General features: G+C 36.4%; 105 protein-coding genes, 4 pseudogenes, 2 riboswitches and 1 other annotated feature (2 of these 112 cut by a window edge). Of the genes and pseudogenes, 62 read left to right on the plus strand and 47 right to left on the minus strand.

Features of this window, described 5'->3' with window-relative positions; translation table 11 throughout:
- Window positions 1-46 carry the start of a 3-methyl-2-oxobutanoate hydroxymethyltransferase gene (gene panB / locus BJK46_RS00325; protein ID WP_015728554.1) on the minus strand. It extends 767 nt beyond the left edge of the window, so only the first 46 of its 813 coding nucleotides appear in the window; the start codon lies at window positions 44-46; its stop codon lies off the left edge, out of view.
- A gap of 251 nt (window positions 47-297) precedes the next feature.
- Here panB and BJK46_RS00330 point away from each other — a divergent pair, with 251 nt between their 5' ends.
- On the plus strand, window positions 298-1,158 hold the full coding sequence (locus tag BJK46_RS00330; RefSeq protein ID WP_103263425.1) for an oxidoreductase: 861 nt from the start codon (window positions 298-300) through the stop codon (window positions 1,156-1,158).
- A 90-nt stretch (window positions 1,159-1,248) separates the two neighbouring features.
- Here BJK46_RS00330 and BJK46_RS00335 read toward each other — a convergent pair whose 3' ends face one another.
- On the minus strand, window positions 1,249-2,574 hold the full coding sequence (locus BJK46_RS00335) for a 6-phospho-alpha-glucosidase (RefSeq protein WP_014614864.1): 1,326 nt from the start codon (window positions 2,572-2,574) through the stop codon (window positions 1,249-1,251).
- On the minus strand, window positions 2,575-4,161 hold the full coding sequence (locus BJK46_RS00340) for an alpha-glucoside-specific PTS transporter subunit IIBC (protein WP_041613302.1): 1,587 nt from the start codon (window positions 4,159-4,161) through the stop codon (window positions 2,575-2,577).
- A gap of 268 nt (window positions 4,162-4,429) precedes the next feature.
- Between BJK46_RS00340 and BJK46_RS00345 the strand changes: the two genes are divergently transcribed.
- The gene (locus tag BJK46_RS00345) at window positions 4,430-5,185 is read left to right on the plus strand and encodes a MurR/RpiR family transcriptional regulator (protein WP_014614866.1); all 756 of its coding nucleotides are present in this window, start codon (window positions 4,430-4,432) and stop codon (window positions 5,183-5,185) included.
- Window positions 5,186-5,310: 125 nt separating this feature from the next.
- Here the strand turns inward: BJK46_RS00345 and BJK46_RS00350 are convergent, their stop codons facing one another.
- The 3 genes from BJK46_RS00350 to BJK46_RS00360 all read right to left on the minus strand — a co-directional run bounded on the left by BJK46_RS00350 (window position 5,311) and on the right by BJK46_RS00360 (window position 8,450).
- Window positions 5,311-5,871 (minus strand): hypothetical protein, encoded by a 561-nt coding sequence (locus BJK46_RS00350; RefSeq protein WP_014614867.1) that lies wholly within the window; start codon window positions 5,869-5,871, stop codon window positions 5,311-5,313.
- A gap of 131 nt (window positions 5,872-6,002) precedes the next feature.
- Complete coding sequence (gene cstB, locus BJK46_RS00355; RefSeq protein WP_014614868.1) at window positions 6,003-7,352, minus strand: persulfide dioxygenase-sulfurtransferase CstB; 1,350 nt, start codon at window positions 7,350-7,352, stop codon at window positions 6,003-6,005.
- Between the two features lie 18 nt (window positions 7,353-7,370).
- Window positions 7,371-8,450, minus strand: coding sequence for a DsrE/DsrF/DrsH-like family protein (locus tag BJK46_RS00360; protein WP_370863438.1), 1,080 nt, complete (start codon window positions 8,448-8,450; stop codon window positions 7,371-7,373).
- Window positions 8,451-8,586: 136 nt separating this feature from the next.
- Here BJK46_RS00360 and cstR point away from each other — a divergent pair, with 136 nt between their 5' ends.
- From cstR to BJK46_RS00380, 4 genes are all read left to right on the plus strand, one after another.
- The gene (gene cstR, locus BJK46_RS00365) at window positions 8,587-8,847 is read left to right on the plus strand and encodes a persulfide-sensing transcriptional repressor CstR (RefSeq protein ID WP_014614870.1); all 261 of its coding nucleotides are present in this window, start codon (window positions 8,587-8,589) and stop codon (window positions 8,845-8,847) included.
- Window positions 8,847-9,596, plus strand: coding sequence for a sulfite exporter TauE/SafE family protein (locus BJK46_RS00370; RefSeq protein ID WP_014614871.1), 750 nt, complete (start codon window positions 8,847-8,849; stop codon window positions 9,594-9,596). The genes cstR and BJK46_RS00370 overlap by 1 nt, the downstream gene beginning before the upstream one ends.
- A 192-nt stretch (window positions 9,597-9,788) precedes the next feature.
- Complete coding sequence (locus tag BJK46_RS00375; RefSeq protein ID WP_014614872.1) at window positions 9,789-10,961, plus strand: MFS transporter; 1,173 nt, start codon at window positions 9,789-9,791, stop codon at window positions 10,959-10,961.
- 243 nt (window positions 10,962-11,204) lie between these two features.
- Window positions 11,205-11,633 carry an antibiotic biosynthesis monooxygenase family protein gene (locus BJK46_RS00380; protein WP_014614873.1) on the plus strand — a complete coding sequence of 143 codons (429 nt, stop codon included), beginning with the start codon at window positions 11,205-11,207 and terminating at the stop codon, window positions 11,631-11,633.
- Window positions 11,634-11,967: 334 nt separating this feature from the next.
- Here the strand turns inward: BJK46_RS00380 and BJK46_RS00390 are convergent, their stop codons facing one another.
- Complete coding sequence (locus BJK46_RS00390; RefSeq protein WP_000733283.1) at window positions 11,968-12,813, minus strand: BlaZ family penicillin-hydrolyzing class A beta-lactamase PC1; 846 nt, start codon at window positions 12,811-12,813, stop codon at window positions 11,968-11,970.
- A gap of 106 nt (window positions 12,814-12,919) precedes the next feature.
- Here BJK46_RS00390 and blaR1 point away from each other — a divergent pair, with 106 nt between their 5' ends.
- The 5 genes from blaR1 to BJK46_RS00415 all read left to right on the plus strand — a co-directional run bounded on the left by blaR1 (window position 12,920) and on the right by BJK46_RS00415 (window position 18,126).
- Window positions 12,920-14,677 (plus strand): beta-lactam sensor/signal transducer BlaR1, encoded by a 1,758-nt coding sequence (gene blaR1, locus BJK46_RS00395; RefSeq protein ID WP_112424768.1) that lies wholly within the window; start codon window positions 12,920-12,922, stop codon window positions 14,675-14,677.
- Entirely contained in the window at window positions 14,667-15,047 is a 381-nt protein-coding gene (gene blaI, locus BJK46_RS00400) for a penicillinase repressor BlaI (RefSeq protein ID WP_001284656.1), read from the plus strand. The genes blaR1 and blaI overlap by 11 nt, the downstream gene beginning before the upstream one ends.
- 263 nt (window positions 15,048-15,310) lie before the next feature.
- Window positions 15,311-15,904, plus strand: a complete 594-nt coding sequence (locus BJK46_RS00405) for a recombinase family protein (protein ID WP_000690628.1) — start codon at window positions 15,311-15,313, stop codon at window positions 15,902-15,904.
- Window positions 15,876-17,318 carry a Mu transposase C-terminal domain-containing protein gene (locus BJK46_RS00410; protein WP_000790705.1) on the plus strand — a complete coding sequence of 481 codons (1,443 nt, stop codon included), beginning with the start codon at window positions 15,876-15,878 and terminating at the stop codon, window positions 17,316-17,318. The genes BJK46_RS00405 and BJK46_RS00410 overlap by 29 nt, the downstream gene beginning before the upstream one ends.
- Entirely contained in the window at window positions 17,311-18,126 is an 816-nt protein-coding gene (locus BJK46_RS00415) for an AAA family ATPase (RefSeq protein ID WP_000164963.1), read from the plus strand. The genes BJK46_RS00410 and BJK46_RS00415 overlap by 8 nt, the downstream gene beginning before the upstream one ends.
- A gap of 251 nt (window positions 18,127-18,377) precedes the next feature.
- Here BJK46_RS00415 and cntE read toward each other — a convergent pair whose 3' ends face one another.
- The 10 genes from cntE to BJK46_RS00465 all read right to left on the minus strand — a co-directional run bounded on the left by cntE (window position 18,378) and on the right by BJK46_RS00465 (window position 28,801).
- Window positions 18,378-19,568 (minus strand): staphylopine family metallophore export MFS transporter CntE, encoded by a 1,191-nt coding sequence (cntE, locus tag BJK46_RS00420; protein WP_014614875.1) that lies wholly within the window; start codon window positions 19,566-19,568, stop codon window positions 18,378-18,380.
- A gap of 11 nt (window positions 19,569-19,579) precedes the next feature.
- Window positions 19,580-20,320 carry an ABC transporter ATP-binding protein gene (locus BJK46_RS00425; RefSeq protein ID WP_014614876.1) on the minus strand — a complete coding sequence of 247 codons (741 nt, stop codon included), beginning with the start codon at window positions 20,318-20,320 and terminating at the stop codon, window positions 19,580-19,582.
- Window positions 20,314-21,132 (minus strand): staphylopine uptake ABC transporter ATP-binding protein CntD, encoded by an 819-nt coding sequence (gene cntD / locus BJK46_RS00430; protein WP_014614877.1) that lies wholly within the window; start codon window positions 21,130-21,132, stop codon window positions 20,314-20,316. The genes BJK46_RS00425 and cntD overlap by 7 nt, the downstream gene beginning before the upstream one ends.
- Window positions 21,132-21,995 carry a staphylopine uptake ABC transporter permease subunit CntC gene (gene cntC, locus BJK46_RS00435; RefSeq protein WP_014614878.1) on the minus strand — a complete coding sequence of 288 codons (864 nt, stop codon included), beginning with the start codon at window positions 21,993-21,995 and terminating at the stop codon, window positions 21,132-21,134. The genes cntD and cntC overlap by 1 nt, the downstream gene beginning before the upstream one ends.
- Window position 21,996: 1 nt before the next feature.
- The gene (gene opp1B / locus BJK46_RS00440; RefSeq protein WP_014614879.1) at window positions 21,997-22,929 is read right to left on the minus strand and encodes a nickel/cobalt ABC transporter permease; all 933 of its coding nucleotides are present in this window, start codon (window positions 22,927-22,929) and stop codon (window positions 21,997-21,999) included.
- A gap of 12 nt (window positions 22,930-22,941) precedes the next feature.
- On the minus strand, window positions 22,942-24,540 hold the full coding sequence (cntA, locus tag BJK46_RS00445) for a staphylopine-dependent metal ABC transporter substrate-binding lipoprotein (protein ID WP_037544074.1): 1,599 nt from the start codon (window positions 24,538-24,540) through the stop codon (window positions 22,942-22,944).
- Between the two features lie 237 nt (window positions 24,541-24,777).
- Window positions 24,778-26,073, minus strand: a complete 1,296-nt coding sequence (gene cntM, locus BJK46_RS00450) for a staphylopine biosynthesis dehydrogenase (protein ID WP_014614881.1) — start codon at window positions 26,071-26,073, stop codon at window positions 24,778-24,780.
- Between the two features lie 2 nt (window positions 26,074-26,075).
- Window positions 26,076-26,885: a staphylopine biosynthesis enzyme CntL gene (cntL, locus tag BJK46_RS00455; RefSeq protein WP_370498403.1), complete on the minus strand. Its 810-nt coding sequence runs from the start codon at window positions 26,883-26,885 to the stop codon at window positions 26,076-26,078.
- Window positions 26,886-26,903: 18 nt separating this feature from the next.
- A complete protein-coding gene (cntK, locus tag BJK46_RS00460; RefSeq protein WP_228064227.1) occupies window positions 26,904-27,746 on the minus strand; it encodes a histidine racemase CntK in 843 nt (280 codons plus the stop codon).
- Window positions 27,747-28,078: 332 nt separating this feature from the next.
- Complete coding sequence (locus BJK46_RS00465; protein ID WP_014614884.1) at window positions 28,079-28,801, minus strand: hypothetical protein; 723 nt, start codon at window positions 28,799-28,801, stop codon at window positions 28,079-28,081.
- Window positions 28,802-29,144: 343 nt separating this feature from the next.
- Here BJK46_RS00465 and BJK46_RS00470 point away from each other — a divergent pair, with 343 nt between their 5' ends.
- Entirely contained in the window at window positions 29,145-29,882 is a 738-nt protein-coding gene (locus tag BJK46_RS00470; RefSeq protein WP_226957601.1) for a gamma-glutamyl-gamma-aminobutyrate hydrolase family protein, read from the plus strand.
- Between the two features lie 5 nt (window positions 29,883-29,887).
- Window positions 29,888-31,273, plus strand: a complete 1,386-nt coding sequence (locus tag BJK46_RS00475; protein WP_014614886.1) for an APC family permease — start codon at window positions 29,888-29,890, stop codon at window positions 31,271-31,273.
- Between the two features lie 243 nt (window positions 31,274-31,516).
- On the opposite strand, the gene lip is transcribed toward BJK46_RS00475, so the two are convergent.
- A complete protein-coding gene (lip, locus tag BJK46_RS00480; protein ID WP_063279060.1) occupies window positions 31,517-33,571 on the minus strand; it encodes a YSIRK-targeted triacylglycerol lipase in 2,055 nt (684 codons plus the stop codon).
- Between the two features lie 659 nt (window positions 33,572-34,230).
- On the minus strand, window positions 34,231-36,183 hold the full coding sequence (gene spsN / locus BJK46_RS00485; protein ID WP_063279061.1) for an LPXTG-anchored surface protein SpsN: 1,953 nt from the start codon (window positions 36,181-36,183) through the stop codon (window positions 34,231-34,233).
- A gap of 843 nt (window positions 36,184-37,026) precedes the next feature.
- Here spsN and BJK46_RS00490 point away from each other — a divergent pair.
- Together BJK46_RS00490 and BJK46_RS00495 are read left to right on the plus strand one after the other, a co-directional pair.
- Window positions 37,027-38,028, plus strand: coding sequence for a thermonuclease family protein (locus BJK46_RS00490; protein ID WP_233506563.1), 1,002 nt, complete (start codon window positions 37,027-37,029; stop codon window positions 38,026-38,028).
- Between the two features lie 409 nt (window positions 38,029-38,437).
- On the plus strand, window positions 38,438-39,352 hold the full coding sequence (locus BJK46_RS00495; protein WP_014614890.1) for a TDT family transporter: 915 nt from the start codon (window positions 38,438-38,440) through the stop codon (window positions 39,350-39,352).
- A gap of 407 nt (window positions 39,353-39,759) precedes the next feature.
- Here the strand turns inward: BJK46_RS00495 and BJK46_RS00500 are convergent, their stop codons facing one another.
- Window positions 39,760-40,659, minus strand: coding sequence for an Abi family protein (locus tag BJK46_RS00500; protein WP_157929435.1), 900 nt, complete (start codon window positions 40,657-40,659; stop codon window positions 39,760-39,762).
- Between the two features lie 522 nt (window positions 40,660-41,181).
- Between BJK46_RS00500 and BJK46_RS00505 the strand changes: the two are divergent.
- Window positions 41,182-41,325: pseudogene (locus BJK46_RS00505) on the plus strand (site-specific integrase); the annotation flags it as partial.
- A 593-nt stretch (window positions 41,326-41,918) separates the two neighbouring features.
- Here the strand turns inward: BJK46_RS00505 and BJK46_RS00510 are convergent.
- The 3 genes and pseudogenes from BJK46_RS00510 to BJK46_RS12600 form a co-directional block, all read right to left on the minus strand.
- Window positions 41,919-42,464 carry a hypothetical protein gene (locus tag BJK46_RS00510; protein WP_063279064.1) on the minus strand — a complete coding sequence of 182 codons (546 nt, stop codon included), beginning with the start codon at window positions 42,462-42,464 and terminating at the stop codon, window positions 41,919-41,921.
- A gap of 229 nt (window positions 42,465-42,693) precedes the next feature.
- A complete protein-coding gene (locus BJK46_RS00515) occupies window positions 42,694-42,891 on the minus strand; it encodes a hypothetical protein (protein ID WP_063279069.1) in 198 nt (65 codons plus the stop codon).
- 239 nt (window positions 42,892-43,130) lie between these two features.
- A pseudogene (locus BJK46_RS12600) lies at window positions 43,131-43,372 on the minus strand (terminase small subunit); the annotation flags it as partial.
- A gap of 135 nt (window positions 43,373-43,507) precedes the next feature.
- On the opposite strand from BJK46_RS12600, the gene BJK46_RS12335 reads away from it, so the two are divergent.
- The 22 genes and pseudogenes from BJK46_RS12335 (at window position 43,508) to BJK46_RS00645 (ending at window position 67,725) form a co-directional block, all read left to right on the plus strand.
- Window positions 43,508-43,750 (plus strand): hypothetical protein, encoded by a 243-nt coding sequence (locus tag BJK46_RS12335; protein WP_233535993.1) that lies wholly within the window; start codon window positions 43,508-43,510, stop codon window positions 43,748-43,750.
- A gap of 528 nt (window positions 43,751-44,278) precedes the next feature.
- Window positions 44,279-45,416, plus strand: a pseudogene (locus tag BJK46_RS00530) (site-specific integrase).
- A 463-nt stretch (window positions 45,417-45,879) separates the two neighbouring features.
- Complete coding sequence (locus BJK46_RS00540) at window positions 45,880-47,070, plus strand: IS256-like element ISLgar5 family transposase (RefSeq protein ID WP_000997694.1); 1,191 nt, start codon at window positions 45,880-45,882, stop codon at window positions 47,068-47,070.
- Between the two features lie 133 nt (window positions 47,071-47,203).
- Entirely contained in the window at window positions 47,204-49,393 is a 2,190-nt protein-coding gene (locus BJK46_RS00545) for an ATP-dependent nuclease (RefSeq protein ID WP_103263648.1), read from the plus strand.
- Window positions 49,390-51,183 (plus strand): ATP-dependent helicase, encoded by a 1,794-nt coding sequence (locus BJK46_RS00550; RefSeq protein ID WP_000181735.1) that lies wholly within the window; start codon window positions 49,390-49,392, stop codon window positions 51,181-51,183. The genes BJK46_RS00545 and BJK46_RS00550 overlap by 4 nt, the downstream gene beginning before the upstream one ends.
- A gap of 199 nt (window positions 51,184-51,382) precedes the next feature.
- Window positions 51,383-51,697, plus strand: a complete 315-nt coding sequence (locus BJK46_RS00555) for a YdcP family protein (protein WP_000421279.1) — start codon at window positions 51,383-51,385, stop codon at window positions 51,695-51,697.
- 20 nt (window positions 51,698-51,717) lie between these two features.
- Window positions 51,718-52,095, plus strand: a complete 378-nt coding sequence (locus BJK46_RS00560; RefSeq protein ID WP_001234191.1) for a YdcP family protein — start codon at window positions 51,718-51,720, stop codon at window positions 52,093-52,095.
- A 9-nt stretch (window positions 52,096-52,104) separates the two neighbouring features.
- Entirely contained in the window at window positions 52,105-52,878 is a 774-nt protein-coding gene (locus tag BJK46_RS00565) for a Mom family adenine methylcarbamoylation protein (RefSeq protein WP_000185761.1), read from the plus strand.
- 21 nt (window positions 52,879-52,899) lie between these two features.
- Complete coding sequence (locus tag BJK46_RS00570) at window positions 52,900-54,303, plus strand: FtsK/SpoIIIE domain-containing protein (RefSeq protein WP_001130244.1); 1,404 nt, start codon at window positions 52,900-52,902, stop codon at window positions 54,301-54,303.
- A 181-nt stretch (window positions 54,304-54,484) separates the two neighbouring features.
- A complete protein-coding gene (gene mobT, locus BJK46_RS00575; RefSeq protein ID WP_000426689.1) occupies window positions 54,485-55,669 on the plus strand; it encodes a MobT family relaxase in 1,185 nt (394 codons plus the stop codon).
- A 283-nt stretch (window positions 55,670-55,952) separates the two neighbouring features.
- Window positions 55,953-56,174: a hypothetical protein gene (locus tag BJK46_RS00585; protein WP_001009054.1), complete on the plus strand. Its 222-nt coding sequence runs from the start codon at window positions 55,953-55,955 to the stop codon at window positions 56,172-56,174.
- 59 nt (window positions 56,175-56,233) lie between these two features.
- The gene (locus BJK46_RS00590; RefSeq protein ID WP_001565981.1) at window positions 56,234-56,995 is read left to right on the plus strand and encodes an abortive infection family protein; all 762 of its coding nucleotides are present in this window, start codon (window positions 56,234-56,236) and stop codon (window positions 56,993-56,995) included.
- 60 nt (window positions 56,996-57,055) lie between these two features.
- Entirely contained in the window at window positions 57,056-57,556 is a 501-nt protein-coding gene (locus tag BJK46_RS00595) for an antirestriction protein ArdA (protein ID WP_000425404.1), read from the plus strand.
- A 55-nt stretch (window positions 57,557-57,611) separates the two neighbouring features.
- Entirely contained in the window at window positions 57,612-58,250 is a 639-nt protein-coding gene (locus BJK46_RS00600; RefSeq protein WP_000248477.1) for a DUF6037 family protein, read from the plus strand.
- Window positions 58,251-58,321: 71 nt separating this feature from the next.
- The gene (locus tag BJK46_RS00605) at window positions 58,322-58,717 is read left to right on the plus strand and encodes a conjugal transfer protein (RefSeq protein WP_000723887.1); all 396 of its coding nucleotides are present in this window, start codon (window positions 58,322-58,324) and stop codon (window positions 58,715-58,717) included.
- Entirely contained in the window at window positions 58,701-61,154 is a 2,454-nt protein-coding gene (gene tcpF / locus BJK46_RS00610) for a conjugal transfer ATPase TcpF (protein ID WP_014614895.1), read from the plus strand. Before BJK46_RS00605 ends, tcpF begins: the two co-directional genes overlap by 17 nt.
- The gene (locus BJK46_RS00615) at window positions 61,151-63,178 is read left to right on the plus strand and encodes a CD3337/EF1877 family mobilome membrane protein (RefSeq protein WP_000192393.1); all 2,028 of its coding nucleotides are present in this window, start codon (window positions 61,151-61,153) and stop codon (window positions 63,176-63,178) included. Before tcpF ends, BJK46_RS00615 begins: the two co-directional genes overlap by 4 nt.
- Window positions 63,175-64,197, plus strand: a complete 1,023-nt coding sequence (locus BJK46_RS00620) for a bifunctional lytic transglycosylase/C40 family peptidase (protein ID WP_000768373.1) — start codon at window positions 63,175-63,177, stop codon at window positions 64,195-64,197. The genes BJK46_RS00615 and BJK46_RS00620 overlap by 4 nt, the downstream gene beginning before the upstream one ends.
- Window positions 64,198-64,213: 16 nt before the next feature.
- Window positions 64,214-65,143, plus strand: coding sequence for a conjugal transfer protein (locus tag BJK46_RS00625; protein ID WP_000584387.1), 930 nt, complete (start codon window positions 64,214-64,216; stop codon window positions 65,141-65,143).
- A gap of 274 nt (window positions 65,144-65,417) precedes the next feature.
- Window positions 65,418-65,504: a tetracycline resistance determinant leader peptide gene (locus tag BJK46_RS00635; protein ID WP_011058339.1), complete on the plus strand. Its 87-nt coding sequence runs from the start codon at window positions 65,418-65,420 to the stop codon at window positions 65,502-65,504.
- A gap of 15 nt (window positions 65,505-65,519) precedes the next feature.
- Window positions 65,520-67,439 carry a tetracycline resistance ribosomal protection protein Tet(M) gene (gene tet(M), locus BJK46_RS00640; RefSeq protein WP_000691737.1) on the plus strand — a complete coding sequence of 640 codons (1,920 nt, stop codon included), beginning with the start codon at window positions 65,520-65,522 and terminating at the stop codon, window positions 67,437-67,439.
- A 118-nt stretch (window positions 67,440-67,557) separates the two neighbouring features.
- Window positions 67,558-67,725 carry a cysteine-rich KTR domain-containing protein gene (locus BJK46_RS00645; RefSeq protein WP_001803271.1) on the plus strand — a complete coding sequence of 56 codons (168 nt, stop codon included), beginning with the start codon at window positions 67,558-67,560 and terminating at the stop codon, window positions 67,723-67,725.
- A gap of 57 nt (window positions 67,726-67,782) precedes the next feature.
- On the opposite strand, the gene BJK46_RS00650 is transcribed toward BJK46_RS00645, so the two are convergent.
- The gene (locus BJK46_RS00650) at window positions 67,783-68,136 is read right to left on the minus strand and encodes a helix-turn-helix domain-containing protein (RefSeq protein WP_001227350.1); all 354 of its coding nucleotides are present in this window, start codon (window positions 68,134-68,136) and stop codon (window positions 67,783-67,785) included.
- Window positions 68,137-68,666: 530 nt separating this feature from the next.
- Here BJK46_RS00650 and BJK46_RS00660 point away from each other — a divergent pair.
- The 4 genes from BJK46_RS00660 (at window position 68,667) to BJK46_RS00680 (ending at window position 71,234) form a co-directional block, all read left to right on the plus strand.
- Window positions 68,667-69,089, plus strand: a complete 423-nt coding sequence (locus BJK46_RS00660) for an RNA polymerase sigma factor (protein ID WP_000804879.1) — start codon at window positions 68,667-68,669, stop codon at window positions 69,087-69,089.
- Window positions 69,086-69,316 (plus strand): helix-turn-helix domain-containing protein, encoded by a 231-nt coding sequence (locus BJK46_RS00665; RefSeq protein WP_000845143.1) that lies wholly within the window; start codon window positions 69,086-69,088, stop codon window positions 69,314-69,316. Before BJK46_RS00660 ends, BJK46_RS00665 begins: the two co-directional genes overlap by 4 nt.
- Before the next feature lie 497 nt (window positions 69,317-69,813).
- Window positions 69,814-70,014 carry a DUF3173 family protein gene (locus BJK46_RS00675; protein WP_000633907.1) on the plus strand — a complete coding sequence of 67 codons (201 nt, stop codon included), beginning with the start codon at window positions 69,814-69,816 and terminating at the stop codon, window positions 70,012-70,014.
- Between the two features lie 26 nt (window positions 70,015-70,040).
- Entirely contained in the window at window positions 70,041-71,234 is a 1,194-nt protein-coding gene (locus tag BJK46_RS00680; protein WP_000237797.1) for a site-specific integrase, read from the plus strand.
- A gap of 67 nt (window positions 71,235-71,301) precedes the next feature.
- Here the strand turns inward: BJK46_RS00680 and guaA are convergent, their stop codons facing one another.
- The 4 genes from guaA to xpt are packed head-to-tail and all read right to left on the minus strand — an operon-like array spanning window position 71,302 to window position 76,219.
- A complete protein-coding gene (gene guaA / locus BJK46_RS00685) occupies window positions 71,302-72,843 on the minus strand; it encodes a glutamine-hydrolyzing GMP synthase (RefSeq protein ID WP_014614896.1) in 1,542 nt (513 codons plus the stop codon).
- Window positions 72,844-72,865: 22 nt separating this feature from the next.
- Window positions 72,866-74,332 (minus strand): IMP dehydrogenase, encoded by a 1,467-nt coding sequence (gene guaB / locus BJK46_RS00690; RefSeq protein ID WP_014614897.1) that lies wholly within the window; start codon window positions 74,330-74,332, stop codon window positions 72,866-72,868.
- 37 nt (window positions 74,333-74,369) lie between these two features.
- Window positions 74,370-75,638 (minus strand): xanthine permease PbuX, encoded by a 1,269-nt coding sequence (gene pbuX / locus BJK46_RS00695; protein ID WP_020220270.1) that lies wholly within the window; start codon window positions 75,636-75,638, stop codon window positions 74,370-74,372.
- Window positions 75,635-76,219 (minus strand): xanthine phosphoribosyltransferase, encoded by a 585-nt coding sequence (gene xpt / locus BJK46_RS00700; protein ID WP_014614899.1) that lies wholly within the window; start codon window positions 76,217-76,219, stop codon window positions 75,635-75,637. The genes pbuX and xpt overlap by 4 nt, the downstream gene beginning before the upstream one ends.
- A gap of 183 nt (window positions 76,220-76,402) precedes the next feature.
- Window positions 76,403-76,505, minus strand: a riboswitch (purine riboswitch).
- 174 nt (window positions 76,506-76,679) lie between these two features.
- Here xpt and BJK46_RS00705 point away from each other — a divergent pair.
- From BJK46_RS00705 to BJK46_RS00725, 5 genes are all read left to right on the plus strand, one after another.
- The gene (locus BJK46_RS00705) at window positions 76,680-77,102 is read left to right on the plus strand and encodes a general stress protein (RefSeq protein WP_014614900.1); all 423 of its coding nucleotides are present in this window, start codon (window positions 76,680-76,682) and stop codon (window positions 77,100-77,102) included.
- Window positions 77,103-77,297: 195 nt separating this feature from the next.
- Entirely contained in the window at window positions 77,298-77,972 is a 675-nt protein-coding gene (locus BJK46_RS00710) for a hypothetical protein (protein ID WP_015728533.1), read from the plus strand.
- A 113-nt stretch (window positions 77,973-78,085) separates the two neighbouring features.
- Window positions 78,086-78,685 carry a hypothetical protein gene (locus BJK46_RS00715; RefSeq protein WP_014614902.1) on the plus strand — a complete coding sequence of 200 codons (600 nt, stop codon included), beginning with the start codon at window positions 78,086-78,088 and terminating at the stop codon, window positions 78,683-78,685.
- Between the two features lie 80 nt (window positions 78,686-78,765).
- Window positions 78,766-78,868, plus strand: a riboswitch (TPP riboswitch).
- A gap of 90 nt (window positions 78,869-78,958) precedes the next feature.
- Window positions 78,959-80,065 (plus strand): glycine oxidase ThiO, encoded by a 1,107-nt coding sequence (gene thiO, locus BJK46_RS00720; protein ID WP_015728532.1) that lies wholly within the window; start codon window positions 78,959-78,961, stop codon window positions 80,063-80,065.
- A 74-nt stretch (window positions 80,066-80,139) separates the two neighbouring features.
- On the plus strand, window positions 80,140-81,531 hold the full coding sequence (locus tag BJK46_RS00725; protein WP_015728531.1) for an L-cystine transporter: 1,392 nt from the start codon (window positions 80,140-80,142) through the stop codon (window positions 81,529-81,531).
- 94 nt (window positions 81,532-81,625) lie between these two features.
- Here BJK46_RS00725 and BJK46_RS00730 read toward each other — a convergent pair whose 3' ends face one another.
- From BJK46_RS00730 to nfsA, 4 genes are all read right to left on the minus strand, one after another.
- Window positions 81,626-82,270: an ATP-binding cassette domain-containing protein gene (locus BJK46_RS00730; RefSeq protein WP_015728530.1), complete on the minus strand. Its 645-nt coding sequence runs from the start codon at window positions 82,268-82,270 to the stop codon at window positions 81,626-81,628.
- The gene (locus tag BJK46_RS00735) at window positions 82,267-82,596 is read right to left on the minus strand and encodes a YxeA family protein (RefSeq protein WP_015728529.1); all 330 of its coding nucleotides are present in this window, start codon (window positions 82,594-82,596) and stop codon (window positions 82,267-82,269) included. The genes BJK46_RS00730 and BJK46_RS00735 overlap by 4 nt, the downstream gene beginning before the upstream one ends.
- Window positions 82,597-82,599: 3 nt before the next feature.
- Entirely contained in the window at window positions 82,600-84,567 is a 1,968-nt protein-coding gene (locus BJK46_RS00740; RefSeq protein WP_015728528.1) for a DUF1430 domain-containing protein, read from the minus strand.
- 257 nt (window positions 84,568-84,824) lie between these two features.
- Window positions 84,825-85,580, minus strand: coding sequence for an oxygen-insensitive NADPH nitroreductase (gene nfsA / locus BJK46_RS00745; protein ID WP_015728527.1), 756 nt, complete (start codon window positions 85,578-85,580; stop codon window positions 84,825-84,827).
- Between the two features lie 552 nt (window positions 85,581-86,132).
- Between nfsA and ahpC the strand changes: the two genes are divergently transcribed.
- Window positions 86,133-86,702, plus strand: coding sequence for an alkyl hydroperoxide reductase subunit C (gene ahpC, locus BJK46_RS00750; RefSeq protein WP_014614909.1), 570 nt, complete (start codon window positions 86,133-86,135; stop codon window positions 86,700-86,702).
- A gap of 14 nt (window positions 86,703-86,716) precedes the next feature.
- The gene (gene ahpF / locus BJK46_RS00755) at window positions 86,717-88,240 is read left to right on the plus strand and encodes an alkyl hydroperoxide reductase subunit F (protein ID WP_015728526.1); all 1,524 of its coding nucleotides are present in this window, start codon (window positions 86,717-86,719) and stop codon (window positions 88,238-88,240) included.
- A gap of 200 nt (window positions 88,241-88,440) precedes the next feature.
- Here the strand turns inward: ahpF and BJK46_RS00760 are convergent, their stop codons facing one another.
- On the minus strand, window positions 88,441-89,382 hold the full coding sequence (locus BJK46_RS00760) for a DUF1002 domain-containing protein (RefSeq protein ID WP_015728525.1): 942 nt from the start codon (window positions 89,380-89,382) through the stop codon (window positions 88,441-88,443).
- Between the two features lie 117 nt (window positions 89,383-89,499).
- Window positions 89,500-90,489 carry a biotin synthase BioB gene (gene bioB, locus BJK46_RS00765; RefSeq protein WP_014614912.1) on the minus strand — a complete coding sequence of 330 codons (990 nt, stop codon included), beginning with the start codon at window positions 90,487-90,489 and terminating at the stop codon, window positions 89,500-89,502.
- Between the two features lie 205 nt (window positions 90,490-90,694).
- Here bioB and BJK46_RS00770 point away from each other — a divergent pair, with 205 nt between their 5' ends.
- From BJK46_RS00770 to gmpC, 4 genes are all read left to right on the plus strand, one after another.
- Window positions 90,695-91,072, plus strand: a complete 378-nt coding sequence (locus tag BJK46_RS00770; RefSeq protein WP_015728524.1) for an iron chaperone — start codon at window positions 90,695-90,697, stop codon at window positions 91,070-91,072.
- Between the two features lie 316 nt (window positions 91,073-91,388).
- Complete coding sequence (locus BJK46_RS00775; protein ID WP_065354651.1) at window positions 91,389-92,414, plus strand: methionine ABC transporter ATP-binding protein; 1,026 nt, start codon at window positions 91,389-91,391, stop codon at window positions 92,412-92,414.
- On the plus strand, window positions 92,408-93,067 hold the full coding sequence (locus BJK46_RS00780) for a methionine ABC transporter permease (RefSeq protein WP_014614915.1): 660 nt from the start codon (window positions 92,408-92,410) through the stop codon (window positions 93,065-93,067). The genes BJK46_RS00775 and BJK46_RS00780 overlap by 7 nt, the downstream gene beginning before the upstream one ends.
- Before the next feature lie 15 nt (window positions 93,068-93,082).
- Complete coding sequence (gene gmpC, locus BJK46_RS00785; protein WP_014614916.1) at window positions 93,083-93,922, plus strand: dipeptide ABC transporter glycylmethionine-binding lipoprotein; 840 nt, start codon at window positions 93,083-93,085, stop codon at window positions 93,920-93,922.
- Window positions 93,923-94,079: 157 nt separating this feature from the next.
- Here the strand turns inward: gmpC and add are convergent, their stop codons facing one another.
- On the minus strand, window positions 94,080-95,075 hold the full coding sequence (gene add / locus BJK46_RS00790) for an adenosine deaminase (protein ID WP_065354652.1): 996 nt from the start codon (window positions 95,073-95,075) through the stop codon (window positions 94,080-94,082).
- A gap of 92 nt (window positions 95,076-95,167) precedes the next feature.
- Window positions 95,168-95,299 carry a hypothetical protein gene (locus BJK46_RS12545; RefSeq protein WP_015728521.1) on the minus strand — a complete coding sequence of 44 codons (132 nt, stop codon included), beginning with the start codon at window positions 95,297-95,299 and terminating at the stop codon, window positions 95,168-95,170.
- Between the two features lie 168 nt (window positions 95,300-95,467).
- Here BJK46_RS12545 and BJK46_RS00795 point away from each other — a divergent pair, with 168 nt between their 5' ends.
- Window positions 95,468-97,459: a catalase gene (locus tag BJK46_RS00795; RefSeq protein ID WP_014614918.1), complete on the plus strand. Its 1,992-nt coding sequence runs from the start codon at window positions 95,468-95,470 to the stop codon at window positions 97,457-97,459.
- 258 nt (window positions 97,460-97,717) lie between these two features.
- On the opposite strand, the gene BJK46_RS12140 is transcribed toward BJK46_RS00795, so the two are convergent.
- Together BJK46_RS12140 and BJK46_RS00800 are read right to left on the minus strand one after the other, a co-directional pair.
- Window positions 97,718-97,891 carry a hypothetical protein gene (locus BJK46_RS12140; RefSeq protein ID WP_165487152.1) on the minus strand — a complete coding sequence of 58 codons (174 nt, stop codon included), beginning with the start codon at window positions 97,889-97,891 and terminating at the stop codon, window positions 97,718-97,720.
- A gap of 217 nt (window positions 97,892-98,108) precedes the next feature.
- Window positions 98,109-98,351 carry a DUF3923 family protein gene (locus BJK46_RS00800; RefSeq protein ID WP_096548400.1) on the minus strand — a complete coding sequence of 81 codons (243 nt, stop codon included), beginning with the start codon at window positions 98,349-98,351 and terminating at the stop codon, window positions 98,109-98,111.
- A gap of 160 nt (window positions 98,352-98,511) precedes the next feature.
- Between BJK46_RS00800 and BJK46_RS00805 the strand changes: the two are divergent.
- Window positions 98,512-99,042: pseudogene (locus BJK46_RS00805) on the plus strand (ABC transporter transmembrane domain-containing protein); the annotation flags it as partial.
- A 38-nt stretch (window positions 99,043-99,080) separates the two neighbouring features.
- Here the strand turns inward: BJK46_RS00805 and rpsR are convergent.
- From rpsR to rpsF, 3 genes are read right to left on the minus strand one after another with little or no spacing between them, the layout of a single operon-like run.
- A complete protein-coding gene (gene rpsR / locus BJK46_RS00810; protein WP_014614919.1) occupies window positions 99,081-99,323 on the minus strand; it encodes a 30S ribosomal protein S18 in 243 nt (80 codons plus the stop codon).
- A 53-nt stretch (window positions 99,324-99,376) separates the two neighbouring features.
- A complete protein-coding gene (gene ssb / locus BJK46_RS00815; protein WP_014614920.1) occupies window positions 99,377-99,883 on the minus strand; it encodes a single-stranded DNA-binding protein in 507 nt (168 codons plus the stop codon).
- A 22-nt stretch (window positions 99,884-99,905) separates the two neighbouring features.
- Complete coding sequence (gene rpsF, locus BJK46_RS00820; protein ID WP_014614921.1) at window positions 99,906-100,202, minus strand: 30S ribosomal protein S6; 297 nt, start codon at window positions 100,200-100,202, stop codon at window positions 99,906-99,908.
- Window positions 100,203-100,552: 350 nt separating this feature from the next.
- Between rpsF and sbi the strand changes: the two genes are divergently transcribed.
- Window positions 100,553-102,073, plus strand: a complete 1,521-nt coding sequence (gene sbi, locus BJK46_RS00825; protein WP_103263524.1) for an Ig-binding surface protein Sbi/SpsK — start codon at window positions 100,553-100,555, stop codon at window positions 102,071-102,073.
- Window positions 102,074-102,126: 53 nt separating this feature from the next.
- On the opposite strand, the gene BJK46_RS00830 is transcribed toward sbi, so the two are convergent.
- Together BJK46_RS00830 and BJK46_RS00835 are read right to left on the minus strand one after the other, a co-directional pair.
- Window positions 102,127-102,936, minus strand: a complete 810-nt coding sequence (locus BJK46_RS00830; protein WP_037541946.1) for an ABC transporter permease subunit — start codon at window positions 102,934-102,936, stop codon at window positions 102,127-102,129.
- A complete protein-coding gene (locus BJK46_RS00835) occupies window positions 102,929-103,864 on the minus strand; it encodes an ABC transporter ATP-binding protein (RefSeq protein WP_096548398.1) in 936 nt (311 codons plus the stop codon). The genes BJK46_RS00830 and BJK46_RS00835 overlap by 8 nt, the downstream gene beginning before the upstream one ends.
- 1,138 nt (window positions 103,865-105,002) lie before the next feature.
- Between BJK46_RS00835 and BJK46_RS00845 the strand changes: the two genes are divergently transcribed.
- Window positions 105,003-105,284 (plus strand): hypothetical protein, encoded by a 282-nt coding sequence (locus tag BJK46_RS00845; RefSeq protein ID WP_096548396.1) that lies wholly within the window; start codon window positions 105,003-105,005, stop codon window positions 105,282-105,284.
- 1 nt (window position 105,285) lies between these two features.
- Window positions 105,286-105,708: a hypothetical protein gene (locus BJK46_RS00850; RefSeq protein WP_014614928.1), complete on the plus strand. Its 423-nt coding sequence runs from the start codon at window positions 105,286-105,288 to the stop codon at window positions 105,706-105,708.
- 755 nt (window positions 105,709-106,463) lie between these two features.
- Here BJK46_RS00850 and ychF read toward each other — a convergent pair.
- The 4 genes from ychF to BJK46_RS00870 all read right to left on the minus strand — a co-directional run bounded on the left by ychF (window position 106,464) and on the right by BJK46_RS00870 (window position 109,566).
- Complete coding sequence (gene ychF / locus BJK46_RS00855; protein WP_014614930.1) at window positions 106,464-107,561, minus strand: redox-regulated ATPase YchF; 1,098 nt, start codon at window positions 107,559-107,561, stop codon at window positions 106,464-106,466.
- The gene (locus tag BJK46_RS00860) at window positions 107,552-107,773 is read right to left on the minus strand and encodes a DUF951 domain-containing protein (protein WP_014614931.1); all 222 of its coding nucleotides are present in this window, start codon (window positions 107,771-107,773) and stop codon (window positions 107,552-107,554) included. Before BJK46_RS00860 ends, ychF begins: the two co-directional genes overlap by 10 nt.
- A gap of 12 nt (window positions 107,774-107,785) precedes the next feature.
- Window positions 107,786-108,676, minus strand: a complete 891-nt coding sequence (locus BJK46_RS00865; protein ID WP_014614932.1) for a mechanosensitive ion channel family protein — start codon at window positions 108,674-108,676, stop codon at window positions 107,786-107,788.
- A 65-nt stretch (window positions 108,677-108,741) separates the two neighbouring features.
- The gene (locus BJK46_RS00870; protein ID WP_020220247.1) at window positions 108,742-109,566 is read right to left on the minus strand and encodes a ParB/RepB/Spo0J family partition protein; all 825 of its coding nucleotides are present in this window, start codon (window positions 109,564-109,566) and stop codon (window positions 108,742-108,744) included.
- Between the two features lie 185 nt (window positions 109,567-109,751).
- Window positions 109,752-110,066: a binding site (T-box leader), on the plus strand.
- A 64-nt stretch (window positions 110,067-110,130) separates the two neighbouring features.
- Between BJK46_RS00870 and BJK46_RS00875 the strand changes: the two genes are divergently transcribed.
- The 4 genes in view from BJK46_RS00875 to metE are tightly spaced (each overlapping or abutting the next) and all read left to right on the plus strand, a layout consistent with a single transcriptional unit that may run on beyond the window.
- The gene (locus BJK46_RS00875; RefSeq protein WP_065354659.1) at window positions 110,131-111,243 is read left to right on the plus strand and encodes a PLP-dependent transferase; all 1,113 of its coding nucleotides are present in this window, start codon (window positions 110,131-110,133) and stop codon (window positions 111,241-111,243) included.
- Window positions 111,230-112,405 carry a cystathionine beta-lyase MetC gene (gene metC, locus BJK46_RS00880; protein ID WP_063278715.1) on the plus strand — a complete coding sequence of 392 codons (1,176 nt, stop codon included), beginning with the start codon at window positions 111,230-111,232 and terminating at the stop codon, window positions 112,403-112,405. Before BJK46_RS00875 ends, metC begins: the two co-directional genes overlap by 14 nt.
- Window positions 112,359-114,200, plus strand: coding sequence for a bifunctional homocysteine S-methyltransferase/methylenetetrahydrofolate reductase (locus BJK46_RS00885; protein ID WP_014614936.1), 1,842 nt, complete (start codon window positions 112,359-112,361; stop codon window positions 114,198-114,200). The genes metC and BJK46_RS00885 overlap by 47 nt, the downstream gene beginning before the upstream one ends.
- Window positions 114,194-115,343: the 5' portion of a 5-methyltetrahydropteroyltriglutamate--homocysteine S-methyltransferase gene (metE, locus tag BJK46_RS00890; protein ID WP_103263525.1), read on the plus strand. Its footprint extends 1,094 nt past the window's final position; only the first 1,150 of its 2,244 coding nucleotides appear in the window; its start codon is at window positions 114,194-114,196; its stop codon lies off the right edge, out of view. Before BJK46_RS00885 ends, metE begins: the two co-directional genes overlap by 7 nt.

Below are 115,343 nucleotides of genomic sequence, written 5' to 3' on the forward strand. Positions count from 1 at the left end.
TTTCACCGTCACGCTTCATTTGCTGAATATGATTTAAAGTTTTCAATTCTTTCACCCTTTAATTTTTATTATATCAATAGTAAATCAAGTCACTTGAATTTTCCATTGATTTTTTTATTTTTGCAGAACGCTTCCTTTAATTATGAAAAGTATTTGAACATTCACTTCTATTAATCACATATACTTCTCATTTATCGTTTATCTACACTTTACAACTTTTCCAAAACATAATAAATTAAAGCATATTCATATGTGGAACAAAAATACTTAAATTAATTAGAAGAAAGGTGATCTCCAATGACTCGAATTGCTGTTATTGGTCCAGGTGCAGTAGGAACATCTATTGCAGTCGCCCTATCCGATGAATACGAAGTCACACTGGTCGGACGTCGTGCTCAAACTTTAACATTTGAAGATTATGTAGATCAGACAACTCGTACACTTTCCGTGAATGCACTCCAAGAAGCGACAGAACCGTTTGATTTAATTTTTATCGCCGTGAAAACACATCAATTGGCGAATGTGATTGCCAAACTACCCGAACTCACACACGACAAAACCACCCTTATTCTTGCACAAAATGGCTATGGTATGCTTGAACAATTGAAAGATTATCGCGCCTATCAAGCGGTTGTTTATATCAGTGGTCAGAAAAAAGACAGCCATGTGACGCACTTCAGAGACTACAAACTACATCTCCAATCTGATGCCGTCACAGAACAACTCGCACAAGCATTTTCAGCAACAAAGTTAGAACTCGTGTTGGAGCCTTATATTCAACAAGCGATTTGGTATAAATTAATTGTCAACCTTGGTATTAATACTGTCACTGCACTCGGACGCGATACTGCCCGTGTCCTTAAAGATGAACGGATGGCTGAACTTTGCCACCAATTGTTAATAGAAGGCGAACAAGTGGCACGTGCAGAAGGGATACATTTCAATACGGATTTCGTCACATCAATCATGAATATTTATGCAGGCTATCCTGATGAAATGGGGACGAGCATGTATTACGATACGATGAATCAACATCCTTTAGAAGTAGAAGCGATACAAGGTTACATTTATCGACGTGCCAAAGCCCATCAATTGGACACACCACATTTGGAGACCATTTACACCTTGCTCGCCTATCAAAATCAAAGTAGGTTATAGTGAAAAGTAAGTAGTTACAATACTTGGATTGGAAAATTTGAATAAGGAAGTCTGAGAAAATTCACGCTCCCCGGACTTCCTTCTTTATGCTTATTTCAACTCTGGCCAGTACGCTTTGTTCGCTTCAATTAAATCATCTAAAATCGCTTTTGCTACTGCTGCATTCGGTACTGTTTTTGATAAAGTTATCGCTTGCCATAGTTTTTGATATGATGCTTCTTCATATGCTTCTACAACAAGTTTTTCCACACCGACTTGTTGTTCCATTAATGCTTTTTGGAAGCGTGGAATTTCGCCAACGACTAACTTTTCTGGACCATTGCTACCTACAATACAAGGCACTTCTACCATGGCTGTTGGATCAAAGTTAATAATTGCGCCTTGGTTTTCAACGATCATCAACATACGCTCTTTCGTATTGTATGCGATTGCTTTTGCAAGGTCTACAATGTATGACGCGTGCTCATCAACCGTTAATTCCGTGTCTTTCGCTGTGCCTTTGTCGATGATATTTTGACATTGCGTAAAGATAAACTTTTCACGCCCATCCATGACTTCATTCGCACGTGTATATTCTGGATTCGAATGTTCTACTTCTTGCGTTGGGAAGAAGTAATATTTCAAATACGTATTCGGGATTGTTTGCGGATCTAACGCTTGAACGTCACGCGCTTTTTTAAGTGTATTGTTCCAGCTCTCTTGCTTTTCTAATTCAGAACTACCATCTGTCGCATAACCATGCTCACTGACATGACGAATTACTTCAGGCATTAAAGAATTACCTTTTTTATCGCGAATATCTGTCCACCATCCAAAGTGGTTTAAACCGTAATAATTCACTTCAAACTCTTTACGAGATTCAAGTCCTAAATTTTTCGCAATCAGTTCTTCAATTCCAATCGGCATATCGCAAATGTTCAATATTTTAGAATTCGGACGTAATTTACGTGTTGCCTCAGCTACAATGGCTGCAGGGTTTGAGTAATTGAGCATCCACGCATCTGGAGAATACTTTTCCATAAAGTCAACCAATTCAAGCACACCTGGAATAGAACGCATCCCGTATGCAATACCACCAGGTCCGCAAGTTTCTTGACCGACGACACCATGGCGTAATGGAATCTTTTCATCCAATTCACGCATCGCATATTTACCTACTCGAATGTGTGCCATCACAAAATCTACATTCGTAAATGCTTCTTCTGGATCCACACTGGCAATCAGTTTCATTTCTGGTGCACGCTCTTTCAAAATGATTTCACATGCGTCTGCAATCGTTTTTTGACGGGCTTCATCATTATCATAAAGTTTGATGGTATCAATTGGAAACTCGTCTAAATAATCCAATAACATCATAATAATCCCCGGTGTAAACGTACTTCCGCCACCTGCAATTGTAATATTAAACTTCTTCATTTATACTTCCTCCTCTTTTTCCAACTTTTCTTCAAAGTAATCCCTGACTTGTGGCACACTCATGCCAACAATCACTTGAATACTACGCCCACTCTTCACTAATCCATGGGCCATTTGTTCATGTGTAAAGTAGTCACTTTCTCTCACTAAATTTGGATCTTTAACAGTTAAACGTAAACGTGTTGCACAGTTCGTCACATCAACAATGTTGTCTTTGCCACCGAGACCTTCTAAATAATAAATCGCTTTTTGGTCATATTCATTTTCAACTAATGCTTTTTTGGACGCACTTTGCTTTTGTTGATAATCTTTTTTCGTAAACAACTTAGCACCTTCATCACCTTTACGTCCTGGAATTGGAATATCAAACTTTTCAATTAAATATTTGAAAGTCACAAAATAAATACCTGTGAAAATAAAGCCGATAATGAATTGTGCGATATATACACTCGCATGATTACCGAATAATGGAATCCAGTTCGTCGCAGCAATTTCAATCAAGCCACCACCCATCAGACCAACGACACCGAACGCATTCATTAATGTCACCATTGTTGCGCCTAATACTGCATGAATCGCGAATAAATATGGTGCAATGAATAAGAATGTGAACTCTAATGGCTCTGTAATGCCAGCAAATATTGCAGTTAATGAAGCTGGTACAACCAATGCGATGACTTTCTTTCTATTCGCTTTTGGTGTTGAGAACACCATTGCTAAAGCGACACCAAGCAATCCAAACATTTTGATATTTCCTTGTAATAAGAAACCATATGGATAGAGTTCTTTTAATGCTTTCGTTGAGTTAGAAAATTCATTAAGATGATGAATCCAATAAGGTCTCAAACCACCATCTACCGCAGTTGGCCCAAACTCAAATGGGGTATAAATGAAATGATGTAACCCAGTTGGTATTAAAATACGCTCTAAAAAGTGGAATAACCATACACCGATGAGCCCTGAATGTAACATCACACCTTGTAATGATTTAATCCCTACTTGGACGTATGGCCATACAAATGCTGTGACAATTGCAACTGGAATCATCAAAAAGAAACCAATCATGACAACAAATGTAAGCCCTTGGAAAATCCCTAACATCTCAGGCAACTTTTGATCATAAAAACGGTTATGTATCCAAATCGCAATCGCTGAGATCAAAATGGCACCGATAATACTTGTATCTAATGTCGGGATACCTGCAATCGTTTTAACACCCGTAACATTTTCGACCCCTTTACTTAAATCAACCCCAAACACATCCGGCCAAATCGTCAGTAATGCATTGATGAAATTATTAAATACGAGATAAATCATCAATGCTGCTAAAGTTGCACGCCCTTGTGCTTTTTTCGCTAATGAGATAGGCAAACCAATCACAAAAGCTAACTCCATGTGGGTGAAGATGGTCCAACCCCCACTCTCAACCACACTCCAAATGTTAAACCACGTTGTTCCTTTTGCTGCAATGCTCCCCATAATATTTTCGTTTTTAAATAGTGTCGCTAACCCAACAACAATACCGAAAAACGCAAATAGAATAACAGGAACAATCATCGCACTCCCAAAACGTTTGATTGCATTCATGAGCAAAAATCCCTCCATCAGATTAGAAGATTTCTGTGCGAACCGATATCGCGCTGTTATGATTAAACACGCGTGACTACTCTGAATTACTTTTAATCATTCTAATCTTTTTCATTTGATGAACTGTGTCGACAAACGATGCATTTCATCTAGCCTCAATATAATTGAAGCGCTTACATTTTGGAATGCATTTGACACTTTTTGGAAGCACATAGTACGATTGGGTTATATTTACAATTGATGAAAATATTTTCAGGAGGCGTTGAAGGTGCTATTAGATCGATTTGTAAATGCAAACTATGACCAGTTGAACGACAATGATTTACATATTATCAAAACCGTTCATGACCATATTGATGCTATGAAGAAGATGAAAATTCAAGACTTAGCTTTAGTCGCACACACTTCCATTTCGTCCATTCATCGTCTTTGCCGTAAATTAGGGTTTGATGGCTATAGCGAATTAAAAACGTATATTAAACTCAACTATCAAAAGGAAGCATTACCACAAGATACTATTGCATTACTTGAACACGATATTCAACAAACGATGAAGCATCTCAATCACATCGACTTTTCGAGCCTTAACCAACGTATTGATGAAGCGCCTTTTATTTATATTTATGGGACAGGCACAGCACAACAATCCGTCGCACAAGATGTACAACGTCAAATTCTCGCATTGCACAAAAAATCTGTCGTCTTGAAAAATGAATTAGAACTTTTACATGCGCTCGATATGATGTCGCCATGTGAATTGCTCATTATTATTTCGCTTTCCGGTGATACTACACGTTTTGAAGAAGTCATCAAATCTATTAAAGCACGAGAACTTTCCTATATTAGTGTGACGACACTTCAAGACAATTCGTTAGCGCAACATGCAACGTTTAACATCTATGTTCATAGCACACCTTTCCGTTTGTTCAATCAAGTTGACAACTCTAGTTTCGTCACTTTCCATCTCGCCTTTGATATGATTTTGAGAAAATATAGCACTTGGAAGTTAAAGCAACCACATTAATTTAAATACTGCAGTAGCTAAATCTATGCTGTCGTTTGTGATTTAACAATGTTGGTGCTGTTTGAATCCATTAAAAAACAAGGGTATGCCACCACAGTGGACGCACTACCCTTGCACATATCAAACTATGCTTTTGTGTTTTGATTTTCTGGTTGTATAAATTGTAATTCATAGACAGAGCTTTCATCGTAACGATTGAAGCTATCAATATGCCCTTGTAAGTAGAGCGTTTGTACTTTTCGACTGACGTTATGTTGATATTGAATTTTAATTTGGAGGTTCGATTCATAGCCATTATTTTCAATAGTACGATCTAATTCGTCAAATACGTCCTTGTTAATCGGTAGAAGATAACTTTCTTTGCTCGGTAAAATACTGACATACTTGCTCTGTAACACGTTTTCTTCATCCAAGTACACTTCTATCTTGATTTGTTTAGCCGCACCCGCACCAAGGTTAAATAATTTCAAATAATCCTCGCCCCATTGAGCATCTTCTGTTTGATGTGCTGATGTATTTCTTAATTTTAACTTTTCTCCATCACGCGTCATCAAAATTTGGTTAAATCCGAGTGCGGGTAAAAAACTCATTTTCATTTGGTACAACTGTATTGATACAGAGATAAAATAGAATAATGCCATAATAAACGTACCAATCGAACCTATCGCAGAAATGATATTAATCATCTCGATACACCTCTAATAAATCAATTTTATTTTAAACTTATTCCACGTTAAAGACCGTTTTAAACTGAGGATATCAACTATTACCAAGCGCGTACGGAGGGCATTATCCTACTATGTTGTAGTGATTCTATCTACTTCACCATTTTATTTTTCGTTTCATCCGAAAAAGCAATGTAGCCTTCACGAATATTGATTACATTTTGATAACCTTTTGCCTCTAGTAGACCTACAGCAATAGAACTTCTCACACCTGATTGGCAATGGACATAAATTTCATCTTCTTTATTGAAAGGTAAAGTTGCATCCTTTAGTTGACCATGTGGCACATGCACTGCTTGTGGTAAATGTCCATTATGCCACTCTTGGTCTGTTCGAACATCTAAAACGTGTTCTTCGTCTCCTATAAAATCTTTACTATGCACATGTTGTGTTACGATACTGCCTTGAGGTTGCTTATAGCCTGCTACATTATCATAGCCAATCAATTGCAATGTTTTCGTTGCACGATCAACCACTTGTTTATCACCAATTAAATCAATCGATGCATCATAATCTAGATACCATCCTATTTGATTAATAAAGTTTTGATTATACGGAATATTAATCGCACCTACCACATGACCACCATGAAATGCATGCGCACTACGTAAATCAATCATCATTCGGTCTTCACTATAAGAAGGGCTCACAAGATAAGGCTCATAGCGTGCACCTCCATATTGATTCATTTGTTTCATTTGTGCAAAATGTTTAGGGGGTTCGGGTTGATTTGTTGTTAAAGTTGTAATAAATGTATCTTCATCTGGTTGATTAAATGCCCAGTTATTTTGTTTTTCATAACCTAATGTTGTCATAGGAATTGCACCTAACGATTTACCGCATGGACTGCCTGCACCATGTCCTGGCCAGATTTGAATAAAGTCTGGCAATTTACGTACACGAGCTATAGATTGATACATTTGCTTGGCACCCACTGCTGTAGACCCTTCGATTTGTACCGCTTTTTCTAATAAATCAGGTCTACCGATGTCTCCCACAAAAATAAAGTCTCCTGTAAATAGTCCCATCGGTTGTGTTGCACCTGCACCTTCATCTGTCAATAAAAAGCTAATGCTCTCAGGGGTATGTCCAGGCGTGTGTAATACCTCGATTTTAATGTAACCCACTTGAATGACATCGCCATCTTTAACGAACTTTGCCTGTTCAGGAATATTACGGTATCCTAAAGATTCATTTCCTTCACCTGAAATAAAGATGGTCGCATTTAATTTTTCCGCTGCATCGCGTATACCAGAAGCAAAGTCAGCATGAATATGTGTTTCAGTGGCATAATCAATACGCAACCCTTCTTTTTCTGCCGTTTTAATATATTCTGACAGGTCTCTGACTGGATCGATAATCATCGCCTCTCCTGTACGTTGACATCCAATTAAATAAGAGGCTTGTGACAAATGTTCATTGTAAAATTGTTTGAAATACATATCAATCTCTCCTTAACATTATATAAATAAATTGTGGCGTGCGTTTTCAGTGTCACCAATATAAGTTCCTACACCACCAAACGTGACTTCATCTCTTAACTCCTCTTTCGTAATCCCCATCACATCCATACTCATCGTACATGCGATCAATTTAATGTCTTGTTCAATCGCTTGATTTATTAACTGTGGTAGTGTATCAATATTTTTTTGTCTCATGACATAACGCATCATAAAGTTACCTAAACCAAACATATTAAATTTAGAAATCGGCATTTTTTCTGGTTGCTTCGGTAACATCCAATCAAACATTTTGGCTATGCCTTTTTTGTTCACTTGAGTCTCTCGTTGTATAGTTTTTTTCAATGCATTTAATCCCCAAAAAGTAAAAAAGACAGAGACATCTCGTCCAGCTGCTTTTGCTCCATTAGCAATAATCATTGCCGCAATAGCTTTATCTAAATCACCGCTAAACAACACGATTGTCGTGCCATTGCCTTTTTTACTTTGCGTGTTTGCAGGTGCGTTACTTTTTTGTAATACCGCATGAACACCTTGGTTATCTTGATTTAGGCGTATTAACTGGTGCCCTGTCTGCTTCACCCAACTTTGAACATCACTGTAAAAACCAAAATCTGAAACATTAACTTCTATCTGTTCACCTTCCGACATATTCTGCATTGCTTTACTCACATTTAAAATAGGTCCTGGGCATTGTAAACCTGATAAATCTATTTTTTGACGTTCTTCTTTTAAAGGCACAGACTCATTAATAATGATATCTTCCGTACGATGAGCCTCCACCTCTTCACTGTATGCGACAAATCCCCCATCTAATGAAACAACATTATATCCTCTTTTAGCTAAAGCAGAACTCGCTTGTGCACTTCTCTTTCCACTTCTGCAATAAAGATAATACGTTTGATTTTTATCACCTTTAAATAATTCAATTTGATCCAACGGCCAAGATTTTGCCCCTCGGATGTGTCCTTCTTGATATTCTTCATCCGTACGAACATCTATCAATTGCCCTAGTTCTCCTAATCGCTCAAGTTCATCTTTCTTTAAACTTTTTATCTCAAGTTCACTAAAATTCAATATTAGACCTCCTCCAAATACCTATAGGGGTATAATAATGGATGCTGAATCTCTTGTCAAATACCTACGGGGGTATTTGACAAATTTCTTGCTTTTTTATATGATAAACCTCATATATTACTTTAGGAGGACATAAGGTATGGAATACGATAAAAAAATGATTAACCGAATTAAAAGAGTTCAAGGTCAATTAAATGGCGTCATTAAAATGATGGAAGAAGAACAGCACTGCAAGGATATTGTGACACAATTAAGTGCTTCTAAAGGTTCGTTACAACGTCTCATTAGTATTATTATTAGTGAGAATTTAGTAGAGTGTATTAAGGCAGCAGAAGAAAACGAAGAAAATAGACAACAAATCATTGACGAAGCTGTGAACTTATTGGTGAAAAGTAAATAATGCTTTATATTTTTCTCTCGCTCCTCGGTATTATTGGTGGTATTCTCTCGGGTATGGTAGGTATAGGCGGTGCGATTATTATTTATCCCGCACTACTCATTATTCCCCCTATGCTTGGCCTCCCTTCTTACAATGCTTATATCGCTTCAGGACTTACATCTGCGCAAGTATTTTTTAGTACTTTAAGCAGTTCAATACGTGCGCGTCAAACACCGGATTTTTCTCTTAAACTCATTCTTTGGATGGGAAGTAGCATGCTCATCGGTAGTGCGTTAGGAGCTACAATTGCAGAAGTATTAACAGAGAGATTCGTAAATAGCGTATATGTTGTCATTGCTATATTGGCACTCGTCTTAATAATGATTAAAATCAAACCACAAACAGAAGCAAACTTAAAATTCAGTAAAGTTGTACTGCTATTGACAGGTTTAGTCATTGGTGCAATTTCTGGTGTGATTGGGGCTGGAGGCGCCTTTATAATTATTCCAGTATTATTAGTTTTTTTCAAAATACCGATGCATACTGTCGTGGCAAATAGTGTTGTGATTGCTTTTATTTCTTCTATAGGGGCCTTTATGTTTAAACTTTTTCAAGGGTATATTCCGCTTGGTGATGCATTATTCTTAGTTGTTGGAAGTATGTTATTTGCGCCACTTGGCTTAAAAATAGGACGCCAAATGCCTGAGTACGTCCAAAAAGTGTTGGTTGCTCTCCTTATCATCGTCTCTATACTGAATTTGATTTTCTAAGCCGTCGTACTTTAATGAAATCAGCTCTTCCAACCATACAAATCAAACCTAGTTCATAAGGTAACTAAATATCAACAAAACTATACGAACAAGAGCTTACTTTGATTTTCTGGTAAAGACCCACATATTGAATTATAACTATAAGATATGTACGATAACTCTGTTAAAAAGATAAATCAGGAGGTATCCATTATGAAGAAGTATCCTATTGCAATATGGATGTTAGCGATTGGGGCATTTGCGATTGGAATGACTGAATTCGTCATCATGGGCTTACTTCCTAACGTGGCGAATGATTTAAATGTGTCTGTGAGCCAGGCAGGACAATTGATTACTGGTTACGCTTTAGGTGTCGCGATTGGAGGCCCTATCATCGTCATGCTCACTTTCCGACTTAACCGTAAAGCGTTGTTAATGTTGCTGATGGGCATTTTTATTCTCGGTAACATTCTCGGTGGTCTCAGTCCGAATTACACGACATTGATGCTCAGTCGTATCGTCACATCACTTGCACATGGCTCATTTTTCGGCATTGGCTCTATTTTAGCTGCAAGTATGGTCGCAAGCCAATATCGTGCAAGTGCAATGGCATTAATGTTTATGGGTCTCAGCCTGAGCAACATTCTCGGCGTACCATTCGGTACATTAATTGGACAAAAACTCGGTTGGCACATGACGTTTTTAATTATTGCTGTCATTGGCGTCATTGCACTCATCGGCATTATGATGTTTGTCCCGATGCCAAAAGAAATGCGTACCGCTTCTATCAAAGATGAATTACGCATTTTAAAAGAAAAAAGACTGTGGTTAACTCTCGGGATGACATTGTTCGGTTTTAGTAGTGTGTTCGCCTACTTTACTTATATTTCATCTGTACTCATCGATGTGACCCACATTCCTGAACAATTCATTTCATCTATTCTGATTGTATTCGGTGTTGGCGTGACACTCGGTAATATTGTAGGTGGCAAGCTTGCAGATTGGAATTTAAACAAAGCATTAATGAGCATTTTTATTATTTTTGTGCTTTACTTTGGACTGCTCTACTTCATTCAGTTCCACCCGATAATCATGGTGATCGGCGTCTTTCTTTTCGGTTTTATTGGCTTTAGCATGAGCCCTTCACTTCAATACAAAAGTACGCTCATTTCCCAAGAAGCGCCGACACTTTCCAGTACACTCAATCAATCCGCCTTTAATATCGGAAATGCATTAGGTGCTTTTATCGGCGGTCTTGTTGTCAGCACACTCCCCATCGCTAGTCTAAGTTTAATCGCGCCATTACTCACATTAATTGGACTCGTCTTTTTATTATGGAGTATTGCTGTCGAACAAAAAGAACAGGTCAATACACATTCGAATTAAAGTTTAATTTATAAAATGTGACATTTAAAAATTTTTTAATACTATGTTGCCCTCTCTATATGTTTCATTATGCTGCTGATTCACCGCTACATAAAGATATGTGGCGGTTTTTAATTTAATATTCGTTTTTAAATTTTACATTGAATTTAGAAAATTTAATATATAATTTGCGATAAATTTAATTTGTGCAATTAAAATGTGAAATAACGGGTATTTGTTAATAAGTATAAGGAGGTATAAAGCATGATACTCTCTCATAAAGATTTTCTTTATCAAATTGAAGAAGATGGGACAACAGTGACCATATATAAAAATAATGATACCAAAACATATACTGCTATAGAAGCGACAGGCGAGCTCACACCGCATCATTTTTGTGTCTTAAATTATATTAAAGTAGATCTGAATCAAAGTGAAACATTTGAGGAACGCTTTCTAAGTCGCACAGCAGATTTGAATGATGTACATGGCTTCATATCGCTACGTGTTTTGAGACCCTGGGACCCACAAAATCATTATGTTGTGATTTCATTATGGGATGACCGTAAAAGTTTTGAAGTGTGGCAAGCTTCTGAGCAACCATTGAATTACCATCATCAATGGAATGGCGCATTAGATGAAGAGATTGTGAATTCCGATTTGTCATATTATATTAAATTTGATGCACAATGATGTGTATAGCGATTTTTCAAAATTTTAATAACCTGTCACTTTGCTTGATATATGAGAATTATTTAACCTTATAAATGAGAAAAAAGCAACGCACTTTAAATAAGATACGTTGCTTTTTCGATTGATGAACACCTATAATTAAACTATTCATCTATTATTTATAATTTTTTGTATATACAATATTTCTAGTTTGTTAAAGAGAATTAAGAAAATAAATCTCGAAAATAATAGAGGGAAAATCAGTTTTTGATATCAAAATTATACATGTCAACGATAATACAAAATATAATACAAAATATAAGATGTTATCAGTATTTATTATGCATTTAGAATATTAAAATTCCTTCATTACACTCTTGGCGGTTTCACTTATCAACTTATCATTTGGCTTATCACTTTTATTGTCTTTATTCGTAAAAATGACTAAAACAATAGGTTCAGATTGGCCCTTAGGATAAACAAAAGCAACATCATTTCTAGAAGCATATGTTATTGCTTGACCACTTTTATCAGCAACCTTATAGTCTTTTGGAACACCGTCTTTAATTAAAGTATCTCCGCTTTTATTATTTAACATTAAATCAAGTAAGAATTTTTTGTTTTCTTTGCTTAATTTTCCATTTGCGATAAGTTTATTTAAAGTCTTACCGAAAGCAGCAGGTGTTGAAGTATCTTTTTTGCTCTTTGGTGAATAGTAATTTAATTCTATCTCATATCTAACTGGATTTGTTACTTTATCTCCTAGTTCTTTTAGACGTTGTTTAACTTTTTTGATTCCACCGATTTCTTTTATAATTTTATTGTTTGCTGTATTATCACTATATGTCATTGAAGCCTCAATAAGTGCTTTTAAAGTGATATCTTTTCCTACATATTTTTCTAAAATAGGAGAATAAGCAACTATATCATCTTTGTTAATATGTACTTTTTTATTTAACTTATTATAAGGTACTTGTTCTAACAAAATAGCACTATTTATCGCTTTTGAAGTTGAAGCATAGGCAAATCTCTTATCTGAATTAAATTTTACTTCCTTACCACTTTTAGTATCTAAAGCATAAACACCAATATGAGCATTATATTTTTTTTCTAAATCATTTAACTCTTTGGCATGTGAACTGTTTGAATTACATGCACTTAAAACTAAAGCAATTACAATTAAAAATATTAACTTTTTCAAAATAAACCCTCCGATATTACAGTTGTAATTTTTATAAATCAATAATATTACAATTGTAATATCGGTGTCAATAGTTTATTATAAATATTTGAAAGAAGGTGTTGAAATGGCTAAGTTATTAATAATGAGCATAGTAAGCTTTTGTTTTATATTTCTATTGTTATTATTTTTTAGGTACATATTAAAACGCTATTTTAATTATATGTTAAATTATAAAGTTTGGTATCTAACTCTTCTTGCAGGATTAATTCCTTTCATTCCTATTAAATTCTCTCTTTTTAAATTTAATAATGTGAATAATCAAGCGCCCACAGTTGAAAGTAAGTCACACGACTTGAACCATAACATAAATACCACCAAACCTATTCAAGAGTTCGCAACAGATATCCATAAGTTTAATTGGGATTCAATTGATAATATCTGCACAGTTATTTGGATAGTTTTAGTTATTATTTTAAATTTTAAATTTTTGAAAGCCTTATTATATCTTAAATATTTAAAGAAACAGTCACTTTATCTAAACGAAAATGAAAAAAATAAAATAGATACGATACTTTTCAACCATCAATATAAAAAAAATATTGTGATTCGAAAAGCAGAGACTATTCAATCTCCAATAACTTTTTGGTATGGGAAATATATTATTTTGATTCCTAGTTCATATTTTAAAAGTGTAATTGACAAAAGACTAAAATATATAATATTGCATGAATATGCTCATGCTAAAAATAGAGATACTTTACATTTAATTATCTTTAATATCTTCTCTATTATTATGAGTTACAATCCATTAGTACATATTGTAAAAAGAAAGATAATTCATGACAATGAAGTAGAAGCCGATAGATTTGTCCTTAATAATATTAACAAAAATGAATTTAAAACTTATGCGGAATCTATTATGGACTCCGTATTAAATGTTCCATTTTTTAATAAAAATATATTAAGCCATTCATTTAATGGTAAAAAGTCATTACTCAAAAGAAGATTAATTAATATAAAAGAAGCCAATCTGAAAAAACAGTCCAAATTAATTCTAATTTTTATTTGTATTTTTACTTTTTTGCTCATGGTAATTCAAAGCCAGTTTTTGATGGGGCAATCCATAACTGATTATAATTATAAAAAGCCCTTACACAACGATTACCAAATTTTAGATAAAAGTAAAATTTTTGGTTCAAATAGTGGATCTTTCGTCATGTACAGCATGAAGAAAGACAAATACTATATTTATAACGAAAAAGAAAGTAGAAAAAGGTATTCTCCTAATTCAACTTATAAAATTTATTTAGCTATGTTTGGACTTGACCGACATATTATAAATGATGAAAATTCACGTATGTCATGGAATCATAAGCATTACCCTTTTGATGCTTGGAATAAGGAACAAGATTTAAATACAGCAATGCAAAATTCAGTTAATTGGTACTTCGAACGTATTAGCGATCAAATACCAAAGAACTATACTGCGACTCAACTCAAGCAATTAAATTATGGTAATAAAAATTTGGGAAGTTATAAAAGCTATTGGATGGAAGATAGTTTGAAAATATCTAATCTTGAACAAGTAATAGTTTTTAAAAATATGATGGAACAAAATAACCATTTTAGTAAAAAAGCAAAGAATCAATTATCTTCTTCATTATTGATTAAGAAAAATGAAAAGTATGAACTGTATGGGAAAACAGGTACAGGTATAGTAAACGGGAAGTATAATAATGGGTGGTTTGTAGGTTACGTAATTACAAATCATGATAAGTATTATTTTGCTACACATTTATCAGATGGAAAGCCATCTGGGAAAAATGCTGAATTAATCAGTGAAAAAATATTAAAAGAAATGGGTGTTTTAAATGGCCAATAAGCAAGTTGAAATATCTATGGCTGAATGGGATGTTATGAATATAATATGGGGTAAAAAATCAGTATCAGCTAATGAAATTGTAGTTGAAATTCAAAAATATAAAGAAGTTAGCGATAAAACGATTAGAACATTAATCACAAGACTATATAAAAAAGAGATTATAAAACGATACAAATCAGAGAATATTTATTTTTACTCATCAAATATTAAAGAAGACGATATTAAAATGAAAACTGCTAAAACCTTTCTTAATAAACTGTATGGAGGGGACATGAAAAGTTTAGTGCTGAATTTTGCGAAAAATGAAGAATTAAATAACAAAGAAATTGAAGAATTGCGAGACATTTTAAATGATATTAGTAAAAAGTAATTAGAGATATGTTTCAAACATAATACATATGTAAACTATGCTTGACTCTTATTAAATTAGTTTTGTTAATAACATTTAAAATATATTATTAAAGATGAGAGTGTACAGAAAATAACCATTTTCTGTACACTCTCTTTTTATGCCGAAATAAGTGAGTAATACATATATTTTCGTGTTCAAAAACCCAACAAAAAATCTATGTTCACAAAAGACCTTGAAATTAAGTTATGGTACACTGTATATGTATATAGGAGGTTTGTATTTTGAAAATAGGTTATGCAAGAGTTTCAACTGGATTACAAAATCTGAATTTACAGGAGGACCGATTAAACGCATATGGTTGTGAAAAGATATTTAGCGACCATATTAGTGGTTCAAAAAGTAAAAGACCTGGATTAGATAAAGCAATTGAATTTGCGAGATCAGGAGATACGATTGTTGTTTGGAGACTCGACAGACTAGGACGTAATATGGAGGATTTAATCACATTAGTTAATGAGCTTAACGAACGAGGTGTAAGTTTCCATAGTTTAGAAGAAAATATAACGATGGATAAATCAAGTTCTACAGGACAATTATTATTTCATTTATTCGCAGCGTTTGCAGAATTTGAACGAAATTTAATTTTAGAACGTTCTTCAGCTGGCCGAATTGCAGCACGTGCTAGAGGACGCTATGGAGGTAGACCCGAAAAATTAAATCAAAAAGATTTAAACTTACTTAAGACACTTTATGATAATGGCACGCCAATTAAGACAATTGCAGAGCAGTGGCAAGTTTCACGTACAACGATTTATCGTTACCTCAATAAATTGGAGGAAAAGGAAGATGAAAAACAAGGAGAAGTATCTAACTAATTTTTCTGAAGCCAAACGTAAAGAAGCTACTCAAAAGTACAATATTATAAAACCTTTTATCTTGGGCAAGCAATCTTTATCAAGCATTTCTAAAAGCAAAGGTATTGCGTTAAGTACACTTTATAGGTGGAATAAATTATATAAGGAACAAGGTCTTACTGGTCTAATTCATAATACAAGAGTTGATAAAGGTGAGCATAAATTAAAACAAAACATAATAGACGAGATTAAACGCCTTGCACTCAAGAATAAAAGAAATAGTATTGCTACGATTCATAGGAAAATCGCTAATTATTGTATAGAGAATAATTTTTATAAACCAAGTTATAAACAAGTTTATAGTATTATTAAAGCAATGCCTAAGTCTGTTATTGATTTCTCTCACCAAGGTGAAAAATACTATCAAAATAAGTACGATTTAATACAAATAAGAGAATCCTCAAGACCCAATGAAATATGGCAAGCCGACCATACTTTGCTAGATATTTATATATTAGATCAAAAAGGTAATATCAATAGACCATGGCTAACCATTATTATGGATGACTATAGTCGTGCAATTGCAGGCTACTTTATAAGTTTTGATGCTCCTAATGCTCAAAACACAGCATTAACACTACACCAAGCAATATGGAATAAGAATAATACCAATTGGCCAGTATGTGGTATACCCGAAAAATTCTACACAGATCACGGGAGTGACTTTACCTCGCACCACATGGAACAAGTCGCTATTGATTTGAAAATTAACTTGATGTTTTCAAAAGTTGGTGTCCCTCGTGGTCGCGGGAAAATAGAACGGTTTTTTCAGACAGTTAACCAAACTTTCTTAGAACAACTTCCTGGATATATAAACAATAATGATACTTCTAGCGATTTAATAGATTTTCAAAATTTCGAAGAAAAATTACGATACTTTTTAATTGAAGATTATAATCAAAAAGAGCACAGTGCTATCCAGAGCACTCCTATCAATCGGTGGAACAGTAATCATTTTTTTCCTAATATGCCAAGCAGTTTAGAACAACTTGATTTATTATTATTAGAAATACCTAAATCTAGAAAAATTCATTCAGATGGTATTCATTTTCAAGGCTTTAGATACAGTAATACAAACCTAACTGCTTATGTAGGTGAGTATGTATTAATTCGTTACAATCCCAATGATATGGCTGAAATACGCGTTTTTTATAGAGATGAATTTCTTTGTACAGCAATATCCCCTGATTTAGCTGATTATTCAATTGATATAAAAGAGATACAACACGCACGTAGTCAGAGAAGAAAACACTTAAAACAAAACATTGCTAGTCCAAGCACCACTGATTTAATTAAGGAAGAAAAAAGTTATGGTTACTCACCTCAAGAAACGACCAAAAACGTCAAAAAATTAAAGAGGTATCGTAATGACTAAAAATCAGAATTTCATTGAAACGAAAGAGTATAAACGATTTGCTGAATTTTGCGATGCTTGTATCAAATATCAATATATTGGGATCTGCTATGGTCAACCTGGTGTCGGAAAAACTTTATCTTCTAGGTATTACACAAATTGGAATACTATTGAAAAGCAAGTTAATCATAGAGGGTGGGAAGATCTAGCTAGTAAAACGACTGATGATATATTATCGGTGAATAAGATATTTTATACTGCACCGGCTGAAAAACAAACAAGATTAAGTAATGATCTATATAGTATTAGTGCAAGTATTGATTTGGGTCAAAAATTACACATCGTAAATAAGTATGGTCATGATCATAGTAAACATTATAGTGATATGTTTAAATATATTGATTTAATTATAGTAGATGAGATTGATCGCCTTAAAGTGCAACATTTAGAGCAATTAAGAGCTATTTATGATGAACATAATTTAGCAATGATATTTATTGGTATGCCAGGTATAGAGAAAAAACTATCTCGTTATCCTCAACTATATTCGCGTATAGGTTTTGCACATGAATTTGATAATCTAAGTAAAGACGAGACGCATCATATATTAGAATATAAGTGGCAAGATTTAGGATTTGATCTAAAACTCGAAGATTTTACTGATTATGAGGCAATAACGACGATTATTAAAATTACAAAAGGGAATTTTAGGCTGATTCATCGTTTATTTGCACAGATAGATAGAATTATGGATATAAATGGCTTAGATAAAATCAGTACAGAAGTTGTAGAAACAGCTAGAGATAGTTTAGTCATAGGTATTCGTTAATAGAAAAAGCAATGTACTTTAATATAGGACATTGCTTTTCTCATTTACTAGGTAAAATCATTCTCATATATCAAGTAAAGTAACAATAACCACTTGTGTATATTTTCTGTTATTAAAATATATTTCGAAACTCAAGGCTTTGTCACTAATACTGTTTTATTAAGATATTTCTTTACCTTTAAAATTTATTTTTTCAATTGAAAACAGGCTAGGAAACTTTGAAATGCACCCTAGCCTGTTCATTTTCTACGTTATTTTTCTATAAACTGCGGTCTTCTCTCAATACTCATCAGTGTAATGAATGCCATTAAAATACCACAAATGAGATACATATTTGCATAGCCAACCATATCTGCTATAGGCCCCATTAATGCAGCCCCGAGTGAAACACCTAAGTCAGCTGTTGCGATAAAGAGACCGAGTAACATATTTCGTCCAACTTTCGGTAATTTAAAGCTTAAAAATGAAGTTAATGTCGGATACACCATCGCTTGCGTCAAACCAATCATAACAGCACTGATATAAAGTATCCATCCGCCGACATAAGGACCGATTGCAATGAATAACAGCGCGACAGTTAATAATCCGAGGACACCTAACATAAACCGAACGTGCCAGCGTCCATCTGAAGGAATGTATTGACGTAAAAAGAAACGTGCAAATACAACCGTAATGGCTTGTACAGCTAAAAATAAACTCGCGTGACCGACTTGATACTTATTGACATACAACACGATAAACGTTGCCACTGCACCAAATCCAATTGAGGCAACAAGCATAATCGTCCCAGCTTTTAATAAAAACGGATTTTTAAATAACTGCAAGAACACTGTCATCGCACCATATGGCATCTTTTCTTGTTGCGCAGGAGTCGTGTCTGCATCATCATGTCCATGAAGCGTCGCACTGAAACCGACCACACCTGTCGTAATCGCGATAATGATCATCGTCAATGCGAAATAACTCAAGTTATCCAATTGCCAAATCCCCACTGCAATCATTGGTCCGATAATGCCTGGTATGTAAGAAAAGAGTGAGTATAAGGAAATACCTTGTGAACGATCCTCTTCAGGTAACGCATCGATAATCCCGATTTGTAATGACATAGAGAAAAAGGCTGTACATACACCTTGCATCACACGTGCAATAAAGTAACCTTCTAAACCTGTAAATCCATATAAGATCAGTGCAAAACCATTAATAATTAATATCCATCTTAATATTTTAATGGGACCGACTTTGGCGATAACTTGCCCTGCCCATGGACGAAAAAGCATGGCAGTCAACATGTATGCCCCCATGACAATACCAATGGTCGCATTGGTTGCACCTAAATCATGTCCGCGTAACGGGATCATGACATTTAAAATAGCATTCGCACTAAAGAAAAATAGCGCGAGAATATACAATCTCAAAAAAGGCCAAGCGAGTGCACCTTTCATATCAAAGCCTCCTAATTCATAAATTGTTTTTCAAAAAGTTCACGCGTATAATCATTTTGAAGCGTTTTCAACTGGTGTCTATTGAGTCGCTCTTGAATTTGACCGTCATTAAAAATGATCAAATCTTCACATAAATAGACCGCCGCTTGAATATCATGTGTAATGAAAATCAAACTGAGCTGATATTTATCTCTCAGTGTCGTTAATAAATCTAGAATTTGCGACTGAATCGACATGTCGAGCGCACTAATCGCTTCATCTAACACAATGTAGTCTGGATTCGTAATGACCGCTCTTGCAATAGCGACACGTTGCGCTTCTCCTCCTGACATCATCTGAGGATATTTATTTAAAAAGGCTGCACTTAACCCGACACGTTCGAGCAAAGCAGTCATATGCGCTTCTTTATCGTCAACCGGTGTATCGCATTGACTAAGTGCCTCGTTTAAAATTTGACGAACATTGAAATAGGGATGCAGTGAAGACTTGTAATCTTGAAACACGACGCTCATTTTCCCAAGACGGGTATGACGTTGACAGACCGGTTGTCCATCCAACATCACAGTTCCTGTATCTGGCTTTTCAATACCTAATATCATACGCGCCAATGTGGATTTACCACTACCACTTTCTCCAATAATCGCTATACTTTGTCCTTTACTGCATTGAAAACTGACTTGTTTCACGATTTGTCGTTTTTGCCTCTTCACACCACTACGATAAGATTTCGTGACGTTTTGAACTTCTAACATGACGCATCACCTCGCAATGATTTGTAATAACGTGTCACACGATCTCGTGCTGCAATCAAAAATTGAGTGTACGCATGTTGCGGTGCTGTGAATAATTGATGTGCTGGTCCTGCTTCAACGACATCACCATTACGCATCACAATAACCTGATCTGCAATCGACTTTACAACTGCTAAGTCATGAGAGACAAAAATCATGGCACAACCGATTTTTTCTTTGACCTCACGTAATTCTTCAATGACTTCATACTGTGTAATGGCATCGAGTGCTGTAGTCGGCTCATCCGCAATAATGATGTCCGGTTGGAGTGCGAGTGCTAATATAATCATTAACCGTTGCAACATGCCTCCTGACAATTGATGCGGATATGATTTTAAAATACGCTCAAAATCTCGTAAACCAAGCATGTCGAAGTAATGTTGTAACGTCGCCTTCTGTTGTTGTGTCGACATAGGACGGTGCTGTTTCAACATCATCGTCAACTGTGCACCAACTGTAAAAGAAGGGTTAAACGCTGTCGCACCTTGTTGCATAATCATTGCAATACGTCGGCCTCTGATTTTTCGAAAGTCCGCTTCAGACGCATTATGAAGCGCCTCTTCTTGGAACCAAATTTCACCGCTCATTCGAATATTACGGTCGTTCAATCCCAGTAATGCTTTACACGTCATCGATTTACCACTGCCACTTTCACCGATAATCGCAATGACCTCACCACGATGTAACGTCAAATTAAAGTGGTGGACGAGGACATGGTTCGTATGACCATCAATGAGTGTTAAATCTTCTACACGCATCAATTGTTCTACCATTATATCCACCCTTTCTTAATGCGTTGCTTCATTTGTTGTTGTGACAATTTTGGATCAATCGCAATTTGGAGCGCATCGGATAAAAAGTTCACCGCTAACACAATGACGATAATCGCAATACCTGGCGCAAACATCAACTCAGGGTGACTGAACATCACTTTACGTGCTTCATTCATCATCATCCCCCATTCTGCTGTCGGTGCTTTAACGCCGAGTCCTAAAAATGAAAATCCTGAAATTTGTAAGATCATCGACACCATCGAACTCGTTGAAATGATCGCAATATCTGCTAAAGTTCGCGGCAAAATGTGTGTCATAATAATCCGAGCGTGTGACAGACCAATCGTACGTGCAAATTTCACATCATCTGAATTGCGATATTGCATCACACTTGTGCGGATAATTCGGCAAAACCATGCCCAGCGCGTAATGATCAGTGCAACGATAATACTTTTTAACCCAATGCCGAGTACACCGATCAAAGCGAGCGTCATAACATATGTAGGAAACGATAACATCACATCGCAAATACGCATCACGAGTGCATCCACCCAGCGCCCAAAGTAGCCTGAGATGAAGCCGAGTAGCGTCCCTATCAACACCGAACACGCTAACGCAAACAAGATAAGCAAAAAGCTCGGACGTATCGCAAAAATCAAGCGTGTTAAAATATCTCGACCTAAATGGTCCGTACCAAGCCAATGTGCAAATGACATGCCGGCAAATTTGTCATCGATATTCACTGTATTGGGGTCATAAGGCGTTACAATCGGCGCGAATACCCCGAGTAAAATATAAACAGCAATGATTGCCAACGCCCATTTTGCGCCATTATCATTTAATAATCTTTGGAAAACAATCATCTTAATGCTCCTCCCTTAATTTCGGGTTCAGCCACATATTAATGACGTCTGCCAATGTATTAAATAAGATAAATAGTACCGAAACGATAAGAACATATGCTTGAATCATTGGAAAATCTTGTTCCAACACGGCTTTGACACTCAGTTGACCCATACCCGGCCACGCAAATACATTTTCGATGACGACAGAACCGCCTAAAATAATAGGAATCGACATACAAAAAATAGAAACGACGACTTGCATTGCATTACGTGCCACATAAACGAGCAGTTGCGACATCGGCACACCCATCGCTCGCATATAGAGCACATAATCTTGATCAAGTTGCTGAATGACCGCACTTCTGACATTTCTAAAATAAATGCCGGTATAACCAAGCGTGATCACCGCAACAGGTAAAATATAGCTTTCAGGACCTGTTAATCCCGACGTCGGTAATGCATTCAATTTAACTGATAGAAAAATAATCAATATCGCCGCTAGCCAATAAGATGGAATCGCGGTTAATACGAAAGCTGTCGTCCGTGTCATACGATCAAACCATGTCCCACGCAACAATGCTGTCAAAATACCAAACAACAGCGACAACACAATAATCGCCACACTTGAAATCAATGTTAACTTCAATGTATTAAAAAATGCAGGCCATAGTCTCAAACCGACATCTTCGCCAGTTACGAAACTATGTCCAAATTGTAGCTGTACCGCGGATTGCAGCCATTCCCAGTATTGTACGAGGAACGGCGCATCTAAATAGTACTTGGCACGTGTTTGTTCAATTAAACTTTGCGTAATATCTGGTACTTCTTGTGCATGTAGAATGACGACGGCTGGATCTTCACTAGATAAATGCGTTAATGCAAAAGTCAAAAAGCTAATGACAATCAACAACGGTATCATCAGTAACAAACGTTTCATCGCACTATATGCCATTGATGGACCACCTTATTTGTAATCCATTTGTTCAAATGGCAATTCGTATTGTGATTGTTTAAATGAAATATGTTCTAAATCTTTCGGAGCGACAACTGTCATACCTCCGTGAGAAATCGGAATAAAGATTGCTTCATCATGTACTGTTGTTAAAATGTCTTTATACTTTTGGTCTTGCTCTTTTGCATCTTGTGTTTTTAAAGCTGTATCAATGTCATCAAACAGTTGGTCTTTTTCTTTGATACCTGAAACGGCTGCTTTATAACCTGTATCTGCTTTAAAGCCAGAAATCGTGCTTTGTGGATCATACTGAAGACCCCATGTTTGGTTAAACAGTAAGTCATAATCACCTGATGTACGGCGCTCTGCCACTTTATCAGATGTTTCTCCTACAATTTTCAATGCCATACCAATTTCTTTCGCTTTCGCTTGAATAAATTCAGCTTCTTGTTTTTGCGAGCTTGAATGGTTGTCGTAATATAACGTCATCTCAAGCTTTTGACCGTCTTTTTCACGCACTTCACCTTTGTCATTTTGCTTCCATCCCGCTTCGTCTAATAGCGCCGCTGCTTTTTTCAAATCAAAATCACGTTTTGGTAAATCAATGTTCGCATGCGGCACGTTTTTCGAGAATAATTGTGACGCAGGCTTTTCAGTACCCTCTAAAATTTTGTCCGCAATACGCTTTTGATCGACGCTATACCACAATGCTTCACGCACCGCTTTATCTTGTGCAGGGCTGTCTTTTTTACCAGAGTTTGCAACAATCATTTTCGTATTCATCGGTTGACTGCGCTTCAATTGGAAATCGCCATTGTCTGTTAATTTTTTCATTGCTTCATTGTCGATGTTATCTGTACCACGGTCATCCGTAAACGCAAAGTTCACTTCACCTTTTTGTAACGCTAAAAATGATGTTTCACCTGCTGGTAATACTTTAGCGACTATCGTTTTCAAATGTGGTTTGCCACCCCAATAATCTTCATTACGTTCAAATGTCGCTTGCTCATCTTTATCATGTGACTTTAATTGATATGGACCTGTACCAACATAAGATTTCAAACCATCTTTTGTACCCTCTGCTTTAAATGATTTTGGTGAGACAAAAACGTAAGGTCGTGTCATGGCTAGTTCTTCCAACGTTGCGTTGTATGGCTCCTTCAAAGTCATCACAAAGGTATGATCATCTTTTGCTTCTGTACGGTCGATTAATGTTGATAATTTAATCCAAGAATGTAATTTTTGATTTGCTTGAATAGCATCAAAGTTCTTTTTCACGGCGTCTGCATTAAACGGTGTCCCATCTTGGAATTTTACACCTTTTCTTAAGTGAAATGTGTAGGTTTTTCCATCTTCCGATACGTCCCAAGATTCAGCTAATAACGGTTCAATCCCTTTTTGTGTATGATCAACTAATGATTCATAGACCATACCTTGTGCTGACATTGACCCACCGTATACATGCGGGTTCATATCCCCAATATCTTTCGATGTGGCATATGTAAGATTTTTATCTTCTTTTTTCTGCTCTAATGCTTTAGAGTTACCACAGGCTGCAAGTACAAGTAACATTACTATACTTACGGCAATCCACTTTAAATTTTTCATCATCATTCATATCCTCTCTTTATCTCATTTCTTTCAGTAGTGCTAGCATTTTTAGTACACATTGTTAAATTTGCTTGATTTTCTTTAGCGTATAAATATCAGTGTCAATGGGTACTCATGATGACCCACCTTGAACACTTTTATCAATCCAGTCACTTCATAGTTGAATTTTGTTTCACAGTCATTTTACTGGTTCTCAAAATGGAGTTTCATCCAATCAATGAACTTAACACATTCCCTTTATCCTTCAGAGTTCAATAATTTAGCGATACTGTTGATATCTTCCTCGAACGACTGTATTTGAAATTGCGTGGATACACGATCATTAGGATGTGCTTTTTGAAATGCCGTCAGTTGTGCTTCATAGCGTTGAATCAATGTATCCATCATTGGCGTGGAGATGTTCAATGCTTGTGCTATACCTCGCATCATTTGTGTACGGTAATAGTCTTCGTTCGGCATGCGAGGAATTTGCCAAACACCTTCCTCATTTCGAAAAACTTCTTTAAAAGGAACTGCTGAAAAATCAAAATACTTACCATTTTCATCTGGCTCTGAAAACGGATCAATTAAAATACCGGTATAACGTACGTATAATAAATATTCTTGCTCGATGGCTGAAAGTGTTTCAAACGCTTCAATCCGATCATCATCCATCGTTTCAGGGCGAAGGGGGTAATTTTCTTTCACCATAAATTTCAATAGATTTAACGTATCGATATTTAAATGTTTCAATATCGCCATAACTTCTTGCCACATTTGTCGCATTTCAGCGATTAACTGCATCGTAATAGGACCTTCTGGAAATAATTTGTATACATAAAATGGTACGGTCATTCCTTCAAACACTGCTTTCAAAGCATGTTTATTCATAAATAACGCTGGATGCACATAAAGTGAGCTGTTTCGCGACTCTGCCATGAGTGGATGGGCAACTTGCGTCACTGGAATTTGAACTTCAGATAACAAATCTATTATTTCCTGGGAAAAGTCAGATTGTTCATATATTGTACCGATATACAAATGTTTTTTTATTCCTTTTGTCAGTACACGATGTGGTGTTTCAGGATGCGATACAGTCGTATCACCTAAATATGTAGAAAATGAAATCACTTCAATATTCGGCTGTTCTGCACTAAACTGCTGTTGGACGACCATATGAGAACCAAACGTAGGAGAAACAAGCACGACATGTTTGAGTTGTTGACGTACAGCTGGAGACAACTGTTGTATAACCTGACTGTATGCATCGGCAGTACATGCAAGCACGAGCACATCATAATGTGGCTCGACTGCTTCATAACGCTCATACAATCGTCCAAGTGTTGCAGTACCTGCTAACGCCATATGCAAGTCATTTTGAACTTGTACTTCAAGTTGCTGTGCATTTTGGTATGCTTGCCAAAACTGTTGTGCCTTTGCTGAAACGTCACTTCGCCCCACCATATCTACATGATGTGTTGTATAGGTCTTGAATAACACTGCAAGCTGCACGGCGACCGGACCTGTCCCTGCAATTAAGACAGATTTTTTCATTATTATGCACGCCCTTCTGATTTTTTTTGGTAGAGTGCAATATCAAAGATTTGATCCGGACGTGTAATGTCATCTACAAAAGTCCACTGCTGCGGATGTGTCTCTTGTTTAGGATAATTAAATATAGATTTCAAGCCATCACCATAACGCATAGACACCACAATGTCATGACCGGTAAGGTGATAAAGTTCTTCTAAAATGTCGTATTTCATTTCGACCGTTGAGCTGAAGATGACATGTGTGACATTTTGAATTCCTTCTAGTTCGGATACTGTTGCTTGATGTATTTCTATTGGCGCATCTGGGGCTAAAATGCGAATGACTTGTTGTCCATAGCGCACCGCTTCTTCATCAATATCAATTCCAATGACACGTGCGCCTGTTTCTTTTGCAATTTGAACTAAAGTCATAGGGTACGCACCTGATCCTACTAATAGCACTGTATCTTCACATGTAATTTCAAACTGTCCAAATTCTTCCGAAATGCAATGTTCAATATTGTCAAAATATCCTGTCGTCCCATGCTCACCATGAATCAAACGGCGTGCTCGAGAGGACTCCATCAATTTAACGCATTTTGCAGTAATATCTGCTAGTGGTTTAATAAGATGCTGCTGTTCTGTAGTCTGACTCCGCCAATGCTCATACTGTTGCTTGGGCTGTTCATCCAATATATAACTGCTATATTCATCAATTAAGCGTTCCAAATCATTAAGTGCACGTTCGCCTTGTTGAATGTTATGATAAAGGTGTTCGAATTGCTGTTGGTAATGTTTTAATTGCGCTTCAATTTCATGTGTGTTCTGTTGTATTTTATTCATCACGTACTCCTATTCTATGTATGCTAAACCTGTGGCAACCGTTGAAACATTTCCTTTGATTGCAACTTGATAGCCCTCATCATTGTGATCAACAATGGCAGTCAACGCACCTCCAGGTTGTACAATTTCTTTTTCTAAATGTTCTAACTGGTTTTGATACGCTTCATAGACACCTACCGAACCCGTTCCTGACCCACAACTTTGCTCCCATATGATGCTATCTATCTGTGGCACATAGATGAGGGGATACAAGCGCTGATGCAGTGTATCATATAACATCAACCCAACAGCCGTCAGATGTTCTGGCCATTCTTCGGCTCTAACAAATGATTCGATAGAGGAGGCTAGCTTTTCTGACCACACTGTAATTGGGAATACAAAGTGTTGATATGTATCATATTGAATTTCCAACCCTTCAAACAAGACATCATCAATCTTATATTGTCTTTCTAATATTTTTTTTGGTTGTGGGAGCGTCGTTTCAAATTGTTGAGGTGTTTCATGTATCGCACAATGAACAGGCGTGTCCATTCCGGATACCTTCAATTTAAAAGAGGACGTCGTTAGTAAATTTCTATCCTTCAAATAACGAATAAATGACAAAGTCCCATTCCCGCAAAATTCTTGGCCACTCATCACAAGTTGATGTGGTAGCTCACCTTCATCATCTACAATAAACCCGACTTGTTCACAACCCACATGTGAACTTTTCATAAGTTGCTGGGCGATGTGCCTATATTGGCTAGGGTCATGTTGTGAATCCACTAAAACAGTCATATTTCCAGATGGATTGAATTTTGAAAAATGAACAATTTCCAATTTTATTCCATCTCCTTTTAAAATAAATATCATTAATTACAAATCGTAATCATAACGATTTAAAAATATCCTACTCTCAAATTTTTGAAATGTCAACAATGATAATCATTATCAAAACTTTACTTTTTATTATCCATTTTCATCTCTAAATATCTACTTCTAAAAATTCCTATTAATAGTCAGCCATTGTAATGATGTCATCGTACAAAGACCGCTGAATCATCATAATTTAAGATACATTTTTAAAATCGTTGCGAAACATTAACAGAAGCTGTGTTTGAACATGTAAAAACACATTAAAACGAGCTGTGAAATCATCTTTTGTGATGGATATTTTCACAGCCCGTTTTAATATATACATACTATTAATTTACTATTTTAATCTTATTTAGAATACTCGTATATGCTGGATCATTTTTATATGCTTCGTACAAACTTTGTAAATTCATTTCTTTACCTGTAGTGAGCAACTCTTGGTAATCTACCAACGCACCTTGTGTCCCACCTACAAATACTTTGTTTTGATTTACACCAATAATTGTCGCAAAATTTCCTTTTGGAGGATCTAAAGTATAAAACTTCATACCTGATGGCGCGTTAGGTATGTCTCTTTGATGGATTAATGTTAATTGATTAACATTCTTTGTAGTGGTCATCCCAGCACCTTGATATTCATATTGACCTTTTAGAATTTCTGACTTCGTTATTGTATAGTGTTGGATATCATTGCCAAAAAATACGAGTGCAATTCTAGATGCTTCGTTCAAATCTTTCTTTGTCTCATGAGAAGGTGAATGACTCACATTAGCTTGTTTATCAGTGCTTTGATTTTGTACATTCTTCTGTTTTGTCTCTTGCTGATTGTTTTTAGTATCTTTATCGATTCCTTTATTTTCTGTTTGCTGTGACTCATTGGTTGTGTCTGCCACTTCTTTCTTATTATTCTCTAACGTTTTTTCTTGTTGTTTTGCCGTTTTTTCTGTCTTATCATTTTGTGTCGATGATTGTTCTTCTTTTTTTGAATCTTTATCCCCACAACCAGCTAATAAAAGTAAAAAAGCAAAGAGCGCAAAAGCTAATCTTTTCATATTCAACACCTCATTTAAGTACATTTTTTACTATCTACTTATAAATATATCAAATATTTTTCTATACACAATAGGTCCATAGACTTATAGAAAAATATATGTAGTAAATATACATATTTTATAGCAAAACACTTTAGTAAAACTTTAATGGCATTAGCTGTTTACATCACTCATTCAATTTTTTAATAGATGTCCTTTTTAATCATACGCCCTTTAACGGAACATTGATTAAATATGCGGTTTAAGTCACTCATATAATAACATGACACTTTTAAAGATAACTCCTGTTTAATATTGACATTTATTATGTTTTATATGATACTTAAAAATATTATTATAGATAGTGGGTGCATTAAAATTGGTCACAGTAGGTATATCAGCTAACATTTCATACGATACGGGAGGAATGTTTCCCGGATATGAACGTTGCTACGTCAATCAAGATTATATTCATACCATTGTTAAGCATCATGCCATACCCTTAGTTTTACCGATTCACACTTCACAAGAAATGATTTCACAACAGATTGCACATATAGATGGTTTAATCTTAACTGGTGGTGATGATATTAGCCCATCTCTATACCAACAAGATCCTTATGAGAAGCTTGGCAGAACGCTTTTAACACGTGATTTATTTGACTTTAAGTTGCTTGAAGTTGCTAAGCGTAAAGGTATGCCAATTTTAGGTATTTGTCGTGGTGCACAAATCATTAATGTTTACCATGGAGGAAGCTTATATCAAGATTTATCCTATCGTGAAGCACATACGTTACGCCATCATCAAAAACACATCCCTACTGAAACGACGCATACCATCCATATCGAACCCAATTCTCGACTCGCTGATGCATTTGAAACTTCTCAGATCATGGTTAACTCATTTCATCATCAAACTATTCAAACACTCGCCCCCGAATTTAAGGCCATTGCCCATGCAACTGATGGGGTTATTGAAGCTATTGAAGCTACAAACTATCCTTATTTAATCGGTATTCAATGGCACCCTGAAATGTTTTGGAGAGAAAGTTTGATGGATCGACTGTTTTCAGATTTTATTAAAATATGTGAAAGTAAGTGATATGTATGAAAAAATTAGGCTTCTGGTCTATCGTATTATTATCTATCAATTCAATTATCGGTTCTGGTATCTTTTTAACTCCCGGATCAGTCATTCGAATATCAGGGATCTATACGCCACTGATATATGTCATGGCTGCTATATTTGCTAGTATTTTAGCGCTCACTTTTGCATCTGCTTCAAAATATGTAAATAAAAGTGGCGCTGCCTATTCTTATACAATGGTGGCTTTAGGTCCTCATATCGGATTTTATGTAGGGATTACGCGTTTTATTGCTGGGAGTATTGCATGGGGAGTCATGGCGACAGCTGTCGTTAAAACTGTCATCACTATTTTTGGTGGGGATCATACGGATGCACGTCTTATCACGTTGGGCTTTATTTTGCTAATGGGAATTTTGTTACTCATTAATGTACTCGGCAAACACCTTTTAGTCTGGGTCAGCAACCTCTCCACGATTGGAAAAATAGCTGCTTTACTTACCGTTATCATATCAGGTCTCTATTTAGTTATTCAAACAGGTGATACCCAGTTTAGTCGTATCAGTACACTTGTCGACACTTCTCAAATCGATTCACAAGCATTTGTTATGGCCATCATAGCCGCTTTCTATGCTTTTACAGGATTTGAAAGTATTGCTACGGGCGCACAAGATATGAAATCTCCAGAAAAAAACTTACCCAGAGCCATTCCGCTTGCTATTTTCATGATTGCATTCATTTATATTGGGGTTATTTCCATCACTATGACTATCAATCCAGTGGCGCTCATTCAAACCAAAGAAGTTGTCTCATTGGTGGCCGTATTTGATACACCTGTTATCCATCGTATCATTTTGTATGGAAGCTTAATATCCATGTTTGGTATTAATGTCGCTGCTTCTTTTTCAACGCCAAGAATTATTGAAGCTATCGCCCATGAAGGCCAAATCCCGAAATGGTTTAAAAAACGTACTGTCTATGATTTTCCGCTTCCTGCATTTATGCTGACATTCTTAATCGCTATTGCTATACCTTTGGCTTTTCAATATAACTTGACAAGTATCATTCTTTTAAGTTCAATTTCTAGGTTCATTCAATATTTAATCGTTCCAATCTGTGTTATTTTATTTTACTACGGCAAAACGAGTGCACCTACACTAAATCATATTCGTAAAAATTTCTTTACGGATGTATTGTTACCTATATTTTCTTTTGTATTGACACTCGTTTTACTTATAAAATTCAATTGGAAAGGGCAGTTTCTTATTACAAACGACGCTGTAACATCTTTTAACTATTTGGGTGTTGCCTCATTAGTTTTGAGTTACGTCATTTTCCCAATAATACTTTATCGTTTGACACCTCTAAGTAAAAAAGAGTCGACTCAAATACCACGTAAGATGACCTAAAATGGACGATTGAAAAATATAAGGAGTGGGACGAAAAAACTTCATTAATTATCGCTTTAACGTACCACTCCTTCTCATGCTATACATCACAAGCGCACGTCTCTAACTGTCATTCCGCTTCATCAAGCAGTAGTGACTTATTCGTCATTTAATCGATGCAGATGTTTTTGTTTACTCCATTAAAACTTTTAAAGTGAACGCGATATGTGACGATATTCGGTTACTCAAACCTAATACAATGGATTAAGATGCAGATTTTTTTATATGAGCGGCCATATCTAACGCTTCAATATGCAATAAATTATCCATGATACTCATATAAAATTTCGCTAGTTCTCCACCTGTTCGCTTTAAATCGAAAATATCAATACCAATAAAATCAACATGGTCCCAATTTTTTAAAACAGGTCTGACCTGCCAAATCCCTCTACGGGTCGCTAAAGCATCAGATGAGACCTTAACAAAAGGTTGGTTTAATGGAAATAGTGATGAAATAACTGCAACAACCCCATCATTTTTACGCCACTCTAACCTGGCATCACTGCCAATAATGCGACTCGTTAAATCCATTAACGGAAACACGCCCACATTAGGAACCTCTTTCCCCGAAGCCCCTTTATGCGATGCTTCAGCAGTATAAGTCGTGTATGTAATATTAGGGTTTAGGCTTGTTTTCTGATTTAAAATTGCCGATCCTTCTAATGTTAAATCATAGGCCGCGTTATCTTTCGTTTGCCAAATTGGGCTTTCACTCACACGCTTCATATAATCAAAGTAACTTTCACCAGGTCTTTGCTTAAAGCCCCAATGCCTTAAACCTAAGTCAAAGTCTGAATATTCGCTACCTGCCACCCGACTCAGTGCGTACATGATATGGCGTACAAATTCTTTATTTGCCACTTGATCTGCAGCTTGTGAGCCATTATGAGGGGTCCCGAGTGTCGTTATTGATGAAACCATATCAGTGAGCCCTCCTTTAAAAAGTGGCGAAATTGTACCACCATGTTTTTGGTGATACGCAATTTCATCTTTGCTACCATTCCTTAAAAGTTCTTCCATTAAACGAACCGTCTGTCCTCCCATACTATGCCCAATTAAATGAACTTTTTTACCTGGTCTCCAGTCAGGCATAATTCCTTTATAAATCTTACCAAAGCGTTCGTGACCATATTGAGCTGCATGTGCTGCACCATAGTCAACACGACCGCCTTTGATAAAATAATATAAATCCACTGCACGTGCATAATTGCTACTAAATGCACCAACACTTGCTTGGTGTATATCGTAGCCTTTCTTCCTCAACGCTTCAATAACTTTAAATTTATTGCCTCCCCAATAATTCGGATAGAGTGCTGGTGCATTTTCACCTACTAACCCTAAAAATCCATGTACTAACACGATAGGATATTTATTGGTAGATTGCTTTTGCTGAGCTTGAGTGGATGATTTTTCTAACACCTCTTTAGAATTCGCTACACGCGTTTGGGATTGCTGTTCTTGTGTTGTTTCCTTTTGCGTCATTCCCTCTTCTGAAGCGCCTTTTTTAGTTTGATCTTTGTGTTCTGCTATAGCTTGCTCTTTACCTTGATCAGTTTTATCCTTAACGACTGGTTTAAGATTCTGTGATGTCATTTGATCGATTTCATCTGTCTGTGCTTTTTCTACATTTCGGGCCCGCATAGCTTCAGAAGATCGATGGTTCACACGTTTGCTCACTTCAACATCTGATTGGTCTTTTAATGCCACATCACTTTGCTGAGATGTTAAATCCTGGTTTTCTGCAATACGCCCGGCTTTACGGTTGTTTGAATGAGGAGGTTCCTCAATCTGACTACCTGATTGCGTCTTCACTTTCTCGCTGTTTGGAACATCACTTAATTTTTCCCCCTTCTCTTGTTGTATGTCAACTAAAGAAGGGACATTTGTATTTTCATTGATATGAGTGGGATAAGACGTGTTAGGATTATCCGATGAAACACCTTGCTCCGGTGTAGTAGGCAATTGTTCTTGAGATGAAGCGTTAGCGAATAGCGATGTTTTAGGATTTTTAGAGTCACCTGAATGAGAATGTTGTCCTTCTTTTTGAGGTAACGACTGTGTATGAGTGTCTTCACTTAGCGACTGATTGCTTACAGTCACTTCTGTTCTCGCTAATTCACTAGATGCTTGAGTAGTATGCTGCTCACTTGCCATAGCGTCATGCCCACCGATTAAGAAGGTCATCGTCGCCAAGACTGAAACCACACCTACAGTATACTTTCTGATACGATAAATACTTTTTTGATTGTATTGATTCATGATATCACCTCTAATAAGATTAACTCCCCTTAATTAAATCCCCCTTAAACAACTGTAATGATAATATATCACATTAGTTATAAATATATATAGTATCATAAAATTATATTTAAAATTTATTAATTTACAGAATATCTGATAAAGGGTTAAAGATTTTAGTCTATATTTTAGGTACTATGTTTTATTGCTTCCCTTAGTTGTCTCAATCATCAATTGGATTTAACTGCCCATTTTTATAGTTGTCAAACATGCGCTTATCTTAATCTTTGCATCATAAGCCATTACGTTTTGATGTGCATGTTACCCCAATTTTTAAGTAGTTTTTAACTTTAATTCTCTGTCTTTCTTCAATATCATTACATATTGTACATAAGCGCAATATCTTCTTTATTGGTTTGAAAATTACAATGATAGCGGTTTTGTGTTTTTTATATCAAAAATAAAATGCGGTCAGTAGATGCCCCACCAACCGCAAAAGTATACAATTCATAAAATGAAACAAGCGAAAACCTCGTATTGTTTTCGCTTGATAATTGTTCTATAGATTTTTGTTACACTATACTGTTTTCTGATGATGGTGCATGGCTACTTTCACAGTAGAGTCATTTAATACAATCCATATGCTAACACATCCAGTATGATAACATTATTTTCAACTATTAAGATTGGCGTTGTCGTCTAGAACGTTTGAATAATAATAAACCTGTGCCTGATACAACAAATAACAATGCCCAGAATGGCGATTTTTCAGTTAAACCTGTTTGAGGTAATTGTTCTATTTGCTCTGGATAAACTGTACCCTGCTTACGTTCATGCTCGTTTGCTTCATTAACCTTTGTTGATACGTCATCTTCTTTATTGTTAAAGCTTAAAGAAAATGGCGGCATGTGCCCTGATCCTTGATGTTTTGTCAGTCCTATCAACGCTTTACGTTTTTGGTATGGTATACTCTCTACATGTTGTTCTACATTTTTTGGAAGCAAAGCCCCTTCTGTATTTTGCCCCTTTTCAACTTGAGCAGATTCTGTTGAAGGTGGCGTAACCTCCTCATTAACAGAGGATTTCTCTACATCTTGTACGGCATCATTTTGAGATTCTGTAGTCTGAGATGGCTTCTCAGAATTCTCTGAGGCTTGTTCTGTATTTTCAGCACCTTTATCCTCTGTTTTCTTAGGATATACATGACCCGGTATCTCGGTAACTTCAGGATTAAATGATTTGTCAATTGTCATAGAACGAAGAATTTCATCCGCAAGTGCTGATTTCTCAGTGCTTGAAGTCTGCACAACCTCTGACTCTTCATCTTGCATATCTACTGGGCGTACTTCTGATGTAGTTTCAGCTAACTGTTGTTTTGTATGTGGGTCAACGGCTCTGAATGTCAAACGTTCTCCGTTTAACAATTGTATGTCTGCCGCTTTTAAATCAAATATAAACGCACCTGTCGCATCAGCTTGTAATGTAGGGAAACTACGATATTCCCCTAAATTAGATGCCATCTCTATCCATGCATGTGCATAATTCGTACGTCCTTCAACTTTTGACGTCCCCGGTATCAACACTTTCGACTCGCCATGTACTGCTGCTTGTGTAAGGTCTCCATAGATAGGTTGAACCTCCAAGTCACTTTTAGTATCATCCAATTTGTTGACTACTGGACTGTCATTCTGCTCATACTTTGTTTTAGCTTGTGCCACACGTTCGAAAGGCTCAACGTTCACATTGAATAATGGGCCTACTTCGTCATTAGATTTAAAAGATAAAGTCACTAAATCGCCAGACTTCAATGGGTAAGATTTATTGTAAAGACGGTTCAAGTCAAACTCGAAAAACCCTTGATCATCAATATGGCGCCAAATCCCATCATAACGACCTTGCCACTCTTGATCAGTGAGTGCTGCTTGTTCTTCTAACGTATCACCTAGGTGCACATGTTCTTGATTGATTGCTAACGCGACTTTACCTTGTACAGATGTATGTCCTTTGATTTTACTTGCCCCTTCTAAAATAGGTTCGATGAATACTTGCTGTTGGCCTTGAATGGGCGTCAAGCGTTCTTCAGGAACTGTATACGCACCTTCATATCTAGGCGTCGTCACAGAAGCTGTCGCTGTTTCTTCGTCTTCCAATTGACCTAACGCCTCTAGGGCCTCTTCGCTCTCAAGTGCTGATTCATCAAAATCTTCAAAATTAAATGGCGTCATCGCTTCAACATCAACTTTTTGATTGTAAACAATTTGACGCCCTTTCAAATCATATACAAATTTACCTGTATCATCCGATAATACCTCTTCATAGCCATCATCTACAGACACAATATCTTTATTGTCGATCTTTACAGAAATCGCTTTGTTTGGCTGTGTATAGCCTGAAAGCTGTGCATCGCCTGGTTGTACTTTATCTAGTTGAATAGATCCTTCTTGTTGCGCTACAGGTAATTCTGCTTCACTCTCTTTTTCATTCACAGAAGCAACTTGCGCCTCCCCTTTTACTTCAGTCTGCTCGTTCTCCGACGCCTCTGCATTCCCACTTGCCATCACAAAAGTCAACGCCACACCTGTCGATACTAAACCTACTTTAAGCTTTCTTAGTTTATAATTTGTTCTTAACATTGTTATCCTCGCTCTTCTACTTATTCATTCTTTATATACTTTAATATATTAATGAAATAAATGTTATTAACTGATTATTAACTATTAATTAAAAGTACGGCATCTAACGTTCAGGGATTTTAGTTTTTTCGCTTGTTTATTTGTACATATTAATAATATAGATGCCTCCTAAAGTGAACCTCACACACCCTCTTCCAACTCACTCATTTTATACAAATAGGGGTACTCACAAAGGATTGGCATTATTATGGCATCGTTATCGCACAATCACAGTTTACTATTCTGCTCATTATGATGACACATTTCGTTAGTAAGCTTTTTTATGACGAACATCATATAGGAAAACGTATTATTTATAAACATATCAAAAGGTGCCGTATCTTAAATGCCAAGTTATACACATTATTTTCAATATATTTCTTGTACTATACTTTATTATTTATTTCATCTCATATCTATCATTGTTGTTTTCATTCTCAACGTATATAAACTCATATGCCCATCATCATTAAACCTAATCATAATCATCTAGAAATTTTGACTTTAACATGTCAGAGTCTCTAGATGTCTTTTTGTCTACAGCTATAAAAATATTGTGTTAAAATAAACCGTTTTTATTTCCTCCCCCAATAGACATCTTGATTGCATTGCTCATCACTTGTTTTAGAATATGACGTCAATTCCTCAGTCATCTCTTATATGTATTATGGTTTGATCCCCAACGTCTTATTAACTCAATTTTTACTTTTCTGTGTTAAATATATAGTTTTATATCAAATTTTGTTTACATAAACTTAATTCACCTTCATAATAAAAAGAAATCGGTGAAGGATGTGAGAAATTATGTTATATCTCATTTTTACAATGTTATTATTCTTTGTTTGGCTCTACAATGTTTATCTGTTTCTTAAAGTGATTTTCACATTAATTAGGAAACGACCCGTAAAGCCTACCTTAAAAAAATATGGAATGAGTTTCATCCCTCTTATCATTCTATTTGTTATAGTTGGGGGAATGACGGACACTGATAAAAACAAAAGTGCAAAACATACGAGTCAAACCCACCAGGAAGAAAAAGATAAAAAACAAAAGAATGAAGAAAAAGATAAAGATAGAGATAAAAAAGGCAAAAAAGATGATGGATCAAATTCAACATCAAGCGAAAAAGAATCACAATCTGAACATCAGTCGAATCACGAAAACAAGCAAAGTACGTCAGATAACTTAATTGCCGCTCTATTCGTTAAACATATTGATGGTGATACCTCAAAATTCAATATTGATGGCAAAATTAAAACCGTGCGTTATTTATTGATAGATACGCCCGAAACAAAACATCCGCGTTTAGGTGTTCAACCTTTTGGTAAAGAAGCCTCCAATCGAACAAAATCACTGTTGAGTAGCGCAACAAAAATTGAAATTGAATATGATGTTGGTCCTAAAACAGATAAGTATGGTAGAGACTTAGCCTATGTATTTGTTGACGGCAAATTAGTCAATGAAATCTTAGTCAGAGAAGGATTAGCAAAAGTCGCTTATGTTTACCCACCTAACACTAAATATTTAGAGCGTTTGCAAGCAGCTGAAGCCTTAGCAAAACAAGAAAGATTAGGCATATGGTCTGAGCAAACTGATACTGTTGCACAAGATACCGCTTCAGTTAACACAGCTTACACAGCGCCTCAACAATCGACGCCAAATCAAAATGTTGCACCTCAGCAAACATGGTTTAAAAACTGTACTGAGCTTAATAAAGTTTATCCTGGTGGGGTCCCACTCGGTCATCCAGCCTATCAACGTCGCTTAGATAGAAATCACGATGGGCATGCTTGTGAAACCCACTAATATTTAGCAAGTGCGCACATATGAATTTCCAAAATGTATAAATAACAGGCTAGAAGCTGTCCCACAACAGTTATTCTAGCCTGCTTTTTCTGGTTAGTGTCATCGATGTGTTGCACGAATGTATATGAATTGATAAAGATTGTCGTCCCATCATTAACAAATGGATATTTCTCCCTATTCCTCCACGCTTTCAACAGTTGATTTCATACCTACAAATATGAGAAAACATTTTGATTAACATACACATCCCTCATTTTGCAAAATCAAATTATTCAATTAATCAAAAACAATAGACCATTGTCAGGACAACCTCATCTCGAATTACAAAAAAATAATTTTTCTTATTAATCGTTTCTTAATATCATGGTATAATTAGTGAAGAAAATCACAAAAAGAAAGGTTGTCAATGATGAAACTTCAAAAAGCGCCTTTAGCAACATCAGGATTGATTTTAGGTTTGTTGGGACTAGGGAATCTCTTGAAAGACATTTCTCTTATTTTAAACGCCATTTGTGGCATCTTAGCTATTTTAATTTGGCTTCACTTGTTATACAGTATGTTTCATAACTTTAATCATGTTAAAGATCAATTGAATAACCCTCTGGTCGCATCTGTGTTCACCACATTTTTCATGTCAGGATTTTTAGTCACTACTTATTTAAATACGTTTTTTAGCAATGTCACTGTCATCAATCAGTTCATTATCCCTTTATGGGTTGTGTGCCTTATTGGAATGCTACTACATATGACTATTTTTTCAATGAAGTATTTAAAACGTTTTACTCTCGAGAATGTTTATCCATCATGGACTGTCCTTTATATTGGTATTGCAATTGCTGGATTGACTGCACCAGTGAGCGGCTATTATATCATTGGTAAAGCTAGCGTTATCTATGGTTTTCTAGCCACTTGTATTGTTTTGCCTATTGTATTTAAGCGGTTAAAAGCATATCCATTGCAACGATCTATCAAACCCAATACTTCTACCATTTGTGCACCGTTTTCTTTAGTGGCAGCGGCCTATGTGCTTACCTTTCCTAATGCGAATAGTTACATCATCATTATTTTTTTAGTATTGTCTCAATTTTTTTATTTTTATATCGTTTTACAGTTACCACAATTATTAAAAGCACCTTTTTCACCAGTGTTTTCAGCTTTTACATTTCCGTTAGTCATCTCAGCAACTGCTTTAAAAAACAGTATGTCAGTATTGGCATTTCCTGAAATCTGGGAATGGCTGTTACTTTTTGAAATGTTATTAGCTACCTTAATTGTGTTTAGGGTGCTTTTCGGTTACATGCATTTCTTTTTAAAACAAGCCTAAAAATAGGGCACTTGGGAAGCATATGTTTATAGTATCAACGTATTCAACGCCAAATAAAAAAGGCTAGAAAGTGCATTATAGCAACGTTTCTAACTCTTTTATTATGCTTATATATTATTCCCACTCAATGAAAGGGTAAGTTTTCATTAATTTGTAATAGCCTATAAAGATTGATATATCAGTGTTTTGATATGTGAGTACTTCCTGTCAATTTACATTACTTACTAAATAACGTATTCAAATAAGTATTCACTGCCTGCATGCGTGAGGTTATAATCTGTTACTTTCACCAAGAAATGTATTTTAAAGATAAATTAATACATACACAAAAACTCAGCCCTACATCTTACGACGCAGGGCCTACAAACATATAGTTTATTTCCTTAATAACAATAATAGAGTAAAGATTAGTAATTAGCAAGTGCTTCACTAAAAAAATTATATACTGACTTAAAGCGTTCGTCGTATATATGTTTATTCTTTCGAGCATACTCCATGAAGGCATTGAGTTCATCAATTCTACGTGCTCTCATATTTTTGTTCACAACTATTTTATCGTAAACATAAAGCATTGCTAAAATATCATGAATATTGTAATTACTAAGCCTTTTATCTAAAGTTTGTTTACGAATACCTAAACTTTTCGCATATTGTGTTATTAACACGCTTTTATTATTGCCATTAATTTGGTTTTTCAAAACAATATTATTTAATATAGGGGTATTATGTGCAGCTTTATTTCTGATGTTTTTTACAAATCGCACCGTTTTGCTCAATTCTTTAAACTCATCAATTTTATACGTATTATAATAAAATTCAATGAACCAACACAAGTTGCCAAACTGTATATGCTCAATTAAAAACCATATAGGCGTGTTTTGTTCATACTTATCATAATCTAACTTTCTATATGTATCATAACTCAAATATTCCATCATTTTTTTATATGGATTTTTTATTTTTGACGTCTGTCTCACATAGCCAAAAAAGCGTTGTACAGCCTTATAGCCATCTTCGTTTTCTAAATATGTAATTGACCTCATAATATTTAACTTGATAGAGTGCTCAATGTCCAAACAAAATTTTATTATAATATAACGCAATCTCATATCTAAACTTGCTAAATCCACTAAATTTTTAAAATCCACTTCTTGATATCTTTCAACTAACTGACTTTGATGTCTTACTATTTGTTTTGGGTAGTTATCAACATAACTATTGAGCTTGTAATAATAATTTTTAAATTCTAATATTCTCATGGCTTCTATTTCATTAATATAGATAAATTTTACACCTTTAAACTTCATATAAATTATAAGAGATTTGAATGATAACGACATTGTACAACCTTACCTTTTTTAGGATATTACACATATTATACATTAAAAACTACAAGATAGTGCTAGGTAATTTTAATGTTTTTATCCACTTTCTTATTTCCACTATTGGCATCACGTTCTTTAACCTTCAAATCGTAAAGTCATATTTTATGTTATCTTTTGCTAGGGTTTTACTTGTGAATATATCGCATATCTTAACAATCACGACAAGACACTTTTGTCTACTTGTCCAAGTGTGGTAGGTAACTCACAGACCCCGCACAAAATGACGGGCGTCAGATGAATACCCGGATAGAACGACGCATACGCTTCTTTTTAGAAATTCCCCTTTATTCATATCCACATTGCTATGATAGCCATATGGTTGGTGTAGTAGCCTACACATGACGTTGTGATTTACGACTTCCCCACCTTGTCAAAACCTTAGTGAAAACTACTACGCTGAGCTTTTCCCATTATGTTGAGAATTGGTGGCTTAGAATACACTATTTTGAAGCGGGGTTATCTATCCAAGAAGTACAAGACAGATTAGGACACGGCGACATCAAAACCAATATGGATATTTATGCTCACGTCACTGAAAAACAACGTGACCAAGTGGCTGAAAAGTTCGCAAATGATATCAATTTTTAGCATTAACGTATTCAACGCCAAATAAAAAAGGCTAGAAAGTGCATTATAGCAACGTTTCTAACTCTTTTATTATGCTTATATATTATTCCCACTCGATGAAATGAGTGTTTTTCGTTAGTTTATATTATCTTATAACAATTGATGTTGCAGTGTTTTTATAACTTAATACTTCTCATCAATTAACATCACTTCATAATTAACGTATTCAATTACGTATTCACTGCCTGCAACGTGTGGGAGAATTTTATAAGTGGTTAGTCACAAGATACTTAATTTTACCCATTCACTGATTTCTAAAACATAAATAAAGAGCCATATTAAATTACGACTTCGATATCAGTAAATATAACCCAGCATGAGTTGTGTTTATTTCAAAGGACAAAACACCCATCTTAAATTATGGGTGTTCATTCATTTCTTTTTGTTATTAGATGAAAACAAGAATGCTCCAAAAAACAGTAAAGGGAAAATAACAAACAAGCGAGCATCAAATGTATTCTCCCCAATAATAACAGGTAAAGATATATAAATAATAAAAGTTATTACTAAAAACGCCAAATAGATTTTTTTATTAGTGCTCATCACAAGTACACCTACAATACAATAGCAATGAATGCTCTAGCTACAATATAAGCAAATTGTTTATTGAAACCAAAATTATTAGTTAATCCTGTAGCTATACCATCAGCTAAATTACCTTCAAACCCCGTTAAAATGTCACAAAACTTATTAATACTTTGATAATGGAACATGACTAACTTTGTACCAGTAGTATTTTCTATTTTAGCAACTAATTTATTCCAAGCTTTCTCTCCAATTTTATTAACAGTAGCTCTTATAGCTTTAGCTCCAGCTTTCGCCGTTACAGTAGCTTTACCTCTCTCTGCTACCCCATTTTTATAATCTCTAACTTGTCCTTTTAATTTTTCAGCCACACTCGGTTCTTTAAAGTCTTGTTTACTATTATCTATTTCTTCTAATAAAGCATTTCCAATTTTTTCTCTTTGTTTCATTTCCTCATCAACTGCTTTAACAGTTTCAGCATTAGCTTTACCTGATTCTACCGTAAAATAAACAGGCCCAATCAAAAGAGAGGTCGCAATACTAGCAGTGGCAATTTTTCTTAAGTTTTTGTACATTGTAAAAACCCCTTTATTCAGAATTTAAACAACCCCTTAATAAACATCCCTATATTTAACGTATCATATCATAGTTTTCTTTCAACTGTATTATTGATATCTAAACACTAATTCTTAATTACATAGTCCGCTTTAGCAAATTCACATCATATTTAACACAAAAACCTTTATTAAAAACCACCCTAAATAATAAGGGTGTTCACATACTAAAAATAATTCTATTAATATATCAAAAACCTTTTCTTTTGATCTGCCTAGTAAGAAATACAACAATTAATATTCCATGTATAATCGTTAATCCTTTGAAAAAAGGCGAACTAAATGAAATGAAAAAAGCTGTCAGTATGATTTCAAGTAAAAACACAAAAGTTATTATAGCTAATAACGTTTGTTGCGATTTAGGCATGTTATGATCTTTTCCGCTCATAATAAACCTCCTTAACTGGATAAGTTTCATTAGATAATATACTATCATTTGAATTAACAAAGTCCAAACTTGGACTCTGCTAATCACTGTTGTTAATAACGCCAGCAAGCTCTTCCAATTCTTTTTTTCTCTAGTTCTTTCTTGAGTATCCCCGAATAAATTTTTAACATTTAACACTGTATTCAATTTTCCATAAAAAACCGCCACCTAATAAAAGGCAGTGGTTCTGCATTAATCATCTACTGAATATCATCAACAAATTCTGGTGTCACAAGACTCACATCTAATTTATCTGTAAATAAGCTATGATACTTCGCTAACATTTCACGCGCTTTGTTACGATCACTTATTTTAGCTGGTACATCATCGTTTCTACATGCTCGTTATAAATTACGTTCATTCTATTTGTATCTGGGTTACGGACATACTCACCACGTTTAACGACAACTTCTCTCGTTTCAGTTTCTTCTCCTATTGCAGTTCTACTCATTAAATACATTGGTTTAAATGTCAGAATTACCTACACATTACGGCAAGATTATTAAGGCTTTAAGAAAATACTTCAATATAACCCAAAGTAAGTTGAGCAAAAAAAACCGGCTTTAGTCAGAACACTATATCAAATCATGAGAATGGAAAAAGAAATATAGGTGTTAATGAAATTGAAACCTATAGCAAAGCATTGGGTGTACCTAGTTATGTTGTACATAGAATTTCAGACGAGATTAAAGGAAAAGGTTACAGTCCAACTTTAAACGATTTCTCTATATCCGATAAAATGTATAGCTATGTCAAAAAGCCTACTATAACGAAAGTGATATATACTTTTCGTCCTACGATTTATATGATGAAACAATAAAAATATTAGAATTATTAAATGAGGCAAAAATTGATATTAACGAAATAAGTTATGAATACGTACTAGATTTGTATAAACAAATTTTGTCAAATTCATTTAACAAGTCAAAAACAAATTATGAAACTTTAGCCAAAAAACGAAAATTAAATGACAACCTAAGTAAGGTGACAATTGAAGAAATAGCTGAATTTCACGAAAAATATATTGCTTTAATGTTTGAAAACTTGGAGACTCATGATAATAGAAAAAAGCGTTAGAAGAAATTGAATAACTAAAAGAAGAGGCTTTAAATATAGGAGAAAAATTACGCCTAGTTCACGCCTAGTTCCTAACTATCATTATGATGCAATTGATGGTGAGCCAATGTATAAAATATACTTATATAAATATCAAGATAGATTAGAAGAACACAGAAAATTCATTCTTGGACAAGAAAATAATTAATCATCACGCCAAACGGTAACCATTCCGTAGTAGGCGTGTCAATCCAATCTCACGCATGCGGGCATGATGAAAGGATTGATCTACATGATTAAGAAATACAAAAAGAAAGACGGTACAACAGCCTATATGTTCGTGGCTTATTTAGGTACCGACCCTATTACGGGTAAACAGAAGCGGACAACGAGACGGGGCTTCAAGACTGAAGGAGAGGCAAAGATTGCTGAGGCAAGACTTCAAACAGAGGTGAGTCAAAACGGCTTTTTAAACAACGATATAACAACCGTTTGAAGAAGTTTATAAACTATGGCTTGAACAGTACGAAAATACTGTAAGAGAAAGCACATATCAACGTGTTTTAACTTTATTTGATACAGCTATATTAGAACATTTTAATGATATACCTATTAAGAAAATAACCGTGCCATACTGCCAAAAAGTTATTAATAAATGGAACAAAAAGTACTCTGATATTAAAGCTATACGAATATACACATCTAATGTGTTTAAATATGCCGTAAGCCTTAAGATAATCGCTGATAATCCATTTACACATACAAAAGCACCTAGAAAAAAAGAAACGCAACAAGACGCGTCTATGAAGTATTATTCAAGTGATGAATTGAAACAGTTTTTAACTTTTGTTGAAGATGACCCATTATATTATGCTATTTTTCGAACATTAGCTTTTACTGGCTTTAGACGTGGGGAATTAATGGCTTTAACATGGAACGATATTGACTTTACTAAACAAACCATATCTATTAATAAAACTTGCGCAAGAGGTGCAAATTATAAACTGGTAATACAAGAGCCTAAAACTAAATCATCCCATAGAACAATAAGTATTGATGATAAAACTGCAAATGTATTGAAATCATGGCGCACTCATCAAAGAGTGGAGTCCCTTAAATATGGTCACAATACCTCTGACAAACATCAATATGTTTTTACTACTGTACGTGATAATAAACCACTATATCCCGAGCATTGCAATAAAGCATTAGACTTAATGTGTGATAAGCATCATTTCAAACGTATTAAAGTACATGATTTTAGACATACTCATTGTTCACTTTTATTTGAAGCGGGGTTATCTATCCAAGAAGTACAAGATAGATTAGGACACGGCGACATCAAAACCAATATGGATATTTATGCTCACGTCACTGAAAAACAGCGTGACCAAGTGGCTGAAAAGTTCGCAAATGATATCAATTTTTAGCATTAACGTATTCAACGCCAAATAAAAAAGGCTAGAAACCGCATCACAACGGTATTTCTAGCCTGTTAATTGTATTATATCATTATTCCCACTCTGTTTTCAACGTAAAGTGTATAAAACAGAATGCGATACTATCAAGGGAGTTAAAACAATATACAGAACAGTAAAACACTATAAATAAAAATAAAAGTGCAATAAAAGTGCAATTTTTGCACCTAATCATACTCTGTTTATATATGAAAACTAGATTCTGAATCCAATATTTGGTTAACGAGAGGCGTTCGAATTTGAACGTCTTTTATATATTACTTTCAAATAAATATGAGGTAGAATACTATCTATTTTCTTTTTAACCCAATTGTTATAATGGAGAGTGTAAAATATTTTGTGTAAATAGAAAAAAGGAAGTCCCTTCTGTAGAATAGAGTTACCACAACACATTCACAGAAGAGAGGACTTCCCTATGAACGATTTTACTACAGAAATTCTAAAGACTCTAGCGAACAAAGGCGATTTGAATGAATTATTCCGTGTCCATTTGGAGAAAGCAGTCAATACGCTTCTCAAAACGGAGTTAACGGCTTTCCTAGATTACGAAAAGTATGATCGCATTGGTTTTAACACGGGTAATTCTCGTAACGGCTCCTATGACCGTACGGTCAAGACCGAGTATGGGGAACTTCATCTCCAGATTCCGCGCGACCGCAATGGTGAGTTCAAGCAACAGACTGTTCCTGCTTATAGACGGACGAATGACACGTTAGAGGAGACCGTCATTCACCTCTTCCGAAAAGGTATTACCATGTCGGAAATCGCAGACTTGATTGAGAAAATGTATGGGCATTACTACACGCCCCAAACCATGTCCAATATAACAAAATCATTTACAGAAGAGGTAACGGCGTTTAATGGGCGGGAGCTTCATGACCGTTATGCTGCTATTTATATGGACGCAACGTATATTCCGTTAAAGCGGAAAACCGTCGCCAAGGAAGCTATTCATATCGCAGTTGGCATTCGCCCGGACGGATCAAAGGAAGTATTGAGCTATGCGATTGCACCGACTGAATCCATCACGATTTGGGAGGAAATTTTATTGGACCTTCAAGAGCGCGGTTTGAAAAATGTCCTCCTGTTCATCACGGATGGCTTAAAGGGGATGGTAGGAGCGATTAGTCGGTTCTATCCCAAAGCTCGTTTTCAACATTGTTGTGTACACGTTTCCCGTAATATCAGTCATAAAGTGCGTGTCGATGATCGTAAGGAAGTCTGTGATGATTTTAAAATGGTGTATCAAGCCTCATCTAAAGAGGTGGCGTTGGAAGCACGTGGTACTTTTGCGGAAAAATGGAAAACCAGCTATCCAAAAGTGGTTGAATCGATTCTTTCGAACGATCACTTGCTCACTTTCTATGATTTCCCCTTGGCCATACGCAAGAGTATTTATTCTACGAACTTGATTGAATCCTTTAATAAACAAATCAAGAAATACAGCCACCGCAAGGAACAGTTCCAAAATGAAGAGTCGATGGAACGTTTCTTAGTCTCGTCTTTTGATACTTACAACCAAAAATTCCTAGGTCGCAGTCATAAAGGTTTCCAACAGGCCGAAGGCGAGCTCGAACAAATGCTAAGCCAACTGATTGAGAATTAGAAACAATCTGCAGTAGGGAAGAATCATTTACACAAAATTATTGACGCTCCCTTATAATGAGAACTTTTACTAACATAATTTATGATAAACTTACTATATAATCATATTAATTAAATAGTTAGGAGATCTGCTTATGTTTATATCTACTCTTCAAATTCGAAATTTTAGAAATTATGAATCCGAAATCTTTCGATTCGATAATGAGACAAATACTATTATAGGTGAGAATGATTCAGGGAAAACCAATGCTCTTACTGCATTGAGAATCTTATTAGATGATAGTTATTACTATAGTAGTAAAACACTAAAAGAATCAGATTTTTTTCATGGAATTCAAAATGGGTGGCAAGGGCATTGGATTATTATCTCTGCGACATTTGAAGGAATCAGCGAAGAAGAATTTGACAATGAGATTTGTGCTTCCATTTCTTTAAATTCTGAAAGTCAAACAATCTTAGAAGAATTGATTTCAAATGCAGATAAAGGTGTAGGTAGTATTTCTCTATTTATTAGACCTAACAAAGCTATTAGAAAGCAATTATTTGATATTTCCACTGAATTAGACTCTCATCAATTTAACGAATTTAGAAATTCTATTCGTCTATCCGACTATGAATTTTACTACACATCTAAATCAAATCTAAATTTCTGTATCAATGAAAATTATGATAAATTGGTAGGAAGACTCAATGACAATATAGCTAGTAATCCTGAAGAAGACGATGAAGCTCTGTTGGGCTCAAGAATTGACATGTCAGATATTTTCAAGCATATTTCGGTTGTTTATGTTGACGCTCTTCGAGATGTTCTTAGAGAAATGAAAAACAATCGAAACCCAGTCAAAAGAATCATGGAAACAATTGAATCAAAAATATCATCAGATAATGTTGAGTCATTAAAAACAATTATACAGCAATTAAATGAGACTATTACCAGTGTTCCTGAAATTAGGAAAATTGGCGAAAATATTAATCGGCAACTAAATAGCATAATTGGTTCAGTGTATTCTCCTAATCTTCTTCTTTCCTCAACTATGTCAGATGATATGGGTTCTTTAGCAAAATTTCTTTCAATGAAGCCAGAACAAAATATCGACTTAGACTTACTAGGGTTAGGACATCTAAATATGATTTATTTAGCTTTGAAAATAGTCGAATTTGAAGCGTGTCGTTCAAGAGAACTACTTAATATTATGTTGATTGAAGAACCAGAAGCTCATATTCATCATCATATTCAAAAAACTCTGTTCGAAGGATTAAATCTTCAAAAAAACTATACTCAGATTCTCATGACCACACATTCTGTACATTTAGCTGAAGTGTCTGAAATATCTCGGATGAATGTATTAAAATCGTTTAATGGCAAATCTATCGTTATGAATCCAGCAAATAATCTGAACTCATTTGCTAAAGAAAAGTTAAAAAAGAACAATCTAAATCTAATAAACGCAGTAGAGAGATATTTAGATGTTAAAAGAAATGGATTGCTTTTTTCTAAAGGTGTTATCTTAGTTGAAGGAGATGCTGAAGAAATACTTATTCCTCAAATAGTAAAAAAATTATTTGGTATAAACTTAGACGAACTTGTAATAGGTTTGATTAATGTTGGTAGTACTTCGTTTGAATATATCGCTAGCTTGTTTGACGATGATAGAATACAGAGAAAGTGTGCTATTGTAACTGATTTAGATGAACAGGCAATCCCATCAGAACATCGATTGTATAAAAGCACTGCACAAGAGAAAGGTCAAGCAAGAAAAGAAAAATTATCCTCCCTTTTTAATGAAAACAATTGGGTTAATTGTTTTTATGCTAATACAACATTTGAAATTGAGTTTTTAGATGTGAATAAAGAAAATATTCTAACTTATGTCAGTCCAATTATAGATGACGCATTCAAAGATAAAAAAACAATAACTGCTTATAAAGAAGAAATACAAAGTGAACAATATTTAGAAAGAAATTTAGCGATGTTAAAACTAGCCAATCATGTTGGTAAGGGGTGGTTTGCAATTGAGTTAGGTGAAAAAATTGACTTTTTAATCAAAATTCCTAAGTATATTCTTAATGCTATTGCTTTTGCATGTCAGGAAATAGTAGATCTCTCAATTTATAAAAAAATTCTACTCCATACAATCGACTTGTACGAGGAAACTACAGAATTGTCAGCTTTATCAGCTAGTTTAAAAACAAGTGATACAGCTGATTTGAATATAGCAATAATTTCTTTATTAGAGTACTTTGGTAAAGATGAGGATGTTGTGTATCTAATCAATCAGATAGAAAATTACACAAAAATACTTTATGCTGAGGTTTCAAAATGACAAATATCTTCGAAAAAATCGTAAATGATTTAAATTTAGAACAAAAAGATGTTGTGGAAAGTGAAGATAACCTTTATGTAAATGCATGTCCTGGGAGTGGGAAAACAAGGGTACTTACAAGGAAAATTGCTTACCAAGCAATTAAACACGATGGATCACTAAAAAGAATAATTGCTATCACATACACTAATAGAGCTGCTGAAGAAATTAAGGAACGCCTAAGTTTACTTAGTATAGATGATGATATTAATATTTGGGTGGGGACAATACATCAGTTTTGTCTTGAATTTATTATTTATCCTTTTAAAATGAATCTCTCAAGAGTATCAAAAGGATTTACAATTATTGATGATTATACTCAAAGAGCTTACGTCAGCCAAATTAATAATATGCTGAATTTAAATCTCAAAACGTATGAACTGAACAAAATTGATTTGTCACTTTCTCATGATTTTAAAATTAATGAAGTTCAGTATACTCAAGTTTCTGAAATGTATCACACTATGTTGGAAAAAAATAAAGAAATTGATTTTGATATGATTTTACTAGTAGCGTATAAAATTTTAACTGTAAACAGTAACGTTGCACGTAATATTGCTAGTAATATAAGGGCGATTTATGTGGATGAATTTCAAGATACTAGAGAATTACAATACAATGTAATAGCTAAATTACTTCAAAACAACCCTCAAATTCAGTCAATGTTTGTTGGAGATATTGACCAAGCAATTTATGGATCATTAGATGGTATAGCTAAATCAGTTGAAGAACTAGAAATGCTAACTAGTCACACTTTTCAATCAAAGACGCTACATGGCTGTTACAGGTCTAATCAGAGATTAGTAGACTTCTACTCTAATTTTCAGAGTTGTCCTTACGAGATTGAAAGCAGAGGGAATAATAAAAACGACCGTGGTTTTATAAGTTATGATTGCAAAGTTACTAAGGAGGATTTACCCAACATAATAAAAAATATAATAAAGGAAAAGATTGAAAGCGGCATTCATGAAAAAGATATTTGTGTACTTGCTCCTCAACACTATCCTCTGTTTTCACTGGGTGAGTATTTAAAGAAAGAATTACCGTATTGCAATTTTGATGCTATAAATATATCACCAATTAAGGTAAATAATCATAGTTTATTTTTCAAGTTAGCAATTTTGTACTTTACTGAATCAGGTGAAAAGGTTCGAAGAAGAAAGCTAATTGCAAACGATATTTTAATTATATTAAAAAATGAATTTGGAATAGAAGTTAAAGATTATTTTATTGACTTAGATTTATTACAGCTAATAAACAGTGTGAAAAGAATGTATAGTGGAGACGACAACGGTGTTGATTTATACAAATTTGTTACCAAACATATATTTGTTAATCTTAATATTGACGAGAAAAATTACCCGTCTATTTTTAAGCACTATCTATTTTTTATTAACGAAGTAGAAGATCGGATAAAAAATAATTCATTATCTAGTAGTGTATCTAGTTTTAAGAAGATGTTTAAATCTCGAGATGGTATCACACTTACTACAGCACATAAAGTTAAAGGAAATGAGTATGATACTGTTATCGCTATTAATCTTCTAAACGGGAAAATTCCTCATTGGAATGAAATTTTTAATGTTTCTGATAAAGGAATTAGTTCAGCGAGAAAACTACTATACGTAATTTGTTCAAGAGCAAAAAATAATTTATTTCTTTTCTCAGAGGTGGGTTATTTTACGAGTAAAGGAGACTTGCTTTATCCCACTCAATTATTAGATAAAATAGAATTTGATTATAATATTTAAAATACCTAGGTAGTCGTTGTTTTAAATATAGTAGGAATCGGACGCTCAGTACGGAGCGTCTATTTTTTTACCCAATTTTGAAAGGAAGTGAACTTATGAAAATAAAAAATCAAGAATCAAAAGGTCGCTCTCCCCCCTTTAAAACCATCACACAAATAAGATTCATTCAAACATAAAAACAGAAAGGATAGGTAAAAATATGGAACTTAAATATGTCATTCCCAATATGGAAAAAACATTTGGACAATTAGAATATGCTGGTGAAGGGAACATTGAACAACGTCGAATAAATGGCAGACCAACCATTCTCTCTCGTAGTTACAATTTATACTCAACGATTCAACGAGCAGATGATATTGTTGTCATTCTTCCCTCCGAAGCTGGCGAGAAACATTTTGAATCCGACGAAAAAGTCAAACTCATCAACCCACATATTACCGCAGAAGGTTATAAAATTGGCAATCGAGGATTTACCAATTACATTATGCACGCAGACGACATGGTGAAAGCATAAGAAAGGAAAGGTGAAAAAATATGAGATTAGCAGAAGGTATTGTGATTGAAAAAGACCAGACATTTGGCACATTGAAATTTTCCGCCTTGCGTCGTGAGGTTCGTATCCAGAATGAAGATGGTACGGTTTCCGAAGAAATTAAAGAACGTACCTATGACTTAAAATCAAAAGGACAAGGACGCATGATACAAGTCAGTATCCCCGCTTCTGTTCCTTTGAAAGAATTTGACTACAACGCAGAAGTGGAATTAATCAATCCTGTGGCAGATACCGTAGCGACGGCTACTTTTCGAGGGGCAGACGTTGATTGGTACGTGAAAGCAGACGATCTTGTATTAAAAGGACAGACAAAACCTCATCAGAAATATAAAAAAGAAGCGTCCGAAAGTGAAAAATAGGTGTTGCTTATGACAAACACACCATTGATTTTGAAAGAAATTCCGAAGGATGAAGCCATTTCTTTTATTCGGCAATACCATTATTCAAAGATACTCCCTAGATTGTGTAAATACTTTCTAGGGATTTTTTCAGAAGAAAAATTATTAGGCGTTGTGGAATTAGGCTGGGGTACGCAACCCCTACAAACCATACGCAAACTCTTTCCCGACAGTTCCCTTCAAACCACAGATTATTTAGAAATTGGAAAGATGTGTTTTCTTCCAGAAATGAATCAAACCAATTATTTTGGCAGTCAAGCTCTTTCAGCTCTAATTAAGTGGTTGAAAGAACATACGGACTGTCATTTTTTATATACACTGGCAGATGGAATTGAGGGAAAATGTGGCTATGTCTATCAAGCGTCCAACTTCTTTTACTGCGGGTATTTCAAGACAAGTGTCTATCGTGATAAGCAGTCATGGGAAAAGATACACCCTCGAAGTGCTCGCCTTTTATTAGAGGAAAATGCTCGCTTTGAACAGGTAGAGAAAAAGCATTGGCTTTCCCAGGCATTTTGCGAATACAAAGGGATTGAGAAAATCAATGGACGCATGTTTCGCTATCTCTATCCGTTGACAAAAGAAGCGAAAAAACTGTTAGGACACACTCTCTATCGACGTCATTATTATCCGAAAGAAAAAAATTTACGCTTTGAAAAGCGAATCGCTTATCAGAAATATGAAGCCATTTCTCAACCAACTTTTGATAAACAGGCTCGTATCTACAATACACAATTATTTTGATAGGTGGAAAGGAGGATTTTTATGCCATTGCTTCATGACAGAGGAGAGCGAATCAAAGCCAACGATAAGCACTTGGTCTATCATTTTGTACTAATTTCATTGCTGGTAGTTTTTCTAGTCGTCCTACTCCCTTTTCATTGGAGAGCGTTACAATCGGTGAACTGGCAAGCAGTTCAGTTAGATACATTTTTCTATCAACTTCATACGCCATACTTTTGGAGCAGTATTCTCACTGCTCTTTTTGTATGCGGACTTATCAGCTGGCTTTATTATCACTATCGTATAGATTCTATAAAACAGTTAGAGCACCGTCAAAAGTTAGCTCGTATGATTTTAGAAAATCATTGGTATGAAGCCGAAGAAACTCAATCAGAGGGATTCTTTAAAGATTTACCCAGCAAGAAAACCAAACAACGAATCCGCCATTTTCCTAAAATATATTATCGAATGAAAGATGGACTAATCCATATTCATGTAGAAATCACCTTAGGGAAATATCAAGATCAGCTTTTGCACCTAGAAAACAAACTAGAAACAGGATTGTATTGTGAATTAGTGGAAAAAACGTTGAAAGATTCTTATGTAGAGTATGTCCTACTTTATGATACTATTGGCAATCGAATTGGCATTGAAGACGTGGTAGCTCAAGATGGACGTGTCAAATTGATGGAATCGGTCTATTGGGAGTTCGATTCTCTCCCTCACATGTTAATTGCTGGGGGCACTGGTAGTGGAAAATCCTATTTTATTCTCACATTGATTGAATCTCTCCTGCATACAAATGCAAAGCTTTATATTCTTGACCCTAAAAATGCTGATTTGGCAGACTTAGGGGCGGTCATGAATAATGTCTATTACCGTAAAGAAGATATGTTGGCATGTATCAATCAATTTTACGAAGATATGATTGATCGCAGTGAAACCATGAAACAACACCCTAACTATAAAACAGGAGAAAATTATGCTTATCTTGGTTTGTCTGCCAATTTTCTTATTTTTGATGAATATGTGGCAATGATGGATATGCTAGGTCGTGAAAGTACCACCGTTATTCATAAACTCAAACAAATTGTAATGTTAGGACGACAAGCAGGCTTCTTTTTAATTCTTGCCTGTCAACGTCCAGACGCAAAATATTTTAGTGATGGGATTCGGGACAACTTTAACTTCCGTGTGGCTTTGGGTCGTATGTCTGAAATGGGCTTTGGTATGATGTTCGGAAGCGATACACAAAAACAATTTTTCTTAAAACCCATCAAGGGAAGAGGTTACGTGGATACAGGAAAAAGTGTGATTAGTGAGTTTTATACACCCCTTGTACCAAAAAGGTACGATTTCTTAGGAGAAATAGGAAAAGTCATTCAAAAAAAGCAATCTGAGCCTGTACCGCACGAAGTGAAAGGTACAGGTTCAGACTTGCTTTGATTGGTGTGGCGTTAGCCACGCCAATCCTTTAGCCCCCTCTATCTAACAGGGGGGCACAAATACAACTGAAAACAGGCAATTCTCATCAACCAATGTTGATGGTACAAAGGATTGCGGAAAATATGAAAGGTGTAAACTCAAGGGTCATAGTTTACATCTTTTTTAGATTGGAGGTTTGCGAATGGAAAACGAAAAAATTTGGATTAAGGAATTGAAAGAAAAGCGACTGGCTTATGGCGTTTCTCAAAATAAACTGGCGGTTGCTTCTCATATTACCAGACCTTACCTATCGGATATTGAAACAGGCAAGGCAGTCCCTACTCAACAGGTGAAAGAAGATTTACTGAACGCTTTGGAACGCTTCAATCCCGATAACCCATTGGAGATGTTATTCGACTATGTACGGATTCGATTCCCTACCAATGATGTGGCTCAAATTATCGGTGAGGTTTTACGTTTGAATATGGATTATATGCTACACGAAGACTTTGGCTATTATTCTTATCCCGAACACTATCGTTTCGGTGATATTGTTGTCCTAGTCTCTCATGATGTAAGTAAAGGTGTTTTATTAGAACTGAAAGGAAAAGGCTGTCGGCAATTTGAAAACTTTCTATTGGCTCAACATCGGAGCTGGTATGATTTCTTTCAAGATTGCATGGAACATAAAGGTATTTTCAAACGCTTGGATTTAGCTATCAACGATAAAACAGGGATTTTGAATATTCCAGATTTGGCAAAGAAATGTAAACAGGAAGAATGCATTTCCGTCTTTCGAAGCTTTAAAAATTATCGCAGTGGTGAATTGGTTCACCGTGATGAAAAACCATACATGGGAAACACACTTTATATTGGCTCATTAAAAAGTGAAGTCTATTTCTGTATATATGAGAAAGATTATGAGCAATACGTGAAAAATGATGTTCCCTTAGAAGACGCAGAAGTAAAGAATCGGTTTGAAATTCGGTTAAAAAATGACCGAGCCACCCAAGCCATGAAAGATTTATTGGCACATCAACAGGCGGAAAAAACAGCCTTTGAAATTATCAATCGCTATATCCGCTTTGCAGATAAAGACGACACTAAACGTCGGAGTGATTGGAAAACTAATGAACGTTGGGAATGGTTTATCGGTAAAAATCGTGGAGCATTACGCCTAACCACACAGCCAGAGCCTTATTCTTTTGAACGAACATTGAACTGGTTACATCATCAAGTCGCCCCTACATTAAAAATCGCAAGCATTTTAGATGTTCTCAACGGTACAACCATTATCTCCACCATGATTCAGGAAGCCAAACTGACAGAAAAACATGAGAAATTAATTGAACAACAACATCTAGCCATGGAGGATTTGATTACATGAGCCTTTTAACAAAAGAATTAAAGAAGTTAGGGTTTCAGTGTGGCATTGAGTTTCAAGCGTATATACAAAATACAGGGAAATATACGTCTCTCATTATTGAGGGAAAACGGCAAGCTGGTGATACCATCTATACCTATGATTTTTACAAGGTGAGATTTTATAATAATTATACCAATCGAGTAACCGTCTATGGAGAGCATTTAACCCCTTTTCAATTATTAAGGCGTGTAAAAAGCTATATCTATTATCGAGAAAAATATCTTAAGGAAAGGAGGACAATCACATGAATTTTGGGCAGAATTTGTACAACTGGTTCTTGGATAATGCACAGTCATTGGTATTGTTAGCGATTGTTGTCATTGGACTGTTTTTAGGTTTTAAACGAGAATTTTCAAAACTCATTGGCTTCTTGATTATTGCTCTAATCGCCGTCGGACTTGTGTTCAATGCAGCTGGCGTGAAAGATGTGTTATTAAACTTATTTAACCGAATCATTGGTGCTTAACAGATATTTTTCATGATAAAATAGGAAGTATATATTTTGTTATGAAAGGATTTATGAATATGTTTACAAATGATCAATTTAAATCTCTTTTAATTAAAACATTAGAAAGAAAGAGCTCTTCAAATTATTATGAAGGAGGTAACGAGATTGTTTCTAAAATGAAAATATCAGAGGTAACTTTAGATGAGACTGACGATTTTACTTATTATAAAGGATATAAAAAGGGCTGGAATACGCTTTGCACATATCTTAAAATAAGAGTTCCTTTTGATGATTTAGACTTTTTTGAAAGTCATAAAGATTTGATTACCCAGACAGCAAGCTCCATATATGATAAACAAGGTGATAATGTATTAGTGGATACTATTTTAGTACCACTTCCAGAGAATTACGAAGTAATTAACTTTAGTCAGTTGAAAATTAGTGATGTGGTTTCACAAGCTATTGAAGACGCTGAGTCTTTTATGAGTAATGGTGAATATCAACGTGCCTTTGACAGAGTTCACACTGCTTTTCATGGATATTTAATTGAAATACTAAAAAAATATGAAATTACAGTTCCTAGAGACGAAAATCTATCTAAATTATATAGTAGGATACAACAATTAATTGAAAAAGAAATTCAACCTACTGAACTTGCTGATATAGTGAAGACAACGATAAGGTCATCAAATGGAATGATTAGCTCTCTTAATGAAGCAAGAAATAGGCATTCACTTGCACACCCTAATACAAATATTATTGGAAAGAGAGAAGCAAAACTAATAATAGGTATTTCAAGTACAGTTACAGATTATATTAGCGGATACCTTGATAAGTAGCGTCATTAACTGATTGCTACTTTTTTTATGACTATTTTTATAAAAAGGATGTGATAAGAATTGGAAATGAAAGTCTATGTGGCAAATTTAGGACGGTATAATGAAGGTGAATTAGTCGGAGCATGGTTTACTCCACCAATTGATGAGGAAGAAATGGCAGAAAGAATCGGTTTAAATGAGGACTACGAAGAATATGCAATACATGATTTTGAGCTTCCTTTTGATGTGGACGAATACACGCCGATTAGTGAAATCAACCGTCTATGTGAAGCCATTCAAGAAATCGAAGGTACACCTATTTATAATGAACTCAAAGAAATTCAAGGCATGTGGTTTAGTAGCTTGGAAGAATTACTGGAAAACAAAGAGGATATTCATTGTTATAGTGATTGTGATTCGATGGAAGATGTCGCCCGTTATTACGTGGAAGAAACAGGACAGCTTGGTGAAGTCCCTTCCAATTTACAAAATTATATTGACTACCAATCTTTGGGACGTGATATGGAAATAGAGGGTAATTACCTAGTTACCTCTCATGGGGTATTTGAATATTGTCAGTAAGTTTAACAATCCGTGTTATAATTAAATTAATAAATAGCACGGAGAGGTATAAATTATGGTAAATGTATTTGAAAATCTTAAACTATTAAAACTAGACATGAAAGATAAAGGCTGGGTGATAGATTCCTTTTACTTTCGTTACAAACAGCAAAATTATATTGTACTTGTTAAGCTATTTGAAAAAGAGGAAAAAGTTCCAGAATATGCTCTGTTAAAACTAGAATTTTTAAAGGAAAACGATTTTTCAGATATGCTAGCTGTCTATGCTAATTCGGTAAAATTATATACAGACACGAAAACAATAAGAGAATATTTTGGTATCGAATACAGTAGTAACTTGGGAGATGTTTTATTTCAATTTAGCCAAACTCTTGCTCGATTTATTCCGACAGAAGTTAGTGAGAAGAAAAATGAAGACCAAAAAGAAGCCATGTGTTTCTCATTAAGTCAAAGTGATTCAGAAGATCCCAGAAAAAAATATTGTTTTTCAGTTAGAAGAAATCCTTTAAAGGGAAATGGTGAGCTGGGAAAACGAAGTCCTTTTAATGACAATAAAACGAGATTGTATAGACCCAGCTTATATGAACGATTAGGGTCAGATACCAATTTAAGTTTCAGATATTCAATGAATCCAGATGATGAAGAAACTGATGAAGGTATTATTGCAAAATGGACAAAAAATAAAATTGAATAGTTAAAGCATTGAAAGAGCAATCACCTATTTTGATTGTTCTTTTTCTATTTTTACGGAAAGGACGTGAAGACATGAAAAAAATAAGAAGTTACACCAGTATTTGGTCAGTAGAAAAAGTGATTTATGCGATTAATGATTTACAACTCCCTTTCCCAATTACCTTTACGCAAATGACATGGTTTATCGTTTCTTTGTTTGTCGTCATACTCTTTGGCAGTTTACCACCACTTTCTCTGATTGACGGAGCACTACTCAAATACTTAGGGATTCCCATTGTTCTCACTGGGTTCATGTGCCAAAAGACCTTTGACGGAAAGAAACCCTATGGATTTCTAAAGTCTATCATTACCTATGCTCTACGCCCTAAAGTAACCTACGCTGGCAAACAAATACGATTAAAAAAAGAAACAATGAATGAATCGATTACGATTGTAAGGAGTGAACAACTAGATGGCATATCCGATTAAATATATGGAAGATAATCTCGTATTTAATCATGATGGCGAAGTATTCGCTTATTATGAATTAATTCCCTATAATTACAGTTTTTTAAGTTCCGATGAAAAAATTCAAGTTCATGATAATTTCTGTCAATTGATTGCCCAAAATCGTGATGGCAAGATTCATGCTCTGCAACTAGCAACCGAATCAAGTATTCGAGCCACACAGGAACAATCGAAAAAAGAAATCACTGGACGATTAAAAGAGATAGCTTACGAAAAAATAGATGAACAGACCGAAGCGTTAATTTCTATGATTGGTGACAATCAAGTAGACTATCGCTTTTTTATTGGTTTTAAACTCTACCTCAATGAACAGGAAGTATCCGTAAAAAATGTTGGGAAAGAAATTCAAAAAGCATTTGCGGAATTCTTTCATGGTGTGAATCACAAATTAATGGGCGATTTTGTTTCTATGCCTATGGCGGAAATCGAACGCTTTTCTAAGATGGAACAGTTGTTAGAAAGTAAATTATCCAGACGCTTTCAGATTCGTAAATTGGAGAAAGATGATTTTGGTTATATTATTGAACATCTTTACGGGCAAACAGGTGTCCCTTTTGATGACTACGACTACCATTTACCGAAACGATACGAAGATAAAAAAGTGTTGGTAAAGAAATACGATATTCTCAAACCCACTCGCTGTTTAATCGAAGAAAATCAACGCTATTTACGGATTGAACAGGAAGATACCACTACTTATGTGGCGTATTTTACAATTAATAGTATTGTTGGTGAATTAAATTTCCCTAATAGTGAAATTTTTTATTACCAGCAACAGCAGTTTACTTTCCCCGTTGATACCAGTATGAATGTTGAAATTGTCGCCAATAAAAAAGCCTTATCTACCGTTCGCAATAAAAAGAAAGAACTGAAAGATTTAGATAGCCACGCATGGGAAAGCGACAACGAAACCAGTACTAATGTGGTGGACGCTTTAGAATCTGTCGATGAATTAGAAAGTAATTTAGACCAAACCAAAGAATCTATGTACAAACTAAGCTATGTGGTACGGGTATCAGCAAAGAATTTGGACGAGCTGAAACAACGTTGTGATGAAGTAAAAGATTTTTATGATGATCTGTCTATCAAATTAGTACGACCTTTTGGCGATATGCTAGGCTTGCATAATGAATTTATTCCCTCAAGCAAGCGATATATCAATGACTATATTCAATATGTCACGTCGGATTTTTTGGCTGGTCTTGGTTTCGGTGCTACACAAATGATTGGTGAAAATTCTGGTATTTACGTCGGTTACAATCTCGATACAGGCAGAAATATTTATCTCCAACCTAGCCTTGCAAGTCAAGGAATTAAAGGCTCTGTAACAAATGCATTAGCGTCCGCTTTTATTGGTTCATTAGGTGGCGGAAAATCATTCTCTAACAATATGCTGGTCTATTATTCAGTACTCTTTGGCGGACAGGCAACCATTGTTGACCCAAAAGCTGAACGTGGTGAATGGAAAGAAACCTTACCTGATATTGCCCATGAAATCAATATTGTTAATCTCACGAGTGAGAACGACAATAAAGGGTTACTTGACCCTTATGTGATTTTAAAACTCCCGAAAGATTCAGAAAGCCTTGCCATTGATATTCTCACGTTCTTAACAGGTATTTCCAGCCGAGATAGCGAGAAGTTTCCTGTCCTGCGTAAAGCTATTCGGAGTGTAACTCAAAGCAAACAACGAGGGTTGTTATTGGTGATTGATGAATTGCGAAAAGAAGATACGCCCATCAGCAATAGTATTGCTGACCATATCGAAAGCTTTGTCGATTATGATTTTGCCCATCTGTTATTCAGTGATGGCAGTGTCACCCAATCCATTAGCTTGGAAAAACAACTCAATATTATTCAAGTGGCAGATTTGGTCTTACCCGATTCCAATAGCTCTTTTGAAGAATACACTACCATGGAATTATTAAGTGTGGCAATGCTGATTGTCATTAGTACCTTTGCTTTAGACTTTATCCACTCTGACCGTTCCATTTTTAAAATTGTTGACCTTGATGAGGCTTGGAGTTTTTTACAAGTGGCACAAGGAAAAGCTCTATCTATGCGATTGGTTCGAGCAGGACGTGCCATGAATGCAGGGGTCTATTTCGTTACTCAAAACGCGGACGATTTACTAGATGAAAAGATGAAGAATAATATTGGCTTGAAATTTGCCTTTCGTTCCACTGACCTAGTGGAAATCAAAAAGACCTTAGAATTTTTTGGTGTGGACAAGGAAGATGAAAACAATCAGAAACGCTTACGTGAATTAGAAAATGGACAATGTTTAGTTTCAGACATCTATGGTCGTGTAGGGGTTATGCAGTTTCACCCGATTTTTGAAGAGTTGCTTCATGCCTTTGATACCAGACCGCCTGTGCGAAATGAGGTGGAAGAATGACACAAAAACAAAAGAAATTTCTTCACTATAGTTGGATAACGCTCCTTTGTGTGGGCGTTATTTTACTTTTATTAGGCACGCTGGGCAATGCAGTACAAGCGACAGGCTTAGTTGATGAAACCATTGATACAAGCAATGAATACTCCAAGTATGGTTTGAATCAATATCAGCTTGATTATTATGTGGACAATAGCTGGGGCTGGCTTCCATGGAATTGGAGTGATGGCATAGGACAATCGGTGATGTATGGATTGTATGCCATTACTAATTTTATTTGGACAATTTCTCTTTATCTATCGAACGCCACAGGTTATTTGGTGAAAGAAGCCTATGCCTTAGATTTCATTAGTCAAACATCCCAAGCAATTGGCGAAAACATGCAGACGATTGCAGGCATTACACCGAATGGCTTTTCCAGTTCAGGGTTTTATGTCGGTTTCCTCCTTCTTTTTATTCTCATTGTTGGAATCTATGTTGCCTATACAGGATTGGTTAAGCGAGAAACGACGAAAGTGATACGAGCTGTTTTAAACTTTGTCGTGGTGTTTATTCTATCGGCTTCCTTTATTGCGTATGCACCCGATTATATTGCGAAAATCAATGATTTTTCCAAAGATGTCAGTACCGCCAGTCTGAATATTGGGACAAAAATTGTTCTTCCTAACACGGATAGTCAAGGGAAAGACAGTGTGGACATGATACGTGACAGCTTATTCTCTGTTCAAGTAAAGCAACCATGGCTATTGCTTCAATATGGCTCCACTGATGTAGAAGCGTTAGGGGAAGAACGTGTGGAAAGTTTATTGTCTACCAGTCCAGATACAAACAATGGTGAAGATAGAGAAAATGTAGTGATTGAAGAAATTGAAGATCATGACAATACCTATTTAACCCTACCGAAGACGATTTCCAGATTAGGAACAGTCTTCTTTTTGTTTGTATTCAATATTGGTATCTCGATTTTTGTTTTCCTTCTAACAGGAATCATGATTTTTTCGCAAGTGCTATTTATTATTTTCGCTATGTTTTTGCCAATCAGTTTCCTATTAAGTATGTTGCCGAGTTTTGATGGCATGGGCAGGCATGCCATTACCAAGTTATTTAATGTGATTATGACAAGGGCTGGTATTACCTTGATTATTACCGTTGCCTTTAGTATTTCCACTATGCTTTATTCGCTGTCAGCAAGTTCTCCCTTTTTCATGATTATGTTTTTACAAATTGTGACCTTTGCAGGGATTTATTTTAAACTGGGCGATTTAATGAGCCTATTCACTTTACAAAGCAACGACTCTCAAAACATGGGCAGACAAGTGTTTCGCAGACCTCGTCAAATGATGAATCGACAAACCAGAAGATTTCAACGCAGTATGAGTAAGATTTTTCGTGGAAAAGCAGGGTCAACGAAGCAAAAGACAATGACAACAAAGCAGAATCAAACCAATAAAGCTAACCATACTCGTCAAAATGAACGGACTACACCAAAGAAAGAAACAGCACTTTCCAATGTGAAAAAGCAACAAGGCGGTATCGGGCAACGATTAGGTGAAAAGACAGCCCATGTATTGGACACGAAAAATCGTCTAGTCAATAAAAGAAAGCAGGCAAAACAACAGATACAGGCGACACCAACCCATGTCAAATATGCCCTTCATCAAGGAAAAGAGAATGTCACTCATAATGTAACAGACTTTAAACAATCTATGGCAGATACCAAAGCTCAACGCAAACAACAGCGTATGAACCAGCAGGAGCAAAAACGAAAGAACATTGCTCAAAAGCGTTTGGAGCTGGATAAAGCAAAAGAAAAAAGACGAAAAGAAAACCCATCATCTCCTGTTCAGAATAACCAGCAGCATGTTCGCAAGCGTCAGCAAACCGTCACGCCTGTTTTGTCACAAAACACTAAACGTGAAAATCATCAGCGACCATTGAAAAAAGAGCAAAAACAAAAGACACCACCGAAGCAATTCAATCAGAGGAAGCTAAATAAAAGAACGGATAAGCGAGGACAACAAACATGAAGCTAAAAATAACAGTGATTTGTAGTGTGGTCTTCTCTCTCTTCTTTTTTCTCTTATTATTCCTAGTCATTTTCTTTGCAGATGATACGGACAGTGGCGAAAACAACAAGGATTCTTCTATTCCACAAGGCGGTGTGACCGTTTCACCAGAAGTGTTGGCACACCGTCCGTTGATTGAAAAATATGGTAAGGAATATGGGATTGAAGACTATGTTTCTTATATCTTAGCCATTATGCAAGTGGAATCGGGCGGTACAGCAGAAGATGTTATGCAAAGTTCCGAATCTTTGGGTTTACCGCCCAACAGTTTGAGTACCGAAGAGTCCATCAAACAAGGGGTTAAATATTTCAGTGAATTATTAACCAGTGCAGAACAACAAGGAGTGGATATAGATTCTGTTATCCAATCTTATAATTATGGCGGTGGCTTTTTAAATTATGTGAGGAGTCATGGGAAAAAATATACCTATGAATTAGCCGAACAGTTTTCTAAAGAGAAGTCGGGTGGTCAAAAAGCAGACTATCCCAATCCTATAGCCATACCTGTGAATGGTGGTTGGCGATATAACTATGGAAATCAGTTTTATGTTCAGTTGGTTTCACAATACCTAACCGACACTTCCCCAACAGAATTTGATGATGAAACCGTGCAAGTCATTATGGACGAAGCCTTGAAATACGAAGGGTTTCCCTATGTCTTTGGAGGGGCGTCGCCTACCACCTCTTTTGATTGTAGTGGCTTAATACAATGGGTGTATGACAAAGCTGGCATTTCTCTCCCTCGTGTCGCCCAAGATCAGTATGACGCTACGCAAGAAATCTCTATGGAAGAAGCCCAAGCAGGCGACCTTATCTTCTTTCATTCAACCTATAATGCAGGCACATATGTGACTCATGTGGCGATATATTTAGAGGGAAATCGCTTTTATCATGCAGGCGACCCAATCGGTTATGGCGACTTAAGCAGTCGTTATTGGCAAGACCATCTGATTGGGGCTAGACGTGTTATTCATAACTAAGAAAGGAATGAATCAAATGATTATAAAAATCGAGCGAAAAGAAAAGAAGGAGAAACCAAAGAAATCTAAAAAACCGAGCAAGCAAAGAAAAGTTCCGATGATTAAAGTTGGCACGCATAAGAAATTAACCTTTGTTTTATGGGTTTTATTGATTGGTAGTGTCGGATTTGGAATCTATAAAAATTTTACTGCCATTGACACTCATACTGTCCGTGAAACAGAAATCATTAAACAGCAGATTGTCGATACCAACCAAGTAGAAAGTTTTGTGAAATCCTTTGCGAAAGACTACTTTTCGTGGCAACAATCCCAAGAAGCCATTGATAAACGAAATGAAAAATTGACCCATTATTTGACGGAAGAATTGCAGGTATTAAATGAAGAAATGATTCGTAAGGATATTCCTACTAGTTCTAGTGTGAACGATATACAGGTGTGGCAGGTTTCTCAAGTGAATGAGAACACCTTTGAGGTACTGTTTTCTGTTGAACAAGTTATTACCGAAGACAAAGACAAGGAAACTATATCGTCTAGCTTTCATGTGGTTGTCCATATAGATGAATCAGATAATATGGTTATTATCAAAAATCCGACAATGAGTAAGAAACCTCAAAAATCGGACTACCAACCCAAACAGCTAGAAAGTGACCATACAGTAGATACAGAAACGATGGACGAAATCACTAGCTTTTTAGAAACGTTCTTCCAGCTCTATCCTACCGCCACAGAAAAAGAATTGACTTACTATGTAAGTAATCATGTGTTACCTATGATTAACAAGGAATATGTTTTCGAGGAATTGGTGAATCCTATCTTTACCAGAAAAGATAACCAAGTAATCGTGAATGTCGCTGTGAAATATTTAGATCAAGAAACAAAGGCAACCCAAATCTCGCAATTTGAGTTGATATTAGAAAAACAAGATAATTGGAAGATTGTAAAATAACAAATATTGGTACATGATTACAGATACTTTGTAATCATGTACTCTTTTTGATAAAAAATTGGAGATTCCTTTACAAATATGCTCTTACGTGCTATTATTTAAGTGACTATTTAAAAGGAGTTAATAAATATGCGGCAAGGTATTCTTAAATAAACTGTCAATTTGATAGCGGGAACAAATAATTAGATGTCCTTTTTTAGGAGGGCTTAGTTTTTTGTACCCAGTTTAAGAATACCTTTATCATGTGATTCTAAAGTATCCAGAGAATATCTGTATGCTTTGTATACCTATGGTTATGCATAAAAATCCCAGTGATAAAAGTATTTATCACTGGGATTTTTATGCCCTTTTGGGTTTTTGAATGGAGGAAAATCACATGAAAATTATTAATATTGGAGTTTTAGCTCATGTTGATGCAGGAAAAACTACCTTAACAGAAAGCTTATTATATAACAGTGGAGCGATTACAGAATTAGGAAGCGTGGACAAAGGTACAACGAGGACGGATAATACGCTTTTAGAACGTCAGAGAGGAATTACAATTCAGACAGGAATAACCTCTTTTCAGTGGGAAAATACGAAGGTGAACATCATAGACACGCCAGGACATATGGATTTCTTAGCAGAAGTATATCGTTCATTATCAGTTTTAGATGGGGCAATTCTACTGATTTCTGCAAAAGATGGCGTACAAGCACAAACTCGTATATTATTTCATGCACTTAGGAAAATGGGGATTCCCACAATCTTTTTTATCAATAAGATTGACCAAAATGGAATTGATTTATCAACGGTTTATCAGGATATTAAAGAGAAACTTTCTGCCGAAATTGTAATCAAACAGAAGGTAGAACTGTATCCTAATATGTGTGTGACGAACTTTACCGAATCTGAACAATGGGATACGGTAATAGAGGGAAACGATGACCTTTTAGAGAAATATATGTCCGGTAAATCATTAGAAGCATTGGAACTCGAACAAGAGGAAAGCATAAGATTTCAGAATTGTTCTCTGTTCCCTCTTTATCATGGAAGTGCAAAAAGTAATATAGGGATTGATAACCTTATAGAAGTTATTACTAATAAATTTTATTCATCAACACATCGAGGTCCGTCTGAACTTTGCGGAAATGTTTTCAAAATTGAATATACAAAAAAAAGACAACGTCTTGCATATATACGCCTTTATAGTGGAGTACTACATTTACGAGATTCGGTTAGAGTATCAGAAAAAGAAAAAATAAAAGTTACAGAAATGTATACTTCAATAAATGGTGAATTATGTAAGATTGATAGAGCTTATTCTGGAGAAATTGTTATTTTGCAAAATGAGTTTTTGAAGTTAAATAGTGTTCTTGGAGATACAAAACTATTGCCACAGAGAAAAAAGATTGAAAATCCGCACCCTCTACTACAAACAACTGTTGAACCGAGTAAACCTGAACAGAGAGAAATGTTGCTTGATGCCCTTTTGGAAATCTCAGATAGTGATCCGCTTCTACGATATTACGTGGATTCTACGACACATGAAATTATACTTTCTTTCTTAGGGAAAGTACAAATGGAAGTGATTAGTGCACTGTTGCAAGAAAAGTATCATGTGGAGATAGAACTAAAAGAGCCTACAGTCATTTATATGGAGAGACCGTTAAAAAATGCAGAATATACCATTCACATCGAAGTGCCGCCAAATCCTTTCTGGGCTTCCATTGGTTTATCTGTATCACCGCTTCCGTTGGGAAGTGGAATGCAGTATGAGAGCTCGGTTTCTCTTGGATACTTAAATCAATCATTTCAAAATGCAGTTATGGAAGGGATACGCTATGGTTGCGAACAAGGATTATATGGTTGGAATGTGACGGATTGTAAAATCTGTTTTAAGTACGGTTTATACTATAGCCCTGTTAGTACTCCAGCAGATTTTCGGATGCTTACTCCTATTGTACTGGAGCAAGCCTTTAGAAAAGCTGGAACAGAATTGTTAGAGCCATATCTTAGTTTTAAAGTTTATGCACCACAGGAATATCTTTCACGGGCATATAACGATGCTCCCAAATATTGTGCAAATATCGTAAATACTCAACTGAAAAATAATGAGGTCATTATTATTGGAGAAATTCCTGCTCGATGTATTCAAGATTATCGCAATGATTTAACTTTTTTTACAAATGGGCTTAGTGTTTGTTTAGCAGAGCTAAAAGGATATCAGGTTACCACTGGCGAACCTGTTTGCCAGACCCGTCGTCTAAATAGTCGGATAGATAAAGTAAGATATATGTTCAATAAAATAACTTAGTGCGTTTTATGTTGTTATATAAATATGGTTTCTTATTAAATAAGATGAAATATTCTTTAATATAGATTTGAATTAAAGTGGAAAGGAGGAGATTGTTATTATAAACTACAAGTGGATATTGTGTCCTATTTGTGGAAATAAAACAAGACTACGAATACGAGTGGATACTATACTTAAAAATTTCCCTTTATACTGCCCCAAATGTAAGAACGAAACTTTAATTAATGTTCAAAAAATGAATATAATAACAATCAAAGAGCCAGACGCCAAGACGCAGAGCCGATAATTTGAGAAATGAAACTCTCATCTTATCGGCTCTTTTTGTTTATCTGAATTTTACTGACTAGCCTTCAATATTTCTTGCTTCATTGATACCTTTTGCTAGTGCTTCCATTAAGGATAGTTCTTTGTCTGTAAAGCTATCCATGTATTTTTCTACCTGTAACCTTCGAGTGCTTTTAATCAAATTATCTGTAGGTAAGAAAAATTCATCAATAGATACATGGAGTAATGATACAAGATCATACAGCACTTGTGTACTTGGGTGTTGTCCTTTGTTTTCTATATTTGTTAAATAACGTGGGTCAATTTCAATCATTGTTCCCACTTGTTCACGAGTGAGACCCCGTTTCATTCGAGCCTCTTTAATCGCTAAACCAACGGCTCTAAAATCGTATTTATCTTCTTTTTTACGCATACTAAATCACCTCTATACATTTTACTGTTCCTATATAACCATAAACAGGTATAGAAAAACATGTTATATAGTTTATGAGTTCCTATAGAACACTGTGGAATTTATTAATGCGATGAATCCAATTTCAAATAGAAAGGTCGCTGATTTTATTTACCTATACAACTTTATAAAATTTAGTCATACTCCTAGAAAGTAGATAAAATTGGCGACTTAATGGAGGGAAAAGTCGCCATGAGAAAGATAATCTGTCATCTAGTTCTCTTAATTAAGTTCTTATCAAAAAAACTTATCCACCTGTACTGGATAGATATGACCATCAATGTGGTTTTGCAGATTACATAGATAGAAAAATCAAAGCATATGAACAGAGAAAACAATCTGTTTATGTGCTTTTTTGGTCACTTAATAAATATCTTTTAGGATTTCTCTTCATTTATGCAACAAATCCCCCTTTCGTGTCGGGGCTTAGTATGAAGGGAGATAAAGAAGCACATGCCACTCCCTTTCACGACAGAAAGGGGGTGAAAAGCATGAAACCATCTTCTTTTCAAGAAACCATAGAAAATCAGTTTGACTATATCTGCAAACAAGTTATTGAAGATGAACGAAAAGATTACTTCAAACATCTAGACAGACTATCAGCAAAAGAAGTCTCGTTTTCTGATATAGATAACTACCTTGTCAACTCTTTTTCTACTGTTGATACGTACGTCACTGATTTCCAACTATTTAAATTATTTGGATTAAGAATCAATGTTGAAAGTGATTTATTAAGTGAAGCCCTGCGTCATCTTTCAGAGAAAAAACGGAACATTATTTTACTTCATTACTTTATGGATATGAGTGATGTGGAGATTGCGGAGTTACTAAATTTGAATCGTTCGACTGTTTATCGTCATCGAATAAGTGGACTAGCCATGATTAAAGAATTCATGAAGGAGTGTAAAGAATGAAAACAGCTTATCCAAGGGTTCCCTTCCCCCTCATTGTAAAGGCGACAGATGGCGACGTGGAAGCAATTAATCAGATTGTTAAACATTATCGAGGGTATACCTCAAAACGTTCATTACGTCGCATGACAGACGAATATGGAAATTCTCATATGGTTATTGATGAAACCCTACGTGGCAGAATGGAAACGAAACTCATCTCTAAGATTTTATCGTTCGAAATTAAATAGTCCCATTTTTTCGTGGAAGCGTGTCGAATCGTATCCACGCTTCCCGATTTGGGAGGTTTGTTATTCCATCAAAGCATATTGTGTGTTCAGTAGGTTTTGATAGGCTAACAAGCCAAACGTTCTTTGACAACCAAATAAAGGCAATCGAATACGTTTCGGTAAGAAAAGAGCTGATGAACTAACACGCCATGACCTACAAAATTAGTGAGCGATTCATGTTAGTAATTCGAAAGTAATCTTTAGCAGGATTGCTGCCATGACTTTCTTATCGTGATAATGATACTCCCGTATAGCCATAGTCCGAGCGTTAGAAGCGTCACAGGCAATGGGTACGGCTACATGAGAACCATGCAGAAGTGAAATTCCTGTGAGCTTTGCTAGAGCTGTTCGATTGCTAAGATATTCTTCTCTTGTCAGTGTATTATTATAAAACTATTTGATATAATTATAGGTGAATATTGGAGTTTTCCTAGCCTATAATTGGGAAAGGAGTAATAATGATAACGGTCACAAAAAAGGATTTAGTTGAGCTAGGATATGGAACTTCTTTTTCAGCAGACATCATAAAAAAAGCAAAAGAATTGATGATTACAAAAGGGCATATCTACTATCAATCTCGAAAGCTAGATAGAGTCCCTCGTGAAGCTGTTGAAGAAATTCTAGGAATTCGGTTTTCAAATGAAAACAGGTCTGAGTAGTTTTTGCACAGTAAGGAGTAAAAACTATGGTTAAAGACCCAATAAAAAAAGCAAAGAATGGAACCTATTATTTTCGTGCAAATCTAGGTTATGATTCTAAAGGGAAAAAAATTCAAAAATATCGTAGTGGATTCACTACTAAAAAAGAAGCAAGAGAAGAATATTCGAAACTGCTATTGATGAAACCAGAAGAATTAAGTGAGAATAAGGATAAAATGACGTTTAAACATTATATCTTTGAAATTTTCCTTCCATGGTATAAGACACAGGTAAAGCTCAGAACATATGAAAATCGCTTACCAACTATTAAGAAGCATTTCTCTTATTTTGATAAAATGGCTGTTTCCGATATTGAGCCTATTGATGTGCAAAATTGGCAACTAAAATTATCAAAGAAGTGTAAGTCTTCTTATGTAAGAGCTGTTCAAGGACTATTTTCAGTTGCTATGGATCGAGCAATTGTCCTTGGGATAACCACCACAAATCCATCTAAGATTATTGGCAATGTGAAAAAGCAAAAGTCTAAAATTGAATTTTGGACAAAAGAAGAATTTGAAAAAGTAATCTCTCTAATTTACAAAGAAGATTACTATCAACACTTTTTATTTATCTCTCTGTGGTTTTTATTTATGACTGGAATGCGAATTGGTGAAGCTACTGCCATTCAATGGGAAGATATTGATTTTGACTCAGGAGTACTAACCATCAACAAAACACTCTATTACAAGAATCAATCGAATTATAGATTTGTTGAACCAAAAACAAAGGCGAGCGTTCGTCATATTGTATTAGATAAATGCACATTAACTTATTTATCCGAATGGAAGGAAGTACAACAAAATCTAATTCAGACAGACTTTGTAATGAGCTATAACGGTATTCCTACCCAAAAACATACACTATCATATGCTATTGAACGCTATGCTAAGCTGGCTGGTATCCATCGAATCAGAATCCATGGGTTACGGCATTCTCATGCTTCCTTGTTAATCAGTATGGGAGAAAATCCACTTATCATTAAAGATCGTCTAGGACACGAAGATATTGAGACGACTTTAGGAACGTATGGACATCTTTATCCTAACAGTAATTTCGAGGTAGCTAACAAATTAAATGGAGCCATTTCCTTTAAAGAAGCAAAACAAAATTATGATACTTCACCAAAGAATCAATTTACTGTAGACTACTTGCGAAACAAAGAAATGAAAAAAGTGCAATAAAAGTGCAGTAAAAAGATAAGAAGAGCCAGAAACCCTTGGTATAAGAGGATTTCTAGCTCTCCTACAACTATTCCCACTCGATGGTACTTGGGGGTTTTGATGTGATGTCATACACAATTCTGTTTACATGATCGACCTCATTCACGATACGTGTTGAGATTTTTTGTAAGACTTCCCAATCGATACGGGCAAAGTCACTTGTCATACCGTCGATAGATGTCACTGCTCGGATACCGACTGTGTAATCATACGTACGGTAGTCCCCCATCACACCTACTGAGCGGATGTCTGGTAACACAGTGAAGTATTGCCAAATTTCACGTTCTAAACCTTCTTCACGAATCACTTCACGTAAGATGGCATCTGATTCACGTACAATTTCCAATTTGTCTTCTGTAATTTCACCTAAGACACGGATACCTAAACCTGGTCCTGGGAAAGGCTGTCTCCATACTAAATGTTCTGGAATACCAAGTTCAATACCTAATGCACGGACCTCATCTTTAAATAATGTGTTGATTGGTTCGATTAATTCGAATTCCATATCTTCAGGCAAACCACCTACATTATGGTGTGATTTGATCGTTTGTGCTGTTTTTGTACCTGATTCAATGACATCTGTGTAAAGTGTACCTTGTGCTAAGAAATCCACACCTTTGAGTTTAGAGGCTTCGTCATCGAATACATAAACAAACTCGTTACCGATAATTTTGCGTTTCTGCTCTGGATCAGACACGCCTTTTAGTTTAGACATAAAACGGTCTTTTGCGTTAACACGGATGATATTCATGTTGAAACCTTCCGCAAACTGTTCCATGACCATGTCTCCTTCACCTTTACGTAATAAACCATGGTCTACAAAGATACATGTCAACTGATCACCAATTGCCTTGTGTAATAATACGGCTACGACTGATGAATCGACACCACCGCTCATTGCACAAAGGACGCGACGATCGCCAACTTTTTCTCGGATTTTTTCGATTTCGATATCGATAAAGTTTTCCATTGTCCATTCGCCTGTACATTCGCAAACACGGCGCACGAAGTTACGTAAAATGTCATTACCATACTCAGTATGACGGACTTCTGGGTGGAATTGCACACCATAGATGCGACGCTTTTTATCTTCAATGGCAGCGTATTGCGTACTAGGACTATCAGCAATCACTTCGAACCCTTCTGGAATTTCGATGACTTTATCTGAATGACTCATCCAAACAGTTTGCTCTTCTGGTAAACCGAAGAACAGTTCATCTGATTTGGCTTTGATCATCGCTTTACCATATTCGCGTTGGTTCGCACGTTCCACTCTACCGCCTAATATTTTAGTTGTAAGCTGCATACCATAACAAATACCTAATACAGGTACGCCTAAATGATATATTTCAGGGTCAATCGTAAACGCATCATCTTCATATACTGAGTTTGGACCACCTGATAAAATGATACCTTTTGGATTCATCTTTTTAATTTCTTCAATTGAAATCTCGTGGTCATGTAATTCGCTGTATACGCCCATTTCACGAATACGACGTGTAATTAATTGGTTGTATTGACTACCAAAATCGAGGACAAGAATCAGCTCTTGTTCTTTTGCCATTTCCATACTCTGTGTACTCCTTTATCAATTAGAATGAGTAGTTCGGTGACTCTTTAGTAATTTGAACATCATGTGGATGACTTTCTGCTAAACCTGCTGCACTCATTTTTGTAAATTGTGCTTCATCGCGTAATGCTTTCAAGTTCGCTGAGCCTGTATAACCCATACCACTCTTCACACCACCGATAAGTTGATAAATTGTATCAGCTAATGGTCCTTTGTAGTCGATACGGCCTTCTACACCTTCTGGCACGTATTTTTTAGGTGTTTTGTCTTCTTGGAAATAACGATCGTTTGAACCACTTTCCATCGCACCTAATGATCCCATACCACGGTAGACTTTATATTGACGTCCTTGGAACATTTCAACCATACCTGGGCTTTCTTCAGTACCAGCAAGTAAGCTACCTAACATGACTGCATGGCCACCTGCTGCTAATGCTTTCACGATGTCGCCTGAAAATTTAATACCACCGTCTGCAATGATCGTTTTACCGTGATTACGTGCTTCTGTCGCACAATCATAAATCGCTGTAATTTGAGGCACACCTACACCTGCAACGACACGTGTTGTACAGATTGAACCTGGTCCGATACCTACTTTAACAACGTCAGCACCTGCTTCAAACAATGCTTTTGTACCTGCTGCTGTCGCTACGTTACCTGCAACAACTGTAATTTCAGGGTATTTTTCTTTAATCGCTTTCACTTGATTAATGACACCTTGTGAATGACCGTGTGCTGTATCGATGACTAATGCATCCACGCCCGCTTCTACTAATTTTTGTGCACGGATGTCAGTGTCTTTTGCAATACCAATCGCTGCAGCTACAAGTAAACGACCATGCGCATCTTTTGCTGAGTATGGGTATTCGTGTACTTTTTCAATGTCTTTAATTGTGATTAATCCTTGTAATACACCATCTTCAACAAGCGGTAATTTTTCAATTTTGTGTGCTTGTAAAATTTCTTCCGCTTCTTGTAATGTTGTCCCAACTGGAGCTGTAACTAAATCTTCTTGTGTCATGACATCAGAAATTTTAATTGAAAAGTCTTCAATAAATCTCAAGTCACGGTTTGTCAGGATACCAACAAGTTTACGTGATGTTTTATCGTCGACGATAGGCACACCTGAAATACGGTATTTACCCATTAATGCTTCTGCTTCATAAACACTTTCTTCTGGTGTAAGGAAGAACGGATCTGTGATTACACCATTTTCTGAACGTTTAACTTTTTGTACTTCGTCTGCTTGGCGTTCGATGCTCATATTTTTGTGAATGACACCTAAACCACCTTGTCTTGCCATTGCAATCGCCATTTTAGACTCTGTAACTGTGTCCATTCCCGCTGAAATCACAGGGATGTTTAACTTGATTTTGTCTGATAACTCTACACTTAAGTCGACTTCTTTCGGTAATACATTTGATTCTGCTGGGATTAAAAGTACATCATCAAAAGTGAGTGCTTCTTTTACAAACTTGTTTTCCCACATCATTATTGACAGCCTCCATTCAATTTTCTACCTATTATTATTTCACATTTTCTTTGTTTTGTTGATAGTTTATACCATTAAAAAATAAATTCAAGATAATTGCTGAAACCGTACCTAACACGATACCGTTTTGTGTAAACCAAGCGAACTGATCGCCAAGCCCTTTGAATGCTTCTGGAACTGCTGTAATTCCTGCACCTAAACCAACTGAAATCGCGATAATCAATAAGTTGTTTTGGTCTTTAAAGTTAATATCAATCAAAATACGTACACCATAAGCCATCACCATACCAAACATTGCAAGCATAGCGCCACCGAGTACAGATAATGGAATAATGTTCGCGAGTGCGCCAAGTTTCGGAATACAGCCACAAATTACCAGTAAAATGACCATGCCGTAAATGACGTCGTTCTTTTTAACACCAGATAATGACACTAAACCGACATTTTGAGAATAAGCCGTATAAGGAAAGGCGTTAAAAATTGAACCTAATGTAATCGCAATCCCTTCAGCCATATAACCTTTTCTGAAATCTTTACGCTCGAGTTGCTTCCCTGTAATCTTACTCAAGGCGTGATAAACACCTGTAGATTCAATTAAGCTGACTAATGCGACGATGAAAAAGACAATCGTAGCACCAACATCAAAGGAAAAACCTGTGAATCTGAATGGCTTCGGTAATTCAAACCAGTTCGCTTGACCGACTTGTGCAACATCAACGAAACCAAACACACTCGCCAAAATCGTACCGAACACTAAGCCAAGTAAAATCGCAATCGACTTTAAAAACCCTTTTGCAAAACGTTGTAACACTAAAATCATCACAAGTGTCGCAAAACCGAGTAAAATATGTTTCGGATCACCGTAGTCTTTAGCGCCCTGTCCCCCTGCCATATAATTCATTGCAACGGGCATTAATGTAATTCCAATGATTGTCACGACACTTCCGGTAACGACTGGCGGAAACAGTTTAACTAATGATGCGAAAAACGGTGCGATGGCAATGACCAAAAGCCCTGATAAAAAGAGTGAACCGTATAACACATCGATGCCTTTCGTTTGGCCGATTAAAATCATAGGGGCAACTGCTGTAAAGGTACATCCTAAAACGACCGGCAAACCAATACCGATGCCGCGATAAACTTGAAGAAAGGTCGCCACACCACACATGAAAATATCCACTGTCACTAAGTACGCAATTTGTTCAGGTGTAAAGTTCAAACTTGTTCCTACTATTATAGGGACGAGAATGGCGCCTGCATACATCGCAAGTAAATGTTGTAAACTTAATAAAAATCGCTTCATGATTCTGTATCTCCCACTAATGTCACTTTGTTGCCTGTTAATGAAGCAACTTGGCATAACGATGACACTGTTAAGCCTGCCTCTTCTAAACGGGAGCGACCTTGTTGGAAACTTTTCTCTACTAAAATACCTACGCCGACTGTTGTTGCGCCAGCCTGTTCAACTAAGCGATGTAACCCTATTGCTGCTTCACCATTTGCTAAAAAGTCATCAATAATTAATACTTTATCATCTGCAGACAAAAACTCTTCCGAAACGATGACGGTGTTCGTTTTGTTTTTAGTAAACGAGTGCACATCTGTTTGGTAATAACCTGCATTCAACGTGCTCGGTTTCGCTTTTTTAGCAAATAGACAAGGTACATCAAAACGATAAGCCGCCATAATTGCGGGTGCAATACCCGATGCCTCAATAGTCAGAATTTTTGTCACACCTTGATCCACAAACTGTTCGTAAAAGGTTTGACCAATATCGTACATCAAAGCTGCATCAATTTGGTGGTTTAAAAATCCGTCAACTTTAAGAATCTTTTCATCAATCACGACGCCATCTTCAATGACCTTTCTTCTCAATGCGTCCACTCCAATTCCTCCTCGAAAAAGATATCAAAAAAACCCAAAACTAAAGAATAGCGTTTCAGGTATACGAGTAAGAGTCATACAATTGTAAAGTGGCACTATGTCACGTCTAAAGACCTATCGTAGTGATGCGCGGAATATGGATACCGTACATATACAGGCATTGATACAGCGCGTTACATATTACATAGATGTCCCATTACTCATAGTCATGTCGTTTAAGGCAACATGGTAGAAACTTCTAAAGCCATATTCTTCAGATTATATGAGCGTGATAAATTATTACATGATGATAGCAAATTTAAAGTACTTACGCAATACTATCGTACTAAATCAAGTGTTTTCAGAAATTTATGTAAATTCTTGCTTATTCATGCTGTAAACGCCATAATAAGAATGTAACCGTTTAACACGTAAAGAATACGGGTAGATAAATATAAAACATGAGCGGGAGGTTCATAGCATGACACTTTATAACATCTCAAAATGCGAAGTGAAACGAACTGAAGATGAAGCAGTTCAATATGTAGATCAATTATTAAAAGAAGGCGTTAAAGAAAATCAAATCGTTGTATTAAGCAAAGATAAACTTAACACAGATCGCTTTCACGATTCTCAAATTCAACATAAAACAACAACGGGTACGATTAGTGAGAAATTCATGCGCTTTTTCATTGGCGAAGATGGTGAAGAAGCTGCGTTAACAAAATTTGGTTTCTCTGACGAACAAAAAGAAGATCTGAAACAAGACATTTTAAATGACAAAATTGTGGTGATGGTTCAAGAACTGAAATATGGTCAAGAGGAATACGAAAACCATAATGTTGCGAACCAAAAACTGCAAGATAAACATGCCCCATCTGAACATCAAGGCGATATTGAGTAATCATTCACGCTTATCGATAGCTCTTACAACTTCATCCAAGATTTAAGTTAACTTTCGTACACCTCATTGTATCGAAAGGATTAAGTCTTGGGTGAAGTATTTATTTCTGGAAATTGAGTTTTGTCTCCCCCATTAATTGTGCTATTTCTCGCTCTATATATGCTATACTAAAGCCATTAAGAGAGGTGAAGTGACATGCATTTTGTACATATTCAATCAACCCAAGATCCATGGTATGTCCCGGCGTTAGCGTTTTACATGGATAAACTAGACCCCCTCGTAACAGAAGACGAGTCTGTATTTGAACAATCCTTAAAAACCGAAAAAACACAATACGATTTCGTATTTCTCGTAGGTATCGAAAACGATGAAGTTGTCAGTTTTGCGACAGCGCATTATGAAGCGACAACAAATGTAGGCTTTTTAGTCTATCTCGTGAGTGAGCACGGTGACAATTGTGAACAGTACCTTAAAGCGACACTTGAACAAATAGAAAAAGATGTGAATCAAATTTCTAATCAACTCCACGGCCGAGATGTGAATTTCTTCATGTTTGAGTCGACATTTGAATCACCCGACGTGGATACTGAGACAGCTGATAAAATTGCATTCCGTCGTCGCTTTTTAGTGCAACACGGTTATGAAAAACAAAGTGATATTACTTATTTACAACCTTCACTAAATCGCAATGGAAAGCCGGTACCGATGGAGTTGTATATTAAAGCGAATATTCCTCTAACGAAAGATATTTACGGCACGAGTATTAAATCTGCCTATATCATTAAATATGTTTTTGCGAACCGTATTCCAAGACATGTGATTTATCCCTTACTCGTTAAAATGGATTTGCGTAAAGAACCTTATGCCTAGGCCCTTGAAATCAACCGTTAAAGCCGTTACAATGATAGAGAGGTAAGACTGACGGTTCACTGAACGCACACTACCGACAGTCTAAAAACATGAGAGAAAGGACCTAATGGCATATGCTAACAAAAGAATTTGCTCAACGATCTGAGCTTAGTGAAAAACAAGTCCGTAAAATTGTCCAACATCTTGAAGAACGCGGCTATCATTTAAACAAGACTGAATATCGTGGACGTGAAGCGACAGACTTTAAAGAAGAAGATATCGAACTCTTCCAAGAAATTGCTGAACGTGTCGCACAAACGAATAGTTACGATCTTGCTTTCGAAGCGCTCGAAAAAGAAAAAGACTTTTTACAGGTCATCGTTAAGGAAAACGATCAACAACTACCTGCTGACCAACAAGTACCACAATTGATTCAAGAGTTGCGCCACGAAATTAATCAAATGCGTGAAGAACGTCAAATGTTAGGTCAAATGGTCTCACAAGTGCATCAACAACAAGAAGAGCTTAAAGCATTACATCAACAGTTACATACACAGTTGGAGACGAGCAACAAGTCTCTTGAAGCTTTAACTACTGCACAACAACAACAAACAGAGCAACTGTCAAAAACGCAAGAAACCATTGAAACCCAAACGAAAGAACATCAAGAGCTTGCGGAAACGATTCACCGCAACGAGAAAAAAGGTTTCTTCCAACGTTTATTTGGTGGTTAAGCAACATTGATAACAAGCTAAAAATGTAAAATTTGGATTTAACGTCCGTTTGAGTAATACTAATGAATCATTAATAAAAAAACATAAGCTAGGGGTGCTCGAGGTGAGCTGAGAAAGATGGTATCTTAACTCTTTGAACCTGACGTGGTTAGAACCAACGAAGGGAAGCGCAATATGATGACGAAATCGTCTCAAGATAAATGGCGAGTAGCCACATTATTCTAATCATATATGCTTTCCTCTTGCATCCTTTTATGCAGGAGGTCTTTTTTTATGAAACAAACGCTGATTATTGGTGCAGGTGTTATGGGATTATCTATTGCACGCCAACTCAATTCCAAACATCGTCATATCCGTATCATTGATCGCTCCACCCCACGAATGAACGCGTCTTATGCTGCGGGTGGTATGTTAGGTGCACAAAATGAATTTTTTGAAGATACCCCACTTTATCGACTTGCAATGAAAAGTCGTGCGATGATGCCTGAATTAGCCCAAGCCTTGGAGCGCGAAACGGGGGTTCATATCGAATATCAACAGCACGGACTCATCAAAGTCGCTTCTCAACCTCAAGATGTCCAAGCCGTCCATCAACAGTATGAATTTTTACACCATCACGATCACACTGTCACTCAACTGTCGACGGAACAATTAACGCAACGGTTTCCCCATCTCGATCCATCACAAAGTGCCGCGTTCAAAATTCAAGACGACGGCCAAATTAATGCAAACCTTTACACACAGGCGCTTATTGCTTCGGTCATGCAACGTTCCCATATTGAATTAATGACGCATACGGAGGTTTACTCATTACAGCACCTCCATTACTGTTACCGTGTTGAGACGTCAAAAGGCACGTTTGAAGCTGACGAACTCATTATTGCAGCTGGTGCATGGAGTGGCGCATTGCTTCAACAGTTAGGGTTCGAATTACCGACGCATCCTGTTAAAGGTGATGTTAAATTGATTGCGTCTGATTACGCCGGTTTAAAAGAAACGATTTTTAATATGAACGGTTGTTACATCGTCCCAAAATTGCCGAATCGCTTCTTAATTGGTGCAACATCCGATTATGATTGTTGGGACACTGAAAACAATGACGACAACCTTGCTTGGCTTGATCACGAAAGTGTGAACATGATTCCCGCATTACGATCACACCATGTCATTAAAACTTGGACAGGGATTCGCCCCATTACAGAAGATGAAATCCCTATTATGGGCGAAATTGCACCTCAACTTTTCGTGACGACAGGGCATTATCGTAACGGAATTTTACTGTCACCCATTGCTGGTCAACTGATGGCGCAACTCGTTGATGAAGATAGCGAAGCCCGACATCAGCTTGCTCCATTTAGACCTAAAATAAAACAAATATAAAAAATATATCTTGATTTTATGTTTCCTTACTATTATCCTATTATAGAAGTCGGAATTAAAAAGGAAGCGTATTTATGTCTATTTTTTTAGTGATTATTAATTTAATTATTTTTCTTCTCGCCTTATTAAGCCTGTGGGTGATGGCGAAAAAACATGTCAAATTCCCTAAACGCGTGTTCTTTGCACTTGGTTTAGGTATCGTATTAGGCCTCCTACTCCACCTTGTTTATGGTGTTGAAGGCACAGTCACATCTCAAACAACGGATTGGGTCGGCTTAATTGGGAATGGGTATATTGCATTGCTACAAATGATTGTCATTCCACTTATTTTTGTTTCTATCGTCGCGGCATTTACGAAAATTGAAATTGGAGAAAAGTTTGCTAAAGTCGGCAGCTTCATCTTCATGTTTTTGATTGGTACCGTAACAATTGCAGCGATGATCGGTATTATCTATGCACTCGCATTCAATTTAGATGCTTCAAGTATTGACTTAGGGCAGGCAGAAAACGCTCGTAGCGCCGAAATTGCTGATAAAGCAAAAGGGCTGACTGCGACAACATTACCAACACAAATTTTAGAATTGTTACCGTCAAATCCATTTTTAGATTTCACTGGTGCACGTGCAACTTCTACTATTGCAGTCGTGATCTTTGCCGCATTTGTAGGCTTTGCATTTTTACGTGTCGCACGTAAACAACCTGAAAATGGTCAAACTTTAAAACGCGGTATTGATGCCATTTACGCACTTGTCATGGCTATCGTAACATTTGTTTTACGCCTAACGCCTTATGGGATTTTAGCGATTATGATTAACACGATTGCGACGAGTGATTTTGCTGCGATATGGACTCTCGGTAAGTTCGTGATTGCGTCCTATGCAGCACTCATTACAATGTACATCATTCACTTAATCATTTTGGCCGTTATTGGTGTCAATCCAGTACAGTATGTGAAGAAAACAGCCGAAGTGATTTTATTCGCATTCACTTCACGCTCAAGTGCCGGTACATTGCCACTCAACGTACAAGCGCAAACGAATCGTCTAGGTGTGCCTCAAGCTATCGCAAACTTCTCGGGCTCATTTGGACTATCTATCGGACAAAATGGCTGTGCGGGAATCTACCCTGCCATGCTCGCGATTATGGTCGCACCTGTCGCGGGTGTTGAAGTGAATCTACAATTTATCGTGACAGTCATCATCGTTGTCGTGTTAAGTTCATTCGGTGTAGCAGGTGTAGGGGGCGGTGCAACATTCGCTTCAATCCTGGTCTTATCTGCATTGAACTTGCCGGTTGGCCTTGCGGGTGTCCTCATTTCAGTCGAACCATTGATTGATATGGGTCGTACAGCACTTAACGTGAATGACTCTATCTTAGCGGGTACAGGCACTGCTAAACTGACAAAACAACTCGATGAAGATGTTTTCAATTCCAATCATATGGACGAATTAACAGCACAACATTAAGCGATTGTATGTCAATACAAAAAAACGGCAAACGTCATTACAGGGGGTATCCTTCCATGAGGTTTGCCGTTTTCTTATTATTTGATGGATGTCTTTATACGTTTTGCGCCTCTTTTTTAAGTAAATCGACTTGAATGATTTCGTCACATTGTTGCGCGAGCGTTAAATCATGCGTCGCGATAATGAGTGTGCGCGTATCGTCGACCATATCAAATAACAGTTCCATCACTTTTTGCCCATTTCCTTCATCTAAAGAACCCGTGGGCTCATCTGCTAAAATGAGTCTTGGTTGTTTCAATATCAAACGGGCAAGGGCGACACGCTGCTGTTCGCCTCCACTTAATGTCGCGACTTTACGCTTATGATTCATATCAATCCCAACCTTTTGTAAACATTGCGTTTTCAATTGTTGGCGTTCTGATTTGGATACTTTCTTGAAAGCGAGTGCCATATCGAGATTTTGATGAATCGTCATAGATTCAACGAGCCCATAGTTTTGAAAAACATAGCCGAGTACATCTCGATAAAAGCGATAATCATTCTTTAATGGACGATGATCGAATCGCACCTCACCTTGTTTCAACGTTTCGAATCCTGCAATCGCGTTCAGTAAAGTGGATTTCCCTGATCCACTATGACCAATCAACGCATAAGACTTCCCCGGTTCAAATGTCAAATTCACATTGTCAAAAATCGTGCGTTTCCCTTTTTGAATCGTTACATTGTTTAATTCAATCATTCTTTCTTCTTCACCTCTTTAGGCCATTTTGAAAGGTCATGAATATACTCTATTTGAAAGACGTATTTACCTTTGTGAATCACTTTTACATGATCAGACTGGGCATCATATCCACCGAAATTTAAACGATATTTGAGTGGTTCTCCCGATTCGTCATACGCTTGAATATCCACATACGTTTGTGTTCCTAATGGTACCACCGCATAAGACGTCTCCTTCTTTAAAAACGGATTAAAGTAATCAACGTACGTCAGACGTACAAAAGATAAAAATAGAACACACGCGATTACGATAACTGCAATCGAAATCAGCATATTTTTCTTCAATATTTAAGCCTCCCTAATCAATGCATTGAATTGTTTTTCTAAATAATGGATGTAAGCCCATTGAATAACGATTTGAAACAGCAAAATCACACCAAATATCCATAGCACATTGCCATTTTGTGTCTTTTCAAATAAGAACGCGCCAATAAGAGCAGTAAATAAACCATTTAATATGATGTAGTTGCGATAGTTTTGCCAACGTCTGAAGCCAAACATTTTTCGCATAAGTAACCATTGACGATGCTGCTCAAAGTAATGCAATACATCTAATAGCGTCACGATACACAAAACTGCCATGGCGATTGCACTAGAAAAGCTATACACCATCCATTTCGTTTGTGCTTCTCGATACTTTTTCATAACGCTGTCTTTATAATTGGTTACGCCTTGCACGTCATCCTTCAAATTAAAGCGGTCGATATTACGGACAATATTTTCATAATTTTTAAAAATCAATTCACCTTGTGATAATGTGGCATAATAAAAATCATCCGTTAAGTCTTTGGCATTTAACATTAAAATCGCAGGCGACTTCATATAGGTTGTCGACAATCCCGTACGTACATCAAAGGCGTAAATGTCGTAAGGATTTTTCAACTGCGTCACTTGCACCTTTGTCTTTGATTCTGGATTTGGAAGTTGATAGTTCACCCAATCCTGAAAATCTGCACGTATGGCTGAGGTTTCATTTTTAGCTTGAGGAGGTAGATACAACTCTATTTGCCCAGGTCGGTCTTCTAAATTCGGTAAATCTCGCAATTGAGACTTAAAAAAATCAACAAAGTTTTGATTGACAAACAGCACATTTCCTTCTTCTGGCGTATAATTTGTTTGACTTGGTTCATACAATACATTTTGATTCATCAATAATGCTTGTTCATGTTGCTCACTGTATACAACCATTTGGTGATATCGTTTCGCAAATTCCATTTCTTCGTTCATACTACGCCGTATGGGTTTCAAGTCAATTGTGTAATAATCATCCAACTTGCCCCACCATGTTTCTGTTTCTTGTATTTGTTCTAACTTTTTCATTTGATTAAGATTCGGCAAAATAAGGAGTGTGAGTAATACTAACATACTCAACTTAGAGATATGATTCATTGCACGTAACAGACGATAGGGTTTGAGCCCTTTTATCATCAATGGAATATCTATCCGGATAAGTAAGATACAAGACAGTAACGAACTGATAGATAAAGTCATCCAAAATAAAATATCCGCTACGATGAGACGACTTACAAAATATTCGAGTTGACCGTCCAATCCTAACCATTTCAACAATCCTATCGAAAAGAGTCCGACGCTTATAGCTAATGCCAACCATCTGATAGTAGTTTTTTTAATATTCAGAAAAAATATATTAAAAAAGCGATAACCATGTAAACGCATCGTCGCATACGTTTTAAAATTTCGACTCCGATAATGCAAATGGTACAACAAATAGATAATAAGTAATGTCACAAATGGAAGCAGTAGGCCTCGATTAATGAGCACATCCCCATAGATCATCCATGATTGTACAGATCCCATCCTCACCTTTAGACCGACACTTTCTAAAGCTACTTTTAATTGTTCCTTATTACCAATATCATCTAATATGAAATAATCACCACGTACATCTCGCTGCATCAGTTGATCATGCGTTAAATGATGGTAACTATATGTCGTATTCATCGGCGCAATCGTATGATGATTGGCTTTCTCATTAAACGCATAAATCGCTTTATCGACTTGATGTTCTTTATGATCGATAACGACTTTAAAAATCGCAATATCTGTGTCTTTCGCAACCTTCTCAAACTTCTCAAAAACTTCTGCTTTTGAATGTTGGTAGTCCCAACTTTCAACTTCAAGCATCACACGACTTCCAGTAAGTATTTCACTATCCTCTTCGTACAGTACAAGAATTAAAAATAAGCTTATTAGTGTGAGCGTGACCACATCTAATAAGTGTTTCATCCACTTCATTGCTCACCTCCAAAAAGTCACTTACTCGTAGTCACAACATAAAAACACTTCATTGTTGCCCTACACTTTTATCATAATGAAATTAAATTTAAAAAACAACTCATTTTCATCTCTATACGACAAAAAGTTTCATGGATAAAACAAGTGAGGAAAAGTGGATATAAAGATTCAAATATTATCCTTTTTCATGAAGTGAGATTGCAACTCAAAATAAAAAGAGGCCGAGTAACCTGTCCCAACCTCTGTTTTAATTATTATTATTTCTTGTTAAATCCTGACATTTGCAACCAATCATTCATTTCTAATCGTTGCTTGCTACTCATAAAGCCAGCAATTTGTTCAGACCACGTTTCATCACGTTTACCTTGTGTACGTTCTTGATAATATTGAGAAATCGTTTGGTCATACGCTTCAATTTGTTCAGACAATTCAGCATCGTCTTGATTGTACGTATCTACATGAAAGACATGCGATAATGGAAGGCGCGGTTTAGGTGAACCATTTTCGTCATCTGCCGGCTCTCCAATGGCCATACCGAATAATGGGAAGACGTGTTCAGGTAAATTTAAAATTTCGCGTACCCGTTGCACATCGTTACGTAATGAACCGAGATATACAATGCCGTAACCCATATCTTCAGCCGTTAATGCAATATTTTGCGCCGCTAATGCCGCGTCAACTGTACCGACTAATAACCCTTCAGCCGATTCAAAGCTCGCTGCCATGTCTGCTTTCGATTTTTCATTAACCAACTGGTGGCGATGGTAATCAATCACATAAACGAGCAAGTACCCATTTTCAACGACATAAGGCTGACCTGAGACTTCTCTAAGTGCCTCTTTCTTTTCAATAGATTCTACCCCAATAAATGATGTCGTTTGTAAAAAACTCGATGTCGATGCCATTTGTCCTGCTTCGATTAACTTTTTGATTATTTCTCGATCAATTGGTGTTTGCTTAAATTTTCGAACTGAATGGTGACGTTTCGCCAAATCATACACATATTCTGACATAAAAACACTCCTAACATCCTTTTCTCTATCGTAACATTTGCCCTACTAAAACGCATGATTCGTGCATGCTTCCTAGCTATCATACTCGTACTTTATTAAATTAGCGAAAATCACATCTGTTATGACAACATCAACAAAGTGCTTTCTATATTTACCCTTTAATTGAGAATGAAAGCATATAAATGATATTCAAATCTTTTATCAATTAACTTATTTCCATTTTTATTTCCAATACATCGTCTGCTTTATTAACTTTACTAAAATGAGAAAATAATGCGTATCAATCACCAAATGTGACCGAATTGTGATCAAAAAGTGGCCTTTTTACTGTATTTATGCTTTATTGCACCTATAACATCAAAACCGCTATTAATGATGAAAGCGTTTGACTTCAAAGTGGATAAAAATCTTTTGTATTTATTTGACGTAATGATTGTTCCATGTCATAATACTACTTGAGATTAGAATTATTATTAATAAGGAATTATCACAAAGTAAAACTTGGTTCTAATCCAAATAATAATGATTCATATAAATAGGAGGATTTTGATTATGTCATTAATCGGTAAACAAATTGAGGAATTTTCAGCACAAGCATACAATGCAAAAACAGATGAATTTATTGAAGTTACACACGAAGATTTAAAAGGTAACTGGAATGTTGTCGTATTCTACCCTGCAGATTTCTCATTCGTATGTCCAACTGAATTAGAAGATGTACAAAATCATTACGAAAAATTACAAGAGTTAGGTACAAACGTATTCTCTGTTTCTACAGATACTCACTTTGTACATAAAGCATGGCACGATCATTCAGATGCCATCAGCAAATTACAATATACAATGATTGGTGATCCTTCTCAAGCGATTACACGTCAATTCGATGTATTAGATGAAACGTCAGGTCTTGCACAACGTGGTACTTTCATTATTGACCCAGACGGTGTTGTTCAAGCAGCAGAAATCAATGCAGACGGTATCGGTCGTGACGCAAGCACACTCGTACACAAAATTAAAGCAGCACAATATGTTCGTCAAAATCCAGGTGAAGTTTGCCCAGCGAAATGGGAAGAAGGTAGCGAAACTTTAACTCCAGGATTAGATTTAGTAGGTAAAATTTAAGGAGGCTATACTGAATGTTAAATCAAGAATTAAAGCAACAACTTTCACAACTTCTTGATTTGATGGAAGGTGACGTTGTTCTGAAAGTGAGCACTGGCGATGACGATCATTCTCAAAAAATGAACGATCTCGTTAATGAAGTTTCAGACATGTCATCTCGAATTACAGTAGAAAAAGCTGAATTAAAGCGTACGCCTAGCTTTAGTATCAACAGACCAAACGAGGACACTGGCATTACATTTGCTGGTGTCCCTCTTGGTCATGAGTTCAATTCTTTTGTCCTTGCACTCTTACAAGTGAGTGGTCGTGCACCAAAAGAAGAGCAATCTGTAATTGATCAAATCAAGTCTATTGATGAACCCCTTCACTTTGAAACATTCATTAGCTTAACATGTCAAAAATGTCCTGATGTCGTTCAAGCATTAAACTTAATGAGTGTCATCAATCCGAATATAACACATACAATGATTGATGGTGCCGTTTTCAAAAAAGAAGCAGAAGACATTATGGCGGTACCTGCAATTTTCTTAAATGGTGAACAATTCGGTAACGGCCGTATGACAGTGACAGACATTCTTAGTGAGTTAGGTCAAGGTCCTGACGCTTCTGAATTTGAAAATAAAGAAACATTTGACGTCCTCGTAGTCGGCGGCGGTCCTGCAAGTGCAAGCTCTGCCATCTATGCTGCGCGTAAAGGTTTAAAAACAGGTATCGTAGCAGACAGAATTGGTGGTCAAGTTAATGACACAGCTGATATTGAAAACTTAATTGGCGTGAAGAAAACGACAGGTCCATCACTTGCGACAAGTCTTGAAGAACACATTAAAGACTACAATGTGGATATTATGACCGGCGTACGTGCAGAAGGATTAGAAAAAACAGATGATATCGTTCATTTGACTTTAGATAATGGCGCAGTGCTTAAAACGCGCTCACTCATTATCGCAACAGGTGCACGTTGGAAGAAAATCGGTGTACCCGGTGAAGACACATTCGCAAACAAAGGTGTTGCATACTGCCCGCACTGTGACGGACCTCTATTTGAAGGTAAAGACGTCGCTGTTATCGGTGGCGGTAACTCTGGTGTTGAAGCCGCGATTGACTTAGCAGGTATTTGTAAAAGTGTGACAGTCCTTGAATATGGTGAGTCATTAAAAGCAGATTCTGTATTACAAGAGCGTTTAAATTCATTACCAAATACAACAGTCATCACACATGCAGCAACACAAGAAATCAAAGGTGACGACCGCGTGAGTGGTATTGCTTACACTTGTAACGAAACAAATCAAGAAAAACATGTTGATTTAAATGGTGTCTTCGTTCAAATCGGTCTTTCTCCTAATACTGAATGGTTAGGCGATACTGTTCAACGTAACCGCATGGGTGAAATTGAAGTCGACCGTTTAGGAAACACGAACATTCCTGGTGTCTTTGCGGCAGGCGACTGTACAGACCAACGCTATAAACAAATCATTATTTCTATGGGGTCAGGCGCAACAGCAGCATTATCTGCATTCGACTACTTGATTCGTAACTAAATAGGATTCATATCATTAATCGGACTGGTGAGAAAGGGTTATCTTTTCATCAGTCCGATTTTCTATTTTATGCACGTAAAGGCAACACAGCTTTTTCATCCATCGAAGTAAGCAAGTGAGAGCCCTTTGAGTGCAATCATAAAAGGACAAACACCTTAAAATGGTAAAGCGTGGTTCTACATTCTGAAATCAACGTTATCCTACAAAAATGAAATCAACCAGTTCCAAATTTTAGTAAAAATGCTGACAATGGCATCCCACAATTTTTGCAAGAAATTACGCGTTTCCTCATTATCTAAATCTTTCAGCTTCTTCAGTTTGTCGCCGGCTTGGCTTTGAATCATTTCTTTTAACTCAGTCGCCTGTTTTTTAAACGCATCCGGATCTTGGTTGACTACATTGGATTCCGCGACGTTCACCATGATATTTTGAATGACCGCAATTTCGTGATCACTTAAAATCTGATACAGTCCGCGCTCTGTTAACGTTTGGTTGACAATTTGATTGATTGTTGTACTGTTCAGTTGTTGATGTGACGCTTTTGCTTCAGCGATTTGAGCTTTCATTTCTGCAACTGCTTCATTCAACGCTTCATCAGAATAGCCATCTTTATTTTGATGATTTTCACTAATTCGTGCTAAATGATTCATTTCTTGGTTCGCATTTTGAATATCTTGCGCATTTAAACGATGACCTTGTGTGGCATAGGCTTTATAAATGCCTGTCAATGCACCTTCGCCAGTCACTTGATCGACAGAAGCAATTTTAATCGTCGCATCTTGAATACCTGATGTAATCGCTGCATTCATATACTGTTCTCGTGTAATACGTGTAATGTTTTCAGGGGTTTCAATTTCTACATCGACACCACTCGTAAAGCGTTTCGGTTTAATCAAAGCACTAGAATGGATAAAGTCGTATTCTGTCCCTGTATATTCAATGACATCCGTATTTGTCACTTTATACGTCGTCACATTGTTGCCGACTCCCAACTTCTCTTTCGTCTCAACAAGTTGGTTGTTATTCAAATCGGCACCTTGGATAAATATTTCTTCTTTTGGCTTAAATTCATTCGCGCCTTGAGCAACGCCTACCATTAACATCGATGTGACCACACCACTGATGAATAGCTTTTTATACATTTTCGTCACTTCCTCCTAGTGCTACGCTATTTTCTCTATTTTACCATGAATGTTCAACAATACTATCATTCCTCGGACCTAAGCGTAAAAGTACCATGCGCGCTAAGAAAGATGTGGCTAAACGAACAATTCTGATTCATGAGAAGTGCCATAATCAATGTCGTATCCCATATCTTGAATCATGTCATAGTCTAATTGATTCGGCTGTCCACCTGTAATTAAATAATCGCCTACAAAAATTGAATTCGCGACCATTAACGCTGTCGCTTGTAGTGAACGTAAATTAACTTCTCTTCCCCCTGCAATACGAATTTCTTTTGTCGGATTGATTAAGCGAAAAAGCGCCAAAATGCGTAAACAACGGGTCGGTGTCAGTTGATCCATCTCACCAAATTTCGTACCTTTAATCGGATGTAAAAAGTTCACTGGAATACTGTCCGCATCGATTTCTTTCAATGCAAAAGCCATGTCCACAATGTCTTGATTTGACTCACCCATACCACAAATGACTCCCGAGCATGGTGAAATATTGTTTCGCTTCATCATCTCAATAGTATTCACACGGTCTTCATATGTATGTGTTGAGACCACTTCATGATGATAATTTTCACTCGTATTCAAATTGTGATTATAACGATCGACCCCTGCTGCTTTTAATTTCTCTGCTTGCGTCTCATTCGTCAAACCTAGGCATGCACATACTTTCAACTGTGGATGTGCCGCTTTGATACGTTCAACAGACGACGTAATATGGTCAATTTCCTTATCACTCGGACCGCGACCGCTCATCACAATACAATACGTTCCAATTTCATTCTCAGCTGCGACGCGTGCACCTTCTGTAATTTCATCCTCTGAAATTAACGCGTAACGTTGCTTTTGCTTCATTTCACGTGATTGACCACAATAGCCACAATCTTCAGGACAAATACCACTTTTCGCATTTAAAATCATATTTAACTTCACTTTATGTCCATAATAATGTTTACGAAGTTGGTACGCTTCATGAACAAGATCCATCGTGTCATAGGACGGATTCACCAACAAATCTAATGCTTCATCTGGAGTCAATGCACGACCTTCTAATATTTGTTTCGCTATTTTCATAGTCATTCCTCCTCATATAAAAGTCAGTATATCATAATTGTAACCATTTTTATAATAAAGTTTACAATCTATGTAGCGGTTCATGTTGACTCAAAGTAGGGTATATTGAAGTTGTCACATTAAATTAAAATGTCGCTTATAATAAAGTTAGAAGCATCAGATTTAAGACAGACCGCAGTCTAAAAACAGATACGGAGGCAACAAAATGAATATATTAGATGAATTTTTGCAAACCATCGACAAACCAGAGCATCGTGAGAAACTAGCAACAGTGATACAAACCATACTCGATCGTTATCCTGAACTTACTTTGGAAATCAAATGGAATCAACCGATGTTATTGTACAAAAAAAATGGCACTTTTATTTTAGGATTCAGTAAAGCGAAACCCCACTTTGCTGTCGCACCAGAAAAACATACATTAGATACTTTTGCGAAAGAGATCGAAAAAACGGGTTATCAAATGACTAAAATGTTTATGAAGATCAAGTGGACAGATGAAGTCAATTATACGTTGCTATATGATATCATTGATTTTAATATTCATGATAAAAAAGACTCACGCTTCTTCTGGAGACAGTAGTTTCTTTGCCGCTTACCATAAAGGTGACTCGGCTTCTCAAAAATACTCAATGTTGAGGAGTCAGACAGCACCTTCGCCCTACCACCATGCCCTTTAATTTTGTTATGCGCGCCCTTGCCCCATCCTTTCCATTTCTCACTCAACCCCTTAAAAAAACATCCATTTTCCATATATACATATGCTGCAATACGCCTTTAATAACAAATGATTGCGATTTTTCTGAAAATACCCAAAATTATGTTGACTTGAATATGAAGTTCTTCTACAATACATAACATATCGCTTAGTTGTGAAGTCGGAATTCTAGGAGGTCTGTATGATTGAGTTTAAAAATGTGAATAAAATATTTAAGCAAGGGAGACATTCGGTTCACGCCCTTAAAGACATTTCTTTCTCCATTCAAGCTGGTGATGTTTTTGGTGTCATTGGTTATAGTGGTGCGGGCAAAAGTACACTCGTTCGCCTGATCAATCAATTAGAACAACAAACTTCTGGTGACGTTTATGTCGATGGCCATCATTTAAATACATATGCTCCTGCACAGTTAAGAGCTGTCAAAAAAGATATCGGGATGATTTTCCAACAATTCAATCTATTGGATTCTAAAACTGTCTTTAAAAATGTCGCCATGCCTCTCATATTACGTAAAGTACCCATGGATGAAATTAAGTCTCGCGTCGAAGAAATGCTTCATTTTGTAGGATTATCTGGTAAAGCGAACAACTTTCCTAATGAACTGTCTGGCGGTCAAAAACAACGTGTGGCAATTGCACGCGCACTCGTGACACGTCCTAAAATTTTGCTCTGTGACGAAGCAACCAGTGCACTCGATCCAGCGACGACAGATTCGATTCTTCAATTATTAAAGAAGACGAACGAAACTTTGGGTGTCACGATTATCGTCATTACACATGAAATGAGTGTGATTCAAATCATTTGTAACCGTGTCGCCATTATGGAAAATGGTGTCGTCATTGAGTTGGATACGGTGAAACAAGTGTTCAGCCATCCTAAAACTACAACTGCTCAACGTTTCGTATCCACTGTCATTAATACCTCACCTTCTCAACAAGTGATGGACAACCTTCAAATTGATGAACGACACCAAATCTATCGCCTATTTATCGAATCGACTCAAATTACACAAACACTCATTAACGACTTGATTCAAAAAACGGCAGTAAATGTGAATATCGTACATGCAACGATGGCTGACATTCAAGAGGAGACAGTCGGCTATTTATGGTTACTTATCAAGGGAGACGCGGCGCAACAACAACAGGTCACGTCTTATTTCGAACATCAACAAATCCAATATGAGAAAGGGGTGCCGACATGCTAGGTTCATCTATTGATAGTGCACAATTACTAGAAGCACTGTATCAAACATTATACATGGTGACCATTTCACTCATTTTTGGTGCTTTAATTGGCGTTCCACTTGGCATTGTATTAGTGGCGACCCGTCAAAATGGTATATGGCCAAACGCTTGGATTCATCACATTTTAAACCCAGTGATTAACATTTTGCGCTCTGTGCCATTCATTATTTTACTTATCGCAATCATTCCATTTACTAAATTGATTGTAGGGACATCTATTGGCACAACGGCAGCTATTGTACCATTGACTGTTTATGTAGCCCCTTATATTGCTAGACTTGTTGAAAACTCACTTTTAGAGGTAGACGAGGGCATTATAGAAGCCGCACATGCGATGGGTGCCACACCGATACAGATCATTCGTTACTTTCTATTACCTGAAGCACTCGGTTCACTTATTTTATCCCTCACTACGGCGATTATTGGGCTCATCGGCGCAACTGCAATGGCTGGTGCTGTCGGTGGTGGCGGCATTGGGGATATGGCACTTGTTTATGGTTACCAACGTTTCGATACACTTGTGATTATTATTACTGTTGTCGTTTTAGTGATTATCGTACAATGTATTCAATCTATTGGGAATGCACTCGCTAAAAAAGTACGACGACATTAACTGGAGGACATATTTATGAAAAAACTGATTACCTTTTTAGTATTAGCTGTATTCGTATTAAGCGCTTGCGGCAATAACAAATCAGAAAAAGTCACACTTGGCGTTGCTTCAAATGACACAAAAGCTTGGGAAAAAGTAAAAGAACTCGCTAAAAAAGAAGATATTGACTTAGAAATCAAGCAGTTTTCGGATTATAACGTTCCTAACACAGCACTCAATGATGGCGATATCGATATGAACGCTTTCCAACATTTCGCATTTTTAGAAGCGTTTAAAAAAGCAAACAAGGGCACTGAAATTACACCAATTCGTACAACTGTATTGGCACCTTTAGGCATTTACTCAGAAAAAATCAAAGACATTAAAGACGTGAAAGATGGCGCCAAAGTGGTCATTCCAAACGACGTGTCTAACCAAGCACGTGCATTAAAATTACTTGAAAAAGCAGGGCTTCTCGAATTAAACAAAGATTTCGGTTTATCAAGTTCTATTAAAGATATTAAAAACAACCCTAAAAACTTAGATATTAAAGCAGTAGATGCCCAACAAACAGCAAGAGCATTGTCTGATGTTGACATTTCAGTGATTAACAATGGTGTCGCAACAAAAGCAGGCTTAGACGCGAAAAAAGATCCGATTTATTTAGAGGCTTCTGACTCTGATGCAGTTAAACCTTATATCAACATCATCGCGGTCAACTCGAAAGATAAAGACAATAAAGTGTACAAACGTATTGCTGAACTGTACCATTCTGAAGAAGCAAAAGCAGCATTGAAAGAAGATACAAAAGATGGTGAGTTAATTATCGATTTAAAACAAGCTGAAATTAAAGCCATTGAAGATAGTTTGAAATAACTTATGTTAAACCGAGTCTGAGACAAAAGTGCTTCAGACTCGGTTGTTTAATGATTTTATATTGTGTTGTACTCATTAAAACACTCTATACAAATTTCAGCACTCAGAACAAATTGTAATTTTCTTTGCTCTATCCATAAAATTCTCCGCTAATCTACTAATGTGCTTCTACTTCAAATTGTTGCTTTAACCATTGTTTAGTTGAACTATTAGCAAAAGTGTAATCAATCGCCTTAAAATTAATGCGTACAATATCTTCCCAGTTTAACAATTTGTGCTCTAACAACAGCGCATATTCATCTAATAAATTCGTTTGTGTTACGGTACGATTATCTGTATTGATTAAAAAGGCGATGTTTTCTTTTAATAGACGTTGTAGGTCTAAGCTATCTAATGATTTAATAGCTTTCGTTTGTAAGTTACTTTTCGGGCAAAATTCGAGTAAGACGTCTTTGGCTTTCACAGTTGCCAGTACATCCTCATCTTGTAGAGCCGCTACACCATGACCAATACGTTGTGCACCAAATCGTACTGCATCATACACATTTTTAGCACAACCACATTCTCCAGCATGTAACGTAATGTTCAATCCTTGTTGTTGCGCATATTGAATCAATGCTTCATGTTCCGTGGTCGGAGATGCCGCTTCATCACCAGCTAAATCCACACCTACAATATACGCTTCTAAAGTTTCATCATCGCGGAGACTGTCGAAAATCGCTCGGTTCATTTCGTCCGAATGATGTTTCATCCCACATACTAGCATTCTTACTTTAATGCCAAAAGTTTGTTCAGCCAAAGACGCACCTTTGCACACAGCTGTTAAAATGTCGTCAATTTCCAATCCTTGTCCTTGATGAAATGCGGGTGCAAATCGAATTTCAATATATTTTACACCATCATGTACTGCTTGTTCTGCAACATCAACGACAGCGTCAATCAAACTTATACGTGTCTGCATCACTTTTAAAATTTCGTCAAATGACTGTAGATATTCCGCTAAACTTTGACAATGTTGATCCACTGTCACTTTGTCCATCTGAATAGGTATACCTTGCTGTTGGCTTTGCTTTTCAAGGTATTCCAAGCTAACCGAGCCATCCAAATGACAATGCAATTCAAGCTTGGGTATCCCTTTTAATTCCGCATTCATAATATCCTCTTTTCAATATCTTTTTAATTTCTAATTTTACTGTGATTATATTGATTGTCAATACATTTTTTAAAATGTCATGATTGTCTAATTCATCCACTATTGCTGACGTGAATTTCAATGTCTAATGTCAGTGTTTTCCAAGCATTCATCCAACATTTCCCATAAGATGGTTCATAAGCATCAATCTCTTTAATATCATCTTTATTCAACCTCGAAATCATTGTAACTACCTATAACATGTGATGGCCTTTACCGAACGTAACAACACTCTCATTCAATATATTTATTAATGAGTATATTAATAATACTTTAGTGCAAAATGTTTCTGTTTTTTTCGAAAAGGTAATAGGTATATTGTTACAGACTACATTACTAAAGGAGCGTTGGAAATGGATAATAAAAAGCTAGAACAATTGAAAAAAGACCAAAAAAACAATGATGGTAAAGCAATGACGACGAATAATGGTGTCAAAGTGAGTGAGGATGAAAATACCTTAACTGTCGGCGAACGTGGTCCAAGCTTGCTCGAAGATTTCCATTTTAGAGAAAAAATCATGCACTTTGACCATGAACGTATCCCTGAAAGAATTGTTCATGCGCGGGGATTTGGTGCTCATGGTGAATTCCAAGTTTATAAAGATTTATCAGCCTACACCTCTGCAGACTTTTTAACTCATCCAGAAAAAACAACCCCTGTATTTGTAAGATTTTCGACTGTACAAGGTTCTAAAGGGTCACCAGATACAGTGAGAGATGTACGTGGTTTTGCGACAAAATTCTATACTGATGAGGGGATTTTCGACCTCGTAGGTAATGACATTCCAGTATTCTTCATTCAAGATGCGATTAAGTTCCCTGATTTAATTCATGCGGTTAAACCTGAGCCACATAATGAAATGCCACAAGGTGGAAGTGCCCACGATACTTTTTGGGATTTCTTTGCGCAAAATCCTGAATCAACACATACAGCATTCTGGGCGATGAGTGACCGCGGTATTCCGAAAAACTTTAGACAAATGGAAGGATTCGGTGTTCATACCTTCCGCCTCGTTAACCGCGAAGGTCAGTCTTACTTTGTGAAATTTCATTGGAAGCCATTACACGGTTTAGAATCATTGGTTTGGGACGAAGCACAAATTTTATCTGGTAAAGATATCGACTTCCACCGTAAAGATTTATATGAATCTATCGAAAAAGGTGACTATCCGGAATGGGAGTTAGGACTTCAAATTATTCGTCCAGAACAAGAATTCGACTTTGATTTTGATATTTTAGACCCAACAAAAATTTGGCCAGAAGACCAAGTCCCAGTCGAAATTGTAGGTAAAATGACGCTCAATCGCAATGTGTCTAACGTGTTTGACGAAACAGAACAAGCAGCGTTCCACCCGGGTCATATCGTTCCTGGCATTGACTTCTCAAATGACCCTTTATTACAAGGTCGCTTATTTTCATATACAGACACGCAAATTTCAAGATTGGGCGGACCTAATTTTAACCAAATCCCAATCAACCGTCCTGTCAATGAAGTACACAACAACCAACGTGACGCCATGCATCAAATGAATGTGCATCAAGGGCAAACAGCTTACCATAAAAATGCATTAAACAATAACGACCCTCACACAACACCGAGAGAGGAAGGCGGTTTTGAACATTATCAAGAAAAAGTAGAAGGTCATAAAATTAGAAAACGCAGCTCAAGTTTTGAAGATTATTATAGCCAAGCGAAATTATATTTAAACAGCTTAACACCCGCTGAATATGATCATATGGTAGCAGGTTTCTCATTTGAAATTGGCATGTGCAAGTCTGTGATGGTCAAACAAAACGCCGTTAATCAATTAAATAAAGTGGATCGTCAATTAGCTGAAGCAGTTGCGGCAAATGTTGGCGTTTCTGTCCCAGAAGAGAATGAAGAAGTACAATCTACAGCGAAAGACAGTCAACTCACAATGGAAAAATTCGATATTCCATTACCAGGACATTCCGTAGCTGTATTAGTAAGTGGGGAGATTAGCGAAGAGACACTAAAATCTTATGCGAAAGTATTTGCAGAGAACAAACTGAATTATGCATTCGTTGGCAAACAACCACGTGCCATTGACGAAGATTTCGGTATTACTGAAACATACGACACCGCACACCCTACACTATTCGACAGTGCAATTGTATTATCAGACGGCTCAGACCTATTGCCAGAAGCAGAAGAATTTGCGGAAATGACGTATAAACATAAAAAGCCATTAGTGGTCAATGAAAAAGCCGCAAATCAACTCGGTCGTTCAAAAATCAAACTCAACGCGCCCGGTGTTTTCACATCAGATGAACCCGATACGATTGTAAAAGCATTTGATAGAGTGAGATATTGGGACCGTTAAAATCATACAGAAATCGACCCCGTACCCTACAAATGATAAGGGACGGGGTTTTATGATTACTTGCCTACATTTTCTGACTTTTACCAATAGTTATCTTTTATTTTTTATGTTATTTTAAACACTCATAATTTATGGATATAGAACAGATTCATTTTTTGCGTTTATTGCCAATTTTATTTCTCAGATACCTGACATTGTTGAACCAGCTTTCAAATATCTCTTTAGTTACTTTAATTGATTTTCCAATATTTTCTGAAATCAAGTTTTCAATTTATTTATCATTTGCTCTGTGGTAAAAGGTTGGGGAGGTTCTATCTTATAATCTTGATTCAAAATATCGAGCTTTATAGATAGCGTTAAGTTCGTTGAAACATCAATATGTTCTTCTTTCAACATAGCCTTTTCTAATTCACTCAAAGTTTTTTCAACCATCTTAACCCCTCCATTTTAGACAAAAAAAGGCCAACTCTGTTTCGCATTGTTAAGAGGCGTTAGTTGGCTTCTAATACTCATAAAATACCACTCTTAATTTTAAAAGTCAATGCTTTTTATTGATTCCAAATACTTTCTTACTTATTGTTTCGAAAAAAAGAGGTTGGGGCATAAGGTCTCAGTTCCGTAAGAGCAACACCAACTTTTCTAATATGTATCAATTGTTACTTTTGTTACTTTCTTTCACTTTAATTATATTAACTATGCACCAAATCAACTGAATAATAGCTGGTATCAAAAAAAATGCACCTAATACTAGAATATTCAGTAATTTTATCTCTAGCGTTTGCAATGCCCCTGCGGCATCAACATTTCTGTTCCATAGTAGAATAGATAAACTAAAAAAAATAGTACATTCCAAAACAGTTATAATCCACCAAAAAATCCATGAAGCTTTCACTCTTATCGACTCCCTTCAATTTATGGTATACTATATTAGAATTTACCATATAAAAAATAATAAAACAATATATTGTTAAAGTTTTATAAAAATATCTTATTTGTTGTATTATAGATATACATTGAAGCTTTAAATAATTAATGATATATGAGGGGCTTTTATGAACAAAGAAAATACACTTATTTTTTTACTCAAAAAAATTTCATGGCCATTTAAATTAGTTTCTATAGCTATAATTATTTCATCTTTAGGTAGTATTATCGGTCTTCTCGTACCATTGTATACATATATACAGGAAAAATAGTAGATGATTTCTCTTTAAAATCAATTAATTCATCATTTGTTTTATCTATCACCATTATATTTATATTAAATTCATTATTAAGCGGTTTGGGTTACTACTTATTAAATAAAGTAGGAAAAAATAATATATTCAATTCGTTTTGTTTTATGGAAACACATAATATATTTAAAAATCTCTTTTTTTGATGAAAACGAAAGTGGCCAACTTATAAGTCGTTTAACCGATGATACAAAAGTTACAAATGATTTTATATCTCAAAAATTACCTAATGCATTGCCATCTTTAATTACTTTTATAGGGTCATTAATCATGTTATTTATATTAGATTGGCAAATGACTCTACTATTATTTATAGTCATCCCTATTTTTACTTTAATAAAAACCCCATACACCTCAATAGATGTACGGGGTTTTTATATATTGGCTTACGCTTCGTCTTTAACGAATGGTAATAATGCCATATGACGTGCACGTTTGATCGCTGTAGTCAACATACGTTGATATTTAGCTGAAGTCCCTGTGACACGACGTGGTAAAATTTTACCGCGTTCTGAGATAAAACGTTTTAATAATTCAGTGTCTTTGTAGTCGATATGTGTAATACCGTTTGCTGTGAAATAACAAACTTTTTTACGACGACGACCGCCTCTTCTTGGTCCACCTGCCATGTTTTGTGCCTCCCTTACTTTAAAAATGGTTTTCTATACGTTTCAGATTGTCATTAGAATGGTAAATCATCATCGCTAATATCGATAGGACCGTTCGCATTCGCAAATGGATTATCGTTAGCTGGTTGCTGATGATTGTTTTGATAAGACGAATTTTGGCCTTGTTGTTGTCCACCGAATCCTTGACCGTAGCTATCGAATTGATTGCCTTGGTTTTGATTCGCGTGACGTTGGTTTTGTGATTTTGGCTCAAGGAATTGAACACTATCACATACCACTTCAGTGACGAATACACGTCGGCCTTCTTGGTTTTCGTAACTGCGTGATTGTAAGCGACCGTCAACGCCAGCGAGACTTCCTTTAAACAAAAAGTTGTTTACATTTTCTGCTTGTTTACGGAAAACAACGCAGTTAATGAAGTCTGCTTCACGTTCCCCTTGCGCATTCGTAAATGTACGATTAACCGCTAAGGTAAATGTCGCTACACTTACGCCTGAGGGTGTCGTTCTGTATTCTGGATCTTTAGTTAAGCGACCTACTAATACGACTCTATTAAGCATTTACACGCCCCCAATTATTCTATTACTTGTTTTCGTCTTCACGGACAACGATGTAACGAATGATATCGTCATTGATTTTAGCTAAACGTTGGAATTCGTCAGTAGCTTTGTTGTTTTCAGACTGGATACGTACGATGTTGTAGTAACCATCTTTGAAGTCTTCAATTTCATAAGCTAAGCGACGTTTACCCCAGTCCTTCGTTTCTAATACCTCAGAACCTTCAGAAGCTAAAATTCCGTTAAAACGTTCAACTACTGCTTTGCGTGCATCTTCTTCAATATTTGGACGCACGATGTACATTACTTCATATGTTCTCATTGTATATTGGCACCTCCTTGTGGTCTATGCGGCTTATCAAAATTCAAATGATAAGCAAGGAATAATTTTCATTACTCACATTCAAAGATTGTATCATAGCCCTTTACAAATTACAACATGTTTCACAGATTGATCAATACAATTTAATTTATTGTCATCTGTACTATGTCATCTGTACTATGTCATCTGTACATACGAAAACCTAGCATATTCTCAGTCCTTCACTAACTGTTCAATATTAATGGCTTTTTATCTTTAATTAAGAAATAGTTAATTTTTATTGAGATTAAAAAGTGTTATATTCTTTTGTGTTAACAAAAAATCAACGAAGAAACAGAAGGGAATAAACAATGAAAACTAAATACACAGCAAAATTATTAATTGGGGCAGCAACAATATCTTTAGCAACATTTATTTCACAAGGGAACGCACATGCGAGCGAACATACTACAGGACTCGCACCGGCACAACCTGTCAACTTTGATTCAATCAATGTAACGCCAGACCAAAAAACATTCTATCAAGTCTTACATATGGAAGGCATTTCAGAAGACCAACGTGAACAATATTTGAAACAATTGCACGAAGACCCAAGTAGCGCACAAAATGTTTTTTCAGAATCAATTAAAGATGCCATCCACCCGGAACGTCGTGTTGCGCAACAAAATGCGTTTTACAGCGTATTACACAACGATGACTTATCCGAAGAGCAACGTGATGCCTACATTGGTAGAATTAAAGAAGATCCAGATCAAAGCCAAGAAGTATTTGTTGAGTCTTTAAATGTGGCACCAAAAGCAGAATCACATGAAGATCGCCTCATTGAATTACAAAACAAAAATTTAATGGAAGCGAATGAAGCACTTAAAGCGTTACAACAAGAAGACAGCATTCAGAATAGACGTGCGGCTCAACGTGCTGTCAACAAATTGACGCCAGATAGCGCGAACGCATTCCAAAAAGAATTAGATCAAATCAATGCCCCACGCGACGCTAAAATTAAAGCTGACGCTGAAGCAAAAAAACAAGCACCTGAAGTAAGCGCACCACAAATTGAAGATGCACCTACTACTGAAGTTGCACCATCTCCAAAACCAAACGAAACACAAGAAGAACAGAAGCCAAATGTATCAACTCCTGAAAAAGATACAAAAACAGAAAAAACTGAAGAAGCAAAAGAAAAAGATACAAATAAAGCTGGTACTGAAAAGAAACCTGAAGTAGATAAAAGTTCTGAAGCAGAAAAAAATACACAAAGTGAGAAAGCACCTAAAGTAGAAGGTAAAGAACAAGCTGAGAAAGCGACTGAAAACAACAAAGGTACTGACACTAAAAAAGAAATGCAACCTGCACCAAGTACAGAAAACAATGGAAACAATAACGCTGTAGCTCCATCTGCACCTGTATTACCTGAAACAGGAGAAGTAACAACTTCAACACTTGAAAGCTACTGGAATGCTTTCAAAGACAGTGTGAACAAAGGTTATGCTTATGTAAAAGATAGTGTGACAAAAGGTTTAGACTATTTAAAAGAACAGTATAATTATGTTTCTAAAAAATATAACGATGCCAAATACTATGCAGAATTATATAAAAACCATAAAAGTTTAATTGATACAACTGTTCTTGGTATTTTAAATGAAAAAGGTACAGGTGCCTATATTTCTCCAATAAAAATTGAAAACTCTTTCAATCCATTCTATAAATCATATGCACAAACAAGAAACTTTGTAACAGAAGGTATTAACACAGGTAAAGTTTTATACACGTTATACCAAAATCCAACGGTAGTTAAAAGTGCTCTTGCGGCAGCACAAGCTATCGATACAGCGAAAAACGCATTCAACAGTATCTTCTCTTTCTTCAAATAAATTACAAATAGACATCGGACAATTCTCATGTTCGATGTCTATTTTAATTCATGCTATTTTGTTAACAATTTATCCGAGTCAAACCTTTTCGAAACGGCTAAATAAACGATGATATCGACTACAATTAACACGACAACGAGTATTATTGAAATCATCGGTCCAAACAAAAATACTCCGTTCGCTTGTGAAATGATAAAACCAATAATAGGCAATACCAATATCATTGACACAGACTGGGCGGATTTGCTTGTGTTCACTCTTTGCGACACAGCCACAACGAGTGAAATAGACAAAAACGTAATTAACGGCGCAATAAAGAAAGTAACCATTATCCAACTAAAGTTCGGAAAAATCATCTCACCTAACACATTGACGCCATAAACATTAGCGATAATACCATAAATGAATACTGCAATCCAAGTGAGCAAAATCGATGGGATTCCTGAAACTAAAATCTTTCCGAGCATCAATTCTTTATTTGTAATAGGCGTATAGAGTAGCCCTTCAATCGTTTTATGTTCCTTTTCACCCGTAAAGCTTGTTGTAGCTAACATACTAGAAACAAATACCGGTATAAGGATAAAAAACGGAATAAAGAAATACATCAAAATTGCATAAACCATGCCGTGATGAGGATCGATAGATTTCGGTATGACTTGTTCGGGCAACTGGTCAATGAACATTCTTGCACCGCCAATATAATCAACGACACTAAAATGAATATCACCAATCACTAACGCTAACGGTAACACTAAACTAAAAATAAATGGGATAATAAATACTGATACTAAAACCCCACGATCACTTTTAATATCCAATGCGTCCTTATAAACAATTGTGAAGACGTGTTTCATATTAATCATGCGGCATCACATCCATCTTCTTGAAATATAATTCTTTAATCGTATGTTGCACTTCAGTGACCGTATAGACATCTAGTTGGTGTTCAGTAAGCAGTTTAATGACCTGGGAAATATCCTCATAAGCCTCCATTTTCACACGGAGATACCCTTCTTTGTCACTAAGTTCTTTGGCGACCACTGCATGTTCATTTTCCAATAAAGCCCATGCACGTGTCACATCACGCACATGAATATCGAATTCCACTTGTGGCCAAGTTTCACGCAACAAATCTTCCGCTCTGCCTGAAGCAATAAAACGACCTTGATCCATCATAAAAATATAATCTGCAATTTGTTCTAACCCTTGTAAATGGTGTGTACACATAAATACTGTCATTTCCCTCTCACGCACTTGCTTTTGTAAATAAGTGTTGAGTGATTCAGCTGCTGATGGATCCAAGCCAGATGTTGGTTCGTCTAAAATCAATAGTTTCGGTTGGTGAATAAGCGCACGCATAATCGCCACTTTTTGCTTCAACCCTTTACTCAACGTCGCTACTTTGCTATTTTTGCGTTCCGTTAACTCAAAATAAGTTAACAGCGCTTCAATCCTGTCTTCAATTGCTGCTTTTGGCATATCGTAAAAACGCGCCCATATTTTTAAGTTTTCATACACTGTTAGGTTTTCATACAGATTCCCATCATTTTGCACACCCATTTGTTGACGTACACGCTCAAAATGGGGATCTGTCGTCTTTACACCAAATACTTCAATTTCACCATGCGTCGGTTGCAATAAACCTGTCAGTAACCGAACTGTCGTTGTTTTCCCTACACCGTTCGGCCCTAAAATCGCATTAATCGTTCCCGGTTTCAAAGTAAAAGAGATATCATTAATCACATCTTTACCATTTAACGTCTTATGTAGTTGGTTCACACGGACTAACATTATCCTCACCTCTCTCATCGTTGTTTACTTTTCACAGCACTAATCACATAAATTTTATCACTTTTTTTCACAAAATACATTAAAATTCATCATTTTTATATAAAATCATTCTAACCACTTGATATTTTTTAAAAATAACTTGCTTGTCATATAAATCACACTTTCCTATCTGACTTGTAGTCGGCATAAAAACTGTCATTTATAATATAAAATTTTCTAAGCCAATCGAATAATGTCATATTATGTGTTGATATCTTCTTATTCTTAAGTACCGATAATACAATCATTCTGATAATAATTGTCAGTTCGTCTGGTTTTTTGCCTCGTTTATCTTCCCCTTTAATTAGGCTTGCGTCAGAATTATATAAAACACCAAACATTATATCCTTTTTGCGTTTGTTTTGTTGATTCTGAACCTTATAATATTCTGTAAAAAATTGACTTATTGTCTTGTCACAAGTAATATAATCCTTTTGGCTTAGCTTACCATTTCGACGTCTCCACAGCTCCTCATCAATTGTTGAGTATACTATCTTTGATTCAACCTGATTATTTTCAAATGACTTGAGCTTGTCAATTGAAATGTCAATCTCTCTTTTGTTTCCTAAAACAACTCTGTGTGTATTGGTCAGTACGCAACACTTCCTTTTTAATACAATTTGAAAGTTAACGTACCATTCACCCTCTAATATATAATATTACCTTTAGTCGATGAATGGTACGTTAACTTTTTATAATACAAAACTTGTAACATAACACTGTCAGACAGTAACAAACAATCATATACCTTATGTAACTTGTCTCTAAGCCCTTTACTGTTTAGCCCTTGTCCTTTGCGTCACTGGTGAGCTTTAGCTCACCAGGTGACAAACTGCTTGGCTATAAGGCTTACCTGCAAATATTAATCTGCTATCATTAACATTTACCCTTAAGATATGAATACAAAAAAGTCCCCCTCAATATAAACCTTTCATTACGAGTGCGCTATTCGTAATGGATTGGCAAAAAGGGAAATTATCAAGAGGGAAATATGTAAAAGACTTATAAATCTTTAGGAGAGAGTAGGTGTGGGAATATGTGTGTGTAATCAATTAAAATGTCGACATAATTAATTACAAGAGTTCTTCCAGCAATCCCTTTGGTAGCTTCAGCTGTTTTTGGAATTTTAGCTAAACAAGGTGTAAAATCTTTTGTAAAATCAATATCTAAACACGCTTTGCAAAGAGCAGGACAAAGAGGTATGACTAAGCATATGATGGCAAACACCTTAAAAAATGGTACTAAATACACCGATAAGAAAACAGGAGCTAAAATTTTATACGACAAGAAAACAGGTACTACTTTAGTTATCAAAGGCAACAAAGTTGTGACAACTTATAAGCAAAAGAAACCTAAAAAAGTATGGAGAAAGGGTCATTAATTTGATTTCAAAAAATATAAAACTACAAGATTCTTCATATGAATCAAGTAATACTTCATTAACCTTAAAACTTAAAAGAATAGAAAATGATGAGGACAGTAAGATTTATTATTTAGACGCTGTACTTGAATTTGAAAATGAAAAAGCTGAAACAGAATTAGCTGTTTTTGACTTCGACATTGATTTTCTGAAAAACTTAGAGTATTCATTCCCTGTAACAGACATTTATTTCACAGAGCCTGATATATCATTGACAGTCATTGACTATGAGAGTGATGAGCTTTGTATATACGTTAACTTAGATTCTGGATTGAAGCATAAAAATGAATCTACTGACTCTGGATTGTCAATAAGACTAAATGTAGAAAAGCAAGTATTTGACAACTTTATTAATCAGATTATATTATTAGAACAAGAGCAATAAATGTAAATATTTAAATTATATTGTTACAGGTTAAAAGTAATTGAAACATATGGAAATTGGGAGTTAGCTTTATAATTATATAAACTTAACTCCCTTTTTTTGCCCATTTACGTGTTTTGTGAGTGGAGGATAGACTGGTTTAATTTACTAAGCTATTTAACTCTTTCGAAAGAAATACCATCTGAAACAAGCGAATCACCAACATGGTATAAAACAGCCTTATCTCCCTCTGAATCAATCCCGTATAGTTTCCCATCTTCTTTTACTATTTTGGCTTTATGAGGTTTTTTTCTGCCTCCTCTTTGGTTGAATAATCGTCATATTCAATAATATTCATGCTGTCATTTTTAATTATAAGTTTTAACTTATTACCATCATAACCTTCCCATTCACCATTCAACTCCTTAATTTCTTTATCAACACAACCAGTTAAATTATTTGAAACTTTTTATAATCCATTACTTCTTTTTTGATAAACTCAATACTCGGATTATCTAACTTTTGATAAGCTCCATTCCTCTTTTTCTTCATAAAAAATACACTCCTTTCACCTTTAATAAAAGTAGTGAAAGAAGTGATAAACGATGACATATTACATCATTTTGTTGTTTACGCAATCACACAGCAAGAACGACAAGCAATGTTATCTTTACAAATTCAACATTCTGCTTAAGTTTTTGAATCACATAAAAATTGATTGTTATTCTTACCATTTTTTCAAATGCTTAAAAACGTTGATTTGACGGTGTTATCTTCTACACATTAAAACGGAAATGCACGACATCGCCATCTTGCATGATATAGTCTTTACCCTCTAAGCGCATTTTCCCCGCTTCTTTTGCACCTTGTTCACCATTATGTGCAACGAAGTCTTCGTAGCTCGTCACTTCAGCACGAATGAAACCACGTTCAAAGTCTGTATGAATGATACCCGCACATTGTGGCGCCGTCATCCCTTCCTTAAACGTCCATGCACGCACTTCTTGCACACCTGCTGTAAAGTACGTCGCCAATCCTAATAAATCATATGTTTTACGAATTAAACGATTCAAACCAGGCTCTTCAATCCCTAATTCTTCCAAGAACATCGCTTTATCTTCCTCGTCTAATGTCGCAATCTCTTCCTCGATTTTGGCACTGATGACGATCACTTCTGAATCTTCTTGTGCCGCATACTCACGAATCGCTTTCACTTTATCATTTTCTACGTCATTAATTTCATCTTCACCAACGTTTGCGATATATAACATCGATTTTGATGTTAACAATTGCGCTTGATTCACATACTTTTGATCTTCATCATTAAATTCTAAACTACGGACAGGTTGCCCATTTTCAAGTGTTTCTTTAATTCTTGTTAAAATACGCACTTCATTCACGGCTGTTTTGTCTTTTTGTTTCGCCATTTTCTCTAGACGTGGCAAACGTTTTTCAACAGATTCTAAATCCGCTAATACTAACTCCATGTTAATCACTTCAATATCTTCAATCGGGTTCACGCGTCCTGCAACGTGTGTCACATTTTCATCATCGAATGCACGCACAACTTGGCAAATGGCGTCAACTTCGCGAATATGTGATAAAAATTTGTTTCCAAGCCCCTCTCCTTTTGAAGCGCCTTTCACGATACCGGCAATATCTGTAAATTCAAACGTTGTGGGTACCGTTCTTTTCGGATTTACGATTGCTTCTAATTGTGTTAAACGTGTATCAGGTACCTCAACGATGCCGACGTTTGGATCAATCGTTGCGAAAGGATAGTTGGCAGCAAGTGCACCTGCTTTTGTAATTGCGTTAAATAAAGTTGATTTTCCGACGTTAGGTAAGCCGACAATACCAGCTGTTAAAGCCATGTTTCATTCTCCTTCTCATTTGAACTCGCTTTTTCGAGTACTTTTTTTATTTTTTTGTTGAAAGTTTGACGTGGTAACATAATACTGCGCTGACAATTTTCACATTTGATACGGATGTCCGCACCCATACGAATGATTTTAAAGCGATTTGTTCCACATGCGTGTTGCTTCTTCATCTCTACTATATCATTTAATTCATAATTTGAAGCCACTCAATTTCACCTCTATGCTTCCTTGTTTTGTTGTTCTTGATATAACTGGACAAGTGTTGGCATTGGTGCTTCAATACCTTCAGATTGTAGAAATTCTTTTAACTCGCGGCGTAAAATACGTGAGCCTCCAAAGCTTTCACCCGGCAACGTTTCACCCGCCACACGAATCATCACTTCATAGCTGTTGAATTTATCGACACCTAACACTTCAGGGGGTTCGATAAAAATATCATACTTTTTAGGAATCGTTTTTAAGAAGAGATTCATTTTCTTCTCTACATCGTCAATTTTCTCATGAATTGACACTGGAATATCAATAATGGAGACACCATTCGTTACTGAGAAGTTGGTCACCTCGCTCATCGTCCCGTTTGGAATAATCGAAAGCTCACCTGTAAACGATAAAATGCGTGTCGAACGTAGACCAATCGATTTGACAGTCCCTTCCGCAATCGGTGCACTGTTGTTTTTAATGCTCACATAGTCCCCGACATCGAACTGATTTTCAAATATAATAAAAAATCCTGTAATGACGTCTTTCACGAGGGTTTGTGCACCAAAACCAATTGCTAAACCTACAACGCCGGCCCCTGCTAAAATACTTTCAACACTAATGCCAAATTTGCTCAATACTGTTGTCAAAGTAATAAACCATACGATATAGCCAACGACATTTTGAACAAGTGTAATTAATGTTTTTGACCTTTTCGCACGTGTTGATTTACCTGAACGATTGTTGACTTTAAAAAATTGTGCGATGACTTTGTTTAAAATACGAACAACGATAAAAGCCGCCAACACATATATTAAAACGATAATCAATTTCGTTAAAAGGTTGGAATATGTTTCTGGATCTAATAACGGTTGAACCATACTTTTTAATATCGCTTCTAATTGATTCATAAGTAACTCCCTTCTCTATGCATCATCTTGAGTGATGTATGTTGATGCCTGTGCCCTTTTCGCCATTACATGTTTTTAAGCAATTGAATCAGTCTGCGATAGTCACTTTCAGAGTGGAATGTAAAAGTAATCTCGCCTACGTTTTTCTTCGTCGTAATTTCTACACTTGTACCATATTGTTCTTTCAATTGTTGTTCATGTTGGCGAATCAGTGCAGGCTTTTTCGTCGTATGCTGTTGACGCGTGGTCGCTTGTTGCGTGCTGCCTGTATGTTCAGCGACGCGTTGTTCCAAATATCTTACGCTCCAAGACTCCCGGATGGCTAACTTTGCGTAGTGTACCATCGTTTCCGGTGTTTTGAGTGCGAGTAGTGTGCGCCCATGTCCGCCTGAAAGTTGGCCTTCTCTTATTAAAGTCCTAATCTTAACAGGTAACTTAAGTAGTCTCAACATATTCGCTATATACGGTCTTGATTTGCCTAACCGTGCCGCGACCTCTTGTTGTGTCAGAGTCAAATGTTGCATTAGCTGTTGATAACTTTCTGCCTCTTCTAATGCATTTAAATCTTCACGCTGTAAGTTTTCGATAATCGCCAGTTCGCGCATCTCACCATCTGAAAATGGTTTAACAATAGCTGGGATGTCCGTTAAGCCTGCCTCAAGACTTGCCCGGTAACGGCGTTCACCCGCTACGATATGATACCCTTTGATCGCTTGCGTTACGATAATGGGCTGCAACACGCCATGCTGTGCAATCGATTGCGCAAGTTCTGTTAACTTTTCAGCATCAAACGTTTTGCGAGGTTGGTACGGATTCGGTCTAATTTCCGTCAATGCCAGTCGTTGAACTTGCTCGGAATCATTTTGTTGACTTTGCCATTTTTCAGTCATCCTTCTCACCAACCTTTCAATTTTTTTACCATTTCATTTTACTGTTTGCACCATTGAGACACAAGCTTTTCTCCATGATTTTGACAGATGTACAATTTCTTTCTCTTCTAAATTTTCAGAAAACATATTGACAACCTTTTTGACTTCGTGTAAAGTGTGTTTTATCAAAGTACAACGTCATACGACTACACACTATAAAAAGGAAAGTAAAACGTCCCCTGCATTTACAGAGAGCCTTCGTTCGCTGAGAGAAGGTATTGAAAGCACGTTTGAAAATGGCCTTGGAGTGTTGGTACCGATATGAGGTATCACCGGGTTCGCCCGTTATAGCGACTCAGTATTCACATTTTGTGGCACGGTAAAGTATTCCAAAGATATCCCTCACATTCCGTATCTATCATACGCTTTACTGTGCATACAATTTCGCGTACTGGAAGAGGTGATTTGAGCAATCATGTCACGAACAAAGGTGGTACCACGAACAAGCTTTCGTCCTTTATATCTAATATCTTATTGGATCTAAAGGACGGAAGCTTTTTTATTTTTGAAGAGGAGGTTGAACTGATGAAAGCAACAACACTGGCACAAATTGCGTTGACTCAAGATAACACTGGTGCTATCGCAAATCCAATTTATCTCTCTACGGCATACCAACATGAAGGACTCGGACTATCAACGGGATTTGACTACACACGAACTAAAAACCCGACGCGACAAGCTTTTGAAGATGCATTTGCGCGACTTGAAGGCGGTATCGCATCATTTGCGACGGCAAGTGGCATGGCGAGCATCCAATTAGTCTGTAACCTTTTCAAGCCCGGTGATGAAATACTTGTCTCGTTTGACTTATACGGCGGCACATTTCGACTATTTGAATTTTACGAAACACAATATGGTATTCACTTTCACTACATCGATTTTGAAAATACAGACGCTGTAAAGGCTGCCATCACACCGAAAACGAAAGCCTTATTTATTGAACCGATTTCGAATCCGTTGATGATTGAAATTGATTTGACACCTTATTATGACATAGCAGCAGAGCACGCGTTATTAACGATTGTCGACAATACATTTCTCACACCTTATTTGTCGACACCTTTACTCGATGGTGCAGATATCGTGTTACACTCAGCGACGAAATATATCGGTGGGCACAATGATGTCCTTGCTGGCGTCGTCACTGTGAAAGATGCAGTCCTTGCAGAAAAGTTAGGCCAATTTCACAACATGATTGGTGCGACACTTTCACCGATTGACAGTTACTTATTGTTACGTGGATTAAAGACATTGCATCTTCGCGTCGAACGGTCACAACAAAATGCGCAACGATTTGCAGCTACGTGTGAAGATTTGACAGGCATCCAAGACGTGCTCTATTGCGGACGAACAGGCATGTTAAGTTTACGTCTCGAACCTGGTTATAGCGTCGATCAATTGTTGCGACAGCTGAAAGTATTGCGTTTTGCAGAAAGTTTGGGTGGCACAGAAACTTTTGTCACTTTCCCTTATACACAAACGCACATCGATATGCCAGATGAGGAAAAGGATCGTCGTGGCATTGACCAACACTTAATTCGACTTTCGATTGGTATTGAAGCTTACGAAGATATTGAACAAGATTTCATTCAAGCACTCGAAAAATCAAAAGAGGTGAGCACAGATGACACGTTCTAAACAAACTGAACTGATTCATGATACACAACGTGGCGTCGCGTATCAATGCGCCAATCAACCGCTATATTATGCATCGACGTATCACCAACAACGATTAGGCGAGGCTGTTCCTTATGATTATGCGCGGAGTGGCAATCCTAACCGCGAATTACTCGAAAGAAAACTCGCACAACTGGAAGGCGGAAAGCGTGCGTTCGCATTCAACTCTGGTATCGCCGCGATTACGGCTGTATTTTTAACTTTAAAAGCAGGCGACCACGTCATTTTACCGGATGATGTGTATGGTGGGACGTTTCGACTTACAGAGCAAATTTTATCGCGCTTTGGCCTGACATTTACAACAGTGAATGCTGAAAATGTGGCAGAAATTCGTGCAGCGATTCGCCCGAATACACGGCTCATCTATGTAGAAACACCGTCGAACCCGCTGTTCAAAATTACAGATATTCGAAAAGTCGTTCATATAGCCCAAGCACACGACATTTTAGTAGCGGTGGACAATACGTTTATGACGCCACTTTGCCAAAATCCACTGGCGCTCGGTGCAAATATCGTCATTCATAGCGCGACGAAGTTTTTAGGCGGCCATAGCGATCTCATTGCAGGGGCAGTCATTACAAATGATGACACACTCGCTGAAGCACTGTATTTAATACAAAACGGCACAGGAACTGCTTTGTCCGTTTATGATAGTTGGACATTGACACAACACCTAAAAACATTTGTCGTCCGTTATGAACAATCTGTCAAAAGTGCACAACAGATTTATCATTTTTTAGAAGCACATCCGGCGATTGCGCAAGTGTACTATCCAGGAGACAATAGCGTACACCTCAGCCAAGCAAAACACGGAGGTGCTGTCATTGGCTTCCGTTTAAGAGATGAAACTTATGCGCAACGATTTGTCGATCAGCTCACTTTACCACTCGTCTCAGTCAGTCTCGGCGGTGTAGAAACGATTCTTTCACACCCTTATACGATGTCACATGCCGCCATCCCTCAAGAGATTCGAGAAGCGCGTGGCATTACGTTCGGACTATTTCGATTGAGTGTTGGGTTGGAAGATGCTGACGAATTAATCGCTGACCTCGATCAAGCATTAAAGGAGGGATCCTATGAGTCGACTACTGAACGCACTGAAAAACAATATTCTCGTCGCTGATGGTGCGATGGGGACGATTTTATACTCAGAAGGCTTAGACACTTGTCCTGAAGCTTACAATTTGACGCATCCTGACAAAGTTGAAAGCATTCATCGGTCGTATATTCAAGCCGGCGCAGATGTCATTCAAACGAATACATACGGTGCCAACTTTGAAAAGTTACAACAGTTCGGATTGGAACATCAAGTCAAAGCGATTCATCAAGCTGCTGTAGCCATTGCTAAACGCGCTGCAGGACCTGACACATTCATCTTAGGAACGGTTGGTGGCTTTAGAAGTACAAAACAAGGCGAACTGTCACTGTCAGCCATTCAATATCATACTGACATTCAAGTCGATACACTCGTGGCTGAAGGTGTCGATGGCCTGTTATTCGAAACATATTACGATGATGAAGAATTACTGAATGCGATTAAGCAAACACGACAAAAGTATGACATTCCGATTATTGCACAACTGACCGCTTCCAACACACATTATTTAGTGAATGGTAAGGAAATCAACAGCGCATTACAACAATTGGTCGAAGCAGGTGCAGACATTGTCGGGTTGAATTGTCACCACGGCCCACATCATATGAAACGTACTTTTGGTCATATCGAATTGCCAGACAACGCTTACTTGTCGTGCTATCCGAATGCGAGCTTACTCGATATCGATCAGCAAACCTTTAAATATAGTGACAACGCGCAATACTTTGGTGAGACCGCGGAGCAACTCATTCAAGAAGGGGTCCAGCTTATCGGTGGCTGTTGTGGTACAACCCCTGAGCATATTCGTAAAATTAAAGCAGCAGTGCAAGGGTTAAAGCCAATCAAAGAGAAAAAAGTGATTCCGATCCATCAAAAACCAACGTCAGAAGCACCGAAGCCAACACGTCAAAATTTGGCAATGCGTGTACGAGAACGACCGACTATCATCGTCGAACTTGATACACCCAAACATCTCGATACGACGAAATTTTTCCAAAATGTCAAAGCTCTAGATGACGCACAAATTGACGCTGTAACGCTAGCGGACAATTCTTTAGCCACGGTTCGCGTATCGAATATTGCAGCCGCGAGTTTAATCAAACAACAATTCAACATCGAGCCACTCGTCCACATTACGTGCCGAGATCGAAACTTAATTGGACTCCAATCTCACCTCCTCGGTTTGTCGTTAATCGGGGTAAATGAAATTTTAGCGATTACTGGAGACCCTTCGAAAGTCGGTCATCTCCCCGGCGCAACAAATGTGTACGACGTAAATTCAAAAGGATTAACCGAACTTGCACTTAGATTTAATAAAGGGGTGAATACAGACGGCGATACATTAAAAGTCGCCACACAGTTCAACATTGCGGGTGGTTTTGATCCACATGTAAGCAACATCAAAGCTGCTGTACGTAAAATGGAAACAAAGATTAAAAGTGGCATGCATTACTTTATTACACAGCCAGTCTTCACAAAAGAAAAAATTGTCGAGATTTACGAAGCGACAAAGCATCTCGATGTCCCTATTTTCATTGGGATTATGCCGATTACGAGTTACAAAAATGCATTGTTTTTACATCATGAAGTCCCTGGTATCAAAATGTCAGACGATGTACTCGCACAGTTTGAAGCTGTTGCGAATGATAGACAAGCAACGTATGAACTGAGCCTATCCCTTTGCAAATCACTTATCGACACCGTCCATACGTATTTCAATGGTCTTTATTTAATTACACCATTTGAACGTATTGATTACTCATTAGAACTTGCAGCTTATTCAAAATCTATTACAACATCCCATCAGGAGGCGATATTATGACAATTAAAACAACAAACTTAGGATTCCCAAGACTTGGACACAAACGTGAATGGAAAAAAGCTATTGAAAGCTACTGGAACAACAAAATCACAAAAGCTGAATTAGACGACACGTTACAACAATTGCACCGTTCGAACTTAGTACTACAACAAAACTACAATCTGGATAGCGTACCAGTGGGCGATTTTTCATTATATGATCACATTTTGGATACATCCTTATTGTTTAATATTATCCCGACACGTTTCCAAGACCGTGACGTAGATGACGATCTCCTTTTCGACATCGCACGCGGTAACAAATCCCACGTCGCAAGCGCACTCGTAAAATGGTTTAACACAAACTATCACTATATCGTACCTGAATGGGACAATGTGACACCTCGCGTGAACCGTAACCGTTTATTAGAACGTTTTAATGAAGCAAAAGCGCACAATATTAATGCACACCCTGTCATCGTTGGCCCTGTGACATTCGTAGCACTTTCTAAAGGTGGCGATCAATCATTTGAAGACAAAGTACGTACGTTATTACCACTTTACGTTGAAGTATTACAATCACTTATCGATGCAGGGGCAGAACTCATTCAAATTGACGAACCGATTTTAGTGACAGATAAAGCGGCTGAATTAGAAGCCATTACACGTGAAGCTTACGAGGCATTTGCGGAAGCTGACGTCGCAAAATCGTTAGTCATTCAAACATATTTCGAGCGTGCAAATGTGAAGTTTTTAAGCGCATTACCAGTCAAAGGGCTTGGATTAGACTTTGTACATGATCGCGGCTACAATTTACAACAAATCGAAAATGGCGACTTCGACCGTTCAAAAACATTATTTGCGGGTATCATCGACGGTAGAAATGTATGGGCTGCAGATGTTGAAGCGAAGAAAGCTTTAATCGAAAAATTATCCCAATATTCCGACGACTTATATATCAACCCATCTTCTTCATTATTACACGTCCCTGTTTCATTAGAAGATGAAGTGTTGGAAGATGACATCCGTGACGGTTTAAGCTTTGCGACAGAAAAATTAGAAACGTTGGATGCATTGAAACGTGCTGTGAATGACAACGATACTGAAGCATATAACCGATTACATGCGCAATATATACGTTTCCAAAGCCAAGCCTTCAAAAACC

The organism is Staphylococcus pseudintermedius, assembly GCF_001792775.2.
Lineage (GTDB): Bacteria > Bacillota > Bacilli > Staphylococcales > Staphylococcaceae > Staphylococcus > Staphylococcus pseudintermedius.

Bases quoted from the DNA above. Each gene is read 5' to 3' on its own strand.
- BJK46_RS00780 (WP_014614915.1), top strand. From the start codon at position 92,408: ATGCTAGGTTCATCTATTGATAGTGCACAATTACTAGAAGCACTGTAT.
- cntD (WP_014614877.1), bottom strand. From the start codon at position 21,132: ATGGTAGAACAATTGATGCGTGTAGAAGATTTAACACTCATTGATGGT.
- BJK46_RS00865 (WP_014614932.1), bottom strand. From the start codon at position 108,676: ATGAATCAATTAGAAGCGATATTAAAAAGTATGGTTCAACCGTTATTA.
- guaA (WP_014614896.1), bottom strand. From the start codon at position 72,843: ATGGAAATGGCAAAAGAACAAGAGCTGATTCTTGTCCTCGATTTTGGT.
- BJK46_RS12140 (WP_165487152.1), bottom strand. From the start codon at position 97,891: ATGGTTGAAAAAACTTTGAGTGAATTAGAAAAGGCTATGTTGAAAGAA.
- BJK46_RS00330 (WP_103263425.1), top strand. From the start codon at position 298: ATGACTCGAATTGCTGTTATTGGTCCAGGTGCAGTAGGAACATCTATT.
- BJK46_RS00340 (WP_041613302.1), bottom strand. From the start codon at position 4,161: ATGAATGCAATCAAACGTTTTGGGAGTGCGATGATTGTTCCTGTTATT.
- BJK46_RS00605 (WP_000723887.1), top strand. From the start codon at position 58,322: ATGAAAAAAATAAGAAGTTACACCAGTATTTGGTCAGTAGAAAAAGTG.
- BJK46_RS00760 (WP_015728525.1), bottom strand. From the start codon at position 89,382: ATGTATAAAAAGCTATTCATCAGTGGTGTGGTCACATCGATGTTAATG.
- BJK46_RS00620 (WP_000768373.1), top strand. From the start codon at position 63,175: ATGAAGCTAAAAATAACAGTGATTTGTAGTGTGGTCTTCTCTCTCTTC.
- ssb (WP_014614920.1), bottom strand. From the start codon at position 99,883: ATGCTTAATAGAGTCGTATTAGTAGGTCGCTTAACTAAAGATCCAGAA.
- BJK46_RS00515 (WP_063279069.1), bottom strand. From the start codon at position 42,891: ATGAGCGGAAAAGATCATAACATGCCTAAATCGCAACAAACGTTATTA.
- BJK46_RS00680 (WP_000237797.1), top strand. From the start codon at position 70,041: ATGGTTAAAGACCCAATAAAAAAAGCAAAGAATGGAACCTATTATTTT.
- BJK46_RS00725 (WP_015728531.1), top strand. From the start codon at position 80,140: ATGTCTATTTTTTTAGTGATTATTAATTTAATTATTTTTCTTCTCGCC.
- tcpF (WP_014614895.1), top strand. From the start codon at position 58,701: ATGGCATATCCGATTAAATATATGGAAGATAATCTCGTATTTAATCAT.
- BJK46_RS00410 (WP_000790705.1), top strand. From the start codon at position 15,876: ATGAAAAACAAGGAGAAGTATCTAACTAATTTTTCTGAAGCCAAACGT.
- BJK46_RS00500 (WP_157929435.1), bottom strand. From the start codon at position 40,659: ATGAAGTTTAAAGGTGTAAAATTTATCTATATTAATGAAATAGAAGCC.
- cstR (WP_014614870.1), top strand. From the start codon at position 8,587: ATGGAATACGATAAAAAAATGATTAACCGAATTAAAAGAGTTCAAGGT.
- BJK46_RS00585 (WP_001009054.1), top strand. From the start codon at position 55,953: ATGAATTTTGGGCAGAATTTGTACAACTGGTTCTTGGATAATGCACAG.
- cstB (WP_014614868.1), bottom strand. From the start codon at position 7,352: ATGTATTTCAAACAATTTTACAATGAACATTTGTCACAAGCCTCTTAT.
- BJK46_RS00730 (WP_015728530.1), bottom strand. From the start codon at position 82,270: ATGATTGAATTAAACAATGTAACGATTCAAAAAGGGAAACGCACGATT.
- pbuX (WP_020220270.1), bottom strand. From the start codon at position 75,638: ATGAAGCGATTTTTATTAAGTTTACAACATTTACTTGCGATGTATGCA.
- BJK46_RS00375 (WP_014614872.1), top strand. From the start codon at position 9,789: ATGAAGAAGTATCCTATTGCAATATGGATGTTAGCGATTGGGGCATTT.
- BJK46_RS00415 (WP_000164963.1), top strand. From the start codon at position 17,311: ATGACTAAAAATCAGAATTTCATTGAAACGAAAGAGTATAAACGATTT.
- nfsA (WP_015728527.1), bottom strand. From the start codon at position 85,580: ATGTCAGAATATGTGTATGATTTGGCGAAACGTCACCATTCAGTTCGA.
- ychF (WP_014614930.1), bottom strand. From the start codon at position 107,561: ATGGCTTTAACAGCTGGTATTGTCGGCTTACCTAACGTCGGAAAATCA.
- BJK46_RS00705 (WP_014614900.1), top strand. From the start codon at position 76,680: ATGACACTTTATAACATCTCAAAATGCGAAGTGAAACGAACTGAAGAT.
- rpsR (WP_014614919.1), bottom strand. From the start codon at position 99,323: ATGGCAGGTGGACCAAGAAGAGGCGGTCGTCGTCGTAAAAAAGTTTGT.
- BJK46_RS00770 (WP_015728524.1), top strand. From the start codon at position 90,695: ATGAATATATTAGATGAATTTTTGCAAACCATCGACAAACCAGAGCAT.
- ahpF (WP_015728526.1), top strand. From the start codon at position 86,717: ATGTTAAATCAAGAATTAAAGCAACAACTTTCACAACTTCTTGATTTG.
- lip (WP_063279060.1), bottom strand. From the start codon at position 33,571: ATGAATCAATACAATCAAAAAAGTATTTATCGTATCAGAAAGTATACT.
- BJK46_RS00870 (WP_020220247.1), bottom strand. From the start codon at position 109,566: ATGACTGAAAAATGGCAAAGTCAACAAAATGATTCCGAGCAAGTTCAA.
- cntA (WP_037544074.1), bottom strand. From the start codon at position 24,540: ATGATGAAAAATTTAAAGTGGATTGCCGTAAGTATAGTAATGTTACTT.
- rpsF (WP_014614921.1), bottom strand. From the start codon at position 100,202: ATGAGAACATATGAAGTAATGTACATCGTGCGTCCAAATATTGAAGAA.
- BJK46_RS00570 (WP_001130244.1), top strand. From the start codon at position 52,900: ATGCCATTGCTTCATGACAGAGGAGAGCGAATCAAAGCCAACGATAAG.
- BJK46_RS00490 (WP_233506563.1), top strand. From the start codon at position 37,027: ATGTTATATCTCATTTTTACAATGTTATTATTCTTTGTTTGGCTCTAC.
- BJK46_RS00660 (WP_000804879.1), top strand. From the start codon at position 68,667: ATGAAACCATCTTCTTTTCAAGAAACCATAGAAAATCAGTTTGACTAT.
- thiO (WP_015728532.1), top strand. From the start codon at position 78,959: ATGAAACAAACGCTGATTATTGGTGCAGGTGTTATGGGATTATCTATT.
- BJK46_RS00545 (WP_103263648.1), top strand. From the start codon at position 47,204: ATGTTTATATCTACTCTTCAAATTCGAAATTTTAGAAATTATGAATCC.
- BJK46_RS00565 (WP_000185761.1), top strand. From the start codon at position 52,105: ATGACAAACACACCATTGATTTTGAAAGAAATTCCGAAGGATGAAGCC.
- BJK46_RS00335 (WP_014614864.1), bottom strand. From the start codon at position 2,574: ATGAAGAAGTTTAATATTACAATTGCAGGTGGCGGAAGTACGTTTACA.
- spsN (WP_063279061.1), bottom strand. From the start codon at position 36,183: ATGTTAAGAACAAATTATAAACTAAGAAAGCTTAAAGTAGGTTTAGTA.
- sbi (WP_103263524.1), top strand. From the start codon at position 100,553: ATGAAAACTAAATACACAGCAAAATTATTAATTGGGGCAGCAACAATA.
- BJK46_RS00715 (WP_014614902.1), top strand. From the start codon at position 78,086: ATGCTAACAAAAGAATTTGCTCAACGATCTGAGCTTAGTGAAAAACAA.
- BJK46_RS00675 (WP_000633907.1), top strand. From the start codon at position 69,814: ATGATAACGGTCACAAAAAAGGATTTAGTTGAGCTAGGATATGGAACT.
- BJK46_RS00495 (WP_014614890.1), top strand. From the start codon at position 38,438: ATGAAACTTCAAAAAGCGCCTTTAGCAACATCAGGATTGATTTTAGGT.
- BJK46_RS00560 (WP_001234191.1), top strand. From the start codon at position 51,718: ATGAGATTAGCAGAAGGTATTGTGATTGAAAAAGACCAGACATTTGGC.
- BJK46_RS00710 (WP_015728533.1), top strand. From the start codon at position 77,298: ATGCATTTTGTACATATTCAATCAACCCAAGATCCATGGTATGTCCCG.
- BJK46_RS00635 (WP_011058339.1), top strand. From the start codon at position 65,418: ATGCTTTGTATACCTATGGTTATGCATAAAAATCCCAGTGATAAAAGT.
- BJK46_RS00665 (WP_000845143.1), top strand. From the start codon at position 69,086: ATGAAAACAGCTTATCCAAGGGTTCCCTTCCCCCTCATTGTAAAGGCG.
- BJK46_RS00550 (WP_000181735.1), top strand. From the start codon at position 49,390: ATGACAAATATCTTCGAAAAAATCGTAAATGATTTAAATTTAGAACAA.
- BJK46_RS00795 (WP_014614918.1), top strand. From the start codon at position 95,468: ATGGATAATAAAAAGCTAGAACAATTGAAAAAAGACCAAAAAAACAAT.
- BJK46_RS00740 (WP_015728528.1), bottom strand. From the start codon at position 84,567: ATGAAGTGGATGAAACACTTATTAGATGTGGTCACGCTCACACTAATA.
- BJK46_RS00600 (WP_000248477.1), top strand. From the start codon at position 57,612: ATGGTAAATGTATTTGAAAATCTTAAACTATTAAAACTAGACATGAAA.
- BJK46_RS00555 (WP_000421279.1), top strand. From the start codon at position 51,383: ATGGAACTTAAATATGTCATTCCCAATATGGAAAAAACATTTGGACAA.
- BJK46_RS00590 (WP_001565981.1), top strand. From the start codon at position 56,234: ATGTTTACAAATGATCAATTTAAATCTCTTTTAATTAAAACATTAGAA.
- BJK46_RS00540 (WP_000997694.1), top strand. From the start codon at position 45,880: ATGAACGATTTTACTACAGAAATTCTAAAGACTCTAGCGAACAAAGGC.
- blaI (WP_001284656.1), top strand. From the start codon at position 14,667: ATGGCCAATAAGCAAGTTGAAATATCTATGGCTGAATGGGATGTTATG.
- BJK46_RS00615 (WP_000192393.1), top strand. From the start codon at position 61,151: ATGACACAAAAACAAAAGAAATTTCTTCACTATAGTTGGATAACGCTC.
- BJK46_RS00830 (WP_037541946.1), bottom strand. From the start codon at position 102,936: ATGATTAATATGAAACACGTCTTCACAATTGTTTATAAGGACGCATTG.
- BJK46_RS00465 (WP_014614884.1), bottom strand. From the start codon at position 28,801: ATGAAAAGATTAGCTTTTGCGCTCTTTGCTTTTTTACTTTTATTAGCT.
- BJK46_RS00425 (WP_014614876.1), bottom strand. From the start codon at position 20,320: ATGTTAGAAGTTCAAAACGTCACGAAATCTTATCGTAGTGGTGTGAAG.
- BJK46_RS00380 (WP_014614873.1), top strand. From the start codon at position 11,205: ATGATACTCTCTCATAAAGATTTTCTTTATCAAATTGAAGAAGATGGG.
- ahpC (WP_014614909.1), top strand. From the start codon at position 86,133: ATGTCATTAATCGGTAAACAAATTGAGGAATTTTCAGCACAAGCATAC.
- metC (WP_063278715.1), top strand. From the start codon at position 111,230: ATGACACGTTCTAAACAAACTGAACTGATTCATGATACACAACGTGGC.
- BJK46_RS00510 (WP_063279064.1), bottom strand. From the start codon at position 42,464: ATGTACAAAAACTTAAGAAAAATTGCCACTGCTAGTATTGCGACCTCT.
- gmpC (WP_014614916.1), top strand. From the start codon at position 93,083: ATGAAAAAACTGATTACCTTTTTAGTATTAGCTGTATTCGTATTAAGC.
- add (WP_065354652.1), bottom strand. From the start codon at position 95,075: ATGAATGCGGAATTAAAAGGGATACCCAAGCTTGAATTGCATTGTCAT.
- blaR1 (WP_112424768.1), top strand. From the start codon at position 12,920: ATGGCTAAGTTATTAATAATGAGCATAGTAAGCTTTTGTTTTATATTT.
- cntM (WP_014614881.1), bottom strand. From the start codon at position 26,073: ATGAAAAAATCTGTCTTAATTGCAGGGACAGGTCCGGTCGCCGTGCAG.
- opp1B (WP_014614879.1), bottom strand. From the start codon at position 22,929: ATGGCATATAGTGCGATGAAACGTTTGTTACTGATGATACCGTTGTTG.
- cntE (WP_014614875.1), bottom strand. From the start codon at position 19,568: ATGAAAGGTGCACTCGCTTGGCCTTTTTTGAGATTGTATATTCTCGCG.
- bioB (WP_014614912.1), bottom strand. From the start codon at position 90,489: ATGAAAATAGCGAAACAAATATTAGAAGGTCGTGCATTGACTCCAGAT.
- BJK46_RS00775 (WP_065354651.1), top strand. From the start codon at position 91,389: ATGATTGAGTTTAAAAATGTGAATAAAATATTTAAGCAAGGGAGACAT.
- guaB (WP_014614897.1), bottom strand. From the start codon at position 74,332: ATGTGGGAAAACAAGTTTGTAAAAGAAGCACTCACTTTTGATGATGTA.
- BJK46_RS00885 (WP_014614936.1), top strand. From the start codon at position 112,359: ATGAGTCGACTACTGAACGCACTGAAAAACAATATTCTCGTCGCTGAT.
- mobT (WP_000426689.1), top strand. From the start codon at position 54,485: ATGGAAAACGAAAAAATTTGGATTAAGGAATTGAAAGAAAAGCGACTG.
- BJK46_RS00875 (WP_065354659.1), top strand. From the start codon at position 110,131: ATGAAAGCAACAACACTGGCACAAATTGCGTTGACTCAAGATAACACT.
- BJK46_RS00350 (WP_014614867.1), bottom strand. From the start codon at position 5,871: ATGATTAATATCATTTCTGCGATAGGTTCGATTGGTACGTTTATTATG.
- BJK46_RS00835 (WP_096548398.1), bottom strand. From the start codon at position 103,864: ATGTTAGTCCGTGTGAACCAACTACATAAGACGTTAAATGGTAAAGAT.
- BJK46_RS00625 (WP_000584387.1), top strand. From the start codon at position 64,214: ATGATTATAAAAATCGAGCGAAAAGAAAAGAAGGAGAAACCAAAGAAA.
- BJK46_RS00370 (WP_014614871.1), top strand. From the start codon at position 8,847: ATGCTTTATATTTTTCTCTCGCTCCTCGGTATTATTGGTGGTATTCTC.
- BJK46_RS00650 (WP_001227350.1), bottom strand. From the start codon at position 68,136: ATGCGTAAAAAAGAAGATAAATACGATTTTAGAGCCGTTGGTTTAGCG.
- BJK46_RS00475 (WP_014614886.1), top strand. From the start codon at position 29,888: ATGAAAAAATTAGGCTTCTGGTCTATCGTATTATTATCTATCAATTCA.
- cntC (WP_014614878.1), bottom strand. From the start codon at position 21,995: ATGATTGTTTTCCAAAGATTATTAAATGATAATGGCGCAAAATGGGCG.
- cntK (WP_228064227.1), bottom strand. From the start codon at position 27,746: ATGATATTTATTTTAAAAGGAGATGGAATAAAATTGGAAATTGTTCAT.
- BJK46_RS12545 (WP_015728521.1), bottom strand. From the start codon at position 95,299: ATGATTTCGAGGTTGAATAAAGATGATATTAAAGAGATTGATGCTTAT.